General features: G+C 55.1%; 106 protein-coding genes and 1 CRISPR repeat array (2 of these 107 cut by a window edge). Of the genes, 37 read left to right on the top strand and 69 right to left on the bottom strand.

Going from position 1 to position 115,343, the window contains the following annotated elements; translation table 11 throughout:
* Positions 1-123, bottom strand: the beginning of a protein-coding gene (locus tag FFI95_RS11985; RefSeq protein WP_144822861.1) for an aldehyde dehydrogenase family protein. 1,344 nt of this gene lie to the left of the window's left edge; 123 of the gene's 1,467 nt are visible here — the first part of the coding sequence; its start codon is at positions 121-123; its stop codon lies off the left edge, out of view.
* Positions 124-276: 153 nt separating this feature from the next.
* Here FFI95_RS11985 and FFI95_RS11980 point away from each other — a divergent pair, with 153 nt between their 5' ends.
* Positions 277-1,398 (top strand): PQQ-dependent sugar dehydrogenase, encoded by a 1,122-nt coding sequence (locus tag FFI95_RS11980; protein WP_144822859.1) that lies wholly within the window; start codon positions 277-279, stop codon positions 1,396-1,398.
* 4 nt (positions 1,399-1,402) lie between these two features.
* Here FFI95_RS11980 and FFI95_RS11975 read toward each other — a convergent pair whose 3' ends face one another.
* Positions 1,403-1,816: a GFA family protein gene (locus FFI95_RS11975; RefSeq protein ID WP_144822857.1), complete on the bottom strand. Its 414-nt coding sequence runs from the start codon at positions 1,814-1,816 to the stop codon at positions 1,403-1,405.
* Positions 1,817-2,077: 261 nt separating this feature from the next.
* Between FFI95_RS11975 and dacB the strand changes: the two genes are divergently transcribed.
* On the top strand, positions 2,078-3,637 hold the full coding sequence (gene dacB, locus FFI95_RS11970) for a D-alanyl-D-alanine carboxypeptidase/D-alanyl-D-alanine endopeptidase (protein ID WP_144822855.1): 1,560 nt from the start codon (positions 2,078-2,080) through the stop codon (positions 3,635-3,637).
* On the opposite strand, the gene FFI95_RS11965 is transcribed toward dacB, so the two are convergent.
* From FFI95_RS11965 to FFI95_RS11945, 5 genes are all read right to left on the bottom strand, one after another.
* Entirely contained in the window at positions 3,638-4,408 is a 771-nt protein-coding gene (locus FFI95_RS11965) for an SDR family oxidoreductase (RefSeq protein WP_144822853.1), read from the bottom strand.
* A gap of 18 nt (positions 4,409-4,426) precedes the next feature.
* Entirely contained in the window at positions 4,427-5,116 is a 690-nt protein-coding gene (locus FFI95_RS11960) for a histidine phosphatase family protein (protein WP_144822851.1), read from the bottom strand.
* Positions 5,116-6,180: a phosphotransferase family protein gene (locus FFI95_RS11955; protein ID WP_144822849.1), complete on the bottom strand. Its 1,065-nt coding sequence runs from the start codon at positions 6,178-6,180 to the stop codon at positions 5,116-5,118. The genes FFI95_RS11960 and FFI95_RS11955 overlap by 1 nt, the downstream gene beginning before the upstream one ends.
* Before the next feature lie 20 nt (positions 6,181-6,200).
* Positions 6,201-7,037 carry an SDR family oxidoreductase gene (locus FFI95_RS11950; protein ID WP_144822847.1) on the bottom strand — a complete coding sequence of 279 codons (837 nt, stop codon included), beginning with the start codon at positions 7,035-7,037 and terminating at the stop codon, positions 6,201-6,203.
* A gap of 155 nt (positions 7,038-7,192) precedes the next feature.
* Entirely contained in the window at positions 7,193-8,404 is a 1,212-nt protein-coding gene (locus FFI95_RS11945; protein WP_144822845.1) for an acyl-CoA dehydrogenase family protein, read from the bottom strand.
* Positions 8,405-8,554: 150 nt separating this feature from the next.
* On the opposite strand from FFI95_RS11945, the gene FFI95_RS11940 reads away from it, so the two are divergent.
* Entirely contained in the window at positions 8,555-9,448 is an 894-nt protein-coding gene (locus tag FFI95_RS11940) for a LysR family transcriptional regulator (protein ID WP_144822843.1), read from the top strand.
* Here the strand turns inward: FFI95_RS11940 and FFI95_RS11935 are convergent.
* On the bottom strand, positions 9,442-9,798 hold the full coding sequence (locus FFI95_RS11935) for a hypothetical protein (RefSeq protein ID WP_144822841.1): 357 nt from the start codon (positions 9,796-9,798) through the stop codon (positions 9,442-9,444). The genes FFI95_RS11940 and FFI95_RS11935 overlap by 7 nt on opposite strands.
* Positions 9,799-9,981: 183 nt before the next feature.
* Between FFI95_RS11935 and FFI95_RS11930 the strand changes: the two genes are divergently transcribed.
* Positions 9,982-11,148, top strand: coding sequence for an isocitrate/isopropylmalate dehydrogenase family protein (locus FFI95_RS11930; RefSeq protein ID WP_144822839.1), 1,167 nt, complete (start codon positions 9,982-9,984; stop codon positions 11,146-11,148).
* A 59-nt stretch (positions 11,149-11,207) separates the two neighbouring features.
* On the opposite strand, the gene FFI95_RS11925 is transcribed toward FFI95_RS11930, so the two are convergent.
* From FFI95_RS11925 to FFI95_RS11915, 3 genes are read right to left on the bottom strand one after another with little or no spacing between them, the layout of a single operon-like run.
* Positions 11,208-11,780 carry a YceB family lipoprotein gene (locus FFI95_RS11925; protein ID WP_144822837.1) on the bottom strand — a complete coding sequence of 191 codons (573 nt, stop codon included), beginning with the start codon at positions 11,778-11,780 and terminating at the stop codon, positions 11,208-11,210.
* A 34-nt stretch (positions 11,781-11,814) separates the two neighbouring features.
* On the bottom strand, positions 11,815-12,006 hold the full coding sequence (locus FFI95_RS11920) for a CPXCG motif-containing cysteine-rich protein (RefSeq protein ID WP_144822835.1): 192 nt from the start codon (positions 12,004-12,006) through the stop codon (positions 11,815-11,817).
* 9 nt (positions 12,007-12,015) lie between these two features.
* On the bottom strand, positions 12,016-13,242 hold the full coding sequence (locus tag FFI95_RS11915; RefSeq protein ID WP_144822833.1) for a pyridoxal phosphate-dependent aminotransferase: 1,227 nt from the start codon (positions 13,240-13,242) through the stop codon (positions 12,016-12,018).
* Positions 13,243-13,422: 180 nt separating this feature from the next.
* Between FFI95_RS11915 and FFI95_RS11910 the strand changes: the two genes are divergently transcribed.
* Positions 13,423-14,406, top strand: coding sequence for a D-2-hydroxyacid dehydrogenase (locus tag FFI95_RS11910; RefSeq protein WP_144822831.1), 984 nt, complete (start codon positions 13,423-13,425; stop codon positions 14,404-14,406).
* A gap of 21 nt (positions 14,407-14,427) precedes the next feature.
* On the opposite strand, the gene FFI95_RS11905 is transcribed toward FFI95_RS11910, so the two are convergent.
* The 3 genes from FFI95_RS11905 to FFI95_RS11895 form a co-directional block, all read right to left on the bottom strand.
* Positions 14,428-15,093 (bottom strand): response regulator transcription factor, encoded by a 666-nt coding sequence (locus FFI95_RS11905; protein ID WP_144822829.1) that lies wholly within the window; start codon positions 15,091-15,093, stop codon positions 14,428-14,430.
* Positions 15,094-15,133: 40 nt separating this feature from the next.
* A complete protein-coding gene (acs, locus tag FFI95_RS11900; RefSeq protein ID WP_144822827.1) occupies positions 15,134-17,083 on the bottom strand; it encodes an acetate--CoA ligase in 1,950 nt (649 codons plus the stop codon).
* 152 nt (positions 17,084-17,235) lie between these two features.
* The gene (locus FFI95_RS11895; protein ID WP_246069506.1) at positions 17,236-18,747 is read right to left on the bottom strand and encodes a fatty acyl-CoA reductase; all 1,512 of its coding nucleotides are present in this window, start codon (positions 18,745-18,747) and stop codon (positions 17,236-17,238) included.
* Positions 18,748-19,141: 394 nt separating this feature from the next.
* On the opposite strand from FFI95_RS11895, the gene FFI95_RS11890 reads away from it, so the two are divergent.
* Both FFI95_RS11890 and FFI95_RS11885 read left to right on the top strand, forming a co-directional pair.
* On the top strand, positions 19,142-19,795 hold the full coding sequence (locus FFI95_RS11890) for a class I SAM-dependent methyltransferase (protein WP_144822823.1): 654 nt from the start codon (positions 19,142-19,144) through the stop codon (positions 19,793-19,795).
* 40 nt (positions 19,796-19,835) lie between these two features.
* A complete protein-coding gene (locus FFI95_RS11885) occupies positions 19,836-20,843 on the top strand; it encodes a DUF2156 domain-containing protein (RefSeq protein ID WP_144822821.1) in 1,008 nt (335 codons plus the stop codon).
* On the opposite strand, the gene murI is transcribed toward FFI95_RS11885, so the two are convergent.
* Complete coding sequence (murI, locus tag FFI95_RS11880) at positions 20,838-21,671, bottom strand: glutamate racemase (protein ID WP_144822819.1); 834 nt, start codon at positions 21,669-21,671, stop codon at positions 20,838-20,840. The two genes, FFI95_RS11885 and murI, sit on opposite strands and share 6 nt — an antisense overlap.
* Positions 21,668-22,495 (bottom strand): NAD(+) diphosphatase, encoded by an 828-nt coding sequence (nudC, locus tag FFI95_RS11875; RefSeq protein WP_144822817.1) that lies wholly within the window; start codon positions 22,493-22,495, stop codon positions 21,668-21,670. Before nudC ends, murI begins: the two co-directional genes overlap by 4 nt.
* Before the next feature lie 139 nt (positions 22,496-22,634).
* Here nudC and plsB point away from each other — a divergent pair, with 139 nt between their 5' ends.
* Positions 22,635-25,103, top strand: a complete 2,469-nt coding sequence (gene plsB / locus FFI95_RS11870) for a glycerol-3-phosphate 1-O-acyltransferase PlsB (RefSeq protein WP_144822815.1) — start codon at positions 22,635-22,637, stop codon at positions 25,101-25,103.
* A gap of 33 nt (positions 25,104-25,136) precedes the next feature.
* On the opposite strand, the gene FFI95_RS11865 is transcribed toward plsB, so the two are convergent.
* The 8 genes from FFI95_RS11865 to cysM all read right to left on the bottom strand — a co-directional run bounded on the left by FFI95_RS11865 (position 25,137) and on the right by cysM (position 35,715).
* Positions 25,137-25,985, bottom strand: coding sequence for a class I SAM-dependent methyltransferase (locus FFI95_RS11865; protein ID WP_144822813.1), 849 nt, complete (start codon positions 25,983-25,985; stop codon positions 25,137-25,139).
* An 11-nt stretch (positions 25,986-25,996) separates the two neighbouring features.
* Positions 25,997-26,695 carry a tRNA (adenosine(37)-N6)-threonylcarbamoyltransferase complex dimerization subunit type 1 TsaB gene (gene tsaB, locus FFI95_RS11860; RefSeq protein ID WP_144822811.1) on the bottom strand — a complete coding sequence of 233 codons (699 nt, stop codon included), beginning with the start codon at positions 26,693-26,695 and terminating at the stop codon, positions 25,997-25,999.
* Between the two features lie 33 nt (positions 26,696-26,728).
* Positions 26,729-27,382, bottom strand: a complete 654-nt coding sequence (gene adk / locus FFI95_RS11855) for an adenylate kinase (RefSeq protein ID WP_144822809.1) — start codon at positions 27,380-27,382, stop codon at positions 26,729-26,731.
* 190 nt (positions 27,383-27,572) lie between these two features.
* Positions 27,573-30,218, bottom strand: coding sequence for a phosphoenolpyruvate carboxylase (ppc, locus tag FFI95_RS11850; protein WP_144822807.1), 2,646 nt, complete (start codon positions 30,216-30,218; stop codon positions 27,573-27,575).
* Positions 30,219-30,304: 86 nt separating this feature from the next.
* Positions 30,305-31,150: a nucleoside triphosphate pyrophosphohydrolase gene (mazG, locus tag FFI95_RS11845; protein ID WP_144822805.1), complete on the bottom strand. Its 846-nt coding sequence runs from the start codon at positions 31,148-31,150 to the stop codon at positions 30,305-30,307.
* Positions 31,147-33,387 carry a GTP diphosphokinase gene (relA, locus tag FFI95_RS11840; protein WP_144822803.1) on the bottom strand — a complete coding sequence of 747 codons (2,241 nt, stop codon included), beginning with the start codon at positions 33,385-33,387 and terminating at the stop codon, positions 31,147-31,149. The genes mazG and relA overlap by 4 nt, the downstream gene beginning before the upstream one ends.
* Before the next feature lie 58 nt (positions 33,388-33,445).
* Positions 33,446-34,795 (bottom strand): 23S rRNA (uracil(1939)-C(5))-methyltransferase RlmD, encoded by a 1,350-nt coding sequence (gene rlmD, locus FFI95_RS11835; RefSeq protein WP_144822801.1) that lies wholly within the window; start codon positions 34,793-34,795, stop codon positions 33,446-33,448.
* A 26-nt stretch (positions 34,796-34,821) separates the two neighbouring features.
* Entirely contained in the window at positions 34,822-35,715 is an 894-nt protein-coding gene (cysM, locus tag FFI95_RS11830; protein WP_144822799.1) for a cysteine synthase CysM, read from the bottom strand.
* Positions 35,716-35,939: 224 nt separating this feature from the next.
* Between cysM and FFI95_RS11825 the strand changes: the two genes are divergently transcribed.
* A complete protein-coding gene (locus FFI95_RS11825; RefSeq protein WP_144822797.1) occupies positions 35,940-38,816 on the top strand; it encodes an ATP-binding protein in 2,877 nt (958 codons plus the stop codon).
* Between the two features lie 21 nt (positions 38,817-38,837).
* Here FFI95_RS11825 and pdxJ read toward each other — a convergent pair whose 3' ends face one another.
* From pdxJ to rpoE, 13 genes are all read right to left on the bottom strand, one after another.
* Positions 38,838-39,578, bottom strand: coding sequence for a pyridoxine 5'-phosphate synthase (gene pdxJ, locus FFI95_RS11820; protein ID WP_144822795.1), 741 nt, complete (start codon positions 39,576-39,578; stop codon positions 38,838-38,840).
* Positions 39,568-40,299: a DNA repair protein RecO gene (recO, locus tag FFI95_RS11815; protein WP_144822792.1), complete on the bottom strand. Its 732-nt coding sequence runs from the start codon at positions 40,297-40,299 to the stop codon at positions 39,568-39,570. Before recO ends, pdxJ begins: the two co-directional genes overlap by 11 nt.
* 23 nt (positions 40,300-40,322) lie before the next feature.
* A complete protein-coding gene (era, locus tag FFI95_RS11810) occupies positions 40,323-41,240 on the bottom strand; it encodes a GTPase Era (RefSeq protein ID WP_144822790.1) in 918 nt (305 codons plus the stop codon).
* Entirely contained in the window at positions 41,240-41,929 is a 690-nt protein-coding gene (rnc, locus tag FFI95_RS11805; RefSeq protein ID WP_144822788.1) for a ribonuclease III, read from the bottom strand. Before rnc ends, era begins: the two co-directional genes overlap by 1 nt.
* On the bottom strand, positions 41,926-42,315 hold the full coding sequence (locus FFI95_RS11800) for a DUF4845 domain-containing protein (RefSeq protein ID WP_144822787.1): 390 nt from the start codon (positions 42,313-42,315) through the stop codon (positions 41,926-41,928). Before FFI95_RS11800 ends, rnc begins: the two co-directional genes overlap by 4 nt.
* Before the next feature lie 27 nt (positions 42,316-42,342).
* Complete coding sequence (gene lepB, locus FFI95_RS11795; protein WP_144822785.1) at positions 42,343-43,113, bottom strand: signal peptidase I; 771 nt, start codon at positions 43,111-43,113, stop codon at positions 42,343-42,345.
* Between the two features lie 11 nt (positions 43,114-43,124).
* Positions 43,125-44,927 (bottom strand): translation elongation factor 4, encoded by a 1,803-nt coding sequence (gene lepA, locus FFI95_RS11790; RefSeq protein ID WP_144822784.1) that lies wholly within the window; start codon positions 44,925-44,927, stop codon positions 43,125-43,127.
* Positions 44,928-45,031: 104 nt separating this feature from the next.
* Entirely contained in the window at positions 45,032-47,755 is a 2,724-nt protein-coding gene (locus FFI95_RS11785; protein ID WP_246069505.1) for a bifunctional diguanylate cyclase/phosphodiesterase, read from the bottom strand.
* 125 nt (positions 47,756-47,880) lie between these two features.
* Entirely contained in the window at positions 47,881-49,278 is a 1,398-nt protein-coding gene (locus FFI95_RS11780) for a DegQ family serine endoprotease (protein ID WP_246069514.1), read from the bottom strand.
* A 97-nt stretch (positions 49,279-49,375) separates the two neighbouring features.
* Positions 49,376-49,843: a SoxR reducing system RseC family protein gene (locus FFI95_RS11775; RefSeq protein ID WP_144822781.1), complete on the bottom strand. Its 468-nt coding sequence runs from the start codon at positions 49,841-49,843 to the stop codon at positions 49,376-49,378.
* Positions 49,840-50,844 carry a MucB/RseB C-terminal domain-containing protein gene (locus FFI95_RS11770; RefSeq protein ID WP_144823249.1) on the bottom strand — a complete coding sequence of 335 codons (1,005 nt, stop codon included), beginning with the start codon at positions 50,842-50,844 and terminating at the stop codon, positions 49,840-49,842. The genes FFI95_RS11775 and FFI95_RS11770 overlap by 4 nt, the downstream gene beginning before the upstream one ends.
* Before the next feature lie 72 nt (positions 50,845-50,916).
* Positions 50,917-51,486 carry a sigma-E factor negative regulatory protein gene (locus tag FFI95_RS11765; RefSeq protein ID WP_144822779.1) on the bottom strand — a complete coding sequence of 190 codons (570 nt, stop codon included), beginning with the start codon at positions 51,484-51,486 and terminating at the stop codon, positions 50,917-50,919.
* Positions 51,487-51,501: 15 nt separating this feature from the next.
* Entirely contained in the window at positions 51,502-52,188 is a 687-nt protein-coding gene (rpoE, locus tag FFI95_RS11760) for an RNA polymerase sigma factor RpoE (RefSeq protein ID WP_425463063.1), read from the bottom strand.
* A gap of 132 nt (positions 52,189-52,320) precedes the next feature.
* Between rpoE and nadB the strand changes: the two genes are divergently transcribed.
* The 5 genes from nadB to FFI95_RS11735 all read left to right on the top strand — a co-directional run bounded on the left by nadB (position 52,321) and on the right by FFI95_RS11735 (position 56,592).
* On the top strand, positions 52,321-53,925 hold the full coding sequence (gene nadB, locus FFI95_RS11755; RefSeq protein WP_186312016.1) for an L-aspartate oxidase: 1,605 nt from the start codon (positions 52,321-52,323) through the stop codon (positions 53,923-53,925).
* 11 nt (positions 53,926-53,936) lie between these two features.
* Positions 53,937-54,209, top strand: a complete 273-nt coding sequence (locus FFI95_RS11750; RefSeq protein ID WP_144822776.1) for an FAD assembly factor SdhE — start codon at positions 53,937-53,939, stop codon at positions 54,207-54,209.
* Positions 54,193-54,654, top strand: coding sequence for a hypothetical protein (locus FFI95_RS11745; protein WP_144822774.1), 462 nt, complete (start codon positions 54,193-54,195; stop codon positions 54,652-54,654). Before FFI95_RS11750 ends, FFI95_RS11745 begins: the two co-directional genes overlap by 17 nt.
* Before the next feature lie 20 nt (positions 54,655-54,674).
* The gene (gene ygfZ / locus FFI95_RS11740) at positions 54,675-55,685 is read left to right on the top strand and encodes a CAF17-like 4Fe-4S cluster assembly/insertion protein YgfZ (RefSeq protein ID WP_144822773.1); all 1,011 of its coding nucleotides are present in this window, start codon (positions 54,675-54,677) and stop codon (positions 55,683-55,685) included.
* A 73-nt stretch (positions 55,686-55,758) separates the two neighbouring features.
* The gene (locus FFI95_RS11735; protein WP_144822771.1) at positions 55,759-56,592 is read left to right on the top strand and encodes an HDOD domain-containing protein; all 834 of its coding nucleotides are present in this window, start codon (positions 55,759-55,761) and stop codon (positions 56,590-56,592) included.
* On the opposite strand, the gene ung is transcribed toward FFI95_RS11735, so the two are convergent.
* The 13 genes from ung to ffh all read right to left on the bottom strand — a co-directional run bounded on the left by ung (position 56,573) and on the right by ffh (position 70,001).
* Positions 56,573-57,310: a uracil-DNA glycosylase gene (gene ung, locus FFI95_RS11730; protein ID WP_144822769.1), complete on the bottom strand. Its 738-nt coding sequence runs from the start codon at positions 57,308-57,310 to the stop codon at positions 56,573-56,575. The genes FFI95_RS11735 and ung overlap by 20 nt on opposite strands.
* 2 nt (positions 57,311-57,312) lie before the next feature.
* Positions 57,313-58,860, bottom strand: coding sequence for a lysine--tRNA ligase (gene lysS / locus FFI95_RS11725; protein ID WP_144822767.1), 1,548 nt, complete (start codon positions 58,858-58,860; stop codon positions 57,313-57,315).
* A gap of 54 nt (positions 58,861-58,914) precedes the next feature.
* Positions 58,915-60,010, bottom strand: a protein-coding gene (prfB, locus tag FFI95_RS11720; protein ID WP_144822766.1) for a peptide chain release factor 2 whose coding sequence is annotated in 2 segments (ribosomal slippage) — positions 58,915-59,937 and positions 59,939-60,010 — 1,095 coding nt in all. Because the reading frame shifts where the segments join, the coding sequence is not laid out codon by codon here.
* A gap of 114 nt (positions 60,011-60,124) precedes the next feature.
* Entirely contained in the window at positions 60,125-61,861 is a 1,737-nt protein-coding gene (recJ, locus tag FFI95_RS11715) for a single-stranded-DNA-specific exonuclease RecJ (RefSeq protein WP_144822764.1), read from the bottom strand.
* Between the two features lie 12 nt (positions 61,862-61,873).
* A complete protein-coding gene (gene thrC, locus FFI95_RS11710) occupies positions 61,874-63,274 on the bottom strand; it encodes a threonine synthase (protein ID WP_144822763.1) in 1,401 nt (466 codons plus the stop codon).
* Positions 63,275-63,299: 25 nt separating this feature from the next.
* On the bottom strand, positions 63,300-64,601 hold the full coding sequence (locus FFI95_RS11705) for a homoserine dehydrogenase (protein ID WP_144822761.1): 1,302 nt from the start codon (positions 64,599-64,601) through the stop codon (positions 63,300-63,302).
* A 109-nt stretch (positions 64,602-64,710) separates the two neighbouring features.
* Positions 64,711-65,409, bottom strand: coding sequence for a DsbC family protein (locus FFI95_RS11700; protein ID WP_425463062.1), 699 nt, complete (start codon positions 65,407-65,409; stop codon positions 64,711-64,713).
* 87 nt (positions 65,410-65,496) lie between these two features.
* The gene (gene xerD, locus FFI95_RS11695; protein WP_144822758.1) at positions 65,497-66,399 is read right to left on the bottom strand and encodes a site-specific tyrosine recombinase XerD; all 903 of its coding nucleotides are present in this window, start codon (positions 66,397-66,399) and stop codon (positions 65,497-65,499) included.
* A 113-nt stretch (positions 66,400-66,512) separates the two neighbouring features.
* Positions 66,513-66,869 carry a 50S ribosomal protein L19 gene (rplS, locus tag FFI95_RS11690; protein WP_144822756.1) on the bottom strand — a complete coding sequence of 119 codons (357 nt, stop codon included), beginning with the start codon at positions 66,867-66,869 and terminating at the stop codon, positions 66,513-66,515.
* A gap of 25 nt (positions 66,870-66,894) precedes the next feature.
* Entirely contained in the window at positions 66,895-67,653 is a 759-nt protein-coding gene (gene trmD / locus FFI95_RS11685) for a tRNA (guanosine(37)-N1)-methyltransferase TrmD (protein ID WP_144823246.1), read from the bottom strand.
* Between the two features lie 3 nt (positions 67,654-67,656).
* Positions 67,657-68,184 carry a ribosome maturation factor RimM gene (rimM, locus tag FFI95_RS11680; protein ID WP_144822754.1) on the bottom strand — a complete coding sequence of 176 codons (528 nt, stop codon included), beginning with the start codon at positions 68,182-68,184 and terminating at the stop codon, positions 67,657-67,659.
* 26 nt (positions 68,185-68,210) lie between these two features.
* A complete protein-coding gene (gene rpsP, locus FFI95_RS11675) occupies positions 68,211-68,450 on the bottom strand; it encodes a 30S ribosomal protein S16 (protein ID WP_144822752.1) in 240 nt (79 codons plus the stop codon).
* Positions 68,451-68,612: 162 nt separating this feature from the next.
* Positions 68,613-70,001, bottom strand: a complete 1,389-nt coding sequence (ffh, locus tag FFI95_RS11670; protein ID WP_144822751.1) for a signal recognition particle protein — start codon at positions 69,999-70,001, stop codon at positions 68,613-68,615.
* 182 nt (positions 70,002-70,183) lie between these two features.
* On the opposite strand from ffh, the gene FFI95_RS11665 reads away from it, so the two are divergent.
* The 5 genes from FFI95_RS11665 to FFI95_RS11645 all read left to right on the top strand — a co-directional run bounded on the left by FFI95_RS11665 (position 70,184) and on the right by FFI95_RS11645 (position 76,165).
* A complete protein-coding gene (locus FFI95_RS11665) occupies positions 70,184-70,990 on the top strand; it encodes a cytochrome C assembly family protein (RefSeq protein ID WP_144822749.1) in 807 nt (268 codons plus the stop codon).
* A gap of 83 nt (positions 70,991-71,073) precedes the next feature.
* On the top strand, positions 71,074-72,363 hold the full coding sequence (locus tag FFI95_RS11660; protein WP_144822747.1) for an HlyC/CorC family transporter: 1,290 nt from the start codon (positions 71,074-71,076) through the stop codon (positions 72,361-72,363).
* A gap of 68 nt (positions 72,364-72,431) precedes the next feature.
* Positions 72,432-73,034: a Yip1 family protein gene (locus tag FFI95_RS11655; protein WP_144822745.1), complete on the top strand. Its 603-nt coding sequence runs from the start codon at positions 72,432-72,434 to the stop codon at positions 73,032-73,034.
* A gap of 188 nt (positions 73,035-73,222) precedes the next feature.
* On the top strand, positions 73,223-75,391 hold the full coding sequence (locus FFI95_RS11650) for a DUF1631 domain-containing protein (RefSeq protein ID WP_144822744.1): 2,169 nt from the start codon (positions 73,223-73,225) through the stop codon (positions 75,389-75,391).
* A gap of 36 nt (positions 75,392-75,427) precedes the next feature.
* Entirely contained in the window at positions 75,428-76,165 is a 738-nt protein-coding gene (locus tag FFI95_RS11645; protein ID WP_144822742.1) for an energy transducer TonB family protein, read from the top strand.
* A gap of 26 nt (positions 76,166-76,191) precedes the next feature.
* On the opposite strand, the gene grxD is transcribed toward FFI95_RS11645, so the two are convergent.
* Positions 76,192-76,518 carry a Grx4 family monothiol glutaredoxin gene (gene grxD, locus FFI95_RS11640; protein WP_144822741.1) on the bottom strand — a complete coding sequence of 109 codons (327 nt, stop codon included), beginning with the start codon at positions 76,516-76,518 and terminating at the stop codon, positions 76,192-76,194.
* A 227-nt stretch (positions 76,519-76,745) separates the two neighbouring features.
* Between grxD and argF the strand changes: the two genes are divergently transcribed.
* Together argF and FFI95_RS11630 are read left to right on the top strand one after the other, a co-directional pair.
* Positions 76,746-77,660 carry an ornithine carbamoyltransferase gene (gene argF / locus FFI95_RS11635; protein ID WP_144822740.1) on the top strand — a complete coding sequence of 305 codons (915 nt, stop codon included), beginning with the start codon at positions 76,746-76,748 and terminating at the stop codon, positions 77,658-77,660.
* Between the two features lie 5 nt (positions 77,661-77,665).
* Positions 77,666-78,739: an ABC transporter ATP-binding protein gene (locus FFI95_RS11630; RefSeq protein WP_144822738.1), complete on the top strand. Its 1,074-nt coding sequence runs from the start codon at positions 77,666-77,668 to the stop codon at positions 78,737-78,739.
* 7 nt (positions 78,740-78,746) lie between these two features.
* Here the strand turns inward: FFI95_RS11630 and glpK are convergent, their stop codons facing one another.
* The 7 genes from glpK to dinB all read right to left on the bottom strand — a co-directional run bounded on the left by glpK (position 78,747) and on the right by dinB (position 86,018).
* Positions 78,747-80,228: a glycerol kinase GlpK gene (gene glpK, locus FFI95_RS11625; RefSeq protein ID WP_144822736.1), complete on the bottom strand. Its 1,482-nt coding sequence runs from the start codon at positions 80,226-80,228 to the stop codon at positions 78,747-78,749.
* A complete protein-coding gene (locus FFI95_RS11620) occupies positions 80,225-81,811 on the bottom strand; it encodes an ATP-binding protein (protein WP_144822734.1) in 1,587 nt (528 codons plus the stop codon). Before FFI95_RS11620 ends, glpK begins: the two co-directional genes overlap by 4 nt.
* Before the next feature lie 63 nt (positions 81,812-81,874).
* The gene (locus FFI95_RS11615; RefSeq protein ID WP_144822721.1) at positions 81,875-82,603 is read right to left on the bottom strand and encodes a response regulator; all 729 of its coding nucleotides are present in this window, start codon (positions 82,601-82,603) and stop codon (positions 81,875-81,877) included.
* Positions 82,604-82,721: 118 nt separating this feature from the next.
* The gene (locus tag FFI95_RS11610) at positions 82,722-83,195 is read right to left on the bottom strand and encodes an FKBP-type peptidyl-prolyl cis-trans isomerase (protein ID WP_144822720.1); all 474 of its coding nucleotides are present in this window, start codon (positions 83,193-83,195) and stop codon (positions 82,722-82,724) included.
* Positions 83,196-83,326: 131 nt separating this feature from the next.
* The gene (locus tag FFI95_RS11605; RefSeq protein ID WP_144822718.1) at positions 83,327-83,650 is read right to left on the bottom strand and encodes a hypothetical protein; all 324 of its coding nucleotides are present in this window, start codon (positions 83,648-83,650) and stop codon (positions 83,327-83,329) included.
* Between the two features lie 232 nt (positions 83,651-83,882).
* Positions 83,883-84,920, bottom strand: coding sequence for an NADP(H)-dependent aldo-keto reductase (locus tag FFI95_RS11600; RefSeq protein WP_144822716.1), 1,038 nt, complete (start codon positions 84,918-84,920; stop codon positions 83,883-83,885).
* 33 nt (positions 84,921-84,953) lie between these two features.
* Entirely contained in the window at positions 84,954-86,018 is a 1,065-nt protein-coding gene (gene dinB / locus FFI95_RS11595) for a DNA polymerase IV (protein ID WP_144822714.1), read from the bottom strand.
* A 114-nt stretch (positions 86,019-86,132) separates the two neighbouring features.
* Here dinB and FFI95_RS11590 point away from each other — a divergent pair, with 114 nt between their 5' ends.
* The 4 genes from FFI95_RS11590 (at position 86,133) to minE (ending at position 88,366) form a co-directional block, all read left to right on the top strand.
* A complete protein-coding gene (locus FFI95_RS11590) occupies positions 86,133-86,411 on the top strand; it encodes a DUF1244 domain-containing protein (protein ID WP_144822712.1) in 279 nt (92 codons plus the stop codon).
* Positions 86,412-86,451: 40 nt separating this feature from the next.
* Positions 86,452-87,201, top strand: coding sequence for a septum site-determining protein MinC (minC, locus tag FFI95_RS11585; protein ID WP_144822710.1), 750 nt, complete (start codon positions 86,452-86,454; stop codon positions 87,199-87,201).
* 79 nt (positions 87,202-87,280) lie between these two features.
* On the top strand, positions 87,281-88,093 hold the full coding sequence (gene minD, locus FFI95_RS11580) for a septum site-determining protein MinD (protein WP_144822708.1): 813 nt from the start codon (positions 87,281-87,283) through the stop codon (positions 88,091-88,093).
* Positions 88,094-88,096: 3 nt separating this feature from the next.
* The gene (minE, locus tag FFI95_RS11575) at positions 88,097-88,366 is read left to right on the top strand and encodes a cell division topological specificity factor MinE (RefSeq protein WP_144822707.1); all 270 of its coding nucleotides are present in this window, start codon (positions 88,097-88,099) and stop codon (positions 88,364-88,366) included.
* A gap of 40 nt (positions 88,367-88,406) precedes the next feature.
* Here the strand turns inward: minE and FFI95_RS11570 are convergent, their stop codons facing one another.
* Positions 88,407-89,414: a DUF2804 domain-containing protein gene (locus FFI95_RS11570; protein WP_144822705.1), complete on the bottom strand. Its 1,008-nt coding sequence runs from the start codon at positions 89,412-89,414 to the stop codon at positions 88,407-88,409.
* Positions 89,415-89,552: 138 nt separating this feature from the next.
* Between FFI95_RS11570 and FFI95_RS11565 the strand changes: the two genes are divergently transcribed.
* Positions 89,553-90,290, top strand: coding sequence for an START domain-containing protein (locus FFI95_RS11565; RefSeq protein ID WP_144822703.1), 738 nt, complete (start codon positions 89,553-89,555; stop codon positions 90,288-90,290).
* A 167-nt stretch (positions 90,291-90,457) separates the two neighbouring features.
* Positions 90,458-91,813 carry a PhoH family protein gene (locus FFI95_RS11560; protein ID WP_144823244.1) on the top strand — a complete coding sequence of 452 codons (1,356 nt, stop codon included), beginning with the start codon at positions 90,458-90,460 and terminating at the stop codon, positions 91,811-91,813.
* A gap of 33 nt (positions 91,814-91,846) precedes the next feature.
* Here FFI95_RS11560 and FFI95_RS11555 read toward each other — a convergent pair whose 3' ends face one another.
* Positions 91,847-92,857, bottom strand: a complete 1,011-nt coding sequence (locus FFI95_RS11555) for an AraC family transcriptional regulator (RefSeq protein ID WP_144822701.1) — start codon at positions 92,855-92,857, stop codon at positions 91,847-91,849.
* 92 nt (positions 92,858-92,949) lie between these two features.
* Between FFI95_RS11555 and FFI95_RS11550 the strand changes: the two genes are divergently transcribed.
* The 9 genes from FFI95_RS11550 to FFI95_RS11510 all read left to right on the top strand — a co-directional run bounded on the left by FFI95_RS11550 (position 92,950) and on the right by FFI95_RS11510 (position 105,188).
* The gene (locus FFI95_RS11550) at positions 92,950-94,563 is read left to right on the top strand and encodes an FAD-dependent oxidoreductase (RefSeq protein ID WP_144822699.1); all 1,614 of its coding nucleotides are present in this window, start codon (positions 92,950-92,952) and stop codon (positions 94,561-94,563) included.
* A gap of 48 nt (positions 94,564-94,611) precedes the next feature.
* The gene (locus tag FFI95_RS11545; protein ID WP_144822697.1) at positions 94,612-96,270 is read left to right on the top strand and encodes an acetolactate synthase large subunit; all 1,659 of its coding nucleotides are present in this window, start codon (positions 94,612-94,614) and stop codon (positions 96,268-96,270) included.
* Between the two features lie 304 nt (positions 96,271-96,574).
* Positions 96,575-97,171 (top strand): transcriptional regulator BetI, encoded by a 597-nt coding sequence (gene betI / locus FFI95_RS11540; protein WP_144822695.1) that lies wholly within the window; start codon positions 96,575-96,577, stop codon positions 97,169-97,171.
* The gene (betB, locus tag FFI95_RS11535; protein WP_144822693.1) at positions 97,171-98,634 is read left to right on the top strand and encodes a betaine-aldehyde dehydrogenase; all 1,464 of its coding nucleotides are present in this window, start codon (positions 97,171-97,173) and stop codon (positions 98,632-98,634) included. The genes betI and betB overlap by 1 nt, the downstream gene beginning before the upstream one ends.
* Positions 98,635-98,697: 63 nt before the next feature.
* Positions 98,698-100,365 (top strand): choline dehydrogenase, encoded by a 1,668-nt coding sequence (locus FFI95_RS11530; RefSeq protein ID WP_246069504.1) that lies wholly within the window; start codon positions 98,698-98,700, stop codon positions 100,363-100,365.
* A 35-nt stretch (positions 100,366-100,400) separates the two neighbouring features.
* Positions 100,401-101,330 (top strand): choline ABC transporter substrate-binding protein, encoded by a 930-nt coding sequence (locus FFI95_RS11525; protein WP_144822690.1) that lies wholly within the window; start codon positions 100,401-100,403, stop codon positions 101,328-101,330.
* 143 nt (positions 101,331-101,473) lie between these two features.
* Positions 101,474-102,322, top strand: a complete 849-nt coding sequence (gene choW / locus FFI95_RS11520) for a choline ABC transporter permease subunit (RefSeq protein WP_144822688.1) — start codon at positions 101,474-101,476, stop codon at positions 102,320-102,322.
* Positions 102,319-103,500: a choline ABC transporter ATP-binding protein gene (gene choV / locus FFI95_RS11515; protein WP_144822686.1), complete on the top strand. Its 1,182-nt coding sequence runs from the start codon at positions 102,319-102,321 to the stop codon at positions 103,498-103,500. The genes choW and choV overlap by 4 nt, the downstream gene beginning before the upstream one ends.
* Positions 103,501-103,556: 56 nt before the next feature.
* The gene (locus tag FFI95_RS11510) at positions 103,557-105,188 is read left to right on the top strand and encodes an alkaline phosphatase (protein ID WP_144822685.1); all 1,632 of its coding nucleotides are present in this window, start codon (positions 103,557-103,559) and stop codon (positions 105,186-105,188) included.
* A gap of 116 nt (positions 105,189-105,304) precedes the next feature.
* Here the strand turns inward: FFI95_RS11510 and hdhA are convergent, their stop codons facing one another.
* Complete coding sequence (gene hdhA, locus FFI95_RS11505; protein ID WP_144822683.1) at positions 105,305-106,072, bottom strand: 7-alpha-hydroxysteroid dehydrogenase; 768 nt, start codon at positions 106,070-106,072, stop codon at positions 105,305-105,307.
* A gap of 122 nt (positions 106,073-106,194) precedes the next feature.
* Here hdhA and FFI95_RS11500 point away from each other — a divergent pair, with 122 nt between their 5' ends.
* The gene (locus tag FFI95_RS11500) at positions 106,195-107,670 is read left to right on the top strand and encodes an AMP nucleosidase (RefSeq protein ID WP_144822681.1); all 1,476 of its coding nucleotides are present in this window, start codon (positions 106,195-106,197) and stop codon (positions 107,668-107,670) included.
* A gap of 156 nt (positions 107,671-107,826) precedes the next feature.
* On the opposite strand, the gene FFI95_RS11495 is transcribed toward FFI95_RS11500, so the two are convergent.
* The 8 genes from FFI95_RS11495 to cas8c all read right to left on the bottom strand — a co-directional run.
* Positions 107,827-108,270: a hypothetical protein gene (locus tag FFI95_RS11495; RefSeq protein WP_144822680.1), complete on the bottom strand. Its 444-nt coding sequence runs from the start codon at positions 108,268-108,270 to the stop codon at positions 107,827-107,829.
* A gap of 254 nt (positions 108,271-108,524) precedes the next feature.
* Positions 108,525-110,546: a CRISPR direct-repeat array (repeat unit 32 nt; unit sequence GTTTCAATCCACGCGCCCGCGTGGGGCGCGAC).
* 177 nt (positions 110,547-110,723) lie between these two features.
* The gene (gene cas2 / locus FFI95_RS11490; protein ID WP_144822678.1) at positions 110,724-111,017 is read right to left on the bottom strand and encodes a CRISPR-associated endonuclease Cas2; all 294 of its coding nucleotides are present in this window, start codon (positions 111,015-111,017) and stop codon (positions 110,724-110,726) included.
* A 12-nt stretch (positions 111,018-111,029) separates the two neighbouring features.
* Positions 111,030-112,049 (bottom strand): type I-C CRISPR-associated endonuclease Cas1c, encoded by a 1,020-nt coding sequence (gene cas1c, locus FFI95_RS11485; RefSeq protein WP_144822676.1) that lies wholly within the window; start codon positions 112,047-112,049, stop codon positions 111,030-111,032.
* Positions 112,049-112,672, bottom strand: coding sequence for a CRISPR-associated protein Cas4 (cas4, locus tag FFI95_RS11480; protein WP_144822675.1), 624 nt, complete (start codon positions 112,670-112,672; stop codon positions 112,049-112,051). The genes cas1c and cas4 overlap by 1 nt, the downstream gene beginning before the upstream one ends.
* A gap of 16 nt (positions 112,673-112,688) precedes the next feature.
* Positions 112,689-112,913: a type II toxin-antitoxin system MqsA family antitoxin gene (locus FFI95_RS11475; protein WP_144822673.1), complete on the bottom strand. Its 225-nt coding sequence runs from the start codon at positions 112,911-112,913 to the stop codon at positions 112,689-112,691.
* On the bottom strand, positions 112,914-113,201 hold the full coding sequence (locus FFI95_RS15595) for a DUF4258 domain-containing protein (RefSeq protein ID WP_144822672.1): 288 nt from the start codon (positions 113,199-113,201) through the stop codon (positions 112,914-112,916).
* A 50-nt stretch (positions 113,202-113,251) separates the two neighbouring features.
* Positions 113,252-114,124 carry a type I-C CRISPR-associated protein Cas7/Csd2 gene (gene cas7c, locus FFI95_RS11465; RefSeq protein ID WP_144822670.1) on the bottom strand — a complete coding sequence of 291 codons (873 nt, stop codon included), beginning with the start codon at positions 114,122-114,124 and terminating at the stop codon, positions 113,252-113,254.
* Positions 114,121-115,343 carry the 3' portion of a type I-C CRISPR-associated protein Cas8c/Csd1 gene (gene cas8c, locus FFI95_RS11460; protein WP_144822668.1) on the bottom strand. 565 nt of this gene lie beyond the right edge of the window, so only the last 1,223 of its 1,788 coding nucleotides appear in the window; its start codon lies off the right edge, out of view; its stop codon occupies positions 114,121-114,123. The genes cas7c and cas8c overlap by 4 nt, the downstream gene beginning before the upstream one ends.

Here is a 115,343-nt window from a genome sequence, read left to right as displayed (position 1 = left end):
CCGGATGCTTACCAGCTCTTCTCCCGAGTACGGATCCAGCACCGGACGCCGGGTATCCCCGCTGCCTTCACACCACTCACCAGCCAGCGGCTGCAAATGAAAATCCTGATAACGGTCGGCCATTACACATCTCCCTTCGCGTTGATGATCAGCTTTTCAGTGTAGCGGGAGATCGCATTTTTTTGGCAGAGATAGGGGAAACTACTGTGCCCGCTACGGATTTCCTGATTAGGTGCTATGGTTATTTTAATTGCAAACTGCAGGAGCCTCAGCCCCATGACGATTCGTTCGCCTCTGTTACTGCTTATACCATTGCTGCTGCACAATACTGCAGTCGACGCAGCGGATGTTTATGAAGCCGGCAGCGTACGCGTCCAGCTGGCTGTTATTGCTAAAAACCTGGAACACCCCTGGAGCCTCACTTTCCTCCCGGATGGCTCGCAACTGGTCACAGAAAGAGCCGGCAGGCTGCGGGTGATCCGTGATGGGACGTTGGTCAGAGAGGCGGCTACGGGTCTGCCGGAACTGGCAGTTGCCGGCCAGGGCGGCCTGCTGGATGTGATTCTGCATCCCGAATTTGAAGACAACCAAACGTTGTTTCTCAGCTATGCCCACCGGAACAGCAACGGTATGACCACGCGGGTGGCCAGAGCAAGATTCGACGGCAAGTATTTAAGCAATGTGGAGGTCATTTTTGAAGCCCTGCCCCGGAGCAAAACCACCCGGCACTTTGCGGGGCGTATGGTGTTTGATCCGGAAGGACACCTGTATATTTCGGTGGGTGACCGGGGCGAAAAGGACCGAGCCCAGAATACCCGTGACGATGCCGGCGGCGTGCACCGAATCACAATTAATGGTGAGCCCGCCCCTGGTAACCCTTTCCTCAACAACTCTGACGTTAATGATAGCTTTTTTACTTACGGTAACCGCAACATTCAGGGCATGACTCTGCACCCGAAAACCGGTGAGGTCTGGAGCCATGAACACGGGCCACGGGGCGGCGACGAAGTGAATATCATCCGGGCCGGAAACGACTATGGCTGGCCAAAGGTAACCTATGGCATTGCTTATTCCGGCGTACCTATTTCCAGCAAAACCACTATGGCAGGCGTAACTGACCCACTGTACTACTGGGACCCGTCCATCGCACCCTCCGGCATGGCATTTTACACCGGGGACCTGTTCCCGGAGTGGCAGGGGGATCTGTTTGTGGGCGCACTGAAGATGCGTAAGCTGGTGCGACTGTCGCTCGACGGGGAAAACGTAACCAACGCCGAAGACCTGCTGACCGGACTGAATGAGCGCATCCGGGATGTGCGCATGGGGCCGAAAGGCGCTCTCTGGCTCCTGACAGACTCAGCAAAGGGCAAGGTTTATCGCATGACTCCCGCAAAGTAAGTCGTCAGTGCGGGTCGTTCGTCCTTTCAGTTTTATCAAACTGAGGCAGGTCATCGGTAATATCGAACCATTCAGCCTTGGAGCCTACATAAACATGCCGCACCTGTTTAGTCTGAACAGGCTCGTTGATTACTCCGATTCTGAGACGCAGAATTCCCGGAATCGCATCCACGCGACTATACAGATGGCTTCCGCAACGACTGCAGAAGGCGCGGTACTTCCCTGGATCAGACTCATATTCGGTGAGATTTTTTTCTCCCCTCAGAAACCTGAACCGTACTTTCTGAATCGGCGAGCTGGCTGAAAATGCACTGCCATGGGCGCGGCGGCACTGGCTGCAATGGCACAGAGCCAGCGGGCCCAACGGGCCGTTATACTCAAAGGCAACATCACCACACAGGCACTGGCCGGTATACATACACATCCTTTTTTCAATTACGGCGACAGGCTTACAAGTCTTGATGTTGTCCATAATACCTGCCCTGTTGGCCAGGCAACAATGCCGAAAATGGCCCTAGAGCGCTACCACCTGTTTTATCATTATAAACAAGCGGGCTACGGGCACTTACTCATGTAATGTAGAGCTTTTGTGCATAGTATAAACAGCCAATATGAGCTATTGTTCAGATAGGGAGCTACTTCACACATCCCACTAAATAACTCCATGGTGAACTCTGGCATGTCGCACTCAAACCGCGCAGGAAAAGACCGTTTTCGAACAAAGCACCCGGCGCTGGCTATTGTTGCAGCTCTTGCCCTGACTCCGATTCTGGCAAACCTGCCCCCGGTTCTGGCGGATGAAGGCGGGTACAGTGGCAAGCAGCTGTGGGCCAGTGAAATGCGCGACTACGCCGCCAATTCCCTGAAGAGTGACGAAGCTCTGAGCATGGTAGCGGTACCGCTGAACGGTCCGGGGCTTGAGCAAAGCATTAATCCGGATACGCCCATGAGCCCGGCCTCCATCATGAAGGTGATCACTACCTACGCCGCCCTGGAAATTCTTGGCCCCTCCCACCACTGGGAGACAAAGTTTCGGACTGATGGGAAAATGGTCGGCGATACGCTCAAAGGCAACCTTTACGTTCAGTTTGGCGGCGATCCGAAGCTCACCCTGGAACGACTCTGGACAACACTGCGCGAACTACGCGATATGGGGATTACCCGTATCGATGGCGACCTGATACTTGATGGCAGCTATTTTGAAGTTGACGGAGGATTCCCCGAATTTAATGATAACGGTGATAACCCCTATGCGCCGTTTCTGGTTGAACCCTCTGCTTATCTGACCAACCTGAACCTGGTGCACTTTCAGGTGCGTGCCGATGAACGTGGCACCCAGGCCTGGAGTACTCCGGACCTCAGCGAAATCAGTATCGATAACCGGGTCACAGCCGTAGCGGAAGGCGCCTGCCCTTCACGCCGCAATTTTGACTGGACGCCGGTATTTCAGGATGGAAAAAAAATTACAGTACGGGTAACCGGCGAACTCCCCCAGGGGTGTCGCACAAAAACTTACCTGTCTCTGCTGTCACAGGAGCAATACAGTGCGTCACTGATTCGCTCGCTGCTTGGAGAAATGGGAGTGATTGTGTCCGGGGGCAATCAGACTGGTACAACTCCAAAAGATGCAAGACTGGTTATGAAAACCACATCGCCAGATCTGGTTACCATGGTCCGGGACATTAACAAGTGGAGCAGTAACGTTATGGCCCGGCAATTGCTGCTGACCATAGGCGCGCAAAACCGGCAGAAGAGTGAGAGCGACGACCGGGTTGCAGGCATACGCGCTATTTATGACTGGCTGGAAGATAAGGGCATCAATACTGCGGGGATGGTTATAGACAATGGCGCTGGCCTGACCCGCCACGGTCGGATTACCGCCCGACAGGGCACCAAAATCCTGCAGCATGCCTGGAACAGCCCATATTCGTCAGACCTGATGGCCTCCATGCCTATTATAGCCATGGACGGGACCATGGCCCGGCGCCTCAGAAATACAGGAATGGACGGTGAGGGGCGCATAAAGACCGGCTCTCTGGCCAACGTTCGTTCAATTGCCGGCTTTACGCGGGATGAAAACAACACAACCTGGGCTGTGGTCGGAATGGTCAATCACAACCCGGCCTGGAATGGCCAGGCTGTTCTGGATCGGCTGCTGTACTCACTGCATTTCCGACCACCAACCGGAACAACGCTGACCCAGGCCGGTTCAGGTAACTCAAAAACCGCTATTCAGTAATCAGACGGTCAGGTAGCCGCCATCAACGTTAATGCAGGCGCCAGTGGTGTAGCTGGAGGCACCTGACGCCAGGTACAGTACCGTGCCGGCCATTTCATCAGGGTCGGCAATGCGCTTAACAGGAATGTGTGCCATCGCCTGTTTTTTGATCGCCTCGTTGGTCGTCAGGGCGCTGGCAAATTTTGTATCGGTCAACCCTGGTAACAACGCGTTCACACGCACATTCTGTTGTCCCAGCTCCGTGGCAAAGGACTTGGTCATGGAAATAACCGCCGCTTTGGTGATCGAGTAGATTCCCTGATAGTGACCGGGGTTAACACCATTAATTGATGCCACATTAATAATAGAACCACCCCCGTGTTTCTTCATAAGCTGCGCGCCCCGGGCACACATGAAGAAATAACCGCGAATGTTCACATCAACTGTTTTCTGGAAAGCGCCCAGGTCTGTATCTTCAACCGGCCCAAAATACGGGTTGGCAGCCGCGTTATTCACCAGAATATCCAGCTTTCCGTGTGCTTTTTCGATGTGAGCCCAGATCGCATCAATCTGGTCCATCTCGCCAATATGGCAGGCATAAGCCTCAGCGCTGCCACCCGCATCGCGAATGCTGCTGGCCACAGCCTCACAGCCATCTATCTTGCGGCTGGTTACGATCACGTGGGCACCGTAATCTGCCAGGGTACGGGCAACACTCTCACCGATACCACGGCTGGCACCGGTAATCAGTGCTGTTTTTCCAGTCAGATCAAACAGGTCTTTTTTGCTCATTTCTACACCTCAGTTTTATTATCGAAACGTTACCAGAGCGGGGTCTTCCGCTTCCAGATGGCTGTAGTTATTAAATACAGACAGGCTGCGACGACCAGCGGAATAAAGAACCCGGGTAACGCTGGTGTTTGCTATTACCTCGTTCAGGCCTAACGTCCGCTCGTCGTTAATCCCCAGAAGGTACTGACACACCACCGCAATGGGACCGCCGGACGTCGACACCAGCACATCGCCACCGTCTGCATACTCAATCATTTCCTCAAATGCTGTGAGCACCCGGGTTTGAAAGTCACGCCAGGTTTCGCTGTATTCCGTATCGTAGTCCCCGGAGGCCCAGCGACGGACGGCTTTAACAAACGCCTGCTGGAAAGCGGCGGCCGGCTTAGGAAATGCTGCCAGGTCTCTTGCCATAACCTCCCGGTCACTCCACTCCGGCCGATAACGGCTGACAACAGAAACATGATCGAATTCATTGAATCCCGGAGCCACTTGCATATCCGGAAGTTGCGAGCCAAAGCCGGCTGCAATGGCCTCAACCGTCTCCCGGTGACGCTGCAAGTCACCACCAAAAATGGCCGCCGGCTCATCCTTATCCGCCATCCAGCGGCCCAGAACCCTGCCCTGCTCCCAGCCTCTTGGAGATAGCTGATCGTAGTTCTCTTTGCCAAAGCTGGCCTGGCCATGGCGCACAAGATACACCTTAGCCATTACAGGGAGCTCTCCGAAATCAGTCTTTGACACCGCTTTTCAAGATAATTGGCTGCATGACCAAACATCGCAAACCGCTTGTCACTGGTCTGACCGTGATAAAAACGGTAGTAGATCTGCTGAATAATAACCGCCAGCCTGAACAGCCCGTAGATCTCATAGAAATCAAAGTTATCCGCCCGGAAACCTGATTTTTCCATGTAATAATCCACCACTTCTTTGCGAGTAAGCATGCCAGGGCGATGAGTGGGCTGCCGGCGCAACATCTGGAACGGGCCTTCATCATCGGCTTCAACCCAGTAGGCAAGCGTGTTGCCCAGATCCATAAGGGGGTCACCAATGGTTGCCATTTCCCAATCCAGCACCCCGATCACCTCAAAGGGGTTGTCCGGATTCAGCACAACGTTGTCGAAACGAAAATCGTTATGAATCACAACCTGGGCAATATCAGCAGGCATTTTCTCATTCAGCCATGCTATAACCGCCTCGAAATCACCGACGTCGTCGGTACGAGCCTTGCGGAAGCGGTCACTCCAGCCACCAATCTGGCGCTGGACATACCCTTCACCTTTGCCCAGGGTATCAAGCCCTGCCGCCCTGGCATCCACGCGGTGCAGGTCCACCAGCTTGTCGATCACGTTCAGGCACAGCTTACGTGTATCCGCTTCACTCAGCTCCAGATCTTCAGGGAAGTCCTGGCGCAGGATGATGCCCTTCATTCGTTCCATTACATAAAAATCACACCCAAGCACGTCATGATCATCACAAGTGGCGATAATATGGGGCACGTAAGGGTATACAGGCTTGAGCGCCTGCATCACCTTCGCTTCTCGAAGCATGTCGTGGGCCGACTTTGCAATTTTACCGAACGGTGGGCGACGCAGAACAAACGAGCGGTCGCCATAGTCCACCTGATAGGTCAGGTTGGAAGCACCCCCGGGGTACTGGCGAATCGCCGGCTCACCGGCCAGTCCCGGAATGGCACTCTTCATAAACCGATCGACCGCTGCAAGGTCCAGTTCCTCACCTTCGCGGATCGCTTCGGCCTGATCAATCTGACTCATTTATGGCTCTCCTTTTACTTTCAGGATCTGGCGGAAGCCGATAGCTTCTTGCCACTCATCTTTTTCATCCAGCGCTTGCTTTCCTCGTACATCAGCTTGTCGAATGCCCAGGGCGCATAGCGTTTCAATACCCACAGGCGCCGCTCTTTTACATGGGGCAATACCCAAAAATCCCTGTTTTTCACGGAGCGTGCGATATCTTCTGCGATATGATCCGCCGATATGGTTGAGCGCTTCATCAGCTTGTTTACATTTTGCTGAATGCCCGGAAGGTCTGAGCGCATACTGCTGGTCAGGTTGGTCTGGAAAAAGGCCGGGCACACGCAGCTGACATGGATGCCATCACCCCGCAACTCTTGCCGCAAGGTCTCTGACAAGGCGATAACACCCGCCTTGGAGACATTATAGCTATCCATCAATGGCGCCAGCATCAGGCCAGCCATGGAAGCAATGTTCACAAATGCACCTGAACCCTGCTTCTTGAATTGGGGTGTAAACGCCTTGCAACCCCGGACAACACCCAGAATGTTGATGTCAATAATCCATTCCCAATCAGCCATGGTCGTGTCTTCAATGGAGCCTGCTGAAGCCACACCGGCGTTGTTTACCACAACATCCACGCCACCCCACTTTTCGGTGAGATCCGCACAGATATGCTCCAGGTCCGTCAGCCGCCGGACATCACACTCAACAAAGTACCCCTCGCCCCCGGCCTGGTTGATTTCCTGTTCAACACCAACACCCTGTTCGGGGTTTATATCCCCGATGCAGACCCTGGCGCCATTTCTGGCATAACAAAGTGCAATGGCCCGGCCAAGGCCGCTGGCGCCGCCTGTTACAAATACTCTTTGTGTCATGTGATTGTCCGTTGTTTGTTATTAATAATCCGAAGCCGACTCGCTCAGTATGATGGAGCCGGCGGAAAGGTGTTGCTGAAACTGTGCGGAGCCATAGATGGCGGAGCCCAAGCGTCACATGGATGTGCCGCAAGGAGCGTGTTTCAGCAACACCTTCAGTTTTTATACTTGCGTAACTCAAGACGTGCAACCGTTCCCCGATGCACCTCATCCGGGCCATCGGCCAAACGCAGCACACGTGCATAGGCAAACAGCTGGGTCAGCGGGAAGTCGTCATCGCTCACACCGGCACCACCGTGAATCTGGATCGCCTGATCTACTATGGTTTGAAGCATATTAGGAATCAATGCTTTGATCATGGCAACTTCCTGAATTGCACCCGCAATGCCTTTGGTATCCAGGGCCCAGGCACACTTCAGTGTCAGCAGACGCGCCTGCTCAATGGACATGCGGGCATTGGCAATAATATCCGGATTGCCACCCAGCTTGGCCAGCGGGCGCCCGAACGCCTCACGACTCATCGCCCGCCTGACCAGAAGCTCAAGCGTCCGCTCAGCGGCTCCGATTGCCCGCATACAGTGGTGTACGCGGCCCGGCCCCAAACGCCCCTGAGCTATCTCGAAACCACGCCCCGGGCCGGCTATAAAGGCGCTTTTGGGCAGGCGTACGTTATCGAACAGTACCTGGCCATGGCCATGGGGTTCATCATACTCTCCAAATACGGGAACCATACGCTCAATCTTAACCCCGGGTGTATCGAGCGGGACCAGAACCATGGAATGGCGGCGATGCTTGTGGGCGTCCGGGTCGGACAATCCCATGAAAATAGCAACCTTGCAGTCAGGATGACCAATGCCGGTGCTCCACCATTTTCGGCCATTCAGCACTACTTCATCACCTTCAACGATTGCAGTCGCTTCCATGGTTGTTGCATCCGATGATGCAACTGCCGGCTCGGTCATGCAGAACGCGGAGCGAATTTCACCACTGAGCAGACGTGGCAACCACTTGGCTTTCTGCTCTTCCGAGCCATAATGAATAAGCACTTCCATGTTACCGGTATCCGGCGCATTACAGTTAAAGATCTCCGGTGCGATAAAGCTACGCCCTGTTTCTTCGGCAATCAGCGCATAATCGGAGTTAAGCAGGCCACAACCATACTTTTCGTCCGGGAAGAACATGTTCCAGAGTCCCTGGGCTTTGGCTTTCTCCTTTAATTCCCTGATCACGGGTAAAACGACCCAGCGGTTTTCAAGGGAAGCCAGTTCTTCGTGGTACTGAGCCTCAACCGGAAAAATTTCTTCCGCCATAAATGCTTTTACTCGGCTGAGATAATCCTGGCCTTTTTCGGAGATATTAAAATCCATTGCAAAACCCTCGCATAATCTGGATGGCAAAACCGGTGCGGTGCTCGCAAGCACGTCAGAAACAGTCTACGGTTACACCAACTATTACGCGACTGAATTATTCTTATCGTTTACTATTAGAGATACTGATCCACAACGAGCATACTGACTATGAGCGGGACACGCCTGGACCTCAACCTTCTTCACGTTTTTGACACAATATACCGCGAAGGTAGCCTGACTCGTGCGGCAAAAGCTCTGCACCTGACCCAGCCCGCGGTCAGCCACTCTCTGTCGCGCCTTCGGGAGCACTTTGATGACCCGTTGTTTATCCGTCGGGGCAACGAAATGGTTCCGACCCCTCTGGCCCGCCGTTTCCTTGAATCCATGAAACCGGGACTTAATCAGATCCAGGGAGCGGTTAATCAGTTTCACGCATTTGATCCGGCCAGCCAGCGCAAAACCTATTCACTGGGGTTGCGGGATGTTCTGGAGTCAACATTTTTACCGCAACTGATGCAACGGCTCGCGCCTTATCCGGAGCTGGAGATTGTAAGCCGGCGCACACCCCGGAGAGACATGGAGACTCAGCTCGCGGCCGGCAAACTGGACTTTGCTGTTGATGTTCTGCTGCCGGTCAGCAGCCAGACATCCCATGAACTGTTAAGGCAGGACAGGCTTGTGGTTCTGGCCCGCAGCAGCCATACGCTGGCTGCCCGGGCACTGACAATGGAAGGGTATCTTTCGGCACAGCATGTGCTGGTTTCCTCGCGTACTGAGGGGCCTGGACTTGAGGATTTTGAATTATCACGCCTGGGAGTTCAGCGCGACATCCGCCTGCGGTGTCAGCATTACTACGCCGCCTGCAGAGTTGTGGAAGCGACGGATCTTTTGCTCACTATGCCGGAAACCTATGCCAGAATAATCTCGGAGCGGGCAGATATTACCATCATGGACCCTCCGGCTGACCTGCCCTCACTGGATGTGCACCTGTACTGGCACAAGGCTTATGACCAGGAGCCGGCGTTGACATGGTTTCGGCAACAGCTCAGAAAGATTCAGTAAGCCCCCACCGCAACCAGGAAACCGAAGAAACCCAATGCAGTGAGCCCCAGTGAGGCGACAACAATAGCAAAGCCCCACCAGACAGCAGCACCATCTGACACAGGTACTCCATGGCCACGAAGCGTACGGTAAAATGCCCATGGGCCCAGAACAAAGGCCCCTGCTACTGCAAACACCAGCCCTACACTGATGCCGGCAAATGTCCAGGTGGCCAGCACCATGGTGCGATCACTCAGATTCTGCTGAACCCCATGATGTTCCAGAAATTTCCGGCAAAAGAACCACACCAGAGCGAACAGGACTGCAACAAAGATCAGACCACCAATAATACTTATAAGTCGATAAAACAAAAGCACCGTCCATTCAGTGGGTAAATTCAACAGCTACCGCGAAGCACCGATTACAATCAACACTATAGCGCCAGCGCCCAGACGGGTAAAACGACTTTATGAGCTCATCGGTGGCGTACTATGCTCCTGTGACTAAACTGGATGGGTGATATCCTCGAGTCCATTTGCAAAGGAGTCTCTCTGATGGCCGAAACAACCCGTATTGCAGTAACCCCGGGCGACGGCGTTGGCCCGGAAGTCGTAGAGGAGGCATTACGCTGCCTGGAGGTTCTTCGCACAAAGCACAACCTGGCGCTGGAATGGACCCGCTTTCCCTGGCCTTCACACACATGGCACCAGAAGCATGGCGAATCCATGCCCGATGATGCCCTTGACCAGCTCCGTCACTATGATGCCATCCTTCTGGGTGCGCTGGGTGATCCGGGCCCTCTTGATGACCCGGACCGGTATCTGTTGTCAGACAGCGTATCCCTGGCGCCTTTACTGGAAATGCGTAAAGGCTTCGACCAATGGGTCTGCGAACGTCCGGCTCGCCTGTTACCCGGAGCGCGGCAATACCTCGCCGATGAGCGCGCAAAAGACATAGACATGCTGGTGATCCGGGAAAATTCGGAAGGTGAGTACGTAAGCCAGGGCGGCCGGTTGCGCAAAGGTACGGAGGACGAGGTGGCAACCCAGATGGAGGTGTTCACGCGCAGGGCCACCGACAGGATCATTCGTTACGGGTTTGAGCAGGCACGCGCCCGGGCAGCAGAGCGGGTAAAAGAAGGACGGACCCGAAGCTTCCGCTCACTTGATGGCAACCGGGACACACAGGCTTTTGAGAGCCAGGTATGCCTGGTCACCAAGCGTAACGCCCTGCGTTACTGGGGCGATATGTACACAGAAGCCTTTGAGGAAATCAGGAAAGAGTACGCAGATGTTGCCATCCATCATGAACTGGTCGATGCTGCCTGCATGAAATTTGTACAAAACCCGTGGGCATTTGATGTCGTGGTCGCCAGCAACCTGCAGGGTGACATTCTTACGGACCTGGCGGCCGTGTTATCCGGAGGCATGGGCGTTGCGCCTTCCTGCAACCTGAACCCCAGTGACACGGGAATGCCTTCCATGTTTGAGCCGACTCACGGAAGTGCGCCGGACATCGCAGGTCAAGGCCTGGCAGACCCGACCGCCATGCTGTTTACCACGGCTCGTATGCTGCAATGGCTGGGACGCAAAGACCCGGTTATGGCTGCGGCCGGGAAAGAGCTGTACAGCACGGTTGCCGCAGACCTGAAAGAGAACGCCGGAAAACAACGCAGAACCCGGGAAATCGGCGAAGCCATCTGCCAACAGATAGCCGGCTAAACGGGACAGGAAAAGCAGAGCCGGCACACGGTTCCCGGCCCTGCTTTAACCGTAGCTGCTTAGTCGTCGGCCATTACAAATTCAAGACGCCCGGGCGCTACACGAATATCCATGGGTACCATGCCGAACATGCGCTGAGCGGTACTGGTTTCATCCAGACGGTAAACCGGCATGGTTTCAAGCATCTGTGCGAGAACCCGCATGACATTCTCGCTGACCGGCGCGAGGTCGCCTTTAAAGAAACCTGCATCCACGCTGCTTTCAAGCAGCTTTAGCCTGCGGATATAGACCGCCTTTTCTTTACTGTCATAAACCGGGGCCCCCTCAACCTTCATGGCTATATCAACAGGGAGCTTTGACATCAGCGCATTCAGCGCAACCTGGCCTTTCACATCAATAACGGCAACATCACGGCCGTCCGGCCCCAGAGTAACGTTGGCATCATCCAGGCTAAGGCTGAGCGGCGAGCCGTTTTTCAGCTGAGTGCGGTCATAGTCACTGACCAGGTCCTGCAGGTGGCGTTCCAGCTCACCTTCCGAGATTGCGTACGGGGACAGGCTCGCACAGCCACTGGCCAAAACAGTAGCCAGTAAGACCAGGCACCACAAGCCATTGAAATATCGCTTTTGCATCAAAACTTTCTCCATTCATCAGGCGCCTGGCCAATTACTCATTTTCAGCCCGGGCTTCTACATACGGGGTTAGATTATCGTCGAAAATGACCCGCAATAGAATGGGCTGGCAGCATACCTGGCAATCTTCTACATATTCCTGCTCCGATACCGACGGGTCGACGCTGATATCCAGTGTCTCCCAGCAGTAAGGGCACTGGATAAGTACTGAATCCAGAGCTGCCATAAGCACTCCTCAGAACTGTTGTTTGGCCATCCACGGGATGATGCGGTCGAACGCGGCCTCCAGTTTCTCACACGTTGTTGAAAAACTGATACGAATAGCGTTAGTGCAGTTGTCACCAAACGCATCTCCGGGCACAACACACACACCCGTCTCCTTCAGCATTCGCAGAGCCAGATCCGAGCCATCCACATGAGGCGGCAGATCCGGAAAGGCAAAAAAGGCGCCTCCGGGCTTGTATCCGGTCATATAAGGCGTCTGATCAATCAGCTCTACAACCTTGTCCCGACGTTCCCGATAGATATTCACCATGTCCTGGACACACTCCTGGTTCCAGGTCAGTGCTGCCACCCCGGCAAACTGGGACGGCGTATTGGCAACCGACGTCGTAAACATATGGTAGCGCCGCAGGGATTTAATGGCTGCCTGGCTGGAAATCACCCAGCCAATACGCAGCCCGGCCATACTGTAGGTCTTGGAAAAACTACTGATACACATGATGTTATCCAGGTCCATCGAGCAGTTCAGCACACTGGCAAAATCATCGTCGTCAAAAATAAGGTGGTCGTAGACTTCATCGGCGTATACCTGAATACCCCGATATGCACACTCTTCCAGAATGGTTTCCACTGTGCTGCGAGGGTAAACCGCGCCCGTCGGGTTGTTCGGGTTGTTGAGGATCAGGGCAAATGTGCGTGACCCCATAGCACGGATGACTTCATCAGGATCAAGCTGATGGTCATTTTCGGCTCTGGTGGGCACGTATTTGACTTCTCCGCCATTCATCCGGATCAGCGGTGCATACAGCAGAAAGGAAGGGTCAGTCACGATGAACTGCCGCCCGGGTGCCGCCGTTGCTGAAATGGCGAGGTACATGGCCTCAGTCGCTCCGCTGGTCACCAGAATATTATCCCGGGTGAGTTTGCGGTTATAGCGCTTGCTGTAATAGTCCCTCAGTGCCACCAGCAGTTCGGGCAGCCCCGCATCCATTGTATAGCCCGTCTGGCCTGCGTTCAGAGCATCAATGTACGCATCAATGATGTGCTTGGGGGTTGGCAGGTCAGGCTGCCCGATAGAAAGATGGATAACATCTTTCATGGTGGCGGCCATATTAACCATACGACGAATTCCCGGAACCGGAATCGCCTGCATGGCCGGGTTCCAACTAGCCTTGGCTTTACGATACTTCACTTTGCGTGATTTATCCGGGCCGGCATTATTGTTGGTAATGTTTGCCATAACAACCTCCTGCAAAGGGAATCGGGGACGACAATCACCTACTCATGCAGACTAGACAGAATAACCGGGGCGTACAAGTGGCCCCGGACGCATACCTCAAGCCGACCAGGTTTAAGTTGACCTGCCGGCGCCTGCGAACCAGACTAGGGGTATCTTTTTACCCACCCAGGCGGAGGTTCAATGTCTCAGTTCAACAACCCTGTGATAACCGTTCTTACCGCACCCGATGAACAGGCACCACCAGGAACAGACGCTCTCAAATCCCGCGCTGAAGTGCGTTTTGCCAGCGATGAAGCTACCCTGCGCAGCACCCTGCCTGGTACTGACATTATGATGGTAACCGACTTTCGCACCGAAGCCCTTGAATCTGCCTGGGGCTGCGCGGACAGGCTTAAGTGGATACATGCGACCAGCGCCGGTGTAGACGCCCTGATGTTCCCCGCCCTGACTGAAAGTGACGTTTTAGTGACCAACGCCAGAGGTATTTTCGACCGGGCAATTGCCGAATATGTCCTGTGCTCTATCCTGATGTTTGCCAAGGACTTCCCCAATTCAGTCCGCCTGCAGACACAACACAAGTGGAAACACAGAGATACAGAGCGGGTTGAGGGCAAGCAGGTTCTGGTGGTCGGTGCCGGCTCTATAGGCCGCCAGATTGCCCGTCTTGTGGCTGCTGCGGGCATGGAACCCCATGGTATCGCCAGAACCGCCCGTGAAGACGACCCCGACTTTGTTGCCGTTCATGGCAACGATGAGTTGTATGACCAGCTCGGGCACGCAGATTACGTGGTTATTGCCGCGCCACTGACAGCGCAGACAGAAGGACTGTTTGACGCAAAGGCTTACAAAGCCATGAAGAAAAAGGCCCGCCTGATCAATATTGGCCGCGGCCCGATTGTTAATACAGAAGATCTTATTGCTGCGCTGGAGAACAAAGAAATCGCAGGCGCCGGCCTGGATGTGTTTGAGGAAGAACCGCTACCCGAAAGTCACCCTCTGTGGGACATGGAGAATGTCATCATGACTGCGCACATGGCCGGCGATTTTATCGGCTGGAAGCGCGCACTGACAGACCAGTTCCTTGAAAACCTGGACCACTGGCGCAATGGCGACGAGCTATTTAACCAGGTTGACAAAAAACTGGGGTATGCCGGGCGCAAATGATATCCGGAAGCTGATCTGTTGTCAGTTTCCGGACAAAGACTGATCAGACGGATCGATTTCCATCTGCTGTATTGCGATGACCGCCTGGGTCCGGTTGCGCACACCAAGTTTACGGAATACGGCCGTAATGTGAGCTTTGATGGTTGCCTCTGAAACATCCAGATCGTAGGCAATCTGTTTGTTCAGAAGCCCTTCCGCCAGCATTCCAAGCACGCGGAACTGCTGAGGGGTCAGAGAGGCCAGCTTCTCGGAAAAATCGGTGCTATCCGCCTGCATTTGTTCCAGCTTGTCTGCCACACCTTCAGGCAGCCAGACATCGCCCTCAAGAACGGCGCGTATTGCATCGGTAATGGCAGGCAGAGGCGCCGACTTTGGAATAAAGCCAGACGCCCCGTAGTCGATTGAGCGCCGCATCACCTGTAACTCTTCCGAGCCAGACACAACCACTACCGGCAGTCCCGGGTACTGTCCACGCATGAACACCAGCCCGGAAAAGCCGTGGGCACCCGGCATGTTGAGATCCAGAAGAACCAGATCTGCATCCGGGTGCGAATCTACCGACGCCTGGAGTGCCTTGATGCTGTCGACCTCGACGGTCTCGGCATCAGGCACCGCCTGACTGACCGCCTGTTTCAGGGCAGCCCGAAAGAGCGGGTGATCATCAGCGACGATAATTGTTTGTGTCATTAATCGGTTTCCTCACAGGTTTTCGGCCTGTTGTCAGGCCTTATTTGAACTCACGACTACTGATGAGCTCATCCACCACACCCGGGTCTGCAAGCGTAGAGGTATCCCCCAACTGGTCGTACTCGTTAGCGGCAATCTTACGCAGAATCCGGCGCATAATCTTGCCTGATCGTGTCTTGGGCATGCCCGGGGTCCACTGAATGACATCCGGAGAGGCTATCGGGCCAATTTCTTTACGAACCCATTGTATCAGCTCTTTTTTGAGCTCATCAGAGGGTTCTTCACCCTGCATCAGAGTCACGTAGACATACAAGCCCTGCCCCTTGATTTCATGGGGGAAGCCAACAACAGCGGCTTCGGCTACCTTGTCGTGAGCCACCAGAGCGCTTTCAACCTCTGCGGTACCCAGACGATGACCGGATATATTGAGCACATCATCGACGCGGCCGGTAATCCAGTAATCACCGTCTTCATCCCGGCGCACACCGTCTTCGGTAAAGTACATGCCCGGGTAAGCACTGAAATAGGTTCGGATAAAGCGGTCATGGTCACCATAGATCGTACGCATCTGACCTGGCCAGCTATCCAGAATCACAAGGTTGCCATCTGCCTTACCTTCGAGCAGGTTACCTTCATTATCTACCACCCCTGGCTTTACGCCGAAAAATGGCACTGTGGCAGAACCTGGCTTCAGGTCAACCGCACCCGGCAGGGGTGAGATCAGAATGCCGCCAGTTTCAGTTTGCCACCAGGTATCCACAATCGGGCACCTGCTGTTACCAACAACCCGGTGGTACCACTCCCATGCTTCCGGGTTAATGGGCTCACCCACAGAGCCCAGAAGCTTCAGGCTGCTACGGGTGGTTCCACTCATACAGGCTTCGCCTTCAGCCATAAGTGCCCGGATAGCCGTCGGTGCCGTATACAAAGTATTTACCTGATGCTTATCAACAATCTGGCCCATACGGGAGCTGTCCGGATAACTGGGAACCCCCTCAAACAAGAGTGTTGTTGCACCGTTACAGAGCGGGCCATAAAGAATGTAGCTGTGGCCGGTTACCCAGCCAAAATCCGCCGTACACCAGTAAACATCACCCTCATGGTAATCAAATACATATTCGTGGGTCATGGATACATACACCATGTAGCCACCTGTGGTGTGCAGCACACCTTTCGGGGCGCCGGTCGAGCCGGAAGTATACAGCATGAACAGTGGGTCTTCCGCATTCATGGGCTCCGGCGGACAGTCGGCGGACGCCGACTTCATCAGCTCTTCGTAACGCTCATCCCGGCCTTCATTCCAGGGCACACTCTCATTACCTGTGCGGGTGACAACCACAACTTTTTCAACGTCTGCGCCTTCCCTGTCTTTCAGGGCCGCGTCCACGTTCTTTTTCAGGGGAATGGCACGCCCCCCGCGGAGGCCCTCATCAGCAGTAACAACAAACCGTGATTTGCCGTTAACCACCCGCGCACCCAGGGCTTCCGGTGAAAAACCGCCAAAGACAACAGAGTGAATTGCACCGATACGCGCACAGGCCAGCATAGCGACGGCTGTTTCAACAATCATGGGCATGTAGATGGTTACCACATCGCCTTTCTTCACACCCAGACTTTTCAGAACGTTGGCAAACTTGCTGGTCTCTTCATGCAATTCGCGATACGTAACGTGACGGGATTCAGAAGGGTCATCACCTTCAAAGATAATAGCGGTCTGATCCCCCCGTGATTCAAGGTGACGGTCAAGACAGTTAGCGGATGCGTTCAGCTCACCGTCCTCAAACCATTTAATAGAGACATCGCTGGGATCGAAACTGGTGTTTTTGACCTTCGAATAGGGCTTGATCCAGTCAATACGCTTTCCATGCTCGCCCCAGAAAGCATCCGGATCCTCGATGGACTGACGGTACATGGCATCGTACTGTTCGCGATTCAGTAAGGCCCTCCGGGCTACTTCCTGACTTACGGGATATAGATTTTTATGAGTCATTGAATTCCCCTTGATCAGAGTCTGTTGTTGTTATTAGCGTTATTTTCAGAACTTTCGGGCGTCTCCACCCTGAGGCTATGTAGCTGTAGTTCAACATGCACGCCACCGCACAATGAATTAGACTAACGTCCTAGCACCCAGGCCCTGCGCGCTCAGGCTGCCCGCTTCCCGCCCGACCCACGCTGTGACGGGCGCTTCTTTCTTGGCTTGAGCGCATAACGGTTCAGGCCCGCAAGGTGTATCTTGCGCAGATACACCGCCCAGTCTATCTGTCCAGCATTAACCGGAAACAACGCCTTGTCCACCGCACCCATGCGCTCGGTCAGAGCCAGAAGCTCATCATTGCGAAAAACATAATCCGGGGCCGTGTAGAAGCCAAACACCGTTGCCAGCTCCCGTGTTGTGTCCAGATTGCGTAACATCTTTAAGTCACCATTATAACCCAGCAGGTTCAGCGTACGGCGTGCTACGCTCAGTGGCAGGCGGACACCCCCTGCCAGAGCATCGAACAGCCTCCGGTTCACTGCGATAAAAGGACGGGTCGGGCGACGGTAAAAAAGTTGTTCATAGGATGCGTAATTGGTTTTTGCCTCCGTAATCAGGTGATCGATAAACTCACCCAGCGACAGGGGGTTCACACTACCGCTGCAGCACTGATAGATCCGGTGTCGGGGCGGCTCCTTCACCGCCTCGGATGCTGCAAGAATAATCGTGTTAGCAACCAGGTCCACGGGGATGACATCAATGATCCCTGAGCGTTTTCCCGGAAAAACGGATACTTTTTCTCTGGCGTAGGCCAAAATGATGGCATCTGCTACCTTCACTCCCTCAACCCAGCCGGGTGCCGGCTCCTCCAGGGCGCTTTCAATAATAGACGGGCGCACTATGGTCAGCGCACGGCCTTCCAACGCCTTCATCAATAACTGTTCACCCAGCCACTTGGTGAACGTATAGGTGTCACTCCAGCCGTAGCGATTTGCTTCACGAATGCCCAGATCCACCAGCTTACGCTCCAGGGCTCTGCCTGTGTACCGCGCGCGAATATCGGCAATACTGTCCTGAAGCAGCCGGATAACCTCTTCCACCTCATAATAGCCTGCCGGACTGCGAAGGATCTCCTCCCCCTCTGGCTTGATCACGGTTTCCGTAACCTGGCCGGCATTCTTTCCGTTTACATAACAGGTTGAAACCTGAACAACGGCAAGCTCCGGGTTCTCGCGGGCCAGACCTGCAATGTTTTCCAGGCACAGAGTGTTGATGGCCAACGCTTTATCGAGCTCTTCACGAAAATTAACACTCGCGGCAGAGTTAATAACAATATCAACAGTACCTGCCAGCTTCTGCAGCGCCTCGGGTGACAGACCAAACCCCGGCTGGGTAACCTCCCCTGTCACACAATGTATCCGCGCCTCGAGCAAGGCCTCAAACCCGTCGCCATGCTCCTGACGCAGGCGATCAAACACGGATGAGGCCGCAATGTCGTTAAGGAAACGGCTGTGAGCATCCGGGTGTTTGCGATTCCCGCGTATTAACAGGTGAATGCCGCCGATGTCCGGCACCGAACGTATCAGTTTTTCCAGCACCACCTTGCCCAGAAACCCGGTAGTGCCTGTAATCAGAACATGTTTACCATGCAACTGATCAAGAACTGTTGAGGAGGCCATCTCCGCTCCTGTCGCTTTTGTTATCATTTGAACACTCCATTTCATGGACACCTTCTGTACCCTATCCTTGCACATTTTCCGCACCTTTGCGGTGACGGACTGCATAACCAGATTAAAACACTACGCCACACCCCGCACCGATAAAATGCCAAAATAAAAGGCACACCCCGGATTGTCGGACAACCCTATTATTAAATTTGATACTGTTAGCAAACTGTTGCGTTGCGTTAAATTACGTATCGAAAGTGCGGACTGCTGCACATATTTCCACCACACCGTTTACTACGCTCAGGCATACCAGAAATTGACCACTGAAACGCCCAGCGGATGTCGCCAGGGCAAAATTACAATAACAGTGGCAATATTCCGACTAACAAAAACAGGCCTGATAAACATGCGCGACAGATACCGCTATATTGGTCCCGTGTACGACTTTCTGAGCAACCTCTACAGCGGCAAAAACATTCACCGCTGCAAAGTAGCCATGCTGGATCTGGAAACAGTAAAGCCCGGCGACCGCATCCTTTTTGCCGGGGTTGGTCATGGCAGGGATGCCCTGCGTGCCGCAGAGCTGGGCGCTGATGTAACCGTTGTTGACCTGTCAGAAACCATGCTGCGCAAGTTCAGGGAAGCCCATGAAGCGGAAGCGCCACACCTGAACATTCGCCACGTGCACAGTGACATCATGAAGGTGGCCGAGCTCGGCCAGTACGACATGGTTGTCGCCAACTTTTTCCTCAATGTATTTGATGAAGCCATGATGGAGCAGGTCCTGGAGCATCTGATACACCTTGGCAAAGCCGATGCCAGAATTGTGGTCGGCGACTTCTGCTACCCAACCGGCAACATTTTCTCCCGTGCGTTCAAGAAACTGCATTGGTATACAGCTGTTTTCACGTTCTGGCTGTTTGCCAACAATGCGTTTCATAAAATCTATAACTATCCGGAGCATATGCGACGCCTCGGACTCGAGGTGACCGAAAAGAAGCATTTCAAACTGCTGAACATGGACTGCTACTGGTCAATTCTCGGCCGCAAGCAGGCGTAACCCACCGCCTGCCTGATAATAACAACCGGGGAGATTCACAATGTCAGATCAGATCCTAGCACTTGACCAGGCCAGCGGGCAGGAAAGCACTGCCTTTACCTTCAGCGAAAGAGTCAGTTACCTGAAGAAGTTTGGCGGCCATTCACAGTCCTTTTCCACACTGCAGCCGGGGATGCGGTATTTCGATATCCCCGGCACAGGCTACGTCGCTTACATGCGTAAGTGGGGCAGCACATTTGTCTTGTCTGATCCGGTCTGCGCCCCGGAAGATCTCAATACGGTTCTTGAGCATTTCCATAAGCGCTACCCCAACGCCTCCTATATTCAGGTCTCCAGACCGGTGGTCGACATTCTGCACCGCCGCTTCGGCCTTTACGGAACACAGTTTGGCAGTGAGTCCCGCATCGATCTGAGCAAGTGGTCTCTCACCGGCAAGAAAAAACAGATTCTGCGCACAGCGCTCAATCAGGCTGAAAAGAATGGGATTAGCGTGCAGGAACGTTTCAGTGACGACCACACCCGTGAAATTTCGGAGGCCTGGATCCGGACCCGAAAATGTAAAAGTAATGAGATTCGCTTTCTTATCCGGCCCATGGAGATGGAGTACCGTGAAAATGAGCGCCATTTCTATGCGTATCAGAATGGCAAAGCCGTGGGCTTCATCTACTTTGACCCGATCTACCGCAACAATGAGATTGTCAGTTACGTGCCCAATATATCCCGGGCCAACGCCAATTTTCGCCAGGGGATTTTTTACACGCTGATGGCCCATGCCATGGAGGCGTTCCAAGCTGAGGGCATTCCTTATCTTGATCTGGGGCTTACTCCCCTGTCGCTTGACTCTGCCACAGAGCCCCAGGAAAGCCGGCTGTTAAAGAGACTCTTACACGGTGTCTATAACCGGGGCAATTTCCTTTATAATTTCAAAGGGCTGGAGTTTACCAAATCACGCTTTCGGGGTGAGCGCGTCAAAACTTACTGCTGCCACAAGCGCAGTGTTCCGGTACTGGAATTTATTGCCATGTTCAAGCTGACACGATTGCTATGAGGGTGCGCACCAGTGTTCGGTCACCCTGCCCGGCTGCAGTCCCAGGCCAGCCATAAACCCGGCAATCGCGTCCGGGGCCGGCCCTGAAAACAGAGCGGTTGTTACAGGCTGAGGCCGCGTACTTGTGTCTGCATTCGCACCTTCGAGCTTGCCCGCCCGGCCCATCAGCCAGACAACACGACGGGCGATGGCAGCCCCTGAGTCCACCCAGTACTGTACCGCCGGCAGACTCTGCCTCAGGTTTTCCAGCAACAGCGGGTAATGGGTACACCCGAGAACCATAGTATCAACCCCGGCGGTTTTCAAGCTTTCCAAAGCCGTATCAAGACGGTCCTGGGGCACAGGGACACCGCGGGCCAGGGCCTCAGCCCACTGTACAAGCCCCGGGTGCCCTACGCGCCAGACCTCGCAGTGTGCTGCAAACTCCTCTACGAGCTCATCAAGATAAACCCGGCGCACAGTTGCCGGTGTTGCCAGAATTCCTATACGACGGTTCCGGGTCTGCTGTGCTGCCGGTTTTACCGCAGGCACAACGCCGACAACCGGTACATCTGCCAGTGCCCGCACATGCGGCAACGCAACGGTGCTGGCTGTATTACAGGCGACAACAATTACATCGCACGGATACTGCTTGAGCGCTTTGGCAATGAGCGTACAACAACGGTCAATAACCACCGTTTCCGGCTTATCCCCATAGGGAAAGGCAGCATTATCGGCAAGGTATACAATGGACGCCCGGGGCAACTGTTCATGAATGCAGGTCGCAACACTCAGCCCGCCAATGCCTGAGTCGAAAACCAGTACGCGCAGCGGTCCATCCCTGTTCAACGCCCGCTACCTTCACTGGATATCATCTTTTCCATGTCCCGTATAAGGCGCCCTGAAATCGTGGTATCCGGAGGAATCGGAGGTCTGTCGCCAGGCAGATACCATCCGGCGTCTGCCAATTCATCTTCCTGAAGGACCAGTTCACCACCGGCATAATCGGCGAAGAAGCCGGCCATTAACTGGTGTGGGAATGGCCAGGGCTGGGACGTCTGATAACGTATGTTGGTCACATTCAGTCCGGTTTCCTCTTTGACCTCACGAACCACTGTTCCTTCCAGAGTTTCGCCGGGCTCTACAAACCCGGCAATAAGACTGTAAAAATGGCGCTTTACCCGTGATGATTTGGCCAGCAGATAACGGTCCTGGTTGCGTATCACCACAATCACACACGGAGCCAGGCGGGGGTACCAGGGAATATCACAAGCGTTGCACCACTTTGCCCGGGCCCGGGGATGAAACGCCAGACTGCCGCCACAACGACCGCAATATTTATGATCCTGAGCCCACTGCCACACCTGAAAACCGGTGCTGAGCATGGCGGCCGGCCCATCACCGATCGTCATTATTGCATCACGCAAAGACACTGTCTCAGTGTCTGTAATCAGAGACTCCGGCGCCTCGGTTACAAAAACCCGGCGGTTCTCAATATTACCCAACGACACAAAACTGGCTTCCCTGGCAATACCTGTGAGCCTTTCAAATGGCAGCAACCAGCCCTGCTGTGACCTGACAACGCCTGAGCCCGACAATACCAGCACAAGGTCACCCCGCTCGGGTGGCGTGGTTGTCCAGCCTGGAGTCCACTGAATCTCTGATGTTGTCATGTGCTGATACACCTCAGTGATAAGTTAAACACAGTCAAATGTACCACAGAGCCAGGCTCCTCAAGAATGCCGCCCGGACTTTCCGGCTCCTGCTCAACCAAGTAAACTTGGCAGCTGTTATCTACCAGGGCGACATTTTATGCGACTTTACCAGGGTATTCGTAGCCTGATTCTGACACTTTTCCGGAAAATACTGTTTTTGTGGGTTCGGACAGATGTCAGCGGTAACAGTGTTGATGCACTGGGGCTCTCCCCGGACACGCCTGTGTGTTACGTACTGCAGTACAGCTCGCTCTCAAACCGCCTGGTACTTGAACAGGAAGTCATACGGGCACAGTTACCTGGCGCCAGCACCTCTCTTCCGGTCAAAAATGGCCCGTCGCATTCGTTCTTTTTCCTCTATCGCCGTGTAGGTAAGTCTCTGCGTAAACGCCAGACACCCCGCCCTACGCCGGAATACCGGATGCTGGTACGTTACGGCCTGGAGCATCCGGAGAAAGATGTTCAGATTGTTCCGGTATCGCTTTTTTGGGGGCGGTCGCCGGATAAAGAAAAGTCTCTGGTAAAGCTGCTGCTCTCAGATACCTGGTCCGTTGCCGGCCGCTTGCAAAAGCTGCTGATCATTCTGGTCCATGGCCGCAACACCTACGTGCAGTTCAATACTCCGCTGTCCCTGAAGCAGGTTATCGATGAGTACCGCCACAGCGAAGAACGCGCAAACCGTAAACTTGCCCGCATCCTGCGTACCCATTTTCGCAAGGTACGACAAGCCGTTCTCGGGCCCGACCTCTCTCATCGCAGAACACTGGTGGAAGGGCTTCTGCGGACACAGGCCGTAAAAGAAGCCATTCGGGAAACCTCAGCCAAAGAAGACGCGCCACCGGAAAAAGTACGCGCCCGTGCTTATCGTTATGCCGACGAGATTGCCGCCAGCATGTCCATTGTGACCATCCGTTTTCTTGAGGTTGTGCTGGCCTGGTTGTGGAACCGCCTCTATAAAGGCATTGCTGTCAACAACATCAACGTTGTCAAAGAGTCGGCACAGGACAATGCCGTGGTCTATGTCCCCTGCCACCGCTCTCATATGGATTATCTGCTGCTCTCCTATGTGCTCTACAAAAACGGCCTGATGCCTCCTCACATTGCTGCGGGCATTAACCTGAACATGCCACTGGTGGGGCCCATTCTGCGCCGGGGCGGTGCTTTTTTTATGCGCCGCAGCTTCCGGGATAACCCTTTGTATGCCACGGTATTTAACGAATATATGCACGTTATGTTCACCCGCGGCTACTCAATGGAGTATTTTGTGGAGGGTGGCCGCAGCCGCACCGGGCGGATGCTTCAGCCACGCCCGGGCATGCTCTCTATGACGGTACGCAGCTTCTTGCGCGATCATCGAAAGCCCATTGTTTTTGTACCGGTTTACATCGGGTATGAGAAAGTTATGGAGGAGCGCTCTTATCTTGGTGAGCTTCGCGGCAAGAAAAAACAGAAAGAAAGCGTGTTTGGCCTGGCAAAATCAGCCCGTAGCCTCAGCAGCTCCTTCGGCAAGGTCGCGGTTAATTTTGGCGAAGCTATTCACCTGTCTGATGTACTGGATGAGGTACAGGACAGCTGGCGGGATGAAGCTTACGACGCCGAATACCGCCCTGCCTGGCTCAGCAGGGCCGTCTCCGAATTGTCTTTGCGGGTTGCGTCCAACATCAATGCCTCTGTGGCTGTGAATCCGATCGGTATGATCTCCACGGTTTTACTCGGCACCGAAAGGCTTGCCATGGACGAAAATCAGCTGGTCCGCCTGGCAGATCAGTATGCTGATTTACTGAAAGCATTTCCCTACGCTGACACCATGACACTGCCCGAGGGCAGTGGAAAAGACTGGGTGACCTACTGCGAGTCTATGGGGCTTGTTTCGAGGCAGCCCCAAAAGCTGGGAGATATTATTGGCCTGGAAGGCAGCAATGCCACTTTGATGACCTACTACCGGAATAACATTCAACACCTGTTTGCGTTGCCGGCACTGGTCGCCAGTCTGTTTGAAAACAAAAGCTCCCTGGCCCGTGAACGGATCGTATTCCTGGCGGGTGTCGCCTACCCATATATCCGTTCAGAACTGTTCCTGAAATATCAGCCTGGCGAAGCAAAAGATGCCATCAATCAGTGGATCGATGTCCTGGTAAATAAAGGTTTGCTGGTATCCATGGGCAATGGCCGGGTTGCCCGCCCCGAAGAGGGCACGGATGCCATGCTGCGGCTGCGAATGCTATCCCGGTTTATTATCCAGACTGTTGAACGCTACCACATTACCCTGGGAATACTGCGCAAATATGGCTCGGGCAGAATCACCGCTGAGGAACTTGAAGAGCAGAGCACATTGCTGGCAGAACGTATGTCCATTTTGTTCGGCCTGAATGCGCCGGAGTTTTTTGATAAAACCCTGTTCCGGAATTTCATTGCCAACATGCAGACGAACGGTGTTATTACCACCGATGACAACGGACTTCTCTGCTACGGCGAAGGGCTGGATGAAGTCGCCGATGATGCCCGGCTGGTGCTGAGCGTGGAAAAACGCCAGGCCATTCAGCAAGTCACCATGCTGGGGGCCTGAATCTGCAGCTGTCTGGTGGGTAATCGTGTGGCCTTAGCGCGGTGGCAAGGCCCGAACCGGATAAATATCGTAGCGGCTGCTTTTGCCCTCCACCCGGACAGAAGGCTCAGGCCCGGGAATGGCTGGTGCTTTGCGCGGACGCTTCACCACCACGCGATACCTGGCAACAGCCAATGCCGCATCCAGTAGTGTTGCCGCATCGACATCGTCTCCCACAACACTACGAAACACCTGCATTTCTTTCTTTACCATGGCCGACTTACCCAACTGCGGAAACATGGGATCCAGGTAAATGATATCCGCAACATGGGGTGAGTCCGGAGTGCCAACAGAGGCTGATAACCAGTCAATACTGCTTTCAGCCCGCAACGTCATACGCTCGATAATCGGCGCACACTCATCATTCAGCGCAGCACGGGATAGTCCGTCAGCCAGCAGCGCGTGAATCACCGGGTTACGCTCAAACAAACTGACCCGGCAGCCCAGACTGGCAAGTACAAACGCATCCTGGCCCAGGCCTGCGGTTGCATCCACAACATGCAGGCGTGCCCGGGTTTTGTGCAGGCCAACCGCCCGGGCAACAAGCTCACCCGAGCCACCACCATGTTCACGACGGTACCCCATTTTTCCGGATACAAACTCGGCCCTTACCGGGCCTGGAGCGCCCTTCCCTGTAATCTGTAAACACAGACCCTGATCATCCAGAAACAGCAGGACATCGGCATTACGCACGTCTTTGGGGCGTACCGTACCCAGATAAGGCAGTGAAAGCTGCGCACTGAGAGACCGCCCCTGGTATTCATCACCAAGCGGACTTCTGGCAACCGCCAGAGTTACATGCGCACCCGGGATAGTTGCACCAGAAGCATTTGAGCGTGCCATCAGCTATAACCTCAGTCCCGCCCCGGCAGCTTTTTCCAGGTAACTTCATCGCGAATGTACACCGGCTGTGCCTGTTCTGCAGGTACAGTCTGGCCCTTGCGGAATTTTTCAGCGGCCAGATAGGCCACCCAGCCTGCACGGGGAATGAGGCTTTCATCGATCGCACCCACCCGGGCCAGAACCTCCGGTGGCATCTGTTCACGGAAAGCCCATCCAGAGCCGACACCACTCCAGCACGTAACACCAGGCTCCAGAACTACCCGGGAAGGCGGGCAGACCTGCTCTTCCCCCAGCCGTTCCGGAAGCCCCGACCGGTTGCGGAAGCAGCCCCAGTAAAGCTCACTCATACGGGCATCAAAAGCCACAGCAATACCCTCACTGTCGCCTGGCTGCAGCCTTTCAATTGCCCCAAAGGCGACAGTTTCCAGAGACGAAACAGGCACAACCGGCAAATCCAGCCCCCAGGCCAGCCCCTGAATTACCCCGGTGGCAATACGAACGCCAGTAAATGATCCCGGACCACGGGCGAACGCCAGTGCATCCAGATCCTGAGGTTTCAGCCCCTGCTCCGCCAGCAGTTCCCGAACCATGGGCATTAAAAGCCGGGTATGCCCCCTGGGTGCATGCTCGAACTCCTCGATAACGTCACCATCAACAAAAAGGGCTGCAGAGCAGCCCTCTGAGGAGGTATCCAGTGCCAGAATTTTCACAGGTGTGAAGGGCCTCGCTTGAACATCAGTGGGCTACTTGAGGCTGGCAAGAATCTGCTCACGAATGCTATCCAGGCTACCAACGCCGTCTACCCGCACGTATTCTGGCGCCACATCCGGCTGCTTTTCAGCCAGCTCCTGATAGAAGCCAACGAGAGGTGCTGTCTGATCATGATAGATCGCCAGGCGGTTGCGAACCGTTTCTTCTTTATCGTCTTCACGCTGCACCAGGGGTTCGCCTGTTTTATCGTCTTTGCCTTCCTCTTTGGGCGGATCGAATTTTACATGATAGGTCCGGCCACTCGGCTCGTGTACACGACGCCCGGACAGGCGATTCACAATTTCTTCGTCATCTACCGCTATCTCGACAACGTAATCAATCACAATACCCTGATCTTTCAGCGCTTCTGCCTGTGGTATTGTGCGGGGGAACCCATCCAGAAGGTATCCGTTTTCGCAGTCCGGCTGCTGAATCCGCTCTTCAATCAGAGCAATAATAATGTCGTCGGATACCAGCCCGCCGGTTGCCATCACTTCCTTCACCTGTTTACCAAGCTCGGATTCGGCCTTAACCGCAGCCCGCAGCATGTCGCCGGTGGATATCTGGGGAATATCAAAACGCTCAGTTATAAATTGAGCCTGAGTTCCCTTACCTGCGCCTGGCGCGCCTAACATGATGATTCGCATTATTTTATGCTCCCGTACAATGTATAAAACAAGAAAAGTTGTGGCAAAAGCCCGCGCCTTTGCGACAACTTCTCCCGTGAAAAATGAATGAGTCCACCCCAATGCTGGCGCATTATACGAATTAGCGCACGTCAGAGGAAGCCGACCTCTGTAGCATCTGCAGCAAAAAGGTGGACAAGACCGCTATGCGTTAACCGGTGTTACGCATACCGGCAGAAATCCCTGCCATGGTCACCTTGAGAGCCTGCTCAACCAGATCCGGTACTTCGCCCTGGTTGTCATTTTCCCGGTCACGCTTCAGCAACTCTGCCTGCAGGTAGTGCAGCGGGTCTGTATAAGGATTACGTACACGCATGGAGTGCGCAAAGACCGGCTCATGCTCCAGCAACTCACTCTGCTCTTTGAGCTCCAGAAGACGCTGAACACAGGCCTCTAGCCGTTTGCCAAGACTGTCCCCCAGACTTCTGAGCTGATCATCGTCCAGCAGAGTCTGTTCATAGTAACCGGCGATGCGCAGATCTGCCTTGGCAAGCACCATCTCGAGCATATCCACATAAGTCTTGAAAAATGGCCAGCCCTGCATCATTTCGCGCAACACCGGTAACCGCCCTTCTCTGGCTGCATCTTCCAGCGCCACATCACTGCCCAGCCAACTGGGCAGCATCAAGCGCATCTGTGTCCAGGCAAAGATCCAGGGAATGGCCCGCAGGCTTTCCACACCTCCGGTGGCTTTGCGCCGTGCCGGTCTGCTTCCCAGCGCCAGTTTGCCAAGTGCCTGCTCCGGAGTTACCTGACGAAAATAGGGCACAAAGTCCGGGTTCTCCCGTACCACTTCCCGGTAGGCTTTAAGCGACCGCTCGGTGAGCCAGTCCATCGTCTCCCGCCAGTTGTCCTCAGGCTCGGGTGGCGGCGCAAGGGTGGCTTCGATCACGGCAGAGGTATAGAGGGTGAGACTTTGCACAGCAAGCCTGGGCAAGCCAAACTTGAAGCGGATCATTTCACCCTGTTCCGTAATGCGAAAGCTTCCGTTTACGGATCCCGGAGGCTGGGAAAGAATCGCGCTGTTGGCCGGGCCACCACCACGCCCCACGGTGCCGCCGCGTCCATGAAACAGTGTCAGGTGAATGCCGTATTGTGTTGCTACCTGAGTCAGTTTTTCCTGTGCCTGGTACTGGGCCCAGGCGGCCATCAGCTGGCCGGCATCCTTGGATGAGTCCGAATAACCAATCATGACTTCTTGCTGTCCGTGGCAGTATTCCCGATACCAGTCCACCTCAAACAGCGCGGCCATACTGTCAGGGGCACCACGCAGGTCGTCCAGCGTCTCGAACAAGGGGACAACCCGCATTGGAAACGTCATGCCCGACTCGCGCAAAAGCAGAATCACACTTAATACATCCGACGGCTGGCTGGCCATCGAAATAACATAGGACCCCAGAGCTTCAGGCGTCTGCCGGGCCACGACTTCACAGGTGTCCAACACCTCGCGCACAGGCGCTGACGGCTCCCAGTTTCTGGGGACCAGCGGCCGGCGCCCCTGAAGCTCGCTTAACAGAAATGTCTGGCGCTCTTTTTCAGACCAGGAAAGGTAGTCCCCCAACCCCAGGAATTCCACCATTTCAGCCACAGCCTCTGCGTGACGGGTTGCTTCCTGGCGAATGTCCAGACGAATGAGCGGCAGCCCAAACGTGTGGGCGCGGCGAATCGTATCCAGTAACGCACCTTCGGCAATATGCTCAAGCCCACACTCAGTCAGAGAGCGATAACACAGTTCCAGGGGCGCAATCAGATCCTCATTCTCAAACAGGATTCCATTAGCATCGGCCGGTTCGTTATTGATGCTGGCTTCAGCCCAGTCCCGGGTTTTGATGAGGCGATCCCGCAGATTTGCCAACACCTGCCGGTACGGTTCCCGGGAGTCGCCAGCCAGTTGCCGCAGCTCATCGCTCGCCTGCCACATGGACAGTTCCGCACGCAGTGATTTGATATCCCGGAGAAACAGGTCTGCTGCCATCCAGCGCCCGAGCAGGAATACCTTTCGGGTGACCTCATGGGTCACGTTCGGGTTACCGTCACGGTCCCCTCCCATCCAGGAAGCGATGCGGATGGGCGACGCCTGTAACGGGAGTCCTCGCCCTGTTGCCTCCTGGAGTGATGCGTCAAGCTCTCCAAGAAACCGGGGCAGCGCTTCCCAGAGGCTGTTCTCAATAACGGCAAAGCCCCACTTGGCCTCATCAACCGCAGTCGGGCGCTCATGGCGAATCTCATCCGTGTGCCAGGCCTCAGCCACTAATCGGGAAAGGCGCCCAATAATTTCTTCCCGCTCGGATGGCAGCAGGTCGTCGTGATCCAGGCTGGACAGACAATCCGACATCTCATCGTACTTCATGATCAGTGTACGCCGGGCCACCTCCGTCGGGTGGGCGGTCAGCACAAACTCCAGCCGCATTCCGGCGACGCACTGATGCAAGGCATCGGCACTGGTGCCATTGGCTTTCAGACGTTCAAACACCTCGGATAGAGGCTCCACCTTAAGATCCGAATGATGATCACGCCTGCGGCGAATCCCGTGATATTGCTCCGCCAGATTTGCAAGGTTGAGAAACTGGTTAAAAGCCCGGGTAACCGGCAACAGTTCATCATCGCGAAGTTTGCCAAGGAGACTGATCAGTCGCTGCCCGGAGCCACTTTCCTTACGACGATCAGACTTGGCAGCTGCCCGGACTTCTTCAATAAGTTCAAAGCATTCCTGGCCGGGGTGGCGCTGAATGCTTTGCCCCAGCAGCTCGCCCAGCATACGGACATTCTCACGGAGATCAGGGTGTAACTCGGTCACATTGGCATCCTTGTGGATTGCAGGAAACACAGTAAAGTCACAATACTAAGGAAGTACCGGGAAAGTCTATCGGCACCTGGAGATGGTCAGCTTTTCTTTTCCACGCCCTTGACCGACTGCCAGATTCCATCAAGGGTCTCGAGCGTTTCGTCATCAAAGGAACGGCCCTGGCGTTCCAGAGCCTGTTCAATGGCCCGGAACCTGGCTTCGAACTTATGGTTGGTGCGCCCCACGGCCTGCTCCGGGTTTACTTTCATGAAGCGCGCCAGGTTCACACAGACAAACAGCAGGTCACCCAGCTCCTCTTCAACGGCATCCTCATCCCCCTGCCCGGTCCGGGCGGCCTGCCAGGCCTCTTTCAGCTCATCTATTTCTTCATGAAGCTTGTCGAATACCGGCTCAATGTCGGGCCAGTCAAAGCCGTGCCTGGAGGCCCGTTTCTGCAGCTTTTCGGCGCGCATCATTGCCGGCAGAGTACGGGCAATTCCGTCCAGCCGGCCTTGCGGCCCCGCATTTACCACAGGTTCCCGGGCCCGCTCCTCTGCTTTGATCCGCTCCCAGCTCTCCCTGATCCAGGCTTCATCGGGTCGGTTGTCCGGGTCTATGCGGCTTTCCAGAGTTCCCTCGGGAAACACATGGGGATGCCGGCGCACAAGTTTGCGTACCAGGTTATCCACCACGGCATCAAAGCTGAAAAGATCTTTTTCTGCCCCTATCCGGGAGTAAAAGATAACCTGAAACAACAGGTCGCCCAGTTCATCCCTGAGGTTGCTGTAGTCTTCCCGTTCAATGGCATCGGCGACTTCATGAGCTTCTTCCAGTGTGTGCGGTACGATACTTCTGAATGTCTGCCGGGTATCCCAGGGACAGCCGGTTTCCGGGTCCCGCAACCGGGCCATCAGCTCTTTCAGATCTTCAATGGTGTAACTCATGAACGTTTACGCCTGACGTCAATAATGTTGGGCAGGTTGCGAATCTGGGCCAGCAACCGTGCCAGCTGTTCCAGACTGGATATCTCCACAGAAACGGTCATGGTGGCGGTATTGTCATCCCGGTTCGTGGCGGTATGAAGCGATATAACGTCACTTTTCGAAACCGACAGCACCTGCGTGATATCCCGCAACAGGTCAGACCTGTCGTAGGCTTCAATTTCGATATCCACCGGATAAACAGATTCCTGCTGTCCACCCCAGCTCACCTCAATAATCCGGTGTGGTTCCACATCCTGAAGGTTCAGAAACGTAAGGCAGTCCTGCCGGTGAATGGTTACCCCCCGACCAACGGTTATATAGCCACCTATGGCATCCCCGGGCAAAGGCTTACAGCATTTTGCCACCTGGGTTTTCAGTTTTCCCACACCCTGAATATGAATGTCCGACTCTGTGTCGTAGGCCTTGCGCTTCTGGGTGACCAGTTTCAGATCCAGCTGTTCAGTCTCGGGCTCCAGCAGTTGCTGTGCCGTATTGGCGACCTGAGTCGGGCGCAGGTCGCCGGCACCCACGGCCGCAAACAGGTCGTCGGCACTGTGGTAATTCACCTTGGCCGCCAGTTCATTCAGGTCGACATCATGCAAAGACAGGCGCCCGAACTCATCATCAAGGATGGCGCGACCGTCTATGATATTACGCTCACGGTTCTGTTGCTTGAACCAGTGCGTCACCTTCGCCCTGGCCCTGGACGTTTTCAGATAGCCAAGACTGGGGTTCAGCCAGTCGCGACTGGGTGCAGGGTTGGTTTTGGTCGTAAGAATGGAGACCTGCTCCCCGGTTTTAAGCGGATACGTCAAAGGTACGATGCGACTGTCCACCCGGGCACCCCGACAGGCATGGCCAATCTCGGTGTGTACCCGGTAGGCGAAGTCGATAGGGGTCGCACCCTGTGGCAGATCGACAACATGCCCGTCGGGCGTAAACACATAAATCCGGTCCGACACAACATCAGACTTGAGGTGATCCGCTAACCCTGACAGATCACCCAACTCTTCCTGCCACTCCATCACCTGCCGGAGCCAGTTGATTTTGGCGTCGTAGCCGGAAGACTTGCCAGCTTTGTCTGTACCTTTGTAGAGCCAGTGAGCACAGACACCCAGCTCGGCATCTTCATGCATCGCATGGGTGCGGATCTGCACCTCCATCACCTTGCCATCAGGCCCGATAACGGCGGTATGCAACGATTGGTAGCCGTTTTCTTTGGGATTGGCAACATAGTCATCGAACTCATTGGGGATATGCCGCCAAAGCGTATGCACAATCCCCAGAGCCGCATAGCAATCCCGCACTTCCGGCACCAGGATGCGCACCGCCCGAATATCGTAAACCTGGGAAAAGTCTATTCCCTTCAGGCGCATTTTCCGCCAGATGCTGTAGATATGCTTGGCACGGCCAGACAAGGAAGCTTCAATGCCGGATGCCTGCAGTTTTGCCTGCAAGGTTGCAATCACGCGCCGGATATAGCCTTCGCGATCAAGGCGCCTTTCATCCAGGAGGCTGGCAATCTTTTTATACGCAGTTTCATGCAGGTAGCGGAATGAAAGATCCTCCAGCTCCCATTTAATATGACCTATCCCCAGGCGGTGGGCCAGTGGCGCATAAATATCAAAGACTTCCCGGGCAACCCGCATGCGTTTTTCTTCCGGTGCATCTTTGACGGCCCGGATGGCACAGGTGCGTTCTGCAAGTTTGATGAGTGGAACCCGCACATCATCCACCATCGTAACCAGCATCTTGCGAACATTATCCAGCTGGCCCTCACTCTGCCCCAGCACATTGCCCTTGAGCGGATGGTGTATCGAGGAAATCGCCGCCATTTGCTGGACACCGTTGATCAGCCCGGCGATCTCTTCACCAAACTCTTTACGGATAACCTCCAGCCTGACCCGCTCCTCCCGAACGGCGCGGTAAAGAATAGCCGCCACAAGACTGGCCTGATCCAGACGCAGTTCAGCCAGAACCTGAGCCATTTCAAGACCGGTCCGGAAACTGCTGGCGCCCGGCGCCCAGACCCTGTCCTCCCGGAACGCCTGCAGATCAATTTCAGCGGCCTTTTCACACGCCTGCCGAAATTGCTCCACGTCATCCAGATGGGTCTGGGAAGCGATATGCTGCACCCATCCCTCGATATCAACCTGGCCATCGCCGGACATTGCGTAGTCTTCGCGAACTTTTACCATATCTGCCTTGCTATTCCTGTTGACTCACACAGCGATCCCTGTCTGCGCACAACAACATTCAACGTTCCGTGCGCTCAAACAATGCAATGGACTCCACATGGGTAGTGTGGGGAAACATATCCATGACCCCCGCACGTACCAGTCGATATCCATTACGAGCCATGACTCCGGCATCTCTGGCCAGAGTAGCGGGATTACACGACACATACACAATTCTGCTGGCACCAAACGCTGTCAGGTACTTACAGATCTCTTCTGCACCGGTACGGGGCGGATCAATAAGGATTTTATCGAAGCCTTCTTTTGCCCAGCTCTGGCCGGTAAAGTCACCGTGCAGATCCGCGCCGTGGAAGGCCACATTTGCCAGGCCGTTCAGTTCGGCGTTTTCCCGACCGCGCACGACCATGGCGTCATCGCCTTCCACACCCACAACCTCGCCACCTTTACGGGCAAGCGGCAGAGTAAAGTTGCCAAGCCCGCAAAACAGGTCCAGAACCCGCTCATCCGGCTGCACATCCATCCACTCTACCGCAGTGCTCACCATATCTCTGTTAATGCCTGCGTTAACTTGTGTGAAGTCCATGGGGTGGAATGTCATGGAGAGGTCAAACGCATCCAGCCGGTAGCTCAGGCGCTCCTGATGCCTGCCCGCTGACTCAGGCCATATCCGATGTACGGTATCCGGACCTTTAGGCTGCAGATAAATATGCAGATCGTGATTCTGACCAAAGGCAATCAGCTTTTCCCGGTCCCTGCTACTCAGGTCATCCATGTTGCGAAAGACCATCGCAGCCGCATCGTCGCCACAGGCAACCTCTACCTGGGGGATGCGCGCATAGGCATCCATGCTGTAGAGCAATTCCCGCAGCGGGACAATGCGTTCACCAATGCGGGGGTCAAGCACCAGGCAACGATCAATATCGGTAAGAAAACTGTTTCGTTTTTCCCGGAACCCGACCAGCACCGAGTCCCGTGCCTTAACATAGCGCACGCCCATGCGGGCCTTGCGACGATACCCAAGGGTATCCCGCGAACGCAGAGGCGCAACCCACTCTTCGGGTTCTATGCCACCAAAATGCGCAAACTGCTCACGCAATGTATTTTCCTTGAACCGGATCTGTGCATCGCCGCTCATATGCTGAAGGCTGCAACCACCACACAGATCTGCAAACTCACAGGGAGGGGTTTGCCGGTCCGGAGCTGCCTCCAGCACTTCAAGCGTGCGCAACTCATCAAACTTACTCCGGGAGGAAACAACTTTGGCCATAACGGTTTCACCGGGCAAGGCGCCATCCACAAACAGGATCTTACCTTCCTGGCGAGCGATTCCGCGGCCATCATGGCTAAGGGTGTCAACCGCACAACGCACGGGTTCCGTAGGAAGAGCTTTCCTGCGTCGTCTGCTCATAATCTGTTCTCTTGATAGTGTCTGGTTCAGGCGCCCGGGAATACGCCGGTGGATAAGTAGCGGTCACCCCGATCACAGATAATGGCCACGATAATGGCATTTTCAACCTGCTCAGACAGCCGCAGAGCAGCTGCTATGGAACCGCCGGATGATACACCGCAAAAAATCCCTTCCCGCTCTGCCAGTGCACGCATGGTGTCTTCGGCTTCCTGCTGGCCAATATCAAGAACCTGATCTACCCGGGCAGCGTCATAAATGCTGGGTAGATAGGCTTCGGGCCAGCGCCGGATACCCGGTATAGACGCGCCTTCTGTTGGCTGCAGACCAATGATACTGATGTCCGGATTGCGCTCCTTCAGGTATCGGGATACGCCCATAATTGTACCGGTTGTTCCCATTGAGCTGACAAAGTGGGTAACCCGGCCTTCCGTCTGCTCCCAGATCTCCGGGCCTGTGGTGCGATAGTGGGATAGCGGGTTGTCTTCGTTGCTGAACTGGTCGAGCACCGTGCCCTTCCCCGCAGCCTGCATTTCCAGGGCCATATCCCGGGCCACCTCCATGCCTTCTTCCTGGCTCACGGTTATAATTTCCGCACCATAGGCTCGCATTGACGCGCGCCGCTCTTCACTCATGTTCGCCGGCATGATAAGCACCATGCGATACCCCTTGATTGCAGCCGCCATGGCCAGAGCAATCCCGGTGTTACCGCTGGTTGCCTCAATCAGCGTATCGCCGGGCTTGATTTCACCACGGTTTTCGGCCTCCTGAATCATGCCGATAGCTGGCCTGTCTTTCACTGAGCCGGCGGGGTTGTTGCCCTCAAGCTTTGCCAGAATGGTATTACTGGTATCGCCGGGAAGCCGCTGTAGCCGAACCAAAGGCGTATGCCCGACATAATCTTCTATTGTAGGAAAATGCATATTTAAACCCTGTGGTACACTTTTAACGTGGCATGATACGCCTTATGACGGCAGTCGCCCAATAAGGGTTCTCGCTAAAACCATGACGGCAGGCTATATCAGGTGCAGATACCTGAGCCCGGCCGGACCAGCTGCACAGGCCTCCGCTCCCGGAAAGCCTGCTGCCTTACATGGACGTGGTCGGTATAAACCGGCGGTGTCAGGTTCTGTTCAGGAAGTCAGGTATGCGACATTGGGGTATTCGCAAAAAAGTGCTGGTGGTAACCCTGGTTCCCACGCTTATCACCACGCTTATGCTCGGACTGTTTTTTACTTACAGCTGGGTCAACAACATTGAAAACCTGCTGAAAGATCGTGGAGAGTCCCTGAGTCGCCAGCTTGCCGCCGGTTCTGAGTATGGCCTGTTCACCACCAACCACAACCTGCTTAACAGCCTGTCCAGTGCCCTGCTGGAGGAGCAGGATGTTCGCTCAATCACATTTTTCGATGCCGATCGCAACCGCTTGCTGCACACAGGCCCGGGCGGCACAGACAGCCTCGAAAACAGCCACCTGGCCAGTGAGCAGGCAACGAACATTGCCTTTGCAGCCAGCACTCGCTTTGTGACTCCGGTTTTTCTCAAGGAGCTCATGATTCAGACTCTCCCAGACCCGGATTCGCTGCAGACCGCTTCCCGCCAGAAAGAGCCTCTGGGCTGGGTTGTTGTAGAGATGTCTCATATCCGCACTGAGAAAGAGACCTACAAAGCGGTTCTCATCTCTTTGCTGCTGGTGCTGGGCGGGGTCGCATTCAGCCTGCTGGTGGCGCTGCGCCTGAGCCGTGCCTTTACCGGGCCGGTATTCGAACTGAACGAAGCGGTGGCAAAACTGAAGGAAGGTAAGCTTGAAACCCGTGTTCATACTCAGGCTGGGCCGGAGTTCGAGCAGCTTGAATCAGGGCTCAATGCCATGGCCGAGGAACTGAGCAATGCTCAGATGGAAATGCAGCACAATATTGATCAGGCCACCGAAGACCTGCGAGAGACGCTGGAAACCATCGAGGTGCAGAATATTGAGCTCGACATGGCACGCAAACAAGCGCTGGAGGCGAGCCGTATAAAGTCTGAATTTCTGGCCAACATGTCCCATGAAATCCGCACCCCGCTCAATGGCATTATCGGTTTTACCGAGTTGCTGCTGAAAAGCCCGCTGCCCCGACAACAACGGGACCATCTGAGCACTATCCGAAAATCGTCTGAAATTCTGCTTACCATCATTAACGACATCCTGGACTTTTCCAAAATTGAAGCCGGCAAGCTCAAGCTTGACCGGGTGCCCTTCCAGCTCCGGGATATCGTAGAAGAAGTAATGGTTATGCTGGCTCCGGCTGCGCACAGTAAAAACCTCGATCTGGTTCCCCTGGTGTATAACGATGTACCGGACAATATTTTAGGGGACCCGCTACGTGTGAAGCAGGTCGTCACCAACCTGGTGAACAATGCCATCAAGTTCACCCAGACCGGCGAGGTCGTGTTACGAGCCAGCCTTGAAGAGGAAGCTGACGAAAGCAACCAGTTCACTTTACGCCTGAGCATTACGGACTCAGGTGTCGGATTGTCCAGAGCGCAACAACAGACTCTGTTCAACGCATTCAGTCAGGCAGATGCCTCGACCGCCCGACAGTATGGCGGCACCGGGCTGGGTCTGGCGATTTCCAAGCGCCTGGTGGAGGAAATGGGGGGCGAGATTGGCCTGGACAGTGAACTGGGCAAAGGCTCTACGTTCTGGTTTACGCTCACCCCGGAACTCGCTACAGCGACACAAACCATCAATCCGATGGATGCACTGCAGGGAGAGCGGGTGATCTACCTGGAACACCAAAAAACATCCGGGCTTGCGGTTGAGCATTTGCTGGGTGACTGGGGCATCACCGTGGACCGGGTTGCAACTCCCGATGCAATGGAAGAACAGATAACCAGTGCCCAGAAAAGTCAGTCAGGTTATGCCGCTGCCATTATAGGGCTCACAAATCATCTGCTCAGTTCAAGCCAGTACTACAACCTTGTCCGAAACCTGGAAGTTGAGCGTGATTGCCGTACCCTGTTACTGACACCCACGCTGGAGGTGCAGGACTCGCCACTGCCCGAACTCGCCAGTGGCCACCTGACCAAACCCGTATGCCGCCAGTCGCTTTATAATCAGCTTCTGCTTCTGGTACATGGCATTAGCAGCGCCCGGCATAGCACTTTGCACTCGCCCCCTGAAACGCGCCCTCCTGCGTCCACGGGCATCCCCCGGATCCTGGCTGTCGATGACAACGACGCCAATCTGAAACTGGTTATCACACTCCTGAAGGATTATGGAATTAACGCAGAGCCTGCATCCAGCGGTTTTGAAGCGCTGAGCAAAGCCCGGAAAACTCCTTTCGACCTTGTGTTCATGGACCTTCAGATGCCGGGCATGGATGGCCTGGAAGCTACGTCGCATCTGCGTGAAATGGATGACAGCAACCATAGAACCAGTATTATCGCGCTCACAGCACATGCGCTGGCTGATGAGCGGGAGCGTCTGATCCGGCAGGGTTTTGACGGCTACCTGCCCAAGCCCATCAGTAGCGGCCAACTGGCCGAAATCATACTTGAGTACACCGGTTATCAGGTCAGGTCGCCGGCTGCCACAAACCTGCTGCCAGTATCTGAGGTACGGGATACCCGCCGCCCACTACGGCCCTCTACCCGAAAAATGCAGCGGGACTGTGTAAGCGTGAGCGAGAGCATTCAACTGGCAGGTGGCAAAGCAGACCTTGCAGAAGAACTTTTCAGCATGCTTCTGGAGCAACTTCCCACAGATGCGATTAGTATCAGACAACTCTGGAGCAGTGGTGATCTGGAGGAGTTACTGGAATGCGTACATAAGCTGCACGGGGCTACCCGTTATTGTGGCGTACCCGAGTTGCGTGTGGCGGCCGGCCGTCTGGAAACAGCACTCAAGCGCTCTGCCCCGGATACAGAGACACAGATGACCCAGCTGGTCTCTGCGATTGAGCGGCTGCAAATCTGGAGTGAACAGACCGACTGGCAAGCTATCTTCCGGGCACACCATCAGCGACGCAGCCGCGACTGATGGTGCACTGCTGCAGGTGGGTTACGCTGAGCTGCGTGCCCGCTCCAGAATCGCCTTCATGTCGCGAACCGCTTCTTTAAGGCCGCTAAAGACAGCCCGCGCAATAATAGCGTGGCCGATATTGAGTTCATTAATACCAGGGATGGCCGCAATTTTTTCCGTATTGTGATAATGCAGTCCATGGCCGGCATTCACAATCAGTCCTTTTGTACGGGCATAGGCAACCGCATCCGCCAGCACTCTGAACGTGGCCTCTTCCGCTTCGGCACCCGGCGCCTGTGCGTATTCGCCGGTATGGAGTTCGATCACCGGGGCACCACAGCGCACGGCAGCATCAATCTGGGCCGGATCCGGGTCAACAAACAGAGAAACCTCAGCACCCTGGCGAGCAAGGCGCTCACAGGCTCTGGCCACTCGCTCTTCCTGCCCTATAACATCCAGCCCACCTTCAGTGGTGAGCTCTTCCCGTTTTTCAGGAACCAGGCACACGCATTCCGGCTGAACCTCTTCGGCAAACTCAAGCATGGCATCCGTCACCGCCATTTCGAGGTTCATTTTGGTGTGCAGCACTTCTTTCAGCAGCCGGACATCACGGTCCTGAATGTGGCGACGATCTTCCCTGGGATGGATCGTAATGCCATCTGCACCTGCTTCCTCTGCGATCATGGCAGCCTGTACCGGGTCGGGATAACGCGTTCCCCGGGCCTCACGTAAGGTGGCAATATGATCGATATTGACACCAAGCAACACTCTAGGATTCATGACGTTCTCCCTTTTGATGAATAAAAAGACTGCGGCTGTTCAGTGGGCGCCCCTGAAGCAAGTAGTCGGTCAGTATGCGCATCACCCGTTTTGCTACCCGACGGCAGGCAGGTGTTTCATAGTCTCCTTCGGCAAGAGCCAGCAGGGCTGCTCCCGGCAGGTTCTGCAAGCGCGTACCGGCTGACACACCGGCAATAATGCCTTGTTCGGGATCATAGCAATAGGCCTGCTCTGCAGTCACTGATTCGCCGGTATCCATTGCCAGATCCCAGGCAAAATCGTAACCCATAGCGGCTGCAAAGGCCTGTTCGAATTTTCGTAATACCGGCTCAACATCGGATGTTGCCGCCAATTGCGACAACGCCTCAATGTAAGCGGCAAAAAGGGTCGGGTGGGGGTCGGCCGGAGGCAACACCCGCTGCACCAGCTCATTGAGATACAGTCCACTGTATAACGCTACGGTGCGGCGCAATACCGGCCCTTCACGCATATCCGTTTCCGTCAGGGTTTTCAGGTCACTGCGCCCCGTCCAGCCCAGAAAAAGCGGCTGAAATGGTTGCAACTGGGCTTTCAACGGGCTCTTGCTGCTGTTGGCGCCGCGCGCTATTGCGCTTATACGGCCATGATTCAGGGTAAACAGATCAACTATGAGGCTGGTTTCCCGCCAGGGCCGGCGATGAATCACATACGCGGGTTCCAGCTGCTGCGCTTCTCTTGTCATAGACCCTCGGGCGCACAGCCTCCTCAGAAGTCGTTCATGCCCAGACTTTTCAGGGCCCGGTCACTGTCAGCCCAGCCCCGCTTCACCTTCACCCACAGCTTGAGCATTACCTTGCTGTCAAACAGGCGCTCCATATCAATCCGGGCATCCTGGCCAATGCTCCGCAGCCGGCTGCCTTTATCACCGATAATGATTTTTTTCTGCCCCTCACGCTCAACCAGAATCAACGCCGATATGTGCAGCGTTTTTTCGTCGCGTCGGAACTCTTCAATTTCAACCGCAACAGAATAAGGCAGCTCGGCACCAAGCTGGCGAGTCATTTTTTCGCGCACAATTTCTGACGCCAGAAAGCGCTCACTCCGGTCGGTGATCTGATCATCCGGATAGAAATGTATGCTCTCAGGCAGAAAACGCCCCACGGCTTCTTCCAGTGGTTGCAGGTTGGTTTCCTTCAGCGCAGAAACCGGAATTATTTCCGCAAACTCACGCTTTCTGGACAGCATGTCCAGGTGCGGCAACAGGCTCTCCCGGTTTTCAATACGGTCGACCTTGTTCACAGCCAGAATGACCGGGCAAGTCAGTCGGCTCAGTTTTTCGAGAACCATTTCATCCGCGGTGGTCCAGGCAAGCTGATCCACCACAAAAACAACCACATCTACGTCTTTCAATGCTGAAGCTGCAGCCTTGTTCATGTACCGGTTAAGGGCCCTGGGTTCTTCTACATGCATGCCCGGCGTATCAACATAAATCGCCTGTGAAAGACCTTCGGTTTTGATTCCCAGCACATTGTGGCGCGTTGTTTGCGGTTTGCGGGAGGTAATGCTCAGTTTCTGCCCCAGAATATGGTTCAGCAACGTCGACTTACCCACATTGGGGCGGCCAACAATGGCTACAAAGCCACAACGACTGTCGGGGTTTTCCGGGCGAGTAATATCATTCATCAGGGAATCTCCACGCCGAGCTGTTTCAGCGCACTACGGGCCGCTTCCTGCTCCGCCACCCGGCGGCTACTGCCAACACCACTGGTTGTCCGCTCCAGCGAAGACAGTGCACAGGTTACACGAAATGTTTGATTATGGGCTTCACCGTCTACCGATACCACGTCGTATCTGGGCAGCGGAAATTGCCGGGACTGCAAGTATTCCTGCAAACGGGTTTTCGGATCTTTCTGGGTATCCTGGATATCAAGTTGTTTCAGACGCGGCTCAAACCAGCGCAAAATCTGATCCCGACAGGTATGGAAATCACTGTCCAGATAAATGGCACCAATCACGGCTTCCACAGCGTCGGCCAGAATGGACTCCCGGCGAAAGCCACCGCTTTTCAGCTCTCCGGAGCCCAGCCTTAAATAACCTCCCAGTTCAAACTCCCGGCCAATTTCAGCCAGAGTTACACCTTTGACCATACGGGCCCGCAACCGGCTCAGGTGCCCTTCCCGGGCTTTATCAAAAGCTGCGTACAGGTATTCCGCAATTACCATATTAACAATGGAGTCGCCCAGAAACTCAAGCCGCTCGTTATTCTGGTTGCTGTAACTCCGGTGGGTCAGCGCCAGCATAAGGCGTTCCGGCGACTTGAACTGATAGCCGATGCGGCGTTGTAACTGATCCAGATCCGGTTGTGAAATCACGTGCCCTTCATCTCATAGTTGTGCTGAAAGTGGATGACCGCGTCCACATTGCGGAAAATGTGGTTACGAACTTCGTAATCCAGGTTAATCACAACCCGGTCACCGTCTTTTTCTATTTCTATATCGCGGGTGTTAAATCCCCGGATATTGTTCACGCTCAGACGCTTGTTGATCAGGGTGCGCACCTGGGCTGGCCCCATCTGCGACAACCCCTCGGTTCCGTCCAGACCTTCAAGCGCTTCCTGAATCGTCAGATCATCCATATAGGCGGGCCCCAGCTTGATGAGAAGGGAAAGCAGGCTTCCAAAAAACAGAACCACGATCAGAACAACAAGCGCGGAAGCCCCCCTCTGCCTCCCCATGGCGGAGAGATTACTATTCTTCATTACAGGTTAACTCCAGTATCGTCCGAATTACTCAATACCGCCAACACGCTTGAAGGATGGCAGGCTGGTCAGAGACTCCCAGTGCATCCAGATCGCAAAGGCTTTGCCTACAATAAGCTCATCGCGGACCGTGCCCCAGTAACGGCTGTCGTTACTGTTATCCCGGTTATCACCCATTACGAAGTATTCGCCTTCCGGTATCTGCCACTCGCCTTCCCCGGCGGTACCCGGACGGCCCATTGTAAGGTAGATATCGTGTTCAACTTCTCCCAGGTCTTCTCTGCGCACTTCAACGGGGGGCAGGCGCACCACAAACTCGCTTTCAACTTTCTGGTTGTTAATAAACAGCTGCTTGTCACGATAGCGCACTGTGTCACCGGGCAGGCCAATGACACGTTTGATGTAGTTGGTTTTACCGTCCTCAGGATACCGGAACACCATCACATCTCCCCGCTCCGGATCTCCTACATCCAGAATCTTGGTTCCGGCAACTGGCAGACGCAGACCATAAGCGTATTTATTGACCAGAATAAAATCTCCCACCTCCAGGGTAGGCAGCATCGAGCCGGAAGGGATCTGGAATGGCTCTACCAGAAACGACCGGAGTATCAGAACAACAGCCAGTACCGGGAAGAATGAGCGACTGAGGTCGACCAGATAAGGCTCTTCTTTCGCGGCTTCCTCTTCAGCGCCCGCCGCTGCAAGGCGACGCTTCCGTAAAAATACGATGTCTGCCAGCCAGATCAGCCCTGAGACAAAAGTCAGAACGACCAGAACCAGAGGAAAATCAATATCCATCAAGGTGCCTTTTAGTTATCAACTTTCAACACAGCAAGAAACGCTTCCTGAGGCACCTCGACATTACCCAGCTGCTTCATACGTTTTTTACCTTCCTTCTGCTTTTGAAGCAGCTTTTTCTTCCGGCTGATATCGCCGCCGTAACACTTCGCCGTTACGTTTTTCCGCAGGGCTTTTACGGTAACCCGTGATATAACCTGGTTCCCTATGGTTGCCTGAATCGCAATATCAAACATCTGCCTGGGAATCAGCTCTTTCATTTTTTCAATGAGCTGGCGCCCTTTATGCTGGGACTGATCCTTGTGAACAATCAATGCCAGTGCATCCACCCGCTCGCCATTGATGAGCACATCCAGGCGCACAAGGTTGGCCGTCTGAAAGCGGACAAACTGATAATCCAGAGAGGCAAAGCCGCGACTTGCAGATTTGATCCGGTCAAAGAAGTCCAGGACCACTTCAGCCATAGGCAATTCATACGTCAGCTGCACCTGGGTGGCCATAAAGTGCATACTTTTCTGGACGCCCCGCTTCTCCTCACATAGCGCAATGACGTTCCCCAGGTGCTCTTGCGGCACAAGGATACTGGCTTCCACGATGGGCTCACGCATTTCTTCAATGGTGCCAACATCAGGCAGCTTGGAGGGGCTGTCTACCGACAGGGTCTCCCCCTGGGTCGTCAGCACCTCATAAATAACCGTGGGCGCTGTGGTAATCAGCTCTATATCATACTCACGCTCAAGCCGCTCCTGGATGATTTCCATGTGCAGCATACCCAGAAAGCCGCAGCGAAAACCAAAGCCGAGCGCATCAGAACTCTCTGGCTCGTAAAACAGAGACGCATCGTTGAGGGTCAGTTTTTCCAACGCATCACGAAAATCGTTGTAGTCATCCGCGCTTACCGGGAAAAGGCCTGCATAGACCTGCGGCTGAACCCTTTTGAACCCCGGTAACATGGGCGTTTCTTCGGAGAACTTCTGGTGCACAATGGTATCGCCCACCGGTGCGCCCTGAATGTCCTTGATGCCCGCAACCACAAATCCCACGTCACCCGCTTCCAGAATATCTGTGTCGTGCGGCTTGGGATTAAAAATCCCGACCTTGTCGGCGTTCCAGGCTTTGCTGGTCGACTTGATAACGATTTTATCGCCTTTCCTGAGTATGCCCTGGGTCACCCGGACCAGAGACACAACGCCCAGGTAGTTATCAAACCAGGAGTCAATAATCAGCGCCTGCAGGGGGGCAGAACGGTCGCCTTCGGGTGGCGGTATTTTCTGAATCAGGTCCTCCAGGACATCCTCAACCCCCATGCCACTTTTGGCCGAGCATCTGACTGCGTCGGAGGCATCGATACCGATAACATCCTCTATTTCAGCCGCTACCCGGTCGGGCTCGGCCTGGGGCAGATCCATTTTGTTCAGTACCGGCACCACTTCCAGGCCTTGCTCTATTGCCGTATAGCAGTTGGCAACGGATTGGGCCTCAACGCCCTGACCGGCATCGACAACCAGAAGCGCACCCTCACAGGCGTAAAGTGAACGCGACACCTCATAAGAAAAATCTACGTGGCCCGGGGTATCGATCAGGTTCAGCTTGTACTCCTGACCATCCCGTGCCTCGTAATTAAGGGTAACGCTCTGGGCCTTGATGGTGATGCCCCGCTCCCGCTCGAGGTCCATGGAATCCAGCACTTGCGCGGCCATTTCCCGCTGGGTCAGGCCGCCGCAAACCTGTATGAAACGGTCTGCAAGCGTAGACTTGCCATGGTCAATATGGGCGATGATGGAAAAGTTACGGATTCGGCTCAGTTCAGTCACAGACAATGAATACTCATATAAAGACGAAGGATTGAGCCCGGAAAGGCCATAACCAGTATCCGGGGCCGCCTGATTTTACCGGTAACCGGCCGCTATTGCCATTCTCAGGAAATAAGCGATCTTTCATGCTGTCGGACCAGGAAGCCAATCAAGGCATCTTCGTCCAGCGGGTAGCTGAACAGGTTACCCTGCCCCTGCGTGCACCCGGCGGCTTTCAGAAAGCTCAACTGATGGGGAGTTTCTATGCCTTCGGCGACAACGGTCAGGTGAAGCTTCTGTGCCAGCGCAATCACTGCAGACGCCACATCGGTCACACTGGCACTATATGGAACATCACGAATAAGTCGCTGATCCACTTTGATGACGTTGAAAGGCAGCTGCTGCAATGCAGCCAGCGACCAGGCACCTGCTCCGAAGTCGTCCAGCAGCAGACAGATACCCAGATCGTTCAGTGGTTCCAGAAGCGTGTGTAACAGTTGTGGATCTTCGTTTAACAACGCCACCGGCATTTCCAGCTCCAACACTTCAGGCAAGACACCTGTTTCAGTGATAACTTGCCGAAGCATATCCAGGAATCCCGGGTCCAGAACCTGTCTGGCTGACAGGTTAACGGCCATTTTCAGGTCTCTGAAGCCGGCCCGCTCCAGAGCCTGTATCTGAATACAGGCCTGACGCAGCGCAAGCTCACCCAGGCGCACGATCAACCCGGTTTCATCTGCCAGATCAATGAACTGCTGTGCCGGCAGGACACCCTTTTCAGGATGCTGCCAGCGTAGCAGGGCTTCAACGCCGACAACGTTTTCACTGGCCAGGTCAAATTTCGGCTGATAGTGCAGCAAGAAACTCTCTTCCTCCAGCGCTCTGGCCAGCTCTTCCTGCTGCAGCAAATGACGCGCGGCCCGGATGTTCATATCCGGGGTAAAAAACTGGTAAGTGTTACGCCCTGACTCCTTGGCGCGATACATGGCCAGGTCAGCAAACTTCATCAGTGCTCCCGGGTCTTCACTGTCGCTGGGGATCATGGTGATTCCCACACTGACGGTTACTCCCACCTCGTGGCCGCTCAGGCGGACACGCTGACATAAGCGGGACAATATGGTTTCCGCAATCCTGGCAACTGCGTTTGTACTGTTGATCCGCGACAGCAGCACAACAAACTCATCGCCCCCAAGCCTGGCCACAGAGTCTTCGGCCCGCACACAGCTCCGGAGCCAGGTGGCTACTTTGCATAACAATTCATCGCCTGCATCATGTCCGAGGGTGTCGTTAATTTGCTTGAAACCATCCAGGTCCAGCAGCATCAGAGCCGCAGACTCGCCGCTTCTGCGACTATGGGAAACGGCTTTATCCAGTCGGTCACGGAATAAGCGGCGGTTGGCCAGTCGGGTGAGCGGGTCGTAGAAGGCGAGTTCATGCAATTGGGACTGGGCAGCTTTCAACTGAGTAAAGTCATGCAGGCTGAGCACCACACCGTTAACACCGGGAACTGTGAGCATCGCTGTATAGGTACCTTCCATATCACGCCAGAGATCGAAAGCGTCACGAACCCGAACCGCGATAGCCGGCATCTGCTTTCCCGGCGCCAGCAAAGCGCTCTTGAACCCCTGCCTGAGCCGGGGCCAGTCTTCCTCATGAACAAAATCCTGCAGTGCCAACGCCTGTATTTCGTTCGGCTGGTATCCCAGTATGTCCAGACTGGAGGGACTTGCGTACAGGGGGCTGCCCTTTTCATCCATAATCAGCGTTACATTGGCTGCCCCTTCTGTAATAGCACGGTAACGGCCTGCGCTGACCCGGGCCAGTAATTGTGAGCGGGTAACGGCCAGAACAACAACAAAAAGCAGAAAACTGATCACAAGCCCGGTACCAAGCACAATTGGTGGGCGTGGGTCGGCCGCAAGGTAATCAAATGCCGGGGTGGTCCGGGTCTGCAACAGCCAGTCACGGCCGCCGTGTGTCAGTGTCTGACTGGTGGTAAAACTGAATACGTTGTCCAGTGACCCCAGGTTTGAGCCGTAGATCAGGTTATCCCTATCAACCACGCCTCCGTCATAGATACGCACATCCAGAAACGGCGCAATCAACCCTACGATGCCATCCAGCAGGTTGTTGGTCCGAAAGGCGCTGAATACAAACCCCGCCAGCATCATACGACGCTCCGCCCGGGTTGCCGGTACGCCCCCGCCCTGATAGACCGGGTAATACATCAAAAAACCGGCCTGATCTTCCTGCAGAGCCTCCTGAACAAGGACCACCCTGGCCGTTACGGCAGGAACCCCGTAATCCCGCGAGCGCACCATGGCATCCCGGTGTTTCGCATCACTAAACGCATCATACCCCAACGCCGTGCGGTTATGTTCCGAGGCTGGCTCCAGATACACCACAGGATAATAAAAGGGTCGCTCCCCCGGAGGCGTCACCAGATAGTCAGGCACGCCTGTTTCGCGTACCGAGGCAGTGTGCCCGGCCACCTCGGATTCCGTCACACGCTTAACGTAGCCAATCCCCTGAATACCCGGGTAGTAACGGTCAATGTCCACATTATGGATATATTCATACCACTGCTGCCGGGACACACTTCCGGCAATAGCAAAGAGGCCGGCACTGCCTGCCAGAACCTGCTCGTAGTTCAGCAGACGCTCTTCAATAGAAGTTTTCAGTTGTTGGGACTGGGCCTGAAACCTTGCTTCTGTGCGGTCTTCAACGAGGCGGATAGAGAACTGCCAGGCGATAACCGTTAAGACAATCGCTGCAGCGAGAAGCAACCAGGCAAGCCGGGCGTTGCGCGAGGCCAGTAGTTGCCGAAGCGTGAGGTCGTGTGTATTCATTAGCTGGTCCATTCCATGGCCATTTTTGACAACTGGCAGTATAACCCAAAGCCCCGGATCTGTCGCTTTTTAGAGCAGATCAGGGGCTTTGGTTATCTGTCCGGGCGACCTCAAAATCCGCTGTTTCAGGGCTTCATTACCAGGTAAATGGCACGCCCCTGACGGACAACCCGAACCGAGACTGCCTTCCCTTCCGGCAGAGCTCTGACAGCTTTCCGGAAGTCTTCGATTGAGGTTACAGGTTCTCTGTTGATTTCAGTGATCACATCCCGGGCGCGAATACCGGCATTGTAGGCCGGACCTCTGCCAACCCCGGTAACAACCACGCCACCAGCTACCCCTAAGGACTCTGCTGCATCTTCGGGCAAAGGTTCTACTGTCAGCCCCAGCGGAGCTGTGGAAGACTTACCGTTCTCGGGCTCTGCCTGCTGTGCGCCACCTTCATCCGGCAGCTGACCGATTTCAACATCCAGAGTGATTTCTTTACCACTCCGAAGCACTGTCAGGCGAGCCTTTTCACCGACCGGGGTACGCCCCACCATGGGCGGCAGATCAGATGACATTTCCACTTCATCACCGTCGTATTCAAGTACAATATCCCCGGACTGTAAACCGCCCTTCTCAGCTGGCGACCCGTCCATGACCTCAGCAATCAGCGCCCCCCGCGGACGCTTGAGTCCGAATGTTTCGGCCAGGTCACGGTTTACTTCCTGAATCAGCACACCCAGCCAGCCTCTGGCAACCGTGCCTTTGTCGCGAATCTGACGGAACACACTCATGGCATCATCGATGGGGATAGAAAACGAAACCCCCATAAAACCACCGGAGCGGGTATAGATCTGCGAGTTAATGCCCACAACCTCGCCATCAAGATTGAACAGAGGGCCACCGGAGTTGCCAGGGTTAATCGCCACATCGGTCTGGATAAACGGCACATAGTTCTCAGAAGGTAACGAGCGCCCGAGAGCGCTGACGATACCGGCCGTTACCGTGTAGTCAAAACCAAAGGGCGAGCCGATGGCAAATACCCATTCACCCACTTTCAGGTCTCTGGAGCGCCCGGTTTTTACGACGGGCAGATCACCACCCCCCTCAATTTTCAGAACCGCCATGTCCGAGCGCGGGTCTGTACCAACCAGAGTGGCTGGCAGTTCACGGCGGTCGTTAAGCCGGACAATTATTTCATCCGCTCCCTCAACAACATGATTGTTGGTCAGCACATAGCCATCCGCAGAGACAATAAACCCTGACCCCATGGAGCGACGTGGCCGGGAATTACCCGGTGCGCCTCCAAAGGGCGACCGGGGGCCGCGAAAGAACTCCTGGAAAAACTCGGGTAGCTGGTCCAGCTGGCGCTCATCAAAAGGCAGGCCATGAAAGCGCGTGTTACCCGACGCCGGCGCACTGGTGGTGCTTATATTAACCACGGCATCAGCGTTTTCTTCGACCAGTTCGGTGAAATCGGGTAAATCCCTCGCCAGGCCTGCCTGGCTCCAGACCACCAATACCGCTGTGAACAACATCACAAGCAGGGACACCGGCAGCCTCTGAATGCGTGGCGCCGGCGAAAAACAGGTTACTGCTGTTGTCATTCTCTGCATGTCTGAATCCCCTGTTAAGTCATGTTGAAAAATCTGTATGGGACGCTGCTCCGATCGGAATGCGGTTTATTCGAAGCAGCCTGGGCTCATAAGTGCCGGCGTTCCGGCGCTGCAATTTTCGGCTTATGATAAACCCCGATGCAAGACCTGCTACTGCACCTGTCATCGCAGCCAGATCATTGCCACCGGACATGTGGTGACCAGCCATACTGAGTCCCACCAACAGCAGCAATGGCAGCGCGTATACCAGCAACGAAGCGCCAAGGAGGGCACTTTCGTCAATTCCCAGAGTCACATCCTCCCCTACCCGGGCGTTCACGGAGTTGAACACGCGAACCTGATTGGCACGCCCTCCCGTTGCGGTGGCCAGTACCTTCTGCCCACACCCATTACGGGCGGCACAACTCTGACAGGCACTGGTGCGTATCGTCTGAACCCAGGCATGTTCCCCGGTAACAGCAACAACTTTTCCTGTTTCGGTAATCATTGCTCACCCGCACCTACCATAAAGGCTTCACCAACCTGTACAGACTCTGCGACCCGGCGCGCCGACGCTGGTGGCAGTTCACCCACCACCGTCACCAGAAACACCTTGTCTTCGCTTTCCAGCTGGCGCATATAAACAGTGGTTGCTCCGATTCGCGAAGCCCCCGTTGGCATGCTGACTCTGCCCGCCGGCTCAACAAACACCGAAAACGCCGCCAGCCCATCGGAAAATGCCACCGCCTGGCTCTTGCCTGCGCCCGGCGCTGCTGCCGGCTCAAACCCCTGCGGGCGCCATCCAAGTTTCCAGCCATGCATGCGCGGCTTTTCTGTAAGTGCTTCCGGACTCTGCACCTGTTTCAATGGTAGCTTTCCGGCTGCCTTCAGGGTACGTGATATTTCATGCCCCTCTGTACGAATTTCAAATTCACTGTCCGGCAAGTCGTTCGTGATCTCGAGGCTGGTGAACTGAAAGTGTTCCAACACCTCATCGTTTGCATTGCGCACGTGGCTTTTCACCAGAAGTCCGGTGTTTTTTTCCAGCCAAAGCCGATGACTGTATCGGTGCGGATCCCTGGCGGTCAGTGCAACGGTCACCACATCGTACCCCGCGACACGATCATCACCTTTTAACTCAGCACTGTACCAGCGGCTTACGGGCACCAACTGGCTGGAAAAAGCTTCAGCAAACGGGCCGGAGGGAATAATCTGATCCAGGTGCACCTTACCTCGCTCAGGGAGTACACAGACTACTTTCATTCCCCGGCGAACAAACTCACCACTGCCCCCGTCCTGCATAACCAGCCGCTCTTCAACAATGCCGTTACGGTAACGATGGGCAATTTGCATGGAGTGCACATTCGCCCCCCGGGCATAGACAAAGACGCCACGATAGGAGGTCATATTTAGCGCAGGGCCCAGCTGCTCCAGCCATTCGGCAGCTGTTTTCTTGCCCGACGCGGCTGCAGCAGGAGCACCTATCGCCAGAATAAAGGCCAGGCTCATGCGCAGCCAGGCACGCGTCAGTCTCAGGCCAGAGTACTCTGCTTTTTTCATGAACACCGCCATCACCTGGTTTCAGTAAGCGCCTGATGCGCTGACAAGGCGGGCATAACCCACCGACCCCTGCCCGGCTCCCACGCTATTGTGCTGGGCATGCTCAAGCAGATAGCGACTCATATGTTCCCACTGTTGTTCATCCAGTCCCTGCAGCGCAAGTTCCCGCACTGGACTTGCTTCACCAGACAGCTCATTTACAGCGGCCTCAGGCACAGACGCAGACGCCAACCCATTGGGCGGATTGTTTCCCGAATCCCAGCCTGCACCGGCACCAAAGCCGACCAGCAACGATGCTGTAACCATGGCAACTGCGGGCCACTGCCACCTCACTGGTGTATTACGGCGCTGTGATAAAGCCGGCTCCGGCTGCCTGGTCCGGCCGTCCAGAACCTCTCTGACAGAGGCGCTTATATCAATGCCATCAGCCGGCGAACTGCCCCGGTGCATCAGGTCATGCACGCTCTGCCATCGCTGCCATTGGGCACGCACCTCAACCTGCTCTTCCTGAGACAACAGACGCCGCACCGAGAGTTCGTCGGCCTCGTCATCCATCATGGCGGATAATGTTTCTCTGAGACGATCATCCATAGGATGCACCTTCAATTACGTCACGGAATGATTTAGCAACGGACCAAGCTGTTTGTCGACAGCATCTCTGGCCCTGAATATACGCGAGCGTACGGTGCCAATCGGGCACTCCAGAATACGGGCTATGTCTTCATAGCTAAGCCCGTCATACTCCCGCAGCAGAAAGGCTGACCGCAGCTCTTCCGGCAAGCTGGCAATCGCCTTGCTTAACGCCTTCTGCAACTGTTCACGCTGCAACAGGCGCTCTGGGGATGCGATGTCCCGCAATTGTCGGCCACTATCAAAGTTCTCGGCCTCCGCCGAGTCTGCACTGCCCTGAGGTCTTCGACTTCTTGCCTCAAGGTGGTTTTTTGCCGTGTTCACTGCAATGCGATACAGCCAGGTATAAAACGCACTGTCACCCCGAAACCGCTCGATGGCCCGGTAAGCCTTGATAAAGGCTTCCTGCGTCAGGTCCATTACCTCCTGATTGTCATAGACGTAGCGGCCGATAATGGACGCCACTCTCGACTGGTATTTGACAACCAGCAGATCAAACGCACCCCGGTCACCATTCCGGACTTTGCGGACAAGCTGCAGGTCGGTCTGGCTGTCGGGTTTTTCAGTATGTTTCTGATCTGTATCGGGTGCCATGGGCGCTATATTGGTACGCTCCGATGTTGTGGCCGGTTTACCGGCTAATGCGAGTTTCTGTTGCTTGATGCTCACTGTACAGCGCCCGTGGTGAAAGTTTCGATTCGGTCTGCAAGGTCAGTTATCTTTCAGGGCAAATAGACAGCAAGCGTAAAGTTTAGTTCAATACACTTCTACATTATGGCCCGCGATAACGACCCGATGCCACAGTCCCATGAATACGATGTCCTGATTATCGGCAGCGGCGCTGCCGGCCTGACCGTTGCGCTTAACCTTCCGGAGCACCTCAAGGTATGCGTTATCAGCAAAGCCGACATAAGCAGCGGCGCCACACTCTGGGCCCAGGGGGGGATTGCTGCTGTTCTGGATGACCAGGACTGCACCGAAAACCATGTTCAGGATACCCTTGTTGCCGGCGGCGGACTGTGTCACGAAGACGCAGTGCGGTTTACAGTTGATAACAGCAAAGAAAGCATTGACTGGCTCATCCGTACCGGCGTGGATTTTACCCGCAATACTGACACCGGGTTTCATCTCACCCGTGAAGGCGGACACAGCCATCGCCGGATCATTCACGCGGCTGATGCCACCGGGCACGCTGTATCCACTACATTAACCTCTCAGGCCCGGGCCAGACCCAACATTGAACTCGTCTCCAACCGTGTTGCGGTAGACCTGATCACCAACCGCAAACTCGCACTGCCAGGCAACCGGTGTGTTGGCGCCTACATTCTTAACCTTGAAGACAACCATGTGGAGCTGTTCCGGGCACGCTTTACCGTGCTTGCCACCGGCGGCGCTTCCAAGGCGTACCAGTACACCACCAACCCTGATGGTGCGTCAGGCGATGGCATTGCCATTGCCTGGAGAGCGGGTTGTCGCGTTGCCAACATGGAGTTCAATCAGTTTCACCCGACGTGCCTGTATCACCCCCATGCAAAATCGTTCCTGATTACCGAGGCCGTTCGTGGCGAAGGCGGTTTTTTAAAACTGCCTGACGGTTCCCGTTTTATGGACCGTTTCGACAAACGCCAGGAGCTGGCGCCGCGGGATATCGTAGCGCGCGCCATCGACCATGAAATGAAACGGCTGGGTGCAGATCACCTGTATCTGGATATAAGCCACAAGCCCGCAGAGTTTATCCGGCACCACTTTCCGACCATTTACGACAAGTGCCTTGAACTTGGAATCGACATCACCCGCGATCCCATCCCGGTGGTGCCGGCGGCACACTACACCTGCGGCGGTATCGTCAGTGACGAACGGGCCAGAACAGACATCAACCAATTGTATGTGGTTGGAGAGGCAGGGTTTACCGGACTTCATGGTGCGAATCGTATGGCAAGCAACTCCTTACTGGAGTGCCTGGTATATGGCCGGGCTGCTGCCGCCGACATTACCCGCCGGGAAGCAGACATTCCGCCAGCGCCAGATGCCCCCGCCTGGGACGAAAGCCAGGTGAGGGATTCTGATGAAGACGTTGTTATCTCACACAACTGGGACGAACTGCGCCACTTTATGTGGGACTATGTTGGCATTGTCCGTACCACCAAACGCTTGCAGCGCGCAAAGCACCGGGTTGACTTGCTGTCACGTGAAATCAGCGAATTTTACAGCAACTACCGGGTCACCAACGATCTGCTGGAGCTGCGCAACCTGGTAACAGTATCCGACCTGATCATCTGCTCCGCACTGCAGCGAAAGGAAAGCCGCGGTCTGCATTACACTCTGGATTACCCGGGACTACTGCCTGACGCCCGTGATACCGTATTAATACCAACCACCTACAGAACCTCGTCGCCGTAAAGAGACTTATTATGCAAAATACCCAACCCCCAGCGGACAACTCGGACTTCAATCGTCTGTGGTGGCACAGCCGCCGTGGCATGCTTGAGCTGGATGTTCTGTTGATTCCTTTTCTGGAAGAGGCCTACAGGGATCTTGATACAGATGATCAGGCCAGATACCGCAAGCTCCTGAGCTGTGAAGACACCGATATGTTTGAGTGGTTCATGCAACGCAGCAGCCCGGAAGACCCGGACCTGCGGCGCATCGTTGATATAATCCTTGCCCGTGTCCAGCCGGACTGACCTGACCCTGTCGCCCAGCACTGCAGCAGGCTGTCTTGCCGCTGCACCCTGGCTGGCGACCTGTGCATTTGCCTTGATTGCCGGTGCTGCCGGCAAGCACTGGATGTACTTGCTGGCTTTGCCGGCGCTTGTGGGCGCAACGGCACAGTTCCGGCTAAACGGACTGCTTAAAGGTGCCACAGCAGTCCGTGCGCTGTACCAGGATCAGAACACACTCTTTGCGCGCCTTGGAAGCGGTCGCACGATTGCAGTAAGCCCTTGCTCCTCCAGCCGCATCAGCTCAAAGGTCGTGCTCTTGAAACTAAGGCCAGCCGCCTCCAGATATTCTACATACCCGGTTGTGTTGCTTACCGGTAAACGGATTGCCGGCAACCTGCCGGAAGATCAGTTTCGTCGCCTGAGAATGTGGCTCAGACTGGGCCACACTCAGCAATCCCTTGAATAATATTCTGCCCGGAGTTTTCCATGACTGGTACAGAGACACCTGTTTCAGCCACACCTGCCTATACATCCGCTGAAGTCCCGCTTCCGGTTTCAGGGCGCATTACCCTGAGCGACCGCACCCTGGTGCGCGTTTCCGGCCCGGGTACAGATAAATTTCTGCAGGGACAGCTAAGCCAGAACCTGGACGACGTCAAAGCAGGCGCCTCACCCCGCGCTGCCGGCACCTCACCCAAAGGCCGGGCCTATTGCCTGACCCGCCTGCTACGCGACGGTGAAGACATCCTTATGGACCTGCCGTCAGAGTTGGCAGAGTCCATCATGACACATCTGCGCAAGTATATGATGCTGTTTCGGGGCACTTCCATGACCGCTCTTGAAGAAGGCCGGATTACCGGACTACTGGGTGACGAAGCCGCCGCACTACTGGCCGAAGGCGGGCAGGATAACCTGGCTTCACCCGGAGACACCCTGGCGCTGGACTCCGGCTTTCTGATCCGGACAGACGATACTGCCACTGGCCTGCGCCGCTTCGAGCTGTGGCAACCAGAAGCAACCGACCTGCCTCTGGATAAAATTCCCGAGAAAGGCCTTGCGGACTGGCACGCTTCCGAAATTGCCGCCGGCATTCCTGTTCTGAGTACAGCGACCAGCGAAGCCTATGTGCCACAAATGCTCAACTGGCAACACCTGGGCGGGGTACATTTCAACAAAGGGTGTTATACAGGTCAGGAGGTCATCGCGAGAATGCACTTTCTGGGTCAGCTTAAAAAGAGCCTGTTTCGTTTCCGCCTGGCCAGCGCCGACCCACTACCAACACCAGGCACATCGGTTAAATCCGGAGAGCGCTCGGTAGGCGAAGTGATCAACGCTGTCGGGTTCAGTGACGGTTCGTGCGAACTGCTTGCCGTCGCCCGCCATGACGCAGTCAGCGGCGAACTGTACGCAGACGGCCTTCCCGATGCCCTGCTACAGCTGCAACCTCTGCCCTATACGGTCAGTGAGCGGGAAGACAGTGAGCAACAGGATACATAAGTTGACAGGCAACCCCGTCAGAATCTGTTATAACAGGTGTCTCGAGAACTGATGAACGGACATCGATCAAACCATGCCAAATATTGCTGAAACCATAAAAGCCGACCTCGCGGCGGCAATCGAAAATGACAAGCTACTGCTTCCCACACTCCCCGAGGCGGCACTTCAGGTTCGTGAAATTGCCGAGTCTGAAGACTCGGCAATCGGCGATCTTGTAAAGGTTATAAGCAACGATACGGCACTATCAGCCCGTATTATCCGTGTCTGTAACAGCCCACTCTTTCGTGGCAGCCGTGCCATAGAGAACCTCAACATGGCGGTTAGCAGGCTCGGCATGGCCTATACCAGCAACCTTGCCATGGGGCTGGCTATGCAACAGATGTTTCAGGCAACATCGGAGATGATTGACGAACGCCTGCGCACCACCTGGCAAACCAGTACAGAAGTTGCGGGCATCAGCCATGTGCTGGCACAACACTACACCAACCTGAAGCCGGATCAGGCAACATTAGCAGGCCTTGTGCACCTTATTGGCGTTCTGCCGATATTGCGCTATGTGGAAGACGAGAACATCGAAGTCAGCGGTGCTCTGCTTGACAGCATTATTCAGGAGCTGCACCCAAGAATCGGAGCCAGAATTCTTAAAAAGTGGGACTTCCCGGAAGCCTTACAAAATGTCCCGCTGGAGTACTCTGACCTCCTCCGGCACGCTCCATCGGCTGACTACGCAGACCTGGTAATGGTAGCCAACCTGCAGTTAATCGCCGGTTCTGATCACCCCTGGACTGAGCTGGACTGGTCGGATATTTCGGCTTTCAGCCGACTCAGGCTTGATCCGAATACCAACATGAATGAAGAGGAAGACCTGAACGCTCAGATGGAAGCAGCTATGGCGCTGCTTCAGTAAAAGCTTCCAGGTCTTGTTTGTCGGGCAGCTTCCAGTTTACCGGTTGCTGCCCGCGCCCCTGTAGCCACTCATTAGCCCGGGAAAAGTGCTTACAGCCAAAAAAGCCACGATAAGCACTCAACGGGGACGGGTGCGGTCCCTCCAGAACCAGGTGCCGGCTGCGGTCTATCTGCTGCCCTTTCTTCCTTGCATAATTACCCCAGAGCAGGAATACCACTCCCTCGCGTTCACGGTTCACCGTTTCAATAACCCTGTCGGTAAACACTTCCCAGCCTTTTCCCTGGTGGGCTCCAGCCTGCCCCTGAACCACCGTAAGCACACTGTTCAGTAGCAGCACTCCTTGCTCAGCCCAGGACTGCAGGCAGCCATGATCGGGTGGGTCAACACCCAGATCACTCTGTATTTCCTTAAACATGTTTATAAGGGACGGCGGTGTACGAACGCCGGGCCTGACCGAAAACGACAGTCCGTGAGCCTGCCCGGGGCCATGGTAGGGGTCCTGCCCCAGTATAACGACACGCACCTGGTCCAGCGGAGTGCTGTTCAGGGCATTGAAACACTGGGAACTGGCCGGAAACACAATCTTTCCGGCACTCTCTTCAGCAGCCAGAAACTCGGCCAGCGCGATCATGTAGGGCTCTCTGAACTCCCCTTCCAGATGCTCTTCCCAGCCTCTGCCCGGCTTGAGCTGGCTGGCCAGAATCTCAATCGGATGCATAATTACGCGTTATCTTCTGTTCCCTCGTCTTTCACCCCATCCGCCTTGTGTTCTGGCCGCATGGCCGGGAACAGGATCACATCGCGAATAGAAGGAGAGTCTGTGAGCAGCATAGCCAACCGGTCAATACCTATGCCCTCACCTGCGGTTGGTGGCATGCCATACTCCAGAGCCATCACGTAATCTTCATCGTAAAACATGGCCTCATCGTCTCCGGCCTCTTTCTCTGCCACCTGTGCCCGGAAACGCTCCGCCTGATCTTCTGCATCGTTGAGCTCAGAAAAGCCATTAGCAATCTCACGGCCACCCACGAAGAATTCGAAGCGTTCAGTTACGAAGGGGTTACTGTCCTTGCTGCGGGCAAGAGGAGACACTTCTTTCGGGTATTCGGTAATGAAGGTTGGCTGCATCAGACGATGCTCAGCGGTGGCCTCAAAGATTTCAATCTGGATCTTACCCAGTCCCCAGCTGTCTTTGACGTGGATCCCAAGATCCTGGGCCACCTGCCGCGCCGAGGCCTCATCTGCCAGTTGCTCTGCCTTGATGTCAGGGCAGTGGCGTAAAATAGCGTCCACCACCGTCAGGCGTTCAAACGGCTTACCAAAATCATACTCAACAGTCTCTTCAGTGCCGTCAGCCAGCGTGCGCGTGTTCACGACCCTGGTTGTGCCCAGTACCTGCTCGGTAATCGTCCGTAGCATGTCTTCTGTAAGGTCCATCAGGTCGTTGTAATCCGCGTACGCCTGGTAGAACTCCACCATTGTAAATTCCGGGTTATGGCGCGTAGACAGGCCTTCATTCCGGAAATTACGGTTAATCTCGAAGACCCGCTCAAAACCACCTACAACCAGCCGCTTCAGATACAGCTCCGGTGCAATACGCAGGTACATATCAATACCCAGTGCATTGTGGTGAGTCATGAACGGACGCGCTGTGGCGCCACCCGGTATCACCTGCAGCATAGGGGTTTCCACTTCCATGAAGTCACGGTCTGCAAAGAACTGACGCATGGCCGTAATAATTTTTGAGCGCGCCAGAAATACCTGACGACTGTCTTCATTTACCATCAGGTCGACATAGCGGTGACGGTAGCGCGCTTCTGTATCAGTGAGCCCCTTGTGCTTTTCCGGCAATGGCCGCAGCGACTTGGTAAGCAGAACGTATTCGTCCATGGTGACATACAAGTCCCCCTTGCCAGACTTGCAAAGCGTGCCCCGCACACCCACTATGTCACCCAGATCCCAGTGCCGTGTACTCTTCTGCACATCTTTGGATGCATAGATCTGGATGCGGCCCGTCATGTCCTGAACCACTTTGAAGGCTTTACGGTCGAGCATCATTCGACCCGCAATAGCGGCTTTTATGCCCATGGACTCCAGCTCTTCCTTGCTGTAGTCACCGTATTTGGCCTGCAGTTCGGCAGCAGTCGCATCGCGGCGAAAATCATTGGGAAACGGATTGCCGCTTTCACGCAGTTCGGCCAGCTTGGCGCGGCGCTCTGCGATCAGCTTGTTGTCCTCTTGCGATGCATTCTTGGCGTGTTCAGTCATGTTGGCTCACTAGAAATTCGGGTGTGTCCGGGTTGGCCTGGTGACAGCGCTGTTTTACAGCGCCATCTTCAGGCTGGCTTCGATGAACTTGTCAATATCACCATCCAGCACCGACTGGGTGCTGCTGGTTTCAATCTTGGTACGCAAATCCTTGATACGGCCATCGTCCAGAACGTAAGAACGAATCTGGCTACCCCAACCAATATCGGATTTTGCATCTTCAGCTTTCTGTTTCTCAGCGTTACGCTCCTGCATCTCACGCTCATAAAGCTTGGCTCGCAGCTGCTTCATGGCCTGATCCTTGTTCTGATGCTGGCTTCGCCCGGCCTGACAGGCCACCACAATCCCCGTCGGGTTGTGGGTCAGGCGTACCGCTGACTCAGTCCGGTTAACGTGCTGACCACCGGCCCCTGAGGCACGGTAAACATCCACCCTCAGATCTGCCGGATTGATGTCAATCTCGAAACTGTCATCAACTTCAGGGGTCACAACCACCGAGGAAAAAGAGGTATGGCGACGGTTGCCGGAATCGAAAGGCGACTTGCGAACCAGGCGGTGAACACCCGTCTCCGTGCGAGCCCAGCCAAAAGCATACTCACCCTGTATATGTACAGTGGCATTCTTGACACCGGCCACGTCACCTTCCTGCAACTCCACGATCTCGGTTTTAAAACCGCGGCGCTCAGCCCAGCGCAAGTACATGCGTAAAAGCATATTAGCCCAGTCCTGGGCTTCGGTCCCACCGGAACCTGCCTGAATCTCCAGATAGGCGTTACTGGAGTCCATTTCACCGGAAAACATCCGGCGAAACTCGAGCTTTTCCAACTCGGCATCAAGCCCGTCAAGATCTGATTCAATCTCGGTGACTGTGTCTGCGTCATCTTCTTCAACAGCCAGCTCCAGCAAGCTCTCTGCATCGGCCAGGCCGGTTGTGAGGTTGTTGATGGTACTTACAATCAGGTCAAGGTCGGAGCGTTCTTTACCGAGTGCCTGCGCACGTTCCGGATCATCCCACACGGTGGGCAGCTCCATTTCCCTTTCTACTTCGACCAGACGCTCACTACGCTGATCGTAGTCAAAGATACCCCCTGAGCGCTTCAGTACGCTCACGAAGTTCTTTAATCTTCGTCACAATGGGATTAACTTCCATAAGAACACTACTCAATGTTGGAACATGATGCGTAAAACTGTGGCGGGATTCTACCGGAATTCCAGTGGTAAATCAGCCGTGGGAAACCGTAGTTCCGTTTGAGTGCAAGCAGGCTTACCGGGAAAGCGGCTCCAGATAATCCACCAGTAGCTGAAGGTTTGTCCGCCCCCGGAAAGTATTGGCATCCGGCTTGTAAACCACCCGCGCGCCTGTGCGGGTGTAATCCGGAACTTCCGGACCGGTATTGAACGCAATACCATCAATAATGTCACCGCCTTCAAAAGGCTTCAAAACCAGTTTAAGGTGATTTTCACCCACTATACGCTGACTGACCACCCGGAAATCACCATCAAACACAGGCTCGGGGAAGTGCTGTCCCCAGGGGCCGGCCCGCTTCAGTAGCGCGGCTGTTTCCAACGATAGCTCAGCAGGGCTCAGGGGACCGTCTGTTGTGATGGCCGCCTCAAGGTCGGCTGCAGTGAGAGTATCCCGTACGGCCTGGTCAAAGGCTTCAGAGAACAATTCGAAATCTGCCTGGGCCAGTGTCATGCCAGCGGCCATAGCGTGGCCACCGTACTTTTTCATCACTCCGGGGTGTCTGGCGTCGACTATGGCAAGCACATCGCGAATGTGCAGCCCGGGGATGGAGCGGGCGGAACCTTTGATATCCACACCGTTTTCATCCGGCGCAAAGGCAATGGTGGGCCTGTGGGTCTGTTCCCGGATCCGGGCTGCCAGTATTCCTATAACCCCCTGATGCCAGTCCTGATCGAACAACGCCAGCCCCCAGGGAAGCCCCTCCAGGTCCAGCGACATGGAGGCAAGCAAGTCCTGCGCCTGGGTCTTCATATCTTTTTCAATGGTGCGTCGTTCCCGGTTGAAGGTATCCAGTTCCCGGGCAAGGCGCTGGGCTTCATCCGGATTGTCGGCGAGCAGGCAGGCGATGCCAACGCTCATATCATCCAGACGGCCCGCAGCATTAAGGCGAGGGCCTACGACAAACCCAAGGTCGGTCGAGCTGATATTTGTATGGTCGCGGCCGGCAACCTGCAACAACGCAAGCACGCCCGGACGTGCTTCGCCCTGACGTATGCGCCGCAGCCCCTGCTCCACAAAAATGCGATTGTTGTGATCCAGTGGCACCACATCGGCCACAGTCCCCAACGCCACAAGGTCCAGCAAGCACCCCAGGTTGGGCTCAGGACTTGGCAAGCGCCCGTCCTCCCGCAGTTTCTTGCGCAGTGCTGTGAGCACATAGAACATCACCCCCACGCCCGCCGCATTCTTGCTCAGAAACGGGCAGCCAGGCTGGTTGGGATTCACTATGGCGTCGGCGTCCGGCAACACGTCACCCGCCAGGTGGTGATCGGTAATCACGGTTTTAATGCCCAGTTTCCGGGCCGCATCCACCCCCTCGATGGCGGAAATTCCATTATCTACTGTTACCAGTAAATCCGGCAGTTCGCCCTGCTGCTGTAAGCGCTCGATGATGCCGGGCGTCAGACCATAGCCATCAGCAAAGCGGCTGGGCACCCGGAAATCAATGCTCTGCAGCCCCAGCATGGAAAGTCCCAGCATGGCCACAGCGGTACTGGTCGCACCGTCTGCATCAAAATCCCCAAGCACAAGTACCCGCTGATTACGGGCAATAGCGTCTGCAAGCAGCTCAACGGCACGATCAATTCCGCGCAACTCAAAGGGCGAAGCGAGGTATCTGAGCGTGTAGGTCAGCTGTTCGTCAGAGGTAATGCCCCGGGCAGCATAGAGGCGGCGGAGGATCGGGGGCAGGTTTTGCCCCCAGGCCGGAGTGCTCTCCGGCCTGGGGCGACGCAGGATTTTTTTGGGAGTCATACCAGTGCTATATCAGGCATTTTTCCAGTGTTTTGCAATAAAGCTCTGCACACCGTCCCGGTCATTATCAAGCACTGTGTAACGTTCTTTGCGTTCAAAGAGTTCCGCCATATGGGCCGGCAAATCAGGCTTAACCGCCAGGCCTGATTCTGCGATGGCATCCGGGAACTTGGCCGGGTGCGCTGTTCCCAGGGTGATCATCGGGATCTGCTTATCGCGGCGACAAGTCCGGGCTGCCCGCACGCCGATGGCTGTATGCGGGTCCAGCAGGTATTCATTTTGCTGGTACACCTCACGAATGGTTTCACAGGTCATCGCGTCGTCAACAGCGGCGCTGTCAAAGAGCTTACGGGCCCGCTTCCAGCGGTAATCTGCAATACTGACCGGCCCTTTCGCTGCATTTTCCAGCAGTTCCTTTACAGCTTGCCCATCACGCCCATGGAGATCAAACAACAGTCGCTCGAAGTTGCTGGAGACCATGATATCCATGCTTGGTGACAACGTATGTTCAAGGGTGTGCTGTTCGTATTTGTTGCCACTCATGAAGCGATGGAGGATATCATTGCGGTTGGTGGCAATAACCAGCTGTGACACTGGCAGCCCCATTTTCTGTGCCAGGTAACCGGCAAATATGTCCCCGAAGTTACCTGTAGGTACAGAAAAGGCCATGCTGCGATCAGGGCCACCCAGAGCAAGAGATGCATGAAAGTAATACACGATCTGGGCCATGATCCGTGCCCAGTTGATCGAGTTCACCGCTGCAAGCCTGGCTTTACCTTCCAGGAATGACTGGTCACTGAAACTCTCTTTGACCATGCGCTGGCAATCATCAAAATTACCGCGCACGGCAATATTGTGGATATTGTCGCCCTGCACCGTCGTCATCTGGCGCCGCTGCACCTCCGAAACACGTTCGTACGGGTGCAGAATAAAAATGTCCACATGCTCACACTGACGACAACCTTCAATCGCTGCCGACCCGGTATCTCCGGAGGTGGCCCCCAGTATCACCGCATGCTGCCCACGTTTTTCGAGCACGTAATCCAGAAGCCGTCCCAGCAGCTGAAGCGCAAAGTCCTTGAAGGCCAGTGTGGGGCCACGGAACAGCTCCATCACCCACTCATTGGTATCAAGCTGCACCAGCGGGGCAACGGCCTTGTGGGCGAAAACACTGTAGGTCTCGTCAAGCATCTGTCGGAAGTCGGCTTCGGGAATGGCCTCCTCCACAAACGGATACATAATATTGAACGCAAGCTCTGTATAAGGGAGCCCGCGCCAGCTGCGGATCTCTTCCAGACTGAAATGCGGAAGTGTTTCCGGCACATACAGACCGCCGTCAGGGGCCAGCCCTGTAAGCAGAACGTCTTCAAATCCCAGGGCGGGCGCTTCGCCCCGCGTACTGATGTATCTCACGTGTATACCTGTCGGTTATGGTGACTCAGTTAAAGTTTTCGGCGCGAATACGAACAACCGGGCCATCGGTATCCGAGAGGGACTCCAGCTCTTCAATAGCACGATTGATCTGCCGCTCCTGCACTGTGTGCGTCAGGATAATGACAGGGATACGCCCGTCTTTCATTTCGGATTCTTTTTGCATGATTGACTCAATGTTAATGCCATGCTCACTCAGAATCGACGCGATCTTTGCCAGTACCCCCGGGCGGTCCAGTGCGGTTATACGCAGATAGTAAGCAGACTGAATGTCTTCCATGGAAAGCACATCCAGGTCTTCCAGAGCGTCCGGCGCAAATCCGAGATAAGGCACTCGCAATGCGCTCTCATTCGCCACGATCCGGGCTGCATCAACAATATCGGCAATCACCGCCGAGGCAGTTGCTTCATCTCCGGCACCCGGGCCGTAATACATGGTCTGCCCGACAGCATCACCATCCACAAGCACAGCGTTCAATACACCATCAACCTGAGCAATCAGGTGACTGCGGGGAACCAGCGTAGGGTGCACGCGCAGCTCAATACCTTCGTCCCGACGACGAGCTATACCCAGATGTTTGATGCGATAACCAAGCTGCTCGGCATGGGCAATATCATAGGGAGTAATCGCGGAAATACCTTCAGTAAATGCCTTCTCAAACTGCAGTGGCACACCAAAGCCGGCTGCCGCCAGGATCGTCAGCTTATGGGCGGCATCAATACCTTCTACATCAAAAGTAGGATCGGCTTCCGCGTACCCGAGGTCCTGGGCTTCCTTCAGCACTTCGGCAAATGGACGGCCCGCACGCATTTCGGTCAGTATGTAGTTACCAGTGCCATTGATAATTCCGGCAATCCAGTCAATACGGTTGCCAGCCAGCCCCTCACGGACCGCCTTCATAACAGGGATGCCACCAGCAACCCCAGCCTCATAAGCGACAACAACGCCCGCTTCATCGGCAGCCGCAAAAATCTCATTACCATGAACGGCAATCAGCGCCTTGTTTGCGGTCACCACATGTTTTCCGTTACGGATCGCGGCCAGCACAAGCTCACGTGCGGTTTCGTATCCGCCAATCAGTTCTACCACGATATCAATGGCGGGATCGTTCACCACATCGAAAATCTCGGTACTGAAGGGCACATCACCAAGATCCATATCGTCACGATTACGGCGACTGGCTATCCGGGTGATCCGGATGTTACAGCCTGCACGTCCCGCAATTATTGCGGCATTCCGATTCAATACATTGAATGTACCGCCGCCAACGGTTCCCAGTCCGCAAATTCCGACATTGACGTCTTTCAAACTCTCACCTCTGATCCCGATGGGGTGCTGATGTATTGTAGGTAACGCAGCATTACGATGCCGCGACACTGAAAGGTTGTTTAGTATACCGAAGAATCCCGCTCCTGTGTCAGAGAAGCCCCAGTCCACCGGCAAGCTTTCTGGCAGGGACATACCCCGGCACAATATTACCATCTTCAAGCACAATTGCCGGGGTGCCGGTTACGCCAATGCTTTTACCCAACTGAAACTGTTCCAGAACCGGGTTGTCACACGTGGCGGCCGCGACTGTCTTGCCGGCCTTGGCAGAGTCCATAGCGGACTGCTGGTCATCTGCGCACCAGACTGAAATATATTTGGTAAACGAGGGCCGGCCAGGTCCGGAGCGCGGATAAGCATAATAGTTCACGGTGATACCATAGTCATTGAGCTGCGGCACCTCGTCATGAAGCTTGCGGCAATAAGGGCAATCAATATCGGTGAATACATCAATGACTGCCTTTTCATTACTCGCCTTGTAGCGGATTACTCCACCTTCGCCATAACTGTCCATAACCTGCTTGCGATGACCGGCCCTGGCCTGCTCCGTCACATTGGCAATACCATCGCCGGTAATCTTCAACAGGTCGCCGGTGAGCAAATACGCACCATCACGCGTGGTGTAGACTGTGTCACCGTTTTTGCTCTGTACCTCGTAGAGGCCGCTGGCTTCCGACTCCCGAACCGTGGATATTTCCAGCCCGGGCACAGCTCCAGACAGGTGTTCACTGATCTGATCCTCAACAACACCAGCCGTACCAGAGGAAGCACCCAACACACCCGTCACCATCAATGCGACTATTGAAAAAAACTGTTTTCTCATTTTGCCATGCCCACTTGGTCAGTAAGCTGAGTACCTTACCTAAAAATGACAGATTCAACCACGGGGATGATGCTCCCGGTGCAATGACTGCAGTCGCTGCCGGGCAACATGGGTGTATATCTGAGTTGTTGAAAGATCAGAGTGACCCAGCAACATCTGAACGACGCGCAGGTCTGCGCCGTGATTAAGCAGATGCGTCGCAAACGCGTGCCGCAGTGTATGGGGTGACAACGGTTTGGTGATACCGGCACGCAAAGCATAATGACGCACGCGGTACCAGAAGGTTTGCCGGGTCATTGCAGTTGCCCGGTTGCCCGGAAACAGAGCGTCACTGGCGCGGCCCCTGAGGAGTTCCCGCCGCCCTTCCTGCATGTAGTGAGCGAGCCAGTCTACGGCTTCCTCCCCCAGCGGCACCAGGCGCTCTTTATTACCTTTACCGGTTACACGCACAACCCCCTGACGCAGATTGACCTGATCGACACGCAAACCTGTAAGCTCGGAAACCCGCAGCCCGCACCCATAAAGTGTTTCCAGCATGGCCTTGTCACGCTGCTCAATGGGTATTGCCGGGTCTGGCTCAGTCAACAGCGCCTCCACCTCTTCTTCGGTCAGCGAATCCGGCAACCGGCGCGGCAGCCTCGGGCTGTCTATTCGCAGCGTCGGGTCCTCAGCGATTACTCCCTCGCGAAGCAAAAAACGGTAAAAGCGGCGCACGCCTGACAGCCGCCGGGCAGCTGTGGAGGTTTTTATACCCTGCGCCAGCCCACTGGCCATCCAGTCCAGTAAATCCGTTCGCCGAACCTCTGTGAGCAAAGGGTGGCCCGATCGACTCCCGAGCCAGGCTGACAGGCTTTGAAGATCATTGCGATACGCTTGCCGGGTTTGCTCCCCCAGCCCGTCCTCGAGCCAGATTGCATCCACAAACCGGATAATTACCGCCTCGTCATCTGGCCTCACTTTCTCTCCCGTACCAAGGCTGCAGCCTGTTATGTTCTATGTTACGGAAACACGAAAAAGGGCAGCCCAGAGGCTGCCCTTTTCCAGTGCAAACTGTCACAGCACACGGCTGATCAGTTAAGCTTTTCCTTGATGCGTGCTGCCTTACCGAAGCGCTCACGCAGGTAGTAAAGCTTGGCCTGACGCACATCGCCACGACGCTTCACTTTAATACTGTCGACCAGTGTAGAGAAGGTCTGGAAAGTACGCTCAACACCGATACCGTAGGAAATCTTCCGTACCGTGAACGACGAGTTTACGCCGCGGTTACGCTTTCCGATAACAACGCCTTCGAAAGCCTGAAGACGCTCACGACTGCCTTCCGTTACACGAACCTGAACAGTTACTGTGTCACCCGGCGCAAACGCAGGGATCTCTTTGGTCATCTGTTCTGATTCAAGTTGATTGATGATGTTGCTCTTGCCGCTCATCGTTATGCTCCTGATACCCAATCTTTTAATGCCCTGACGATTCAGAGGCACACGGTTCGTTTAAAATCTCACCCAGCAGCTCACGCTCTTCGCTTGTCAGCTCACGCTTTTCAAGCAAGTCGGGGCGTCGTTCCCGGGTTCGCCTCAGCGACTGTTTAAGTCGCCAACGCCGGATCTGATCATGATGACCGCCCAATAAAACATCCGGCACCGCCTGACCTTCGTAGATTTCGGGCCGGGTATAGTGCGGACAATCCAGCAAACCGTCAGCAAACGAATCCTGTTCTGCTGACTGCGCATGACCCAGCGCTCCGGGGATGAGGCGTGTAACCGCATCAATAACAGTCATCGCTGCCAACTCGCCACCGGAAAGCACAAAGTCTCCCAGCGATATTTCCCGGTCGACTTCTGCCGTTATCAGGCGCTCATCAACACCCTCATAACGACCCGCCACAAGAATCAGACTCTCTTCTGCGGCAAGCGACTCAACAACGGCCTGGTTCAGTGTTTCACCCTGGGGCGAAAGATAGACAACGCAGGCTTTTCCTGGTGCCGTTTCCCGCGCCGCGTGGATGGCATCCCTTAATGGCTGTATTTTCATCAGCATTCCGGGGCCACCCCCGTAGGGACGGTCATCGACAGTGCGGTGGCGATCGTGAGTAAAGTCGCGCGGATTCCAGCTATCGAAAGCCAGCAAACCCTCGCGTACGGCCCTGCCTGTTATTCCGTAATCTGTGACGGCCCGGAACATTTCCGGGAACAGGCTGACTGCGCCGACCCACACCAATCAGAACTCCGGATCCCAGTCTACCGTCAGCTTCTGCTCCGGAAGACTCACCTCCTGGACAACCTGGCCCGGAAGATAAGGAATCAGGCGTTCGCGCTGATCAATGGAAGCCTTTGTTGACTGCACCACCAGTACATCGTTGGAGCCTGTTTCTATCAGGTGATCCACCCGACCGAGACAGTCACCCTCAACCGTGAACACTTCAAGCTCAAGCAACTGATGCCAGTAATACTCCCCTTCAGGGAGCTCAGGCAGTTCAGTTACCGGAACCCTGATTTCAGCACCACAATAGGTACTGGCCAGTTCACGATCAGCAATACCTTTGAGCCTGACGACAATCGCTCGCCCCTGGCGACGACCCTCCTCAAGCTTTGCAGGAATACGTTTACCATCCAGACTGAGAACCCAGTTGGCATAGTCCAGTATTCCTTCTTTGGGATCGGTATAAGAGTAAACTTTCAGCCACCCTTTAACCCCAAATACCGAGGTAATCCGACCGATCACAGTTTCCTGCGAATTCTGCGTCATACAACAACCCCGGTGATCAGTAATTCTTACTCTGCAGCCTTGAGCAGCTTAGACACACGCTCACTGGGCTGCGCACCCTGGTCGATCCAGAAGTTAACGCGCTCACGATCAACGCGAAGACGCTCTTCCTGGCCACGGGCAACCGGATTGAAAAAGCCAACACGCTCAATGAAAGCGCCATTACGCGATCTACGGCTGTCGGCGACTGTGAGGTGATAGAACGGGCGCTTCTTTGAGCCGCCACGAGCCAAACGGATTGTTACCATTTAACCAATATCCTGTTCTGTTGTACGAACTTTGTACGTTTCGCGCCCACCAAAGCGGCTGACGCGAAGACCCATACTCGAAAGGGGCGCTATTCTATGCTAAATACGCGCCAAAGAAAACAGGCAATACGACTGTTTCGGAGTTTTTCGCTGTAAGGCATTTCACATACGGCCAAACGGTGGCATACCGCCACCACCACCGCCCGGCGGCATCATACCACCAAGCCCACGCATCATATTGGCCATTCCGCCTTTTTTCCCAAACTTTTTCATCATCTTCTGCATTTGCTTGTGCTGCTTAAGAAGACGGTTTACATCCTGTATTTTGGTGCCGGACCCGGTGGCGATACGGCGCTTACGGGAATTATTGATGGAATCCGGACGCCGGCGCTCTCTGGGGGTCATTGAACAGATAATGGCTTCCATCTGCCCCATAGACTTGTCATTGACCTGTTGCTGTGCCACCTCAGCCATCTGCCCCATACCTGGCAACTTGTCCATCAGACCACCAATGCCACCCATGCTTTTCATCTGCTGGAGCTGATCGCGGAAATCCTCAAGATCAAAACTCTTACCCTTTTTGATCTTTTTGGTCAGCTTCTGAGCTTTCTTCTGGTCCAGCTTGCGCTCTGCTTCCTCTATAAGGGAGAGCACATCCCCCATACCCAGAATGCGTGAGGCCACCCGATCCGGATGGAAAGGCTCCAGGGCATCCGATTTTTCACCTATACCCAGAAACTTGATGGGCTTACCAGTAATATGCCTGACGGAAAGCGCCGCCCCGCCCCGGGCATCGCCGTCCGTCTTGGTCAGCACCACGCCTGTCAGGGGCAAGGCATCGTTGAACGCCTTAGCGGTATTGGCAGCATCCTGCCCTGTCATGGCATCAACCACAAACAGGGTTTCTATCGGCTTAACCGCGCTGTGGAGCCGACCGATCTCGCCCATCATCTGCTCATCAACATGCAACCGGCCAGCGGTATCAAGAATAACCACATCAATGTGTTTCTTACGAGCCTCAGCCACGGCACCTTCAGCAATAGCAACCGGATCCTGATCGCTTGTGCTGGGGAAAAACTCGGCGCCTACCTCACCCGCCAGTGTCTCCAGCTGCTTGATCGCAGCCGGCCGGTAAATGTCGGCACTGACCACCATAACCGATTTTTTCTGGCGCTCTTTCAGGAAACGCGACAGCTTCGCTACGGTGGTGGTTTTACCGGCACCCTGAAGGCCCGCCATCATGATCACAGCAGGCGGCTGAGTCGCCAGGTTGAGGGTCTCATTACCCTCGCCCATGACCCGCTCCAGCTCTTGCTGGACCACTTTTACAAACACCTGACCAGGCGTGAGGCTGCGCTGAACCTCCTGGCCAATTGCCCGCTGACGGACACCCTCAACAAAGTCTTTTACGACAGGAAGGGCGACATCCGCCTCGAGCAGTGCCATGCGCACTTCCCGGAGAGTGTCCTTGATATTGTCGTCGGTAAGCCGCGCCTGACCGGAAATTTTGCGCAAGCTACCCGAAAGTCGGTCTTGGAGGTTTTCAAACATGTTGCTCTTCCGTACCCCGGATAAATTGAGTGCATAAACCCAGAAGCCAGCTAATGGCCCCTTGATTCCTATTGCATAATAAGGACATTATAACCAGACTATCGTTCTGAAACGACCAGCCCGGTCAAATCGGCATTCAGTCATGCCGATCTCCAGCCAGCACAGTGGTTAATAAGGAAGTCATGGGAACGCTGATTCTCGCGGTCACCTCACTATTTCTGTACAGCGTCGGCACCGCTTTGCAGGCGCTCCACTTCCGTGGGCGCGTGCACAGTAACATTGCAATCACCACCCTGATCGGCATGCTGGCGCTCACATCCCATGGGCTTTTGATAACCCAGACCATCTACCTTGATGGCGGTGTCGACCTCAGCTTTTTCAAAAGCTCCGTACTGATTTCCTGGCTGATTGTCTTTCTGCTGCTGGGGCTGAACCTGCGCAAGCCGGTCCAGGGCCTTTTTCTTGGCGCCTACCCGCTGGCAGCGTTATCCATCATTACCGCCCTGATCACCCACACACCGTCCAGACTGGTATCCAGCGAAAGCTACGGCATGCTGGCTCACATCGCATTATCAGTAACAGCCTACAGCCTCTTTTCGCTTGCGGCCATACAGGCAGTGCTGCTTTATATCCAGAACCGCCAGCTGAAACAAAAGCACACCAGCACGGTGATGCGCAACCTGCCTCCACTGCAGACCATGGAATCCCTGCTTTTCGAAATGGTCTGGGCCGGCGTTGTCATGCTCACCCTTGCCATAGTGACAGGTGCGGTATTCATAGAAAACCTCTTTGCTCAGCACCTGGCCCACAAAACAGTATTCTCCCTGTTGTCTCTGGTGGTTTTTGTGGCACTGCTTATCGGCCGTTACACAAAAGGCTGGCGCGGCATAACCGCAAGCCGCTGGACTCTGGCTGGCTGCGTACTACTCATGGTGGCCTTCTACGGCAGCAAATTCGCTCTTGAGCTGGTATTCGGCTATGGCGGCTGAGTTACCCGGCTTCAGGGCCTTGACACCGGGCGCAGTCTCAACCTACTTTCGTTACCTGTCAGTTATATAAGGACACTTCTGGTTTGGACGGTACATCGCTTACTGCGCTGTCGGTAATTCTTGTCGGGCTGATCATGCTGTCAGCGTTTTTCTCCAGCTCTGAAACCGGAATGATGTCCCTGAACCGGTACCGCCTGAGACACATGGCGAAAACCGGCCACAAGGGCGCAAAGCGCGCACAAGGCCTGCTCGAGCGCACCGATCAGCTGATTGGCGTGATCCTCATTGGCAACAACTTTGTCAACATCCTGGCATCCTCCATTGCAACCGTCATTGCCATCCGGATCTGGGGCGACGCAGGCATTGCCATTGCGACACTGCTTCTGACAATCGTTATACTGATTTTTGCTGAAGTCACCCCCAAAACCCTCGCCGCCCTGTTTCCGGAAAAAATCGCTTTTCCGGCAAGCTATGTTCTGGGGCCGCTTCTGAAAATCCTTTACCCGGTTGTCTGGGCAGTTAACCTGTTTACCGGTGCCATACTCAGGGTTTTAAGAATCTCCGCAAGCGATGCGGCCAGCGACCACCTCAGCCGGGAAGAGCTTCGGACCCTGGTCAACGAAGCTGGCGCACTGATTCCTGCCAAGCACAAAGATATGCTGGTCAGCATTCTTGATCTGGAAAAGGTAACCGTGAATGACATCATGGTACCCCGCAACGAAATCTCCGGCATCGATCTGGATGATGACACCGATGCCATTCTGCACCAGCTCAGAAACAGCCAGCACACCCGTCTGCCGGTGTTCAAAGGTGACATCAACACCATTCAGGGCATCCTGCACCTGCGCAATACAACCAAGCTGCTGCAACGGGACGACATCAACAAAGCAATGATCATGCAGCTGTGTCAGGAGCCCTACTTTATTCCTGAGAGCACACCCCTTAACACCCAGCTCATCAACTTCCAGAAAGAAAAGCGTCGTTTTGGGATTGTAGTGGATGAGTATGGTGACGTACTGGGTCTGGCAACCCTGGAAGACATTCTGGAAGAAATCGTTGGTGAGTTTACCACCGACTATGCGGCAACCAGCCCCGACATTATCCCTCTGGAAGACAGTACATTCATCATTGATGGCACAACGTCGGTGCGCACAATCAATAAAGCTCTGGGCTGGAACCTGTCGATCGATGGACCAAAAACCCTGAACGGACTCATCACTGAAACCCTTGAAAACATCCCCGACACCAACGTTTGCCTGAAGGTCGAGGGGCACCGGGTAGAGGTTCTTCAAATCAAGGACAACGTCGTGAAGGCTGCCATCGTGCATCCAAAAATACCGAGAAAACGAGCAAATCTCATCCAAACTCCTTGACGTACATCAACCGACCGTTAACACTTGGACAGGAAAGGTAACAAAAATAAACATAAAGGAGCTTGCCAATGAGCCTTGCACATTCTTTTGGCCTTCTGTTCAAACCGGACCGGGAATGGAAAGCCATCCGGAAAGACTCTGAATCCACCCTCCGGCTTTACTTTGGGCATGTTCTGATCCTGGCCCTGATTCCTGCGCTTGCAGGGTTCATCGGCACCACGCAGGTGGGCTGGCAAATCGGGGACGGGCAGGTAACACGCCTGTCGGTGCAAAGTGGCCTGAGCCTGTCGATATTATTTTATGCGGCCATGCTGGCCGGCATATTTATCCTGGGTAAGTTTATTGACTTTTTTTCGGCCACTTACGGTGTCTCCGAGCACTCACCGAGGGGTGTTACAATGGCAGCTTATACTGCCACACCCATTTTCCTGATTGGTGTGATTGCCGTTTACCCCAACATATGGGTCAACATGCTGGCTGGTCTGGTCGCGATTGCGTACGCCGTCTTCCTTCTTTACGAGGGGCTGCCCATTCTGATGAAGATCCCCGAAGATCGAGGCTTCATGTTTGCAACCGCCGTGCTGACCGTGGGGCTGGTCATGTTTGTTGCATTACTGGCCATAAGCGTCGTGATCTGGAGTGTGGGGGTCGGGCCAGTCTATATCGCCTGAGATCCGGTATATTCAGCAGTTCAAGGGCATTCACAAGAGTGCCCTTTCAACTGCTTTTGCGACCAGCTCACAGGCTTTGGCTTTATTCATGTTAACAATGCATGAAATGCGGTAAATTTAACCTATTATTAATGTCAGGCAACCAAACCCGACCAGGTGCCCGATTGAGCCGCAAGCAGGAGCCGGCCATGAGCAAGCAGTCCGACATACACTACCTCCACCAAACCCGTAAGGCGGGCGGTAATACGCCGGTTCCCCCGGAGGTATCCCGGATCCGTGACACAGTGGTTGCCGGACTTGGAGACTTGCTTCAGGGTGCATTTGATGCAGTTGATGATTCGCTTTTTGAGCTCGCCAACAATGCCCGCAGTAACAATGAACAGAACCGTTACTTTGAAGCCATGCGGGAAATCCGCATCAAGCGCAAAGGCGTTGAGCGTCAGTTTCAGCACAGAGTCGCGCAGCTGTTTGCCACTCCTCCCGGTACAGATACGCCCTCTGTCACCCAAGCCCACGCCACCCAGGACAACCTGACACTGGTTGGCAACGACGACCTGGAAGAACAAGTCGCACTTACTGCCATGGCCACCAAAGCCAGAGCCCACTTTCAGGGCCCGCTTTTGCAGCTCCAGACCCGCTTCACCCAGGTATACGACGGCCGCTCCGAGGACTCGCCGGTGAATCCTATGGCGCCGGAACACCTGTGCAAGGCCTTCGCTGATGCCATTGCCCCCCTGGAAATACAGATTCGTGAGCGACTGATTCTCCTCAAACAGTTTGACCGGTACGTTGTCTCCAATCTGGAAATGCTGCTGGACGAAGCCAACCGGATTCTGATTCAGGCCGGGGTCATTCCCAACTTCCGTTATCATGGCAAGAGTGAGCCCGGACACACCACTCGAACAGAAAACACCACAGGGGAACCGCAGAACAGTACTGTGGATGACAGCGAAGTACTCGATCAGATCTACCAGCTCCTGGCACGCCAGAGAGGTGACTCGGGTACCCGGTCACGGCAACACGACCCTGGCATTCGCGTTGTCGGTATTAATGAACTGTTCAGTCTGCTGACACAACTACCCGCCAGCCGCACCTCAGAAACGACTCGCGACCTCAGTGAAGGTGAACCCCTTACCGTTGACCTGCGTAACGCCGTGCAGAACACACTGTCCCAAGCCAGCACCCGGGACGGCAAAAAGCCTGCATTGAAAGAAGTGGATGAAGACCTGGTCAACCTGGTTTCCATGCTGTTTGAATTTATTCTCGAAGATTACAACCTGTCTGCACCCATCCAGGTATTGATAAGCCGGCTGCAGATCCCGATTCTGAAGGTTGTCCTCAAAGACCGGAGCTTTTTCAGTAAGGCGTCTCACCCGGCACGCAAACTGCTCAACTCCCTTGCCCGTGCCGGCATTGGCTGGAGCAACAGCGATGAAAAGGCACGCGACAAGCTCTACGAAAAAATTCACAGCATTGTGCAGACCATACTCAATGAATTTGATGGTGACATCGGCCTCTTTGTTGAACTGAACACGGAGTTTGAAGCCTTTCTTGCCAGGGAGAACAGAAAGGCGTCGCTGGTTGAGCAGCGTACGCGCGAATCCGAACGCGGTCGTATAAAATCGCAGAGAGCCCAGGAAATAGTGGATCAGGTTATCGCAGAGCGCCTGGCCCGCTACACGCTTCCGGAATCCGTTTACAATATGCTGATCAATGGTTGGAGCCGGGTCATGTTTCTGGCCTACTTGCGCGACGATAAAGAACACCGCTGGCAGGAAAGCGTAAACGTCGTGGATGACCTGATCTGGTGTCTGCATCCACACCTGGAAGATGCCGAGAGAGATCAGTGGGTTCGTGTTGTGCCAGGCTTGCTGAAAGCCTTGCGCACTGGCCTGGAAGAAGTCTCATACAACTCTGTCAGACTCGATGAAACCATGTCTCAGCTGAAACAGGAACTGGCAGAAGCCTTTCGGGCCAGCTCTGGAATGGAAATGACCCAAGCTCCACCCCCGGCTCCGGAAGCGTCGCCTGATGAAGCCAGACAACAGGCAGAACTGCACCCCGAAGACGCCTCCATCGCCGACTTTATGGTTCAGGTAGATGAACTTGAAACCGGTAACTGGGTCGAGTTCCGCCTGGTGAATGGCACCGGGTTTCGTTGTAAACTTTCTGCCGTTATTGAAGAGGCGGACTGCTTTGTGTTTGTGAACCGCATGGGGCTGAAAGTCATTGAGAAAACCCGCACGGAACTTGCCCTGGAAATGCAACGGGGAAGAATGAAACGACTGGAGCAAGGTGCGCTGATCGATCGGGCACTGGGGGCTGTTGTTGGCTCCCTGCGCAGCAAAACCGCATGAACATTCATGTACCTATAAAGGAGCGACCCGCAAGTAATGCTGGAGTCTGGCAGTAACAACAGTCTTCCTGCGAAGTATCGCATTACGCTCGCTTTATCAACTGCCATCATGCTGCACACACTGCTCTTGTCCGCAGTGCCTCCTCTGAGGCCGGACCTGCCCGTGGAGCATCGTCAGACGCTGCGGCTGAACCTGACCTCCCCGGCCAGTCACCAGGCGCCACCCACCACTGACAGCCCACAACTTTCAGAGACTGCAAAAAAAAGCAGTGTGCCAGTGCCAAGGGAGCACAACAGCTCGCCCAAGCCATCTTCTGAGTCGTCGCCAAACGATCACAGCCCCGAGCCGAGCCCCGATCGTTCTACACAGGCCTCATCAAATACCTCACCCACAAGCTCGCCCTCGCAGCCGGCACCTCAGCCCCGCCCTGAAACGGACAGCACCGACACAATCACCGCGATTACAAAAGCGCCCAGCGAGAAGGATCCCTATCTGATTAAGCTGGCTACACATCTGGCCCGGGAACTGGAAAAAAAGAGAGTTCCAGCTATCAGCGAACTTACAGATTCCAGCACCCTGAGACTGGAGCTGCAGCTACTACAGAATGGTGCCCTGACCCGGGCAAGAGTGATGAAATCGACAGGTATAAAGCAAATAGATAGCGCGGCATATCGAGCCGCGCTATCTGCCAGCCCTTACCCGGAGCCGCCAGGTAAACAGGGCGATAACAGCCGCTTCGAAGTTACACTGGTGTTTGCTCCGTCGCGGCTCTGACCTGCAGGATCAACTGACAGGCGGGATCAGGCTTCAGCCTGCTTGGCAGCCTCTTTTACCAGAGTCGCCAGCTCGCCGTTTTCCGACATTTCCATGATAATGTCACAACCGCCAACCAGCTCACCGTTAACGTAAAGCTGAGGATACGTTGGCCAGCTGGAATAGACCTTCAGACCTTCGCGTAGCTCCTGGTTATCGAGAATGTTCACAAACGCAAAGCGCTCGCCGCACGCCATCAGGGCCTGTGAGGTTTTGGCAGAAAAGCCACACTGCGGTGCCTGAGGCGATCCTTTCATATACAGAATGATCGGATTCTCTGAAAGCTGGGTTTTAATGGTTTCGTTAATGTCCATGAACACTCACCTCTGATTAAGTACAAAAACAGTCGATTGCGCCTGTTTCAGCCAGGTTTCATTGTACACGTCGGGCAGGCTGCCCAACAAACACGTCAATTTGATACAGAGCAAGCCTGCCAGCCGCAGCGTTGTCATCTTTGGCACGAAGGGCTAGACTTGGTTCCCCCATATTTTTCACTCGTATTTATACTCATCCAGGGCTTCACCAAGGTAAGGGCCAACCTATGGCAGCAAGGCATTTTCTGACACTTAATGACATGTCCACCACCGAACTGGAAGACCTGGTGGATCACGGCACCAGGCTCCGGAATGAATGGCGCCTGGGTACGGTAAGAGACTCTCTTAAAAATCGCGTACTGGCGATGATTTTCGAGAAATCATCTACCCGGACGCGGGTCTCTTTCGAGGCTGGCATGGCACAGCTGGGCGGCTCTGCCATGTTTCTCTCTCCCAGGGATACACAGCTTGGCCGTGGCGAGCCGATTGAAGACTCTGCCATTGTGATCTCCCGCATGGTTGACGCTGTCATGATCCGCACCTTCGCCCATGAGACAGTCGAAACCTTTGCCAGGGCTTCGCAGGCCCCGGTTATCAATGCCCTTACAGATGATTTTCATCCGTGCCAACTGCTCGCCGACATGCAGACATTCCGCGAGCATCGCGGCAGTATCCGTGGAGCCACCGTGGCCTGGATAGGCGATGGTAACAATATGTGCCACTCCTATATTAACGCCGCCAGCCAGTTCGGTTTTCACCTGAATATAGCAACGCCCGAGGGCTATGATCCTGATCCGGAGCTAATGAAAAAGCATGGGGACCGGATCTCACTTGTACGTAACCCGGCCGACGCTGCACGCAACGCCAACCTTCTGGTAACCGATGTCTGGGCCTCCATGGGCCAGGAAGACGAACAAAAGGCCCGGGAAAAAGCCTTCCATGACTATCAGATCAACCCTGCGTTGATGACTCTGGCCGATAAAGACGCTCTGTTTATGCACTGCCTGCCTGCCCACCGTGGCGAGGAGATATCTGCAGACATGATCGAGCACCCGGCTTCGGTCATCTGGGATGAGGCTGAAAACAGGCTCCACGCCCAGAAAGCCCTGCTGGAATTCCTGATTCTCAACCGCCTGGATTAAATCTTATGAGCACCCCGGAAACTGCCGCACACAACTGGCTGCTTGAGGTAAACAACCTCTCCTGTGGTTATGGCGGAGAAGCCGTTGTAAAGGATGTGAGCTTCGCCCTCAGCCATGGTGACATCGGGTGCCTTCTTGGGCCCAGCGGCTGCGGCAAAAGTACGATTCTCAGGGCCCTGGCAGGATTTCTTCCCCTGACCGAAGGGGCAATATACCTGCAGTCACAGCCTATCAGCCTGCCTGGCCGCACACTGGCCCCTGAAAAGCGCCGCATCGGTATGGTTTTTCAGGACTACGCCCTGTTTCCGCATCTGAGCATTGCCGATAACGTTGGTTTCGGTTTGCTGGGTATGGCCAGGGCTGAAAAACGACAAAAGGTTATGGAACTGTTGAATGTTGTGCACCTGCAGGATCTGGCCGACAACTATCCGCACCAGCTATCAGGCGGGCAGCAACAGCGGGTGGCTCTTGCACGGGCCCTGGCCCCGGAACCGACACTGATTCTGCTAGACGAACCGTTTTCCAACCTCGATACAGATCTGCGCCGCCGGCTTAGCCTGGATGTTCGCGAGATCCTGAAAACCCTTGGCATCAGCGCTATTCTGGTGACTCACGATCAGCAGGAAGCCTTTGCAATGTGTGACCAGGTGGCCGTGTTGCAAAACGGCCAGATTCAGCAGTGGGATGTGCCCTTCAACCTGTATCACGAACCGGTAAACCGCTTTGTTGCCAGTTTTGTAGGCCAGGGCGGTTTTGTGCCCGGGAAAGCTATGGGGCCGGATATCATTGAATCGGAACTGGGCATCATCCATGGCAACCGGGCGTATAACTGGCCGGCGGGCACCCTGGTAGATATCCTTATACGTCCGGACGATATTGTTTACGATGAAGAGTCAGACCTGCGCCCGAAAGTTGTAGAAAAAACCTTTGCCGGCACCTCTACTCTCTACCGCTTCCGGTGCTCGGAAGATACGGAGTTTGAAGCTCTGTTCCGCAGTCATCTGGATTTTCATCTGGGGGAAACAGTGCCGATTCGGGTCGAAGCCGATCACCTCATCGCATTCGAACGTGGAGCCTGACCCCGGGTCAGTTATTGCGGATTCGTTCGATCGAATCCAGCCAGCCGGCATACAATGACTCGCGCAGCGCCGGGCGCATTTGCGCATGAAACTGGCGCTCACATGCCCAGAGCCCTGAAATCTCGTCCAGACTTCTGTAAATACCCGTCTGCAGACCCGCAAGGTAAGCCGCCCCCAGAGCTGTGGTTTCAGTCACCCCGGGGCGGTCGACTGTTACATTGAGTATGTCGGCCAGAAACTGCATCAACCAGTCATTAACAACCATGCCGCCATCTACCCGCAATGACGCGAGGGCGGCCCCGTCATTCTGAATAGCGCGCGCCAGATCCTTGGTCTGATAGCACACAGACTGCAGACCGGCCGTAACGATTTCACCAATGCCTGTATCCCGGGTAAGCCCCATGATCGCGCCGCGGGCATGGGGGTCCCAGTAGGGTGCACCCAGCCCGGTGAAAGCAGGGACCAGGTAAACCGCATTATCCACACCCACTGTTTCAGCATAACCGGAAGACTCACTGGCATGGCGGATCAGTTTTAACCCGTCCCGAAGCCACTGCATGGCCGCACCTGCCACGAAAATACTGCCCTCCACTGCATAACAGGGCTCACCGTTCAGGCGATAGGCCACCGTCGTAAGCAGGCGATTCTCCGAGCGAACAGCCGTGGCTCCGGTATTGACCATCAGAAAACACCCGGTGCCATACGTGCTTTTTGCCATACCGGGGCTGAAGCAGGCCTGCCCTATCAGTGCCGCCTGCTGGTCACCTGCAATTCCGGCCACCATAACGGGGGCTCCCAGCCAGTGAGGCTCGGCGCTCCCGTAGTCTGCCGCACTGTCGAGCACATCCGGCAGAAGCGAGCCGGGCACCCGGAATAGCGCAAGCATGTCCTCATCCCACTGTTGCGTGTGTATGTTAAACAGCGCTGTCCGGGAGGCATTACTGGCATCAGTGCAATGGGAACGCCCACCCGTAAGGTTCCACAGCAGCCAGCTATCGATGGTACCAAAGGCCAGTTCCCCGGCTTCCGCACGGGCGCGGGCGCCTTCTACGTCATCCAGTATCCAGGCAATTTTAGTGGCGGAGAAGTACGGATCAATCAACAGACCCGTGCGCTCAACCACCGTGCTTTCATGACCGTCGGTCTTCAACTTGGTACATAACGACGCCGTGCGCCTGTCCTGCCAGACAATCGCGCGATGCACTGGCAGGCCCGTTGCCCGATCCCAGATCACCGTGGTTTCCCGCTGATTGGTAATGCCAATACCCGCCAGTTGCGTAGCTTCGAGGGCGGCCTTCTTCAGTGCGGACCGGCACACCGACAGCGTACTCTCCCAGATTTCCATGGCATCATGCTCGACCTGGCCATCACCGGGAAAATGTTGTGCAAACTCCTGCTGGGCAGACGCGACGCAGCCACCGCTCTGATCAAACACAATGGCACGGGAACTGGTTGTACCCTGATCAATGGCAAGCAGGTAGCGGGTCATAAGAAATCCTGTCGTGACTCAATAGAAAAGTTGTTGTTCTTTCGCGGCCAGACCAGGCTGAAGCAGGCACCACCCAGACTGTTACTCCGGCTGATAAAGGCCTGACCGTTGTGCCAGTATAAAATACGCCGGACAATAGAGAGCCCCAGACCATACCCTCCGGAATCCCGGGTACGGCTGTTATCCAGCCGGGCAAACGCGGTGAAAACCTTACTCCAATCCTCTTCCGGAATACCCGGGCCATCATCTTCAACATCAATCCGGCAATGGTCCTCATCAATACGACAGCGAACAAGCACTCTGCCGGCCGCATAGTGTCCGGCGTTTCCGACCAGGTTCTGAATTGCCCGATGCATGTAGCGTGGTTCCAGATCCGCCAGAGCCAACTGCTCTGTTGTCTCATCCATGTCGATCTCAATACTGAGCTCCGGCTTGACACGCTGCTGCTCCTCAACCACTTGCCCGACAATATCAATCAGGGAAGCCTCTGTAAGGGCAAAAACGGGACCGCCCTGCTCTAGCCGGGCAAACGTGAGTATTTCATCGATCAGTTCATCCAGCTCCTGGATATCATCGTCAATACCATCAAGCTGTTTTTGCAGTGCCTCCTGCCCCTGGCACCCCTCAATCATTTGTACACCAAAGCGAATGCGGGCAACCGGTGTTCTCAACTCATGGGATACGGCATGAATCATTTCACTCTGCACATTAACAAGACGCTGAATATGCTCAGCCATCCCATTAAAGGCAGTTACCAGTCGGGAAACAATGCTCTCCTCACGGGCCTCAACCCTGGCGCTCATATCCCCCCGGGCAATGCGTACCGCAACAGACTCCACGGTACGCAGACTGCTATCAAGGTTCCGGAGCACATAGACCAGGGCTAATGTCAGAGCACCGCCGGAGGCCACCAGCAGCAGCAAAATCACCGGCCATGCCCATGGGTTAAACGGTGCCGGCAAGTCAACCTGAATCAGCTCACCATCAGACAACCGGATCAGCACTTTGCCTTCTCCATGATCCTGGTAAAAGGCCAGTCCGCGCTGGTAGACATGGTCCAGCATCCCCTTCGCCAGGAGTGTTTGCGGATCCTGAACACTCTGAACACCGACATTCAGGCCAGCAGAGAGAAGCTCGGCAGCTGCTTCACGCTCGCCCGGGTCTGCAGCATTAAGGTTTACGCGCAAGACCTGCGCAGTAGCGATTGCTATATCCCGGTATGGCTGGCTTGCCTGAAAGTACAGCACCTGTCCCCGGGGTCCGGCCACCAGAAAACGATACCCCAGAGCATTTTCGGCCACGACCACCTGGCCATAGCCCAGGCGCTCCTGAATAACCGGCGACAGTGACAGACGCCTGGCGTCTGAAACCCCGAAATCATGCCGGGGCGCAAGCCAGTGATATTGCTGTTCAGGAGATGATGAAGACGCCAGCCAGCGTAACAAAGGCTCGGAAAAGCGCTCATGCCAGAACTGGGAACGTACCGAATTGATACCCACAAATAAAACAATACAAAGCAGGATGATCAGCGCTGTCAGGCTGGCTAGGCGGGCGTATAATCTGAGGGAAAACTTCAGGGGCATATCAGCGGACCCTGGTGGTAACGCGCTGACAGGGCCCCCTGGTCAGCGCAATGGACTGGGTTGTCAGGCCTCCTTTACAAACAGATAGCCTTTGCTTCTAACGGTTTTTATTCGCCGGGGGTGAACCGGGTCATCGCCTATCTTCGGTCGAATCCGGGAGACCCGGACATCAATCGATCTGTCCTGCCCGTCGTATTCAATGCCCCGCAACGCTGTAAAAATCTCCTCCCGGCTCAGTACCCGGCCAGCGTTACTTGACAACAACCACAGCAAATCAAATTCTGCACTGGTCAGATCGATGCTCTCATCATTCAACCAGGCCTCACGCATGGAACGATCGACCACAAGATCATTAAACTTCAGGCGGGAAGGCTCTTCGCTTTCTTCTTCCACAGCATTGTTTTGCGCGTTATCCGAGACACGCCGCAACATGGCACGTATACGGGCCAGGAGCACGCGGGGTTTGACCGGCTTGCTGATATAATCATCCGCTCCCATTTCAAGCCCCAGCACCTGGTCCAGATCATCGGTGCGTGCCGTAAGCATGATAATGGGTCCCGTATAAAACGGGCGCACACGCCGACAGACAGAGAGACCGTCCTCCCCGGGCAACATCAGATCCAGCACCACAAGGTCGGGCTGTTCATTGCGGATTCTTTCAACCGCCCGCCCCCCATGAGCTTCAAGTGACACTGTTAAGTCATTGCTCTCAAGGTACTCACGGGTCAGCCCTGCAAGCCGTTCATCATCTTCAACAATAAGAATTCGCCAACTTTCGTTTGTCTGTTCCACGCAGCGTATCCCTGATTTTAGTATTCGGAGTCAGTCCAGCCTGGTGAGGCAAGCCGCCTGATATGTTAATCATTGTACATGCAAAACAAAAATATACATGTAAACACCTGATAGCTACTTACTGGAAAAGTGGCCGGCCTTCAGCAATCTCATCATCGGTTGCGGCACGACGATCAATAATTTCCAGGTCGAAGTACAGGGTGAATCCTGCAAGCGGGTGATTGGCATCTACGCGGACCAGTTTCCCGTCGATTCCGACAACCTGAACCACCTGAGCGTTGTCCCCGGTGTTGGTCTGAAACTTCATGCCAACCTGGAGATTCTCCACCCCTTCAAACAAGGTACGTGGCACTTTGCGAACAAGATCCTCCCGGTGCTCCCCATAGGCCATGACAGGCGGAATAGTCACTTCCAGACAATCACCGGCATTACGGTCTTTAACCGCCTTCTGGATTCCCTCAATCACATCCGGACTGCCGTAGAGAAAATGCAAAGGCTCGCTGCCCTCCGAAGTATCAACCAATTCACCAAGCTTGTTTTTCAGCACGTAGTGAACCGTAAAAACGTCAGGTCTTTCTTGATCAGGTTGCATCAGACTTTCGGGTTTCCTGTATCCGGTGGCTTTTTCAGAGCTGGCAGTTTACCACGGCGAAGCACAGTTTAAGACTGGTGTTTTTATAAGGCGTGACAGGGAGGGGTATGCAGAAGCTCAGGGGCAATAGGTCAGAAATTCCATTTCAGATTCAGGCTGGCGCCTTCGTCCAGTAGCGCAATGCCATGATCAGCTTGCGCTGGCTGCGAAGCATAGTGTTTGCCTGTACCACTGTTCCTGACCAGAGACAGACTTAAAAGACGAGAGCCGATTTCAGCAAGCGCATCTGCATTATCCTCTTTAAAGTCGCCCGACACCCGCTGTTGCAGCTCATAAACTTCTTCAGTCGTCATGGCATCGCCTGACCACCCAAGGGAGTGCTCAGATGCTTCGGCACGAACTATGAATGTTGCAGCATTAAGGACGAGAAGCAGGACAAATATACGAATAATCATGATGACAACGGCAGCCTTTTATTAGCCCGGAAGATTACTTGCATGCAGGGCTAAAGTCTAATGCTTAAACCGTAAAAATATGTGAAATCCGGCACAGGCGCGCCGGCTTTTTGTCACTGAACTAATGGCTTTTTGTTAAAGGACAATTCCAAACATTTCTTTTTGTAACAAACCCTCGGTTTTGCCACTTCCCTGTGGTTTATCCAGCCCCCTCAGACCAGAGAAATTGCGCTCAGGGGCATGGGTAGGTGAACTCCTGGTGAATTGCCTCGAGGGCCTCCAGAACATCCGGGCTGAGAGTCACGTTCAGTGAACCCATATTTTCCCGGAGCTGCTCCATTCGTGTAGCTCCAATGATTGTACTGGTTATAAAGCTGCGGCTGTTCACATAGGCCAGGGCCATCTGAGCCGGCGACAGGTCATTCTGACGGGCAAGCTCGGTGTAGGCGCGCGTTGCCTCTGTGCCACGCCTGTTGCTATAGCGGCTGAACCGCTCATACAAACTGAGGCGCGCGTTCTCCGGCCACTTTCCTCCCATGTACTTACCCGACAACATGCCGAAAGCCAGTGGCGAGTACGCCAGCAAACCGGCTTGCTCCCGGTGGGCGATTTCTGCCATGCCGACTTCAAACGACCGGTTCAGCAGACTATAAGGATTCTGGATACTGGCAACCCGCGGCCACCCTTTTTCTCGAGACAGGCGCAGGTACTCCATGACTCCCCAGGGCGTTTCATTGGACACCCCGATATGCCGGACTTTTCCAGCCTTTACCAGTTCTCCGAGTGCATCGAGTGTTTCTTCTATCGACGTGCTGCTTTCCTCAGGGTCATGCTGATAGCCCAGCTTGCCAAAAAAGTTGGCGTTACGGTCTGGCCAGTGCACCTGATAAAGGTCGATATAATCTGTCTGCAGACGCTTCAGGCTGGCTTCACAGGCTTCAACAATGTGATCCCGGGTGAGACGAGGGCCACCACGAAGATACCCCAGACTGGGCCCGGGGCCCGCTACTTTCGAGGCAATGATCAGATCATTGCGGCGCCCACTCTGCGCCAGCCAGTTGCCCAGATACGTCTCGGTCCGCCCTTGCGTCTCTGATCTGGGCGGCACCGGATACATCTCAGCCGCATCAATAAAATTCACGCCCTCGGACGTGGCATAATCCAGCTGCTCAAACGCATCCTGCTCACTGTTCTGCTCACCCCAGGTCATCGTGCCCAGGCAAAGCAGGCTCACATCAAGACCGGTATTCCCAAGTTTTCGTGTTTGCATAACATCTCCAGACTCTTTCCAGACAAGTGAAGCTCACTCAAAAAGCCGCAACTGAGCAACGGGCGCATCATCGTTGCGAAAACGCACCCCCAACCCGAGCAACCGCACCGGACGCTCGCGATTGCTCACCAACTCCGTCAGTAGCGGCAAATAATCCTCAAACGCCGGCTCCTGTATATTTTCCCGGACCCTTTCCAGGGTATGGGTAGAAAAATCGCTGAACCGTATTTTCACAAACAGCTTGTGGACAGGTTTGTCACGCCCTTTCCGGGAAAGACGGAGATTAAGGTCCGCCACCAGTGTTGCCAGCATGGTTTCACAGGCTGCCGTGTCGGGTAAATCCTGAGAAAATGTACGCTCAACGCTCAGCGACTTGGCCACCCGGGAAACCACCACCGGGCGCTCATCCCGGCCGTGGGCCATCTCGAACAGGCGATAACCCTGCTTTCCAAACCGTTCGATCAGCGCACTGGCACCCAGCGCGCGTACATCGTCACAGGTGTGCACGTCGAGTGCATGCAGCCTGGTCGCTGTAACCTCCCCGACTCCGGGCAGTTTCTCAACACCCAACTCCCGGACAAAGCTGTCGACATCTTCCGGACTCACGACAAACAGACCATCCGGCTTTTCCCAGTCACTGGCGACCTTGGCCAGAAACTTGTTAGGTGCAACGCCCGCGGAAATTGTTATGCCCACCTCATTCCTCACCCGCTCGCGCAGGTGGCGCGCCATAAGGGTGGCACTGCCCCGGTGTTCTGTAACATCCGTAACATCCAGGAAAGCTTCATCCAGGGACAGAGGTTCGACCAGATCCGTCAACTCCCGGAGAATCCCCATCACCTGCTGTGATACGGCCCGGTAACGTGACATATCAGTTGGCACAGTCACCAGCCCCGGGCATAAACGGCGGGCTTCACTGCCCGGCATTGCCGAGCGAACCCCGTAAGCACGGGCTTTATAGTTACAGGTGGTTACCACACCCCGGCCACCCGCACCGCCCACTGCCAGGGGAACTGCTTGCAAAGTCGGGTCATCACGCATTTCGACGGCCGCATAAAAACAGTCACAATCCACATGGATGATCTTGCGTTGAGGCATAATCACTGCGCTCGCGTCGGGTTTCTGTACATTTATACAGCCTTGTATCTTACGATAAGATGCCGAGAATGTCAGGATTGCCGAACAATCACCGGATAACATCATTGAGGCCCCATGACTAACCCGATTCCCGACTCCGATCGCACCCAAATTGAAGCTGCAGCTTTTCGCCGTCTGGTCCAGCATCTGCGGGACAATCCGGAAGTTCAGAATATCGATCTGATGAACCTGGCCGGTTTCTGCCGCAACTGCCTCTCCAAGTGGTACCGGGCAGAGGCTGATGAGCGCGGCTTTCAGCTATCCGATCCTGCCGCCCGGGAAGAAATCTATGGCATGCCCTATGAAGACTGGAAGGCACGCCACCAGACCGGCCCGAAGCAGGACCACAAATAATGAACCTACACGAAGCAGGCACCAGGGAAGACACCCACTCATGAGTAACACCGCCACCTCCGGGGCACAACAGGTATTCCAGCTGAAAAGTGCCAGCGTCTCCATGACCGCACTGGAGCTGCACTATTTTGATAACGATGATTTTGAAAACGCCTTGAAGGACAAAATCAGCCAGGCTCCCGGTTTTTTCCGCGATATCCCTCTCATTATCAGTCTGGAAAAATACGAAGGCCTGGACAGTGAACTGGATTTTTTCAAGATTATCGGCACCTGCCGGCGCAATAACATTCATGTTATTGGCGTACGCGGTGGCAACAATGACCAGCGCCGCCTGGCCCGGGGTGCGGCTCTGGCACTGATCCCCGGAAACGGTCAGCGAGACAGAGACCACGAAGCAGCGCCGGAAAAAACCGAACTGCCGGAGGAACCCGTTGCCAGAGCAGCACCAGAGGCCTCCCCTGCCAGAATCATCAGCCAGCCGGTAAGGTCTGGCCAACAGGTGTTTGCGCCGGAAGGCGACCTGATCATTCTGGCGCCGGTCCAGGCCGGGGCTGAAGTTCTGGCTGCAGGCAATATTCATGTGTACGGGCCATTACGTGGCCGGGCTCTGGCCGGCATCCACGGAGACAGTGCCGCGCGGGTTTTTTGCCAGTCTCTTGAAGCAGAGCTTGTGTCCGTCGCCGGACACTATAAAATCTCGGAAGATCTTCAGGACAATGGCTGGAAAAGCGCTGTGCAGATTCAGCTCAGGGACGACCTGCTGGTAGTATCGCCACTGGACAAGGCCTGACACTGGAATCGAACCAAATAATGTGACCGGTCAACAGCCGGCAAACACGACGAATCCACCGAGACACAGGAAATAAACCTTGGCTAGAATTATTGTCGTTACCTCAGGAAAGGGCGGCGTAGGTAAGACAACTACCAGCGCCTCTATCAGCACCGGTCTTGCCAAACGCGGCTACAAAACCGTTGTCGTAGATTTTGACGTAGGCCTGCGTAATCTGGATCTGATCATGAACTGCGAACGTCGTGTGGTTTATGATTTCGTCAATGTTATCCAGGGCGATGCAACACTGAACCAGGCTCTGATTCGCGATAAACGGGTGAACACGCTCTACATACTTCCTACATCCCAGACCCGGGAAAAAGAAGCCCTAACTCCGGAGGGTGTAGAAAAGGTCATCAAAGAGCTTTCCGAAACCTTTGATTACGTTATCTGCGATTCACCGGCAGGCATTGAACACGGGGCTCTGATGGCTCTGTACCATGCCGACGAAGCCATTATAACCACCAACCCGGAAGTATCATCGGTACGGGACTCAGACCGCATCCTGGGCATACTGCAAAGCAAGTCCTGGCGTGCTGAATCCGGCCTGGAGCCAGTCAAGGAGCACCTGCTACTGACCCGATACAACCCCGACCGGGTTGAGCGGGGCGAAATGCTCTCAGTTGCAGATGTCGAAGAAATTCTCGCCATCCCGTTGCTGGGGGTTATTCCGGAAAGCCAGGTTGTTCTTAATGCGTCCAACCAGGGTTTGCCGGTTATCCTTGAGGAAGACAGTGACGCCGGTCAGGCCTACGATGATGCAGTGGCGCGCCTTCTGGGCGAGGAGCGTGAGCAGCGCTTCCTTACGTCCCAGAAAAAAGGCTTTTTTTCACGGATATTCAAGGGAGGCTGACGGATGAGGTTCCTCGACTATTTCAAGGGCAAGAAAACCGCCTCCTCCGCCACCGTTGCAAAAGAACGGCTGCAGATCATCGTGGCCCATGAGCGCGGACAGCGGGATCAGCCAGACTACCTGCCGAAAATGCAGCAGGAAATACTGGAGGTAATCCGCAAGTACGTCCAGATCAGTGACGATATGGTCCAGGTCGATGTGGACCGCAATGACAATTGCTCGGTACTGGAACTGAACGTGACCCTGCCCGAACGCGGCGACACCCCCAGCTGAAACCGGGGGCAGCCTGTCCCGGAACGACAGGCTGTCCTGACTACCACCTGGCGAAGTGGTCTTCCACCAGCCCCATCATATTCTGTACGGCAACCTCGTTGCCATCCTTCCCCGTAACGAACCCGTTAAACACGCCAACATGCTGGCGGAAGTTCGACGCCAGAACCCCGGCATTGATCTTTTCCTTGCGCGTTGCTGCCGGCACAAAATACAGATCGATCCGGCCGTCGTCTGTGGTCACACGCCAGTCACCCCCGGGGTGGTAACGATCAAATACAAACCGGGCAGCACCGATCTTCTGACACTGGCCATCCAGCCACAAGGCATTCTCAGTCATCCCGGTTTCATTGACTCCCGCAGCCAGGTTGAGCCCCAGGGAGCGTCCATCCGGCAACTGCCCTGACAGACTGGCCCAGTTCCAGGCGGTTTCACGCCTCATGAAGCCACAACTCCAGTCGATGGCGCCACGGGTGGTGTCATCACATCGCCAAATATTCTGTCCCCACCGGATCTCCCCTTCCACCGGCATCCCGGCTGACTTCCGGGTGAACACCCAGCCGTTATATCCGGCCGGACAGACCAGCCTCAGGGGATCGTTATCGTCTTTCAGCGTCAGTTCAGCCCGAATACCACCGGGTGCCGTAACAGACACATTGCGCCCACCAGAAAATGGCAGTATCCGAACCGTCGCGCCTCCTTTCCGGAATACGGCAGAGCCGTGTTCAGGGTAAGGCTCTAACCGTATACCCGAAGCCAGAGGTTTGATAAACCCCTGCTCATACATTTGCCCGGAGGCCGCATCGTAAAGATAAAAAAAGCCATTCCCCACCAGCTTCAGGTCTACCAGCGCAACTCCGAATACCCACCCCGGGCCGGTCACGCTGATAAACTGGAACTGGTTAAAACCCCAGCGGCGGGCCAGCCGGGAACGCCGCCGGTCCATGACTGTGCGCAGGTCATAATCCAGGTAATTGATTTCATCTACCGGCTGTTCAAGCACACCGGGTGCAATGCGCCCTTTTTCATCAATCAGTTTTGTATGGGTCATGGTTACCATCAAATCAGGCCAATTTCAGGAACTGCCTTTCCTCAGCAAGTTAACTGAAGCACAGTTCTGTTGTTCGAAGCCAAAACACTCAACGCCTCGTGCTAATCTCAGCTTATAAACGTTCAGGAAGTGTAGCTTATGAGAATGCCCCTGGCCCATGGCTTTAAAGGCTGGTTTACCACCATCAGCAGCCTGATTTTTGCCCTGACAGCCTCTGCAGTAATAGCAGCCCAGCCACAGACATTACCTGCAGAAGACAGTGATGCCTGGGAGTTGCGTGAAGAAGCTGGCAACATCCGCGTATACACCATGGACAGGGACGGCTCCAGCTTTCAGGCATTCAAAGCCGAAGCCCTGCTTGACGCTCCCATTAACGCTGTGGTGGCCGTGATGAACAATCCGAAGTCCTGCATTGAGTGGCTGCTTAACTGTACTGAGTCCTACGCTGTCGGCAAAAGCAGCTTTCATGACCGTTACGTTTACTCAGTCAACAACATGCCCTGGCCTGTCACCGACCGGGACTATGTGTTGAATATTCATACAACGGGAAACAAGGCGACCGGTGAAGTTGTCGTTAACATGAGCGCTGCACCGGACATGCAGGCAAACAGAAGTAACCGGGTAAGAGTTGAGCAATCCGATACCCGCTACCGGTTTATCCCTGAAGGCGACACTACCCGCATGGTCTGGTTACAACACACAGACCCCAATGGCACCCTCCCCGGGTGGCTGGTGAACAGCCTGCTGATTGATATACCTCTGGAGTCTACAAAAAAACTTGAGCGCATAGCCGGCCTTGAACGCTACCGGGAGGCCACCCTGGTGTACGATGACGACGGCCGTTTAATGGATGTAACGACCGCAGGAAACGACTGAAAGCAGTCGCAACCTGGTGATCAGGCCGGGACACGGCCACGAGACTCATGGCTTTACCGGTTGACGGGAGCATACGGGTGCGCGACATTACGGCTGCGCCGGTCTCGGCTGAACACCACCAGGAGGTAGCGTCCGTTATGCCCAGAGCACAGCAAGCCCGAAAAAAGATGTACGTCCTCGACACCAATGTCCTGATCCACGATCCAAGCGCCCTCCTGAACTTTGAAGAGCACCAGGTCATTATTCCGATGACTGTGCTTGAAGAGCTCGATGGCCTTAAATCAGGCAAGCAGAGTGTCGCGGCCGACTGCCGTCAGGCAATCCGCACAATCGACAAACTGCTTGGTGATGCCAGCCCGAACGATATCGAGAAAGGCGTTCCCATTGTGCGCAGCACAGCAAAAGAACCTATGGGCACACTGTCGATCCTCATGAGTGCCGAGCAGACAGGCAGCCACGCCCTGCCCGAACACCTGAATGACAATAAAATCATCAATTCGCTGGCAGCGCTCCAGGAGAAATACACATCCCGCGACATCATTCTGGTCAGCAAAGACATCAACATGCGGCTCAAAGCCCGGGGCTTTGGTGTCGAATCCCAGGATTACCAGAGTGATCAGCTGGTTGATGACATAGACCTGTTGCCCAAAGGCTATCTTGAATTCCCGAACTCCTTCTGGGACACCATCGATAAAGTGGAAACTGTGCAGCGGGAAGGCGCCACGGAACATATTCTGAAGCGCGAAGGTGAGCTGGCCAGGCTTAACATCAATGAGTTTGTTCTGGATGAGCAGGGATTCCTCGGCAGAGTGACGAGCGTTACAGACGACCGTGTTACCATCCGCGACCTGCATCAGCACGACCTGATGAATGAGGAAGTCTGGGGCCTGGTGCCCCGGGATATTTATCAGGCCATGGCCATGAACCTGCTGCTCGACCCGGACATACACCTGGTTAACCTCACTGGCTCGGCCGGCTCCGGCAAAACCATACTGGCGCTGGCAGCCTGCATTGAAATGACCGTTGCCAGCAAACTCTACAAACGTATTATCGCCACCCGATCCACCCAGGGTCTGGATGAAGACATAGGTTTTCTGCCCGGCACCGAGGCCGAGAAAATGGAACCCTGGCTGGGTGCCATTGTGGACAACCTGGAAGCCCTGCACGAAGACGATGAGAATATGACCGCCAGCGTCGACTACATTCTCAGTAAGGTGCCCCTGCATTTTAAATCCATGAACTACATCCGGGGTCGCAGCTTTCAGCACAGTCTGATTATTATCGACGAATCCCAGAACCTGACGCCGCACCAGATCAAGACCATCATTACCCGCGCGGGTAATGGCTCCAAGGTAATATGCCTGGGGAACCTGGCGCAGATTGATACGCCCTATCTGAGCGCTCTGAGTTCTGGCCTGACCTATATGACCGAGCGCTTCAAAAGCTTCATCCACGGAGGGCATATTCACCTGCAGGGTGTGCCGCGCTCGCCACTGGCAGAGTTTGCTGAAGCCAACCTGTAACCCTATAGCTGAAATGCCGGGGAGAACCGCGACTCACCTCCCCGCGTTCTCTTTGCGCCAACGCGCCGGTGGCATACCGGTCCAGCGATGAAAGGCCCGGTAAAACGTACTGGCTTCGGCATACCCCAATGCCTGAGCAATATCCGCCAGCGACTGTTTGCCTTCGGCAACCGCCTGTAACGCCCATTCCCGGCGTACATCATCCAGCAAACTATTAAATGTCTGACCCTGGGCCTGCAACCGGCGCGCCAGTGTGCGCTGACTGACACCCAGTGCGCGGGCGGCATCGGCCCTTCTGGGCAACGTCTGACTCAGCTGAGTCTGTAACCACTGGCGTAACCCCTGCACCGATACCAGTTCACCATCCAGGGCCGCCAGCCGGTCCTGACTGTAGCGCTCATGCACTTTTGCCAACCGGGCATCGACATTAGGCAAAGGCTCATCAAGGTCTTTATTAGCAACAAGCAAACCACTGAAGGCCTGCTCAAACTCCACAGGGCAGTTAAAAACACGTTGATAGCCTTCTGCCCGCCCCAGCCGGGAATGGCTGAACTGCACCCGCAGAACGTTCAGGCTGTCGCCCGACAGCCAGCCGGAGAAAGTCACCACTGCAGACAGAACGGCTTCAAGCTGGTGCGGGCTAAAGGCCAGCCGGCCCTGCCGGGGATGATAAACCAGCCAGGTACCCCGATTTCCCGGCAACATCTGGAAACGCCCGCCATCGGAAATCAGACGCTGGTATTTTTGTACCAGAATGACCGCCTCACGCAGAGTTGCCGCGGACTGCAACGCAAAGCTGACAATATCGATACTGGCCGGGCGCACCCCTGTTCCGGCTTTCAACCCAAACCCCGAGTCCCCCGTGCACTGCTCTGCACTGTGCCAGAGCCGGGTAATGTAATCGATTGGCCAGCGCTCCCAGCTCAACGCTCCGGAGGGAATACCGGCGGTCATGAGCAGGTTTTGCGGATCAATACCAAGGCGCTGGGCCGCATCCAGAACCGTGCTCACCCACCCCATTGATACTGTGGCATCTAACGTCAACTATGTTGGCCTCTAATGTCAATCATGAACCCATATTAGCGGTATATGGTCTTTATAAACAAACACTAAAACCAGAGCCAACAGGTAATGTTATGGCCAGAACCCTTTCATCAGACGTACTGATTGCCGGCGGCGGCATTGCAGGTATCGTCACGGCACTCGAAGCGTTAAGAGCAGGAAAAACCGTAACCATTGTCGACCGGGATACCCCCGAGCGTTTTGGCGGCCTGGCCCGTTGGGCTTTTGGTGGCATGGCACTGATCGACACACCATTGCAGAAAAGACTGAAGATCCCTGACTCCCCCGAAACAGCCCTGAACGACTGGCTGCGATTCGGCGAGCTGGACCCGGATGATGAATGGCCCATGAAATGGGCACGCTATTACGTCGAAAACTCAAGAAAAGAAGTCTACGACTGGCTTTTGGACGAGGGCCTGAAGTTCATGCCCGCTGTGAACTGGGTTGAACGCGGGCGCCTGGCAGAAGGCAACACAGTGCCCAGGTACCACGTTCTCTGGGGCACTTCCCGGGAACTGACCGAATGCATGATTAACGCGCTGCACCAGGCCAACACAGGTAACCGCCTTACACTGCTTCACCAACACCGCATTACCGGGCTGGAACACGAATCCGGCAGGGTTTCAGGCGCAGTCGCTGTCAATGACACAACCGGAGAAGATATTCACCTGTCGGCGTCCGCCGTAGTGCTGGCCATGGGCGGCATTAACGGCAGTCATAAAGAATGCAGGGCCAACTGGCCCGCAGACAGACCACAACCCGACACCATGCTCAACGGCACCCACCCCTTCGCTGATGGCAAGCTTCATCACTGGGCGGCAGACAATCTGGGGGCAAACATTACACACGCGGGTGAAATGTGGAACTACGCGGCGGGCTTTCCTCACCCCTACCCGCACTTCAAGGGGCACGGGCTTTCCACGATTCCCTGCAAGTCGGCTCTCTGGCTGGACCACCGGGGCCGGCGCATTGGCCCCGAGCCCCTGGTGACCGGTTTTGATACCCACTGGCTATGTCAACGGGTGGCCGAGCAGGAAAAACCCTGGACCTGGCACCTGCTGAACCGGCGAATTGCGATCAAGGAGTTCGCCATTTCCGGAGCAGAGCACAACGCTCGCATTCGCAACAAGCAGTTTCCATTGTTCGTAAAAGAGCTGTTGCTTGGCAACAAAAACCTGGTCACCCAGATGGAACACGAAAGTCCGTATTTTCTGGTGGACGACACCCTGGAAGGCCTGGCCGACAAAATGAACCGGCTTACCTGCTCCATAGACATTGACCCGGCCACCCTGAAAGCCACAGCAGATGCATTCGATGCCAACTTTCGTAAAGGCAGCCAGCTGAATAACGACCCACAAATCCGCATGATCCGGCATGCCCGCCAATGGGGGCCGGATAAACTGCGAACCTGCAAGCCCGCCCCGCTGCAAAAAAACGGAGCCGGGCCATTCATTGCTATTCACATGCAACTGACCATCCGCAAAAGCCTTGGCGGCCTGCGCACAGACCTGCAAAGCCGGGTTCTCGACAGCACCAACCAACCCATTGCCGGCCTGTATTGTGTCGGCGAAGCCGCAGGTTTTGGCGGCGGCGGGGCCAATGGCAAGCGCTCACTGGAAGGGACGTTTCTGCCCGGCTGCATCATGACAGCCAGGGCCGCGGCCCGGTCTATTGTGGCCGGTGACTGAGGCAACAGTTAAAGCAAACCTACAAGAACACAATTCAGGAGATATTCCATGCCTAATGGCGCTCAAGCTTTAATGAAAACACTGATGGATGCCGGTATTGAGGTTTGTTTCAGCAACCCGGGCACCAGTGAAATGCACTTTGTAGCCGCTCTGGATAACGAGCCCAAAATGCGTGCCGTACTGGCCCTGTTTGAGGGGGTTGCAACCGGTGCTGCTGATGGTTACGCCCGCATGGCTGACAAGCCCGCAGCCACGCTTCTGCACCTGGGCTCCGGCCTGGGTAACGGGCTGGCCAACCTGCACAACGCCCGCAAAGGCAAGGTACCCGTGGTAAACATAGTGGGCGACCATGCCACTTATCACGTTCAGTACAACGCGCAATTGCAGTCTGATATTGAAACCGTGGCCCGCAACGTATCCCCAGGCTTTGTGCGCACCTCCCAATCCACCGAGCAGCTCTGCCAGGATGCGGTAGAAGCCATCGCCGCCGCCAAGGGTCTGCCCGGCCAGGTTGCAACACTTATCCTGCCGGCTGACGTGTCCTGGGGAGAAGGCGGCAAACCCTGCGCCCCTCTGCCGGAGCCGGAACTGCTCGGCGCCGACGACGCCACTCTGAAAACCATTGCTGAGGCTATCCGCAGTGGCCAGAAAACAGCATTCCTGCTTGGCGGCCGCGCCCTCCGGGAACCCAGCCTGATGGCCGCGGCCCGCATTGCCGCTCACAACGGCGTAAAGCTGTTCGCAGAAACCTTCCCGACCCGTATGGAGCGGGGTGTTGGCCTGCCTCCGGTGGAACGGCTTGCCTATCTGGCAGAGCTGGCAACCCTGCAACTGGCAGAATATGACAACCTGGTGCTTGTGGACTCCAAAGCCCCGGTTTCCTTTTTCGCCTACCCGGGAAAAGACAGCTACCTGGTACCCGAGCACTGCACGCTGTACACCCTCGCAACACCGGAACAGGATGCACTCACCACTCTGAACCAGCTGACCGAAACTCTGGGAGCCGGTTCGGCACAGCCCGAACTGCAAGCCCCCGCTCGCCCCGGGCGACCACGCGGCAAACTGACCGCCGAAAAAGTCTGTAAAGCCCTGGGCCATATAATGCCGGAGAAGAGCATTATTGTGGATGAGGCCATGACCTCGGGCCTGATGCTCAATGTTATGACCGCGGGCGCGCCCCGCCACGACATGCTCACCCTTACCGGCGGTGCCATCGGCCAGGGACTGCCCAGCGCCACAGGCGCCGCCATCGCAAGCCCGGAACGGCCGGTTTATGCCCTCATTGGTGATGGCACCGTGATGTATACCATTCAGGCCTTATGGACCATGGCCCGGGAACAGCTCAACGTTACCACCATTATTTTCAACAACGCCTCATACTCCATCCTGAACATGGAACTGGAGCGGGTGGGAGCCGAAGAAGCCGGTGAGAAAGCCAAGTCACAACTGGATATCAGTGGCCCGGTCACCCACTACGCACAACTTGCGCAAAGTATGGGGGTTCACGGCATTCGCGTTCACACCACTGAAGAACTGCTCAAAGCCATGGAATACGCGCGGGACACCCCTGGCCCGCACCTGATCGAAGCCATTGTTCCGGAGTCCCTGAACGGGGCAAAAAGAAAAGTACTGCCCTGGCTGCTGCGCTCACTGCCCAACTTGCCACGACCGGTCACCAAGGCTCTGAAAAAGAAAATTGCACCCTGAACTCACCCTTTGCAATGGGCAAATGAGGTTACCAGAACCTCACTTGCCCAAGGCCTTAGTTCGATTTTAGCGCCCTTACTCTTTTCTCCCCGCACCAAACCCTGCACACCATTCTTTCGCTGTCTAAACAATAAATTACTGCGCTTACCCACGGCCAAATTAACACTCAGCGTGAAACGTCAGTTTCACAGACTGCGCTGACGGGTTTGATATTTAGCCTTCAAACCATTAACCTTCGCTCAAATTGAATACACGTTCAACAAAATGAACACCCGTTCAACCACGGTGATTCAGAGGGCACAGCATGGCACGGCCAGGCGTAGAGTTGATCCGGCGGCAGCAGTTAATCGATGCAACGCTAAAGATTATTGAAGAATACGGTTTCCAGGGGGCAACCATCGGCAAAATTGCCGGAGCTTCCGGGCTATCGGTTGGTATTGTCAGCCATTACTTCGGTGGCAAGCAGGGATTACTGGAAGCCACCATGCGGTACTTATTGTCCTGTCTGCAGCAGGACGTCTCCACGCTGATGGCAGGGCGTCCGAACACCCCGCGTGAGCGCCTGATGGCCATTGTGGACGCCAACTTTTCCGGCGTGCAGACCCATGCCCAGTCCGCAAAAACCTGGCTGGCGTTCTGGACCCAGGCCATGCACAGCCCGGACCTGATGCGGCTGCAACGCATCAACGAGCGCCGCCTGCTGTCCAACCTGATGTCCTATCTCCGGCAACTCATGCCTGCCGACCAGGTACGCCCGACCGCACAGACCATTGCTGCAATGATCGACGGGTTCTGGCTGCGGGCCGCTATGAGTGAGGGCCGCATTGAGCCAGGCCAGGCTGTAGCCCTCTGTAAAACCTATATCGACCAAGCCATTCAAGCCAATAACGGAGCCTCTTGATGACGCTGCCTATTTACCAATCGTTTATTAATGGCCAGCCGCTGGCCAACCAAAACGGTGAATGCTTCGACGTATTCAATCCGGCCACAGGGGAAGTGATTTACCAGGTTGAGCAGGCGGATGAATCCATCATGCGGGCTGCCACAGAAAGTGCCCGGGAAGGGTTCAAAGTCTGGTCTGCCATGAGCGGACTTGAGCGGGGCCGCATACTCAACCGTGCAGCCGCCATGCTCCGGGAACAGAACGATGTTCTGGCTCACACAGAAGTACTGGACACCGGCAAACCCTGGCAGGAAGCCAGTGTGGTGGATGTGGTAACCGGCGCTGACTCTGTTGAGTACTTTGCCGGCCAGGCCTCCAGCATCACTGGTGAAAGCCAGCACCTGGGGCCAGATTTTTTCTATACCCGCCGGGAACCCCTGGGCGTGTGCGCCGGCATTGGTGCCTGGAACTATCCGCTGCAGATTGCCTGCTGGAAGTCCGCGCCGGCACTGGCATGCGGTAACAGCATGATCTTCAAACCCTCAGAAGAAACCCCTCTGGGTGCGATCAAACTTGCAGAAATATACCTCGCCGCGGGTGTACCGGCAGGCGTTTTCAACGTGATACAGGGCGATCACCGGGTCGGCCAGATGCTCACATCCAGTCCGGCAATCGCCAAGGTATCGTTCACCGGCGAAGCGCAAACCGGCCGCACGGTTGTGGCAGACTCAGCCACAACCCTGAAGTCCGTCACCATGGAGCTGGGCGGCAAGTCACCTCTGATTATTTTTGAGGATACGGATCTGGAACAGGCCGTCTCCGCTGCCATGCTCGGTAACTTCTATACCCAGGGCGAAGTGTGCACCAACGGCACCCGGGTCTTTGTTCAGCGGTCTGTCTACAACGCCTTCCTTGAGCAACTGGTTAAAAGAACCGAAACCAACATCATCGCCGGCAACCCCGAGCACCCGGACACCAACTTTGGCGCCCTGATCAGCGCCGGCCACCGTGATCTGGTGATGAAGTATATCGACAGTGCTAAAGCCGAAGGCGCGCGACTGCTGACCGGTGGCACCACTCTCAAGCCGGAAGGTTGTGAAAACGGCTACTTCGTTGCGCCCACCGTCTTTGCCGACTGCACCGATGACATGACCATTGTGCGGGAAGAAATTTTTGGGCCGGTGATGTCCGTGCTGCCGTTTGATACCGAAGACGAAGTGGTACAGCGCGCCAACAATACGGATTACGGCCTGGCTGCAGGTGTATTTACCACAGACAACACCCGCGCCCACCGGGTTATTCACCAGCTGGAAGCCGGAATCTGCTGGATCAACAGCTTCGGTGCCTCACCCGCCGAAATGCCCGTAGGTGGCTACAAGCTTTCCGGACTGGGCCGCGAGAACGGTCGTGAAACGCTCGCCCACTATACCCAGACCAAATCCGTCTACGTCGGCATGGAACCGCTCGAGGCCCCATTCTGACATCGCCATTGCAACCAAGACAGGCGCGGCACAGGTGCCCGCACCCGTATGAAGGAGACAGCTTTGCAATTTGATCATGAATTTGACTATGTGGTTGTTGGTACTGGCTCAGCTGGCTGCGTACTGGCAAACCGGTTGACTGAAAGCGGACAGGACCAGGTGCTGGTGCTGGAAGCCGGACGCCGTGACAACGGCTGGAAAATCCACATGCCAGCCGCGCTCATGTACAACCTCATGGACGACAAATACAACTGGTACTACCACACCGAGCCCCAGGAATTCCTGAATAACCGGAAACTCTACTGGCCCCGCGGCAAAGTCTGGGGCGGTGGTTCCACCCTGAACGCCATGGTGTATATCCGCGGCCACGCCTATGACTATGATCGCTGGCACGAAGAAGGTGCCAAAGGCTGGCGCTACCAAGACGTTCTGCCCTACTTCCGCAAAGCCGAAAGCCGGGAAAAAGGAGCCGACGATTATCGGGGTGGCCAGGGCCCTCTGAACGTTCACACCGGTGATGAACCCAACCCGTTGTTCGGCGCCTTCAAGGAAGCCACCAAACAGGCCGGGTACCCCCAGACTGACGATATGAACGGCTACCAGCAGGAAGGCTTTGGCGACATGGACATGACCATTCGCAAAGGTAAACGCTGGAGTGCAGCTCAGGCGTATCTGCGCCCGGTCCTCAACCGCCCGAACCTGACCGCCGAAACCGGTGCCATGACCACCCGCATTCTGTTTGACGGCAACAAGGCAACAGGCGTTGAGTACATTCAGAAGGGCAAAACCATTCGCGTGGCGGCCCGCAAGGAAGTCATCGTCAGTGGCGGCGCGATCAACTCGCCCCAGTTGCTGATGCTATCTGGTATAGGTGCCGCTGCCGAACTGCAGGAGCACAGTATTCCCGTGGTCGTTGACCTGCCCGGCGTAGGTAAAAACCTGCAGGACCACCTGGAAATCTACGTTCAGCACGAGTCAACGCAGCCGGTTACTCTGTATAAATACACCACCCAGCCCGGCAAAACCCTGGCGGGCATGAAATGGTTCATCAATAACGACTGGGGTGCCTGCCGCACCGCACACTTGGAAGCGGGCGGTTTCATTCGCTCGGAACCTGGCGTGAGGCACCCGGACATCCAGTACCACTTCCTGCCCTCGCAGGTGATCGACCATGGCCGTAAAGATGCAGAATGCCACGGCTACCAGGCTCACGTTGGTCCCATGCGGCCAACCAGCCGCGGTTTCCTGAAGCTGAGATCCGCAAACCCTGGCGACCACCCCATTATTGACCCCAAGCTGCTCAGTACCGAGCGCGACCGTTGGGAAATGCGCCAGAGTGTCAAGCTGACCCGGGAGATTTTCGCCCAACCCGCATTTGATGCCTACCGCGGCAAAGAGTTGCGGCCGGGAGAAGATGCCACGTCGGATGAGGATATAGACGCCTTTATCCGCCAGTATGCGGACAGCGCCTATCACCCATCCTGCACCTGCAAAATGGGCGCAGCCGATGACCCCATGGCCGTCGTCGACGAGCAGGCCCGCGTCTATGGAACCCGTAACCTGCGCGTGGTGGATGCCTCCATCATGCCAAGCATGGTCAGTGGCAACCTGAACGCCCCGACCATCATGCTGGCAGAAAAGTGTGCCGATCACATACGTGGTCTGGACCCTCTGCCCCCCTCATCAGCCCCGGTCTGGGAACACCCGGACTGGAAAAACCAACAACGCTGACACTGTGACCAATAATCGATAAAGGAGTACAACGTATGAAAAAGCTAGTTCTGGCCTGTGCGGGTCTGGCATTCAGTGGCGCCACCCTGGCTGCCCCGAATGCCGAATGTAAAACCGTCCGTTTCGCGGATGTTGGCTGGACCGACATCACCGCTACTACAGCCCTCGCCTCGGAAGTGCTTGACGGCATGGGCTATGAGCCACAAGCAAAAGTGCTGGCGGTGCCTGTTACCTACCGGTCGCTCAAGAATGAGGACGTCGACGTTTTCCTGGGCAACTGGATGCCCACCATGGAAGCGGATGTGCGCCCGTATCTGGAAAGTGGAGAGGTTGAAGACATCATCACCAACCTCAAAGGCGCCAAGTACACCCTGGCCGTGCCCCAGTATGTTTACGATGCGGGCGTAACCAGTTTTGAGGATATTGCCACACACGCCGACAAGTTTGATAACCGCATCTACGGCATCGAACCGGGCAACGACGGTAACCGCCTGATCCAGCAAATGGTGAAAGAAGACGCATTCGGACTGGGTGACTTCAGGGTCGTGGAGTCCAGCGAAGCCGGCATGCTGTCCCAGGTTGGCCGTTCCGTCCGTCGTGATGACTGGGTCGTGTTTCTGGCCTGGGAACCACACCCGATGAACGCCACCTATGACCTTGCATACCTCGAAGGTGGCGATGACTTCTTTGGCCCCAACTACGGCGGTGCCACGGTTCATACCAACGTGCGTGAGAACTACACCAGCGAATGCCCCAACGTAGGCACCCTGCTGAACAACATGACCTTCACTCTCACCATGGAAAACGAAGTGATGGCAGGCATCCTGAATGACGGGGAAGAGCCAAGGGACGCCGCGCACACCTGGCTGAAGAACAACCCTGCGGTACTCGACAGGTGGCTCGAAGGCGTCACCACCATCAACGGCGAAGACGCCCTGCCGGCTGTCAAAGCGGCTCTGAAGTAACCTTCGGAATTCTCGCACGCAGCTTTTCAAACACCTTTCAGGGGCTCTGAGCCAGCCGGCCCGGAGCCCCTGTTTGTGGCTGCCAACACCACCCACTTTTATGCGCCGGCCATTATGGCCCGCACTCAAAAAGACTGAATACCATGAGCTGGATAACTGAGCATCAACTGCCTTTTGGCGACTTCATGGAAGACGTTGTTGATTTTCTGGTGATTAACTTCAGCGGCTTTTTTGATGCCGTTTCTGACACCCTTCGAGGCATGATACATGGCCTCACCGATGCCCTGCTCTGGGCACCACCAGGCACCCTCGTTCTGTTTTTTACCGTAGCGGCACACCTTCGGCATCGCCGCTGGGGGCTGACAGCGTTTACCGCCATCAGCTTTATGCTGATCTGGAACCTCGGGTACTGGGAAGACACCATGGCGACCCTGTCGCTGGTGTTGTATGCAACCGTGTTGTGCGTCGTGATTGGCGTTCCCCTGGGTATCTACGCGGCCCATAGCAGCTGGCTGTACAAGTTCCTGCAGCCAGTGCTGGACCTGATGCAAACCATTCCGCCTTTTGTTTACCTGATCCCGACACTGACCCTGTTTGGTCTCGGAGTCGTGCCCGGCGTGATCTCCACCATCATCTTTGCCATTGCGGCTCCGGTTCGCCTGACGTATCTGGGCATTTCCCAGGTGCCCAAAGAGCTGGTTGAAGCCGGTAAAGCCTTTGGCTGCACCAACCGAAAACTGCTGTTCAAGGTTGAACTGCCCGCTGCCATGAGCTCCATCGGCGCCGGCATAACCCAGTGCATCATGCTGTCTCTTTCAATGGTTGTTATCGCCGCCCTGGTGGGTGCTGATGGCTTGGGCGTACCCGTGGTCCGGGCACTGAACACTGTGGATATAGGCAAAGGTTTTGGAGCCGGGCTTGCAATCGTATTACTGGCTATCTGGATGGACCGGTTCTTCCGTCAAAGCAACACCGGGGGCTCTTCCTCATGATCGAGTTTGAAAATGTAAACGTTGTCTTCGGCAAACGCCCCAAAAATGCCCTGCCACTGATTGAGCAGGGCCAGGATCGGGCGGCCGTTCACCAGCAGACCGGCCTGGTGGTGGGTGTTCAGAACGCCACCCTGAGCGTTAAAAAGGGAGAAATCTGCGTTTTGATGGGGCTCTCAGGCTCCGGCAAATCCAGCCTGCTCCGGTGTGTTAACGGTTTGAATGAGGTCACCAGTGGCAGCATTCACATTCAGCACAACGGCGAAATGGTCAACTTCACCCAGGCCAGTGAAAAAGTGCAGCGGGATATACGCACCCGCCGTGTCTCCATGGTCTTCCAGAACTTTGCGCTGATGCCCTGGCTGACCGTGGAAGAGAACGTCGCCTTTGGCCTGGAACTTCAGGGGTTAAGCAAAGCTGAGCGTCGCGACAAGGTTGCCCGCCAGCTGGAACTGGTCGGCCTTGCGGGCTGGGCCAAGTCCAAGCCTGATGAGCTTTCCGGCGGCATGCGCCAGCGTGTCGGCCTGGCCCGGGCATTGGCAACAGAGTCGGAAATACTGCTGATGGACGAACCCTTCTCAGCGCTGGACCCGCTGATCCGCAACCAGTTGCAGGAAGAGCTGCTGACTCTGCAGGAAGACCTCCAGAAAACCATCGTGTTCGTCAGCCACGACCTGGATGAAGCCCTGAAACTGGGCTCTCACATCGCCATTATGAAAGACGGCCAGATTGTTCAGCATGGCAAGCCGGAATCCATTGTGCTGGAACCTGCAAACGATTACGTAAAAAGTTTTGTGTCCAGCACCAACCCGCTGAATGTTCTGGCAGCACGTTCGCTGGCCTTGCCCATCGAACACGTACAGGAAGACTCCAGAGGCAACCGCTGCCTCAACAAACGCTACGACACCTGGCTGCACACCCCGAACATAGCGGAACAAGCCGTCGTAACCAGTAGCGGCCAAACTTTCCAGACCCAGACCTGGGAAGAAGGCCAGGCCATAGAAAGCCTGGCGAAGCAGCCCACACGAATCGCTCCGGACACCCCTCTGAGGGACGCCATGGAGATTCGGTACTTCACCGGCCACAGCCTGCTGGTGGAAGAAAACGGCCAGATAACCGGTGCCATTGGCGACCGGGAGCTTTACCACGCCATGCTGGGGAAGCATCTGGACGACAGTTAGGGCGCGAACAACGCGCCTTTTATAATCAAAAAAGCAGCAACGTAAAAAGGAAGACTATGAATATTCGCAACATTACTGCGGGAGCGGGGTTACTGGCCTCCTCTCTCATGCTTGCAGCTTGTGCGCCCATGCAAACAGAGTCTCAAACCGCATCGGCTGAGCCTGAAAAAGCCAAAAACGTCATCATGATCATTGGCGATGGCATGGGCCCGCAACAAGTCGGGCTGCTCCTCGCGTATGCAAAGCAGGCGCCTAACTCGGTCATTGCCGACGGCTATACCGCCTTCGACCGTATTGCTGAAAACGGGCCTATGGGCATTTCCATGACTCATGCCAATGACAACCTGGTTGTGGACTCCGCCGCCTCTGCCACCCAACTGGCAACCGGCCAATTCGCTGGCGCCGAAATGATTGGTGCAGACAAAGACGGCAACAGTGCGGAAAGCATTCTGGAAAAAGCGAAAAAGCTGGGTAAATCGACCGGGCTGGTCTCCGACACGCGCATTACTCATGCAACCCCGGCCGGCTTTGCTGCCCACCAGAGCCACCGCAGCCTGGAAAACGAAATTGCCGAAGACCTGCTGGACAATAATGTAGACGTTATGCTCTCTGGCGGTCTTCGCTACTGGATACCAGAATCCGCCAACGACGAACAATCAGCGACGCGTCAGGAACTGGAAACGCTGACTGAAGGCTCAGTGCGTATCAAATCCAAGCGTAATGATAACCGCAACCTGATTGCCGAAGCACAGCAGAAAAACTACGATCTGGCGTTTAACCTCGACCAGATGAACCAGGCTGATGACAAAGTTCTTGGTTTGTTTGCCTATTCATCTCTGCCCAACGCCATCGTTGAGAACCAGACTAAAAACGACCCCGAGCGCACGGTTCCCACATTGAAAGAAATGTCGGAAAAAGCCATCGGCTCGCTGTCACAGAACGACGAAGGTTTCTTCCTGATGATCGAAGCTGGACAAATCGACTGGGCAGGGCATTACAACGACACAGGCACCATGCTGCACGAAATGCTGCGCATGAACGAAACCCTGAACTACGTACTGGACTGGGCAGAAGGTCGCGATGATACTCTGGTTGTCGTCACAGCCGACCACGAAACCGGCGGCTTTGGATTCAGCTATTCTGCTAACGACCTGCCCCACGGTCGCGACCTTCCGGGCGACGTTTTCAATGAGCAGCAGTTCAAACCTGGCTTTAACTTTGGGGATGTATCGACGCTGGACAAACTGTACGAACAGAAATCCTCCTACGGCGATATCTTCTACAGTCAGTTCGATAGCCTGAGCGAGAGCGAACAAACCCCCGCCAACCTCGCCCGTATTGTGAACGCAGAAACCAGCTTCAATATAACCGAAGAGCAGGCGGCCCGGGTCCTGGCCACTGAAGACAACCCCTTCTACACAGAAGGCCACTCTTACCTGAGCACCAAAACCGTCCCGAAAATGGATGTAAACGGCGCCTTCTTTGTTTATCAGACAGACGATAACCGCCAGAACCTGCTGGCTCGTGAAGTCGCGGAACAGCAGAACGTCGTCTGGTCTACCGGCACCCACACCAACACCCCGGTGCTGGTATTCACCCAGGGGCCAGCCAAAGCGGCTGCACCTTTCGGGAAGATTCTGCACCACACAGATGTTGGCCAGTACGCCGTAGAGGCGATGGAAGACTAACTGTGTCTGGTAGCCGCAGGCGACACCAAGGCGTATTGGTGCCTGCGGCTACCTCATCGACTTATTGCGCCATGAGGTAGTTGGTATCAGTTAGCCGAAATGACAGACCGTGCTGATCAGTCCAGCTCCTGCACACCACCACCGGAGACAGTCAGTATCTGACCGCTGACCCAGCTTGCAGCGGGCGAACAGAGAAACAACGCGGCGTTAGCCATATCCTCGGGCTCGCCCAGACGTTTAATGGGTGTGTGCGCCAACATCTTCCTCTCAATGTCGTCGTTCAGCACAGATTTAAGTGCATCGGTGCGTGTAGCACCGGGTGCAACACCGTTCACACGGATTCCCTTTGGACCCAGATCAAAGGCAATATTGCGTACAAGATGACTGGTCGCTGCCTTTGAGGAACCATAGGATGCCATGCGCTGATTCTTGTTCTCGGCAGCCATCGAAGTAACAGCGAGAATCGAACCTCCTCCGGCCTTTTCCATCTCGGGTGCAGCAAGTTGCGCCAAACGAAACAGCGAAAAAACATTCAGCTCATAGGCCCAGCGAAACTCCTCCATCGGCATATCAAACGGTTTTGGTCCGCCACCCCCGGCATTGCCGACCAGGAGGGTCAGCTTCCCGAATGTTTGCACAGTCTGGCTGACCAGCGTGACCAGGTCATCCTCCCTGGTCACATCACATGCCATGCCAGCAGCTTTGCCGCCCCTGGCTTCAATCTCTTTTACGACGGTATTGGCAGTGTCTGAATCAAGATCACTGACCATAACCGCGGCCCCTGCTGCAGCGAACGTCTCAGCGATGGCGCGACCTATTCCGGCGCCGGCTCCGGTAACAACCGCCACCTGGTTATTGAGTGTAAAATCTGCCGGGTTATACATTTTGATGACTCCCCAGTGCTACGGTTTTAAGGGTTAGAATGTAATGAGCGACTCATACAATCCTTTGTGCAGTCTAGTTGCATTTAGTACTTTAAAACTTCTGAACAACTCTGAGGCCTGTTGTGACCACACCTTTTGCTGATGACTTTATTGAAGTGACCACTGCAGAAGCAGCGGTTGATCGTCTTGCTGAGCTTTATGAGCAAGCCACCCGTTCACTGCGCGCCGCACTGAAACAGTATCTTGCGGACCGTCAGCTGCCACCGGATTCCCACTGCAACTTCTGTTACCCGGAGCTGCGCCTGACTTATCGTGTTCAGGGTGAAGCACCCAGTAGCATACGTGCCTACGCGCGGCTCCAGGAACCCGGCGTTTACAGCATGACCGTGACTCAGCCAGAGGCTTTCCGGCGCTATCTGGAGAACCAGCTGGGACTGATCATGAGAGATTTTGAAGTAACGATTGAGGTGGGCCGGAGCCAGGTCAACATCCCCTACCCCTATGTTGTTGATCAGGGCGATGAACTGGGCGCTTACGGCGTCTCCGCCCGCGAACTCTCACAAGTATTTCCCAGTACCGACCTGGCGGCCGCTGACGATGACACCGCCGATGGGCTGCTCGACTGGCAGGAACTTGAGCAGCTGCCCTTATCCTTATTCGATGCCCCCCGCACAGATTTTTCTCTGCGCCGGCTGGTGCACTACACCGGCAGTGACTGGCAACACGTACAACGGTGGATACTGTTGACTAACTACCACCGGTATGTGGATCAGTTTGTGCAGCATGGGCTGGACATGCTGCGGGGCGATTCACGGTTTCAGAGCATGGTTTTGCCCGGCAACGTGGTGATTGAGCGGGGCATGTCTGAAGAAGACATGCAGACGCTGTTGGATTCTGTCGTCTGGCACAGGTTCCAGATGCCGGCCTACCACCTGAAGGCAGATGAGCCGGGCCAGGGTATTACCCTTGTAAATATTGGCGTGGGGCCATCCAACGCCAAAAACATCACCGACCATCTTGCCGTAACCCGCCCGCACTGCTGGCTGATGATTGGCCACTGTGGCGGGCTGCGACAGTCTCAGGTGATTGGTGATTACGTGCTGGCCCATGCGTATATGCGCCGTGACGGCATCCTTGACCAGGTCCTGCCCCCGGACATTCCATTGCCGGCGCTGGCCGAAGTGCAGCAAGTTCTCCAGCAGGCGGCGGCCGAAATCACCGGCGACGAGGGCGACACGCTGCGGCGTCGACTGCGTACCGGTACTGTATTAACGTACGACGATCGTAACTGGGAGCTACGCTGGGCCCAGGAGCGCCCGCAGATTAACCTGGCTCGCGCCATTGCAGTGGATATGGAAAGTGGCACAGTCGCCGCGCAAGGGTATCGGTTTCGTGTGCCTTACGGCACCCTGCTGTGCGTCAGCGACAAACCACTGCACAGTGAGATCAAGTTACCCGGAGCAGCGGGTGCGTTTTACGAGAGTGCGGTTACCCAGCATTTACATATCAGCATCCGTGCATTAGAGATAATGCGCAGTGAGCGCTACACTCTGCATTCGCGCAAACTGCGTAGTTTTGATGAGCCGCCGTTTCGCTGAGCCTGATGCGCCCGGCTCCACAATGGGCGCGCTCCACCTTGCCTCATGTTGCCTGAACATCTGACTCATCCAGGCACACCAGGCCGTGAAGGTGCCAAGTATGACCGCAGCTCCTTCATTTCAGAGTTTCCTGCATGGGTGAATAAAATCGCCAGGCTACTCCACGTAAATCCCGCGCTTTGCCAGCCAAGCTTTATCCAGCACCCACCTTACCGATGTTACATCCGACTCCTTTGTTACCAACTCAGCGGCGCGTGACTGCAGACGCGCCAACTCTACTTGTGCTGCCATCATTTCGTCAGACATGGGATCTTTTTGCTGCAGTTCGGGAAACATCACACGTAGTGATTGAATGACCGACAGCTGGGCCGAGCGTGAACTGCTCATGCGCGCCACGCCATTTTCCAACGTTAGCACACGAAATGGAAAGGGATAGGCGGCCAGCTCTGAATCCGCTTCCAGTACGGAATTGATTTCACCGACGCGGAAGTCGTAGCTGCCTAACCATAAAACAAAACCCACCAGCGCCAGGCCGGCCAACACATACAGATATTTCCGGGTGAAGCTGTCGAGCCCAGTAGTTTTCTCTGTGTTTGTCACTATGCTCTCCCTGATAACCAAATTGGCTGCGTTTGCAGGACAGTACACGCTTGTGTATAAATCCAGTTCCTCGACGACATCGCTGACAAAATGCCTCTCAGCCAGCTACCCGTTCAGGCTCGGGGGAGGGAACAATTCCTGGTCGGGCGAATACGGGCAGGAGGGCGCTCCCATTAGTTTTGCCGCTGCTGAAGACTTTCCACTTATTGTGTTAGAAAGTGGCTTCTGCTGCGCAGACTCCTAATCCAAACAAAGTTTTAATCCACGCGCCCGCGTGGGGCGCGACCCGGGGCGATTATGGGTGCGGCGCTGCACTTCCGGTTTCAATCCACGCGCCCGCGTGGGGCGCGACCGTTTGACGAAGTGGTGATCCACCCACGGTGCAAGTTTCAATCCACGCGCCCGCGTGGGGCGCGACTTTGGGGGTACGGTCTACGGAGCCCCTGTGCCACTGTTTCAATCCACGCGCCCGCGTGGGGCGCGACGGGCAGAGCGTGGCAAGTATTGAGGTGATCTGATGTTTCAATCCACGCGCCCGCGTGGGGCGCGACGCACCGCAAAGGCAATCAAGCGCAGCCAGAACGGTTTCAATCCACGCGCCCGCGTGGGGCGCGACTTGATTCGGCTTCTGCGATGAGATCATGCCCCGCGTGTTTCAATCCACGCGCCCGCGTGGGGCGCGACGGCTCAACATATGGCAGATATCCACGAGAGAGTGGGTTTCAATCCACGCGCCCGCGTGGGGCGCGACCGGAGTTCGAAAAAGAGGCAGAAAACTCGGACTGGTTTCAATCCACGCGCCCGCGTGGGGCGCGACTTGCCGGTATCACTCTACCGGTGTCGGTAAGCCCAGTTTCAATCCACGCGCCCGCGTGGGGCGCGACTCCACAATCGGTGATTATAAATATCACCCCCGCCGTTTCAATCCACGCGCCCGCGTGGGGCGCGACACCGTGACATGTCACGAAAACATAAAAAGGGACAGGTTTCAATCCACGCGCCCGCGTGGGGCGCGACGCGGGGGTGCGGCATGACAGAGCGCCTGAAAAGAGTTTCAATCCACGCGCCCGCGTGGGGCGCGACCTGCAGGCGCAATCCGCCGTGATCGTGGATATTCGGTTTCAATCCACGCGCCCGCGTGGGGCGCGACGATGGCCAGGGACTGCGGCATAAATATCGAAGATGTTTCAATCCACGCGCCCGCGTGGGGCGCGACGGGCGATGTTTGTCAAATGATGGTGTCACTTCAGGTTTCAATCCACGCGCCCGCGTGGGGCGCGACGCTCATCCATTGCCGCTATGGATGACTCCAGATTTGTTTCAATCCACGCGCCCGCGTGGGGCGCGACGCCATGCCGTGGCTCTCATCCGGGAGGTGCGCCAGTTTCAATCCACGCGCCCGCGTGGGGCGCGACGATGCAGGCGCCGTCACTTGATGGCGACGTGATGGGTTTCAATCCACGCGCCCGCGTGGGGCGCGACGTGAGCAAGCAACATGGCAGTCGCAGCTTGAGCAGTTTCAATCCACGCGCCCGCGTGGGGCGCGACAACAAGGGCGGCGGGCAAACGCCCGGCAACCCCTGGTTTCAATCCACGCGCCCGCGTGGGGCGCGACGCCTTCATGAGTGAGTGGTCAACAGACACCCTTGTTTCAATCCACGCGCCCGCGTGGGGCGCGACATCGATGTCGTTGTATATCAAGACCTGCCCCAGGTGTTTCAATCCACGCGCCCGCGTGGGGCGCGACCAGCGCACACCCGAAGCCAGAGCTGCTTTGTGCTGTTTCAATCCACGCGCCCGCGTGGGGCGCGACGAACCCGGACGATGTGGAGATTGAGGTTGAGCCGTTTCAATCCACGCGCCCGCGTGGGGCGCGACACAGCTGATTGCCCGCCATTCAGGCTGGACGATGGTTTCAATCCACGCGCCCGCGTGGGGCGCGACGCCGTCGGCGATGACATCAACGGCTTGCGCGTTCTGTTTCAATCCACGCGCCCGCGTGGGGCGCGACATGCGACCAACGAAACCCGCTCTTGTGATATCTGGTTTCAATCCACGCGCCCGCGTGGGGCGCGACCCGTTAAAGCCCGACTTTGACATATTTACCGGAGTTTCAATCCACGCGCCCGCGTGGGGCGCGACGGCCAGTGGTGAGAGTAGTCCTTCTCGGATTGCGTGTTTCAATCCACGCGCCCGCGTGGGGCGCGACGCCGCTTCGGCATCCAGTTCTCTGACTCGCAGAAGGTTTCAATCCACGCGCCCGCGTGGGGCGCGACCGCTCCAGCGTAACTGATTGAGTTCGAAGGAGCCATTCCTATATTCTCGCTAACACCACCGGCAACTTGAATGGCCGGCTATGCAGAAAGTGCTATAAACACGAAAGGCCAGGCACCATACAGGTCCTGACCTTTCGCTAACATCCCGGATTTTTAATGAGCACTGTCGGTTAGCGATTACAGAATCATCGCATCCCGGAAAATATCCGGAGCTGGCTTTGCTCCATGGTGTTCAATTCGATTTTTCCAGTTCTTTCCCAGTTTATAAAACCTGAGACTATCTTTCTCTTCATTATAGAGACTCAACAGCTCATCCCTTAAAAACGTCCACTGAGCAGCATCAACCTCACATTCAAACACGGAATACTGAACCCGCACGCCATAATCCAGGCACGCTTTAGCCACTCGCCTTAAGCGGCCAGCGCCTTCCGGATCTTCCATTGAAATATCGTAGGTGACCAGAACCATCATGATGAGTTACTCCTAACGCATGACGCACGGTGGGTACTTATCCAAATCCTGTCTGAGGTGGCGGGCCAATAACATTGCCTGAATATGAGGGATAATCCCGATGGGCACTTTTTCTTTAAGGAACGGATGCATTAACTCCTGTTGCTTCCTCTCCTGGTAACTGACGAGCAGTATCTTGCGAGCTTCGTCAGACATTCGGACAGCGCCAGAAGATTCTGTAACAAAATCTTTTGCTCGCAACTGCTTACGATTGATCAGACTCAAAACCAACCGGTCCGCCAGCCAAGGCCGAAACTCCTCGAGCAGATCCTGGGCCAGACTGTCCCGCCCCGGACGGTCTGCGTGCAAAAACCCCACTTGTGGGTCCAGCCCCACGCCATTCAGCGCAGCGCTAATGTCCTGACCAACAATCGCATAAACAAATGACAGCATGGCGTTAACCGGATCGCGAGGTGGCCGCCTGTTTCTGCCAGTAAAATGGAACTCTTCACGGGAGCCGGCATTGATCAACTCTCCGAATACAGCAAAATATCTTGCTGCTGCATCACCCTCAATGCCACGGAGGGAGCTCAGGTTATCAACGTTTTTTGCCAACCGAATGGAGGTTGAAAGATGCTTTATTGCTTGGGATAACGAGTCCGTAACACCATGATTGCGCTGTTGCCTCAATAATACGTTGCGACTTCCTACCAACTTCGCGGCAACGATGGACCGGGCGATTTCAAGACTGGTAGTTTCATCCGCACTGTACTGTGCTCGGCGCAGCAGGACATTCCCCGATCTTCTCCCCTGCAGCCTGCCGTAAAAACGGCCATATTCGGTAAAGAACGCCAGGTTTACGCCTTTCTCTCCGCAAAATCCCATAAGCGCAGGTGAAACAAGGACATTGCCAAAGCAAAACAGTCCGGAAACCGAGTGAATTGGCACCTGCATCAGTTTTTTGCGTTCATGTTCAATGACAACGGTCTCTCGTTCTTTATGCACATAAGAGCCCTGCCGGGTAATGTACAGACTGTTCTGGAGTTTTTTCACTACTCATCCACCTCATTGAACAGATCTTCTACATAGCGGGCACTTCGGTCTCTTCCTAGCAGCTTCGGGTTACACAAATCAAAAAGTGAGCAGGCGTCACACTTCTTTTCATAAACCGCTTTCGGCGTCTGCCCACTAGCAAGCAAGTCCCTTACCCCGCTGATTGCCGCCAACGTCTCCTCCTTCAGTTCGACCGTGAACTCAACCTCATCCCTATGCCGGGTTTGCCAGTACCAAAGCGCGCCCGAGAGAACAGGCTTGCCCTGCATTTCCTCAAGGCAAAGCCCCTGTGCACAAAGCTGAATACGATCCCAGCTGTCCCGTTTGGGCTTGCCTCTTTTATATTCAACCGGCTTCATATTTCCGGTAGAAAGCTCAATCTCTACCAGGTCCAGCTTGCCGGTTATTCCCAGCGACTCTGCACTGACCTGCACACCTCGCTCATACCGAATACCCTTTCGGGTTTCCGGTTCGCCCCGGTCTACACGCTGATGTAACACCTGCCCCTGCGCCGTCAGCCAGTTCTCGGCCCAGACCTGCTCATTGTGTATGAGGGCGCATTGCCGAGGGCAAAAAGCGTAGTGTTGCAACGCAGAAAGCGGTATGAGCTTTTCATCTTGCATAGTCGGAGGCCTTCTATCAGGCGGCAAACTGAATTACTTCCACCTCATGATTCTGCTTTATGGCTTCTTCTGCCATGCTCAGAATTTTTGTGGAAGTAGCATCGTCCAGGTAATACTCACCGCAGTTATCGCAAACCTCAGCGGGCACATTTTTGACAACGATGGTCGCTTCTCCACGGGTCAAAGTGACTGTGGTAGTACCTGGATGGGTCACCCCTGTTTTACAGATTGAACATTTCATTCAGTTTCTCCTGATTTTAAAGTCATCACTCCAGATTTCTGACGACGGCACATAAGCAGTTATCACATAACACTCATTGTTCTCCTGATTCTGTGCAACAACAACATGAACAGGCTTATCGCTCACCCACCCAAGCCGCAACTCACTGGGGTACGGCTTATCATCAGGGTAGCCGATTATCGTTTCTCCAGTCTGAATAGTGAATATGACTTCCTCGGTAGACAACTTTCTATCAAACATTCGCCTGAGCGCGTGGCCACTGAACTTGACTGATGTGCATTGCTTCATCCTTGAAATCAACTCCTGAATATCAATACTTTATCGGGCAGACACTTCGACTAGTCCAGGTATTTGGCCAGCTTTACCCCGGCTGGCAATTTCTCTTCATTAATAGTCACCTCATAATCACTGAAGTCACGGGCAGGGCCTTCTGTTTTTCGCTTCACATCAATCAGTTCAAACAGCTTTCGGGCCGGAGCATTCCCAAGCGCTGAATCATGCTTAAACACCAACAAGGCACAGGGTGACATTTCTCCCCGGCTGGCTGACCGGTCGTGATCAAACATATTTACAAGTGCTTCCCAGAACAGCTCAAGATCTTCTTCGCCAAAGCCGGTCTGCCTGGCCAAATTTGCCGAGATGAAACCGTGGCAACGATAAAGGCCATAGGGGATTGTGAACTTTCGACCCATAGTGCGATTGTCACCACTCTGGGCTTCGGCTTCTTTTTCGGTGGTTACGGCCATTCTGGTAATGCTGTGCTCGGCACTCACCACAGGCTCGACGCTCCGGGCGAAATTCATTTGAACAGGTCCTCGAACCTGACCAGTATTCACGTCGGTAGACATCACGGCACCAAATGTTCGGATATCAAAGAAGTTCTGACACATCCATTGGGTTACATTTCTGGCATCTTCTTCTTTCTTGGGTAGCTTCTTTGATGTATGTTTTAACTCAAGTGCTTCATATGCTCTCAGGTTGTTTTTGTTCAGTACCGCCTTTTCCTTGATATAAATCTCGAATGGCGGGGTTTCTTCTTTTACCATTCCAACATAGTTGCGGACCTTGCGCTTCAGGCACACATCTGTGACCAGTCCTTGCCCTGTTTCGGCATCCACACGCGGAAGGTTGCCAGCATCCGGGTCTCCATTCGGGTTGCCGTCTTTCACATCGAAGAGGTATACAAACTCGTAACGGTTGTTCAGGCTCATGCTTCAACTCCTTCAGATTCATGAGGTATTTCGTCTTTAGCTTGCTTGGTGAAAAGCGCCTGGCGTTGATGGTAATAGCCAATGGCGAATAGCCCCTGCTGTTCAAGACTGAGGTGGGCTGGAAACTCGTTTATATCCGCCATTATTTCAGCAATGCGTTTTTCCGCGACCACTCGCTGGCCTTGGTGAGGCAGCTTTTTCAAATGGTGGGCATGCAGCCTCATCAAGGTGCCAAACACCGATTTTGGATTGCAGCTGGCGCTGCTGTAGTAACGATCACGGATGGTCGCGTTGAGTCCCGGATTGGCATCTGATTGCAGCTTTTCCAGCACGGCAAACAGACATCCCAGACGATAACCAATCCGCTTTTCTTCAGGGTTGTAGGCCATGGTCACTTCCTTATTGATGTGATTCTGATGACGGTAAGAGCGGTTCAGGAAGGCTTTGATTAATCGCGCCCGGTATGGCGAAACCTCGCCCTGCTCAGCTTTGATGCGCTTGATGATGCTTTGCATAAGGCTCGCCGGTAAAGGCAACCCCATGAGGATCGTCCGCACCGTTTCACCCACCAGATGAGGTGGCAGGTTTTCATCTTTCCCAAGCAGCGCCGTTGATCGCAGTAGTGGTTTTAACGGTGGGTAATCTTCATTTTTGCTGGCAATTTCTATATCCCGGAACCACTGGGCCAATTGTTGGCTGAATTCAGCAACAGTACCTACCTGCCAAAAGCGCACCGCAATCCGGGCCGCGTTGGGGGATAAACCCAGAAGGTAAAAGCGTTCTGTGCCAGAACCTTTCATAAAGGCACTTGTGTGAATACTCTCAAGCAGTTGTCTGACAGCTCGGGTACCTTTATCCGGGTCATCTTTGGATGCATCGTTAAAGAATGCCTGGAAATTATTTTCAAGCAAGTTGTCGCCTGACGACCACCAGACCACTGAGGTGTCGTTAAGCTGGAGCCGTTGAGGACTGTTGGTTCGCAACAGCTGATTGAGGGCCGTGGTATATTTAAAAGCTGCTTCTTCGCCTATTGGCGCATTGTTACCTTTGTCCTTTCCCCAGGAATTGAAGGAGTCGATATTGAAGGACACTATATTGGCGCCGGCCATCTGGGCTCCCCAAACGCCTTTTACGGCCGGGTGCAGGCGTGCAATTTTGGTTTGCTCGCCGGTTACCAGGCAGATCCCATCCTGGTTTTCAGCATCCAGGGGCTGCTCAG

It is taken from the genome of Marinobacter piscis, assembly GCF_007671655.1.
Lineage (GTDB): Bacteria > Pseudomonadota > Gammaproteobacteria > Pseudomonadales > Oleiphilaceae > Marinobacter > Marinobacter piscensis.
The sequence above is the reverse complement of the archived record's forward strand: the minus strand, read 5'-3'. Positions and strand labels throughout refer to the sequence as shown.

Coding starts and splice junctions, on each gene's coding strand:
- FFI95_RS11590 (WP_144822712.1), top strand. CDS start 86,133: ATGACTAACCCGATTCCCGACTCCGATCGCACCCAAATTGAAGCTGCA.
- glpK (WP_144822736.1), bottom strand. CDS start 80,228: ATGACCCGCTACCTGCTTGCCATTGATCAGGGTACAACCAGTTCCCGT.
- argF (WP_144822740.1), top strand. CDS start 76,746: ATGGCAGCAAGGCATTTTCTGACACTTAATGACATGTCCACCACCGAA.
- FFI95_RS11765 (WP_144822779.1), bottom strand. CDS start 51,486: ATGGATGATCGTCTCAGAGAAACATTATCCGCCATGATGGATGACGAG.
- nadB (WP_186312016.1), top strand. CDS start 52,321: ATGCCACAGTCCCATGAATACGATGTCCTGATTATCGGCAGCGGCGCT.
- FFI95_RS11865 (WP_144822813.1), bottom strand. CDS start 25,985: ATGGCACGCTCAAATGCTTCTGGTGCAACTATCCCGGGTGCGCATGTA.
- minC (WP_144822710.1), top strand. CDS start 86,452: ATGAGTAACACCGCCACCTCCGGGGCACAACAGGTATTCCAGCTGAAA.
- pdxJ (WP_144822795.1), bottom strand. CDS start 39,578: ATGAATCCTAGAGTGTTGCTTGGTGTCAATATCGATCATATTGCCACC.
- FFI95_RS11605 (WP_144822718.1), bottom strand. CDS start 83,650: ATGATTATTCGTATATTTGTCCTGCTTCTCGTCCTTAATGCTGCAACA.
- FFI95_RS11565 (WP_144822703.1), top strand. CDS start 89,553: ATGAGAATGCCCCTGGCCCATGGCTTTAAAGGCTGGTTTACCACCATC.
- FFI95_RS11475 (WP_144822673.1), bottom strand. CDS start 112,913: ATGAAATGTTCAATCTGTAAAACAGGGGTGACCCATCCAGGTACTACC.
- FFI95_RS11510 (WP_144822685.1), top strand. CDS start 103,557: ATGAATATTCGCAACATTACTGCGGGAGCGGGGTTACTGGCCTCCTCT.
- dacB (WP_144822855.1), top strand. CDS start 2,078: ATGTCGCACTCAAACCGCGCAGGAAAAGACCGTTTTCGAACAAAGCAC.
- FFI95_RS11905 (WP_144822829.1), bottom strand. CDS start 15,093: ATGACACAAACAATTATCGTCGCTGATGATCACCCGCTCTTTCGGGCT.
- FFI95_RS11525 (WP_144822690.1), top strand. CDS start 100,401: ATGAAAAAGCTAGTTCTGGCCTGTGCGGGTCTGGCATTCAGTGGCGCC.
- FFI95_RS11890 (WP_144822823.1), top strand. CDS start 19,142: ATGCGCGACAGATACCGCTATATTGGTCCCGTGTACGACTTTCTGAGC.
- FFI95_RS11950 (WP_144822847.1), bottom strand. CDS start 7,037: ATGACACAAAGAGTATTTGTAACAGGCGGCGCCAGCGGCCTTGGCCGG.
- FFI95_RS11665 (WP_144822749.1), top strand. CDS start 70,184: ATGGGAACGCTGATTCTCGCGGTCACCTCACTATTTCTGTACAGCGTC.
- era (WP_144822790.1), bottom strand. CDS start 41,240: ATGAATGATATTACTCGCCCGGAAAACCCCGACAGTCGTTGTGGCTTT.
- grxD (WP_144822741.1), bottom strand. CDS start 76,518: ATGGACATTAACGAAACCATTAAAACCCAGCTTTCAGAGAATCCGATC.
- FFI95_RS11910 (WP_144822831.1), top strand. CDS start 13,423: ATGTCTCAGTTCAACAACCCTGTGATAACCGTTCTTACCGCACCCGAT.
- FFI95_RS11940 (WP_144822843.1), top strand. CDS start 8,555: ATGAGCGGGACACGCCTGGACCTCAACCTTCTTCACGTTTTTGACACA.
- FFI95_RS11560 (WP_144823244.1), top strand. CDS start 90,458: ATGTACGTCCTCGACACCAATGTCCTGATCCACGATCCAAGCGCCCTC.
- FFI95_RS11750 (WP_144822776.1), top strand. CDS start 53,937: ATGCAAAATACCCAACCCCCAGCGGACAACTCGGACTTCAATCGTCTG.
- lepB (WP_144822785.1), bottom strand. CDS start 43,113: ATGGATATTGATTTTCCTCTGGTTCTGGTCGTTCTGACTTTTGTCTCA.
- FFI95_RS11620 (WP_144822734.1), bottom strand. CDS start 81,811: ATGCCCCTGAAGTTTTCCCTCAGATTATACGCCCGCCTAGCCAGCCTG.
- FFI95_RS11945 (WP_144822845.1), bottom strand. CDS start 8,404: ATGGATTTTAATATCTCCGAAAAAGGCCAGGATTATCTCAGCCGAGTA.
- FFI95_RS11925 (WP_144822837.1), bottom strand. CDS start 11,780: ATGCAAAAGCGATATTTCAATGGCTTGTGGTGCCTGGTCTTACTGGCT.
- FFI95_RS11735 (WP_144822771.1), top strand. CDS start 55,759: ATGCCAAATATTGCTGAAACCATAAAAGCCGACCTCGCGGCGGCAATC.
- FFI95_RS11915 (WP_144822833.1), bottom strand. CDS start 13,242: ATGGCAAACATTACCAACAATAATGCCGGCCCGGATAAATCACGCAAA.
- betI (WP_144822695.1), top strand. CDS start 96,575: ATGGCACGGCCAGGCGTAGAGTTGATCCGGCGGCAGCAGTTAATCGAT.
- FFI95_RS15595 (WP_144822672.1), bottom strand. CDS start 113,201: ATGAAGCAATGCACATCAGTCAAGTTCAGTGGCCACGCGCTCAGGCGA.
- FFI95_RS11895 (WP_246069506.1), bottom strand. CDS start 18,747: ATGGCCTCCTCAACAGTTCTTGATCAGTTGCATGGTAAACATGTTCTG.
- cas7c (WP_144822670.1), bottom strand. CDS start 114,124: ATGAGCCTGAACAACCGTTACGAGTTTGTATACCTCTTCGATGTGAAA.
- FFI95_RS11770 (WP_144823249.1), bottom strand. CDS start 50,844: ATGAGCCTGGCCTTTATTCTGGCGATAGGTGCTCCTGCTGCAGCCGCG.
- lysS (WP_144822767.1), bottom strand. CDS start 58,860: ATGACTGAACACGCCAAGAATGCATCGCAAGAGGACAACAAGCTGATC.
- FFI95_RS11920 (WP_144822835.1), bottom strand. CDS start 12,006: ATGGCAGCTCTGGATTCAGTACTTATCCAGTGCCCTTACTGCTGGGAG.
- FFI95_RS11550 (WP_144822699.1), top strand. CDS start 92,950: ATGGCCAGAACCCTTTCATCAGACGTACTGATTGCCGGCGGCGGCATT.
- cas4 (WP_144822675.1), bottom strand. CDS start 112,672: ATGCAAGATGAAAAGCTCATACCGCTTTCTGCGTTGCAACACTACGCT.
- dinB (WP_144822714.1), bottom strand. CDS start 86,018: ATGCCTCAACGCAAGATCATCCATGTGGATTGTGACTGTTTTTATGCG.
- FFI95_RS11700 (WP_425463062.1), bottom strand. CDS start 65,409: ATGGTGACGGGTGTGTTGGGTGCTTCCTCTGGTACGGCTGGTGTTGTT.
- mazG (WP_144822805.1), bottom strand. CDS start 31,150: ATGAGTTACACCATTGAAGATCTGAAAGAGCTGATGGCCCGGTTGCGG.
- FFI95_RS11775 (WP_144822781.1), bottom strand. CDS start 49,843: ATGATTACCGAAACAGGAAAAGTTGTTGCTGTTACCGGGGAACATGCC.
- FFI95_RS11610 (WP_144822720.1), bottom strand. CDS start 83,195: ATGCAACCTGATCAAGAAAGACCTGACGTTTTTACGGTTCACTACGTG.
- FFI95_RS11975 (WP_144822857.1), bottom strand. CDS start 1,816: ATGTATACCGGCCAGTGCCTGTGTGGTGATGTTGCCTTTGAGTATAAC.
- minE (WP_144822707.1), top strand. CDS start 88,097: ATGAGGTTCCTCGACTATTTCAAGGGCAAGAAAACCGCCTCCTCCGCC.
- FFI95_RS11785 (WP_246069505.1), bottom strand. CDS start 47,755: ATGAATACACACGACCTCACGCTTCGGCAACTACTGGCCTCGCGCAAC.
- rplS (WP_144822756.1), bottom strand. CDS start 66,869: ATGAGCGGCAAGAGCAACATCATCAATCAACTTGAATCAGAACAGATG.
- betB (WP_144822693.1), top strand. CDS start 97,171: ATGACGCTGCCTATTTACCAATCGTTTATTAATGGCCAGCCGCTGGCC.
- FFI95_RS11545 (WP_144822697.1), top strand. CDS start 94,612: ATGCCTAATGGCGCTCAAGCTTTAATGAAAACACTGATGGATGCCGGT.
- FFI95_RS11800 (WP_144822787.1), bottom strand. CDS start 42,315: ATGAAGAATAGTAATCTCTCCGCCATGGGGAGGCAGAGGGGGGCTTCC.
- FFI95_RS11630 (WP_144822738.1), top strand. CDS start 77,666: ATGAGCACCCCGGAAACTGCCGCACACAACTGGCTGCTTGAGGTAAAC.
- recO (WP_144822792.1), bottom strand. CDS start 40,299: ATGACAAGAGAAGCGCAGCAGCTGGAACCCGCGTATGTGATTCATCGC.
- FFI95_RS11570 (WP_144822705.1), bottom strand. CDS start 89,414: ATGACCCATACAAAACTGATTGATGAAAAAGGGCGCATTGCACCCGGT.
- ffh (WP_144822751.1), bottom strand. CDS start 70,001: ATGTTTGAAAACCTCCAAGACCGACTTTCGGGTAGCTTGCGCAAAATT.
- FFI95_RS11650 (WP_144822744.1), top strand. CDS start 73,223: ATGAGCAAGCAGTCCGACATACACTACCTCCACCAAACCCGTAAGGCG.
- FFI95_RS11600 (WP_144822716.1), bottom strand. CDS start 84,920: ATGCAAACACGAAAACTTGGGAATACCGGTCTTGATGTGAGCCTGCTT.
- acs (WP_144822827.1), bottom strand. CDS start 17,083: ATGACTCATAAAAATCTATATCCCGTAAGTCAGGAAGTAGCCCGGAGG.
- cysM (WP_144822799.1), bottom strand. CDS start 35,715: ATGCATTTTCCTACAATAGAAGATTATGTCGGGCATACGCCTTTGGTT.
- FFI95_RS11960 (WP_144822851.1), bottom strand. CDS start 5,116: ATGGCTAAGGTGTATCTTGTGCGCCATGGCCAGGCCAGCTTTGGCAAA.
- nudC (WP_144822817.1), bottom strand. CDS start 22,495: ATGACAACATCAGAGATTCAGTGGACTCCAGGCTGGACAACCACGCCA.
- adk (WP_144822809.1), bottom strand. CDS start 27,382: ATGCGAATCATCATGTTAGGCGCGCCAGGCGCAGGTAAGGGAACTCAG.
- rimM (WP_144822754.1), bottom strand. CDS start 68,184: ATGACGCAGAATTCGCAGGAAACTGTGATCGGTCGGATTACCTCGGTA.
- relA (WP_144822803.1), bottom strand. CDS start 33,387: ATGGTAAAAGTTCGCGAAGACTACGCAATGTCCGGCGATGGCCAGGTT.
- FFI95_RS11825 (WP_144822797.1), top strand. CDS start 35,940: ATGCGACATTGGGGTATTCGCAAAAAAGTGCTGGTGGTAACCCTGGTT.
- FFI95_RS11930 (WP_144822839.1), top strand. CDS start 9,982: ATGGCCGAAACAACCCGTATTGCAGTAACCCCGGGCGACGGCGTTGGC.
- ung (WP_144822769.1), bottom strand. CDS start 57,310: ATGCATCCGATTGAGATTCTGGCCAGCCAGCTCAAGCCGGGCAGAGGC.
- choW (WP_144822688.1), top strand. CDS start 101,474: ATGAGCTGGATAACTGAGCATCAACTGCCTTTTGGCGACTTCATGGAA.
- ygfZ (WP_144822773.1), top strand. CDS start 54,675: ATGACTGGTACAGAGACACCTGTTTCAGCCACACCTGCCTATACATCC.
- FFI95_RS11965 (WP_144822853.1), bottom strand. CDS start 4,408: ATGAGCAAAAAAGACCTGTTTGATCTGACTGGAAAAACAGCACTGATT.
- FFI95_RS11655 (WP_144822745.1), top strand. CDS start 72,432: ATGAGCCTTGCACATTCTTTTGGCCTTCTGTTCAAACCGGACCGGGAA.
- rpsP (WP_144822752.1), bottom strand. CDS start 68,450: ATGGTAACAATCCGTTTGGCTCGTGGCGGCTCAAAGAAGCGCCCGTTC.
- plsB (WP_144822815.1), top strand. CDS start 22,635: ATGCGACTTTACCAGGGTATTCGTAGCCTGATTCTGACACTTTTCCGG.
- FFI95_RS11980 (WP_144822859.1), top strand. CDS start 277: ATGACGATTCGTTCGCCTCTGTTACTGCTTATACCATTGCTGCTGCAC.
- FFI95_RS11645 (WP_144822742.1), top strand. CDS start 75,428: ATGCTGGAGTCTGGCAGTAACAACAGTCTTCCTGCGAAGTATCGCATT.
- choV (WP_144822686.1), top strand. CDS start 102,319: ATGATCGAGTTTGAAAATGTAAACGTTGTCTTCGGCAAACGCCCCAAA.
- FFI95_RS11885 (WP_144822821.1), top strand. CDS start 19,836: ATGTCAGATCAGATCCTAGCACTTGACCAGGCCAGCGGGCAGGAAAGC.
- rlmD (WP_144822801.1), bottom strand. CDS start 34,795: ATGAGCAGACGACGCAGGAAAGCTCTTCCTACGGAACCCGTGCGTTGT.
- FFI95_RS11780 (WP_246069514.1), bottom strand. CDS start 49,278: ATGTTGTTCACAGCGGTATTGGTGGTCTGGAGCCAGGCAGGCCTGGCG.
- cas2 (WP_144822678.1), bottom strand. CDS start 111,017: ATGATGGTTCTGGTCACCTACGATATTTCAATGGAAGATCCGGAAGGC.
- hdhA (WP_144822683.1), bottom strand. CDS start 106,072: ATGTATAACCCGGCAGATTTTACACTCAATAACCAGGTGGCGGTTGTT.
- FFI95_RS11955 (WP_144822849.1), bottom strand. CDS start 6,180: ATGAGTCAGATTGATCAGGCCGAAGCGATCCGCGAAGGTGAGGAACTG.
- recJ (WP_144822764.1), bottom strand. CDS start 61,861: ATGACTCCCAAAAAAATCCTGCGTCGCCCCAGGCCGGAGAGCACTCCG.